Here is a 115343-nt window from a genome sequence, read left to right as displayed (position 1 = left end):
ACCGTAAAAGCGGCCAATATCAGTGAGCAATTGATTAAATTTGGTCGCGCGAGTGACACCCCTGTCGCCGTTGTGGGGAGTGGGACACGACGAGACCAAAAAGTGGTAACAGGTCAATTGCATGACCTCGAGGCACTTGCCAAACAAGCACCCGCACCTGCATTGATTGTGATTGGCGAGGTTACAGCATTACACAATGAGCTCGCATGGTTTGGTTCGCAAACAGAAGATATCCGCTGGCGTAGCGCTGTGCTGGAACTGGCTTAATGATGGAGATTGTCGTGAACGAGAAAAAATTGACCCACTTGCAGCAGTTAGAGGCTGAAAGTATTCATATTATTCGTGAAGTTGCCGCTGAGTTCGCAAACCCTGTGATGCTGTATTCCATCGGTAAAGACTCTTCTGTGATGTTGCATTTAGCGCGCAAAGCTTTCTATCCTGGGAAATTACCTTTTCCATTGTTACATGTGGATACAGGGTGGAAATTCCGCGAAATGTATGAGTTTCGTGATGCTACCGCACAAAAATACGGTTTTGAATTATTGATTCACCGTAACCCTGAAGGGGAAAAGTTGGGAATTAACCCCTTTGTACATGGCAGTGCAAAGCACACGGATATCATGAAAACGGAAGGATTGAAACAAGCACTTGATAAATACGGTTTTGATGCGGCTTTTGGTGGCGCGCGGCGTGACGAAGAAAAATCCCGAGCAAAAGAGCGGATCTACTCATTTAGAGACCGATCTCATCGTTGGGATCCAAAAAACCAGCGCCCTGAACTTTGGCACAATTATAACGGTCAGATCAACAAGGGGGAAAGTATTCGCGTATTCCCACTTTCGAATTGGACAGAGTTGGATATTTGGCAGTATATCTACTTGGAGAATATCGATATTGTTCCGCTGTATTTTGCGAAAGAGCGCCCGGTGATCCAGCGAAATGGTACTTTGCTAATGGTGGATGATGACCGAATTGATTTTAAAGTCGGAGAGGTGATCAGTCAACAGCAAGTACGTTTTCGAACGTTAGGCTGCTGGCCGCTAACTGGCGCGGTTGAGTCTCAAGCCCAAACATTGCCTGAAATCATTGAAGAAATGTTGATTTCGACCACGAGTGAGCGACAAGGGCGGTTAATCGATAGTGACCAGTCTGCATCTATGGAGCTTAAAAAGCGCCAAGGTTACTTTTAATTCGCAAGATAAGGAGCAAATTATGGCACAAGCCGTTTATAACGAATCAATCGCGCTGCAAATTGAGCAGCAAGGTGGCGTGGAACCTTACTTACTTGCGCAACAGCAAAAAGGACTTTTGCGTTTTTTAACCTGTGGCAATGTGGATGATGGGAAAAGTACATTAATTGGTCGTTTATTGCACGATACTCGCCAAATTTACCAAGATCAGCTCACAACACTGCAAAGCGATAGTAAGCGAATGGGCACCCAAGGGGAAAAGCTTGATCTCGCCCTGTTGGTGGATGGCCTTGCTGCGGAACGTGAGCAAGGGATCACCATCGATGTGGCATATCGCTATTTTTCGACAGAAAAGCGCAAATTTATCATCGCAGATACCCCAGGACATGAGCAATATACCCGCAATATGGCGACAGGCGCATCAACTTGCTCACTTTCTATTTTGTTGATCGATGCTCGAAAAGGCGTGCAAGAGCAAACTCGCCGCCACAGTTTTATTAGTACATTGCTGGGGATCCGTCATTTAATTGTTGCGGTGAATAAGATGGATCTGGTGGAGTACAGTGAAGCTGTATTCGACAAAATTAAACAGGATTACCAACAGTTTGCTACTGAATTACCCGTCGAGCTGAATGTTTGGTTTGTACCGATTTCAGCCCTTGATGGTGACAATATTGTTAACCCGAGTGAGCAACTACCTTGGTATCAAGGGGAAACGTTATTGTCTATTTTAGAAAATGTGCAGGTTGAGCAAAAAGCCTCAGAGCAAGCGTTGCGTTTTCCTGTGCAATATGTGAATAGACCCAATTTAGATTTTCGTGGTTACAGCGGCACACTGTCGTCAGGCATTGTTCAAGTTGGACAAGCAATTAAAGTGCTGCCATCGGGGGCAACGGCCAAAATTAAGGAAATAGTGACATTTTCGGGCTTACAGGATTTCGCCGTACCTGGTGAAGCCATCACGTTGGTGTTGGATGATGAAATCGATATTAGCCGCGGCGATTTGATTGTCGCAGAAAACGAAAACTTGCAAACCACGCAACATGCGTCGATTGATGTGGTGTGGATGGCGGAACAACCCCTTGTTCAAGGCCAGCAATTAGATATTAAAATTGCAGGAAAACGCAGCCGAGGGAAAGTTGAAAATATTCAATATCAAGTGGATGTGAATAACCTCACACAAAAAGTGGCAACGGAATTACCGTTAAATGGCATTGGTTTAGTGGAGTTTTCATTTGATGAGCCATTATTATTGGAAAACTACCAACGCAATGCGGACACGGGGGGCATGATTTTTATCGACAGGCTGACGAATGTGACTGTGGGGGCTGGACTCGTGCGAGAAGCACAGGAGCCAATTTTTGAGTCAACGGGGGAATTTAGTGAATTTGAAATTGAGCTTAACCAGCTGATTCGCCGGCATTTTCCTCATTGGGGGGCTCGGGACGTACTGGGTGGAAAATAAACCAATGACTCAAGATAACAATATTGTATGGCATCAACATGTGGTCACGCGCCCTTTACGGGAAAGTAATAATGGTCATAAAGGGGCCGTCTTGTGGTTTACTGGGCTATCTGGGTCGGGTAAATCGACACTCGCGGGCGCCATTGAACACCAGCTGGCCTCTATTGGCGTGAAAACCTATTTATTGGATGGCGATAATATTCGCCATGGGTTATGTCGTGACCTTGGTTTTAGTGAGGCTGACAGGCAAGAAAATATTCGGCGAGTGGGTGAAGTTGCTAAACTAATGGTGGATGCGGGGTTAGTTGTAGCAACGGCGTTTATTTCGCCTTTTCAATCGGATCGGCAAAGTGTTCGTGAATTATTCGAACCAAACCAATTTTTTGAGTTATACGTTGATACGCCAGTGTATGTGTGTGAGCAACGTGACCCGAAAGGGTTATATCAACAAGCACGAGAAGGGAAAATTAAACAGTTTACAGGGATTGACTCCCCTTATGAAACACCCTTAAGCCCTGAATTACGGCTTGACGGGCAGCAACCTATCTCCGATTCTCTTTCTCATATTATTGCGCTATTACTGCGCAATAATATCATTCAAATGGATTATTAATGCCACTTAGCTATTATCTTAAATCACATATCTTGATCTTTAGTGATAAAATAAGGTGATAGTTAAGGGGTACAAATCCGATTTATTCTGACTTTTTAATATAATTTTTTGTCACAGTAGCGCGATTCGCTGAGTTATGGGATGATTAGCACATCATTTCAGGGGGCAAGATGGGTAAATTAACGCTACTATTAATCGCGATATTAGCATGGTTGCAGTATTCCTTATGGTTAGGCAAGAATGGCATACATGATTATGTCCAAGTTAAAGACGATGTTGCCGCACAGGAAATTGTTAACTCGCGCTTGAAAATGCGTAATGAACAATTATTTGCTGAAATTAATGACCTCAATGATGGTCAAGATGCAATTGAAGAACGTGCGCGTAGCGAGCTTGGTATGATTAAACCAGGTGAGTCTTTCTATCGCATGGTAAAAGAAAGCAGCAACCAGAAATCTGCTCAATAATATGAAACCTAAAACAATGAGCCCATTTGCCTGATAATTTCTGATGTAAGAACCAAATAATGACAAATCCAAGTGTTGCCCCACAAATTGTTGCACTGATCCCTGCAGCAGGTATTGGCAGTCGTATGAATGCTGATTGCCCTAAGCAGTATTTACCCGTCGCGGGCAAAACGATTATCGAACATACTATTGATGCATTGTTAGCGAATAATACCGTCAATACGGTGGTGATCGCACTTAGCGCCGATGATGATTATTTCCAGCAGCTTGATATTGCGAAAGACCCTAGGGTGACGGTAGTTACGGGTGGAAAAGAGCGTGCCGATTCTGTTTTGGCAGGGCTTAATTACCTTACATCACAACCCGATTATCATGATTGTTGGGTACTGGTGCATGATGCGGCAAGGCCTTGCCTCCACCAACAAGATCTCAACAACATTATTCAATTAGCAACGGAACAAGGTTGCTGTGGTGGTATTCTTGCCGCCCCTGTGCGTGACACAATGAAACGTAGTGTAAAAACCTCAGTATTCATTGACCACACGGTTGAACGTGAGGCGCTATGGCACGCATTGACCCCTCAATTTTTTCCGTTGGAACTCTTACGGAACTGTCTAAGTAAAGCCTTGAAAGAGAACGCCGTGATCACCGATGAAGCCTCAGCACTTGAGTATTGTGGCTATCAACCTGTTCTCGTGGCAGGCCGAGCGGATAACTTAAAAGTGACGCAGCCTGAAGACCTCGCGCTGGCGGAGTTTTATCTTTCAAGAATGAATAACTAAGGAAAAACAATGAGAATCGGACACGGTTTTGACGTACACAAATTTGGTGGCGAAGGCCCTATCGTAATTGGCGGCGTGCGTATTCCCTACGAGCAAGGTTTGCTGGCTCATTCAGATGGTGATGTGGTGTTACATGCGTTAACGGACGCTATTTTAGGCGCTGCGGCATTGGGGGATATCGGAAAATTATTCCCCGATACTGACCCTGCATTTAAAGGGGCGGATAGCCGTGTTTTATTAAGGGAAGCCTTTTGCCACGTGCGTGCTAAAGGCTATCGTATTGGTAATATCGATATCACCATTATGGCGCAAGCCCCGAAAATGCTGCCTCATATTCCACAAATGCGTGTGAATATTGCTGAAGATTTAGAATGTCATATGGATGACGTGAATGCAAAAGCGACAACAACAGAGCAATTAGGTTTTGTGGGTCGTAAAGAAGGCATCGCGTGTGCCGCCGTTGTCCTTTTAGTGAAAGATAATAGTAATGAAAGCAATGAATGTTCAGTACCTGCATGGTAAACCTCTTTCTTCAGGGACATTAAAAAGTATTCCTGAAGATTTTATTGTTAAAGAAGATCTAGGCTTCGAGTTAGATGGCGAAGGCGAGCACGTGATGGTGCGCGTGGAAAAAACAGGCTGCAATACGCTGTTTGTGGCAGAGCAACTTGCCAAATTTGCCAAAATTTCAGCCCGTGTTGTTAGCTATGCAGGTTTAAAAGACAGACATGCGGTGACCGAACAGTGGTTTTGTTTGCAAATGCCAGGCAAAGACACACCTGATTTCTCAGCGTGGCAATTAGAAGGTTGCCGCGTGCTTGCTGTGACGCGACAAAAGCGTAAATTACGTATTGGTTCCCTGAAAGGAAATCAATTTGAAATCACGCTGCGTGATATTTCTAATGCCAATGATGTTGAGCAGCGTATGCAAAAAATCGCCACTTCGGGTGTGCCAAACTACTTTGGTGAGCAGCGTTTTGGGCGTGATGGACAAAATTTAACACAAGCTTTGCGCTGGGCTAACCAAGAAATTCAAGTTCGCGAACGCAATAAACGCAGTTTTTATTTGTCTGCGGCACGCAGTGCGATGTTTAATCATGTGGCGAGCGAGCGAATTGCCCAAGGAATCCAGCAGCAAGTGCTGTTAGGTGATGCCTTGCAATTAACGGGGCGTGGTAGTTGGTTTGTGGCAACACAAGAAGAACTTCCATCATTGCAAAGCCGTTTGCTATCATCAGAGTTGAGTGTTACCGCACCTTTACCTGGAGATGGTGAGTTAGGTACACAAGATGACGCACTGGCATTCGAAACGGCATGTTTAACAGAATATCAAGCCGTTATCCCACTGATGCAACGCGAACGCGTTTCTCCAGTTAGGCGTGCGATTATTGCTAAACCGCAAAATTTTTCATGGCAATGGTTAGATGATTCGACAGTAAAATTGGCGTTTTTCTTGAACTCAGGTTGTTTTGCTACTAGCGTGGTACGAGAAATTATTAATCAGAATGGGCAGGATAATGTCGATGCTAAAGATTTTATTGAGTAATGACGATGGTGTAAATGCTCCAGGAATTCAAACGCTTGCGGCAGCGCTACGCCAATATTATCATGTTCAAGTAATTGCGCCTGATCGTAATCGCAGTGGTGCGTCTAATGCACTTACATTAGATAGACCGCTAAAAATTCAAACGTTAAGTAACGGCGATCTTTCTGTCCAAGAAGGAACGCCGACTGACTGTGTCTATATTGGCGTGAATAAAGTCGTTCGTCCGCGCCCTGATATTGTGGTATCGGGGATTAACTGTGGCCCTAATTTGGGTGATGACGTGATTTATTCAGGTACGGTGGCAGCAGCAACGGAAGGCCGTCATTTAGGGTTGCCGTCGATTGCCGTTTCGCTAGATGGTGAAATTCATTATGAAACGGCGGCAAAAGTGACTTGTGATATTCTCTCGATGTTACAAAAGAACCCATTACGAGCAGGAAATATCTTGAATATCAATGTACCTGATATCCCTTATGAAAAAATTAAGGGTATCAAAGTCACGCGTTGTGGTAGCCGCCACGCGGCATCGGAAGTGTATAATCTTGAAGACCCTAAAGGAAATATGCTGTACTGGTTAGGGCCTGTCGGGGAAATTCGCGATGCAGGGCCAGGGACAGACTTTGAAGCCGTTCAAAATGGTTATGTTTCCATTACGCCATTACAGGTCGACTTAACGGCGTATAAAGCGCACACATTGGTCGAAGAGTGGTTGGAAAAATCAGGAGTGACAGTAAAATGAAAACAGGGCTCATGAAAGAACTTTTGGCACAGTTACGCCAACAGGGAATTCACGATGAGCGCCTATTGGATGCTATTTCACAGGTTCCTCGTGAACGGTTTGTGGACGAAGCGCTCTCACATAAAGCCTACGATAATATCCCGTTACCAATTGGTCATGGGCAAACTATTTCACAGCCGTATATTGTGGCAAAAATGACGGCGTTATTGTCGTTAGCACCGAATGATAATGTGCTGGAAATCGGTACAGGTTCGGGGTACCAAACTGCGGTATTGGCGCATCTTGCACACCATGTGTTCTCGGTTGAGCGTGTTAAAAGTCTGCAATGGACAGCTAAACGTCGGCTTAAACAGCTGGATCTGCATAATGTGTCTACTCGCCATGGTGACGGCTGGGAAGGGTGGCAATCCAAAGGCCCATTTGATGCCATTATTGTTACAGCAGCACCAACAGAAATTCCGACTCTGTTGTTAGGACAATTAAAAGATGGTGGTCGAATGGTATTACCTGTTGGGGATAAAGAGCAATCCCTGAAGTTAATTACTCGACGGGGAAATGATTATCATGCAAACGTCATTGAAAAAGTACGTTTTGTGCCTCTTATTGCGGGTGAACTGCTTTAATTTATTTGCAATGGTATTTCTGCATTATAAAACGGATTGATTTTTTATAATGATGTTAAATAAAATGCCATTGCAAAAGTTTTACTAACTCAAATAGAAGTAAAACCATTCCAAATATGATATTTTACCCATCTAAAATTGAATCAGTGGCTTAAACTATTAAGTCATAATCTCAAATTGTTATCTTTTTGATATATTTAACTTGTTCACTATTTTGTATTTCTGCTTTAATAAGTGAAATATTTTATGGTAACTCTATTACTGACATAAAACTGAATTGTCGCGTCAGATTTTTCTTCACGGGAGAAGAAGCATGAAAATTGTTAGCCCTATAAGCAGAATTCGATGGGCAGTCATCTTTTCATTTAGCGGAGCGCTATTGGCAGGGTGTTCTACGCCATATCATCCAGCAGCACCTATTTCGAGTGTGAATGATAGCCAATCGCGTCAGCCAGTGGCTCAAAGGACAACATCTACTGCGTCAAACAGCACAGGGATGAGTACGGCAATGCCATCATCACGTCCAAACTTATCGAGTAATACGAATAATCAGCCGATAAACCGTACGTCGACGCCTGTAAATACAAGCAGCGATGGTCGTATTGTTTATAACCGTGATTATGGCAGTATTCCAAAAGGCAGTTATAGTGGGAATAGTTATACTGTTCAGCGTGGCGATACGTTATTTTATATCGCGTATATAACGGGTAATGATTTCCGCGAGTTAGCATCGAAAAACAATATACCTGAACCATACAGCTTAAATGTCGGTCAGGTAATTAATATTGGTAATACAAATGTGAACTCGAGCACGCAATTGGCGTCAAATTCATCAAATAGTCATCAGCAACCAGTTGATCTCCGAACAACTAATGAGTATCCTGCAAACAGTGGTGGTCAAACTTCGGGTAAGATGTTGCCGAATAATAGAAAACCTGCAACGCAAGTTTCTACAACAACGAATACGACTACTGCATCAACTGCTTCTACAGCAGCAAGTGGCACAAATAATTCGTCAATAAAATGGCGTTGGCCAGCAGAAGGGAAAATGATTGAAGGTTTCTCTGATGCCCAAGGCGGGAACAAAGGGGTGGATATTGCCGGTTCCCGAGGTCAATCTGTGCTCGCTTCTGCGCCAGGAAAAGTCGTTTACGCAGGTAATGCTTTGCGTGGATATGGAAATCTAATAATTATAAAACATAACGATGACTACTTGAGTGCTTACGCACACAACGATACGTTGCTTGTGCGCGATCAACAGGATGTAACTGAAGGTCAGAAAATAGCTACTATGGGTAGTACTGGTACAAGTTCAGTTAGACTACACTTTGAAATTCGTTACAAGGGAAAATCAGTAAACCCGTTGCGTTATTTACCGCAACGATAAACTGGGCAGAATGCTTTGACATTCTGTCCGCATTATCTAGGGTAGGAGTCACTGATGAGCCAAAGTTCGCTGAAAGTTAACGAGTTATATAATGACCTTGACGAAAGCAATTTAGACGACGCTTTTGATGAGAGTCAGTTTAAAGAAGAAGATCTGGTTTCTGAACAGGATGAAGAAATGGATTTACTCCAGAACACGAGTCAACGTGTTCTGGATGCTACCCAAATCTATCTAAGTGAAATTGGATTTTCACCACTCCTCACAGCAGAAGAAGAAGTTTTCTATGCTAGACGTGCACTGCGTGGCGATGTAGCTTCACGCCAGCGCATGATAGAAAGTAACCTTCGCTTAGTTGTGAAAATATCTCGCCGTTATAATAACCGAGGCCTTGCTTTACTCGATCTGATTGAAGAGGGTAACCTTGGGTTGATTCGTGCTGTTGAAAAATTTGATCCAGAAAAAGGATTCCGTTTTTCGACGTATGCGACGTGGTGGATCCGTCAAACGATTGAACGCGCCATTATGAATCAAACTCGCACCATTCGCCTTCCTATTCATATCGTAAAAGAACTCAATATCTATCTTCGTACTGCACGTGAATTAGCCCAAAAATTGGACCATGAGCCAAGCCCTGAAGAGATCGCTGAACAGCTAGATAAACCTGTTGAAGACGTCAGCCGTATGTTGCGTTTAAATGAACGAATTACATCTGTTGACACTCCAATTGCAGGGGACTCAGAGAAATCTTTGCTTGAGGTATTGTCTGATGATAATGATTCAGGCCCAGAAAATACAATTCAAGACAACGACTTAAAAGATAATATTGTTAAGTGGTTATATGAATTGAACCCAAAACAAAGGGAGGTTTTAGCACGTCGTTTTGGGCTTTTAGGTTATGAAGCAGAAACTCTTGAAGAGGTTGGGCGCGAAATTGGGCTCACTCGTGAACGAGTTCGTCAGATTCAGGTGGAAGGTTTAAGACGGTTAAAAGATATTTTACATGGCGAAGAACTGACATTAGAGTCGCTATTCAATATGTAGAGTGTTAATGAGATAAAAGATAAATAAGAATCCCTATAAGTGAAAGTTTATAGGGATTTTTTTATGACTAGACATAGCGTTAATTAATGGGAACACCGCTATGAAATTTAAAATCATTATCAGGCGTTGAAATTAATTCAGCTTCAATGATTCCAAAATAATTAACACGCTCAGTAATATCTTGTTTACTAATTAACTGAGCTAACTGCAAATAGTCTTGGTAATGTCGAGCTTCTGAGCGTAATAATGAAATATAAAAATTAGCCAGTTGTTCATCTAAATAAGGCGCTAATTTTGCAAACCGTTCACAAGAACGTGCTTCAATATAAGCACCAATAATCAGCTTATCGACTAAGGTTTTTGGATCGTGCGGATCGATATGGCTAAATAATCCTTTGGCATAACGGCCTGCAGTGATGCCATCATAAGGAATATTACGCTCGTGCATGATTTCCAACACTTGGTAAAAATGATGTAACTCTTCCTTGATGAGCAGCACCATTTTATCGATTAAATTTTGGCTATAAGGTGATTGTTTACGCGCCAGTATCTGTTTGGAAATCTGGTTTTTATTTCTTAAAGTGTGAACATCACCAATTCTATCGTAAGCAAAAGCCTCATAGGGTTTAAACCATTCGAGTAACGTAGCCGCACTGTCTTTATCCACGGCATATTTACGGATTAAAAATAGAGCACTTTGCGCGGCTTTTAACTCACACAATAAGTGGTCTTTAAGGATAATCGGTAAGTTTTCAGGCTGACTCGCTTTTTGCACCCATTCATCTGGGGTTTCACACTGTAAAAATTGCCGAATTGGTGCGAGTAACACCGCATACTCATCCATGTTAGTTATTCATATCCTTTAAACGATAAATCCAATCAAGGGCTTGGCGAGGTGTCAGCTTATCTGGGTCAATGCCATCCAGTGTGGTTAACACTGGAGAGGGTTCCGCCTCTTCCGTTGTTAAGAAACTCAGTTGTGCGCTATCGACATGACTCGCATTGGCATTATTCGAGATAATCTCTAGCTCTTTTAGTTTTTGCTTGGCGCGTTTAATCACCTCTTTAGGCACACCTGCTAACGACGCAACGGCAAGGCCATAGCTTTTACTGGCTGCACCTTCTTGAACATTGTGCATAAAGGCGATGGTATCACCGTGCTCAATGGCATCAAGATGGATATTTACGGCGCCTTCCAGTTTTTCAGGTAAGGTTGTCAGTTCAAAATAATGGGTTGCGAACAATGTCATTGCTTTGATTTTATTGACTAAGTTTTCAGCACAAGCCCATGCAAGAGAAAGCCCGTCATACGTTGAGGTACCACGACCGATCTCATCCATCAAGACCAAGCTGTGTTCGGTTGCATTATGCAAAATATTGGCTGTTTCAGTCATTTCCACCATGAATGTTGAACGACCAGAAGCAAGATCATCCGAGGCACCTACACGAGTAAAAATACGATCAATTGGGCCAATAACCGCTTTGCTAGCGGGCACAAAGCTACCGATATAGGCAAGCAAGGTAATCAGCGCAGTTTGACGCATATAGGTACTTTTACCGCCCATGTTTGGCCCTGTAATGATCAACAAACGGCGCTGTGGAGATAATGAAAGCGGGTTGGAAATAAACGGCTCACTTAATACTTGTTCAACGACTGGATGGCGGCCTTCTGTAATCTGAATACCTGCTTTTTCAGTGAGTTGTGGGCAGGCATAACCTAATGTTTCTGCGCGTTCAGCAAGGTTGGCTAAGACATCGAGTTCTGATAATGCCTCTGCACTGGTTTGTAACGCAGCAAGGTGTGGAAGTAGCATATCAAACAGTTCGTCATATAGCGCTTTTTCGATGGCTAATGCTTTCCCTTTAGAGGTTAGAACCTTATCTTCATACTCTTTGAGCTCAGGAATAATGTAGCGTTCAGCATTTTTTAAGGTTTGGCGACGTACATAGTGAATTGGCGTGAGATGACTTTGGCCGCGGCTGACTTGGATATAATAACCATGAACCGCGTTATAACCAACTTTTAATGTGTCGATACCTAATTTTTCGCGCTCGCGAATTTCTAATCGGTCGAGGTAATCTGTCGCGCCATCGGCCAAAGCACGCCATTCATCGAGTTCGCTATTGTAACCAGGGGCAATCACACCACCGTCACGTACTAATACAGGGGGAGCATCGATAATTGCGGTTTCCAATAAACTTTGCAGTTCATCAAATTGCCCAATTCGGCTTTGTAGTTCTTTTAAATACGGGCTACTGGATTGGCTAAGAATTTGATGTATATCGCTATATTGCTGGAATGCATAACGCATACGAGTTAAATCACGTGGTCGCGCAGAACGCAGTGCAAGGCGAGCAAGAACGCGTTCTAAGTCACCAATTTGGCGTAAAAACGGTTGTAATTCAAAACCGTGTTCCTGCAAAGCGCTAATTGCTTGCTGGCGGTTATTCAATACTTGGATATTACGCAGTGGGGTATGTAACCAGCGTTTTAGCATGCGGCTACCCATTGGTGTTACGCACATGTCTAAAATAGAGGCGAGTGTATTTTCAGTGCCACCCGCAAGGTTTTGGGTGATTTCTAGATTACGGCGTGTTGCCGCATCCAAAATGACATTATCATTTTGTTTTTCCATCACAATACTGCGAATATGTGGTAGCGAAGTGCGTTGGGTATCTTTGACATACTGCAGCAAACAACCTGCAGCACGTAGGGCTTTATGGGCATTCTCTACGCCAAAACCGATTAAATCTTTGGTGCCAAATTGCAATCCAAGCTGTTGTTTTGCCGTATCCAGTTCATATTCCCATAATGGACGGCGACGTAAGCCTTTATTATGTTCAATCAAGGACATACTGGCGAAATCTTCTGGGTACAAAAGCTCTGCAGGGCGCGTACGCTGTAACTCGGCTTGCAGGGTTTCTTCATCAGAAATTTCGCTGATAATAAAGCGGCCTGACGTGATGTCTAGTGTGGCAAAGCCGTAGCCTTGAGCATCTTGCCATACTGCGGCGAGTAGATTGTCTTGGCGTTCATTTAATAATGCTTCATCGGTGATGGTGCCTGGTGTGACAATGCGTACCACTTGGCGCTCAACGGGGCCTTTACTGGTTGCTGGGTCGCCAATTTGTTCGCAAATCGCGACAGATTCGCCCATTTGCACCAGTTTGGCGAGGTAACCTTCGGCAGCATGGTGTGGTACACCCGCCATCGGAATGGGTTGACCCGCAGATTGCCCGCGTTTTGTTAGGGAGATATCCAGTAATTGTGAGGCTTTTTTAGCATCATCAAAGAACAGTTCGTAAAAGTCCCCCATACGATAAAACAGCAGTATGTCTGAATGTTGTGCTTTTAGTTTTAAATACTGCTGCATCATTGGTGTGTGGGATTCGAAGCTTTGCTTATCAGTCATAGTGTTGTCTGTTCTAGCGTATTGAGTTAACGAAGTTCTGTGAGCGAGTTTAACGTTCACTAAAGGGTATAAAATACCACAGATCCCATCAAATGAGAGTAGGCAAACGTGTTACGCATGGATTTATCTATGGTATTACGCCAAAGTGATAGAGGGCAACTTGAGTTTGGTGATAAAGAGTCTGAAATGTGTCGTTGTCTATTTAGACATTTATGACTCGCGTGCTATTCTTGCTAGAGTTTACTGTTCTAAATTTACATACTGATCAAATTAGCGTCATTAATATTAAACCACGATGATAAAATGCACTATTGCCCGTTTGAAGTGAGGCTACAATGAAAAAGAATGAATTAATTCAAGCAACAAAACCGACACGTATTCAAATTATTCGTGCAGTGACAACGTCTACAGCGATTGAAATAGGGCAGGAGCCTCGTCGTCTTGAGGAAGAATTGAAAACGAAACGTGAAAAGTTTGGACATTTGAAATTAGCAATTTAATTTGTTTTTAAGGCTTCGTTAATCCAATATTTCATTGGTTCATAATTAAGGTTTATCCCTGCATGGATTGCAGCAATATATTGCTCAGGATGACAGAACCAACTTTCATAATTTAGTGTTTGTAAGCCATTTTGTACGGCCATCACATCAGCGAGTAAGCGCGATAAGCGCCCATTTCCTTCCCTAAACGGATGAATCAGAATCAATTCCACATGCACTGTTGCAATAGCTTCTATGGTTTGCTCACGGCTCATATTTGTACATGGCGTATATTTCTTTAGGTACTCTTTCTCGAATTGTTCGAGTAACTTTGCAACACGACCCGCAGGGGCAAACATAAAGCCACTCTTGCTAATATTCACCGTGCGTAACTGACCTGCCCACTCGTAAACATTCCCTAGCCATTGGTGGTGCCAGCGCTGGATAAGTGATACGGTGATTTGTTCTGTTGGAAATTGTTCTTCGAAAATGACTTGATACAGTTTTTCTAACAGGACTATCTCTGCATCATTGATATCATCAATGCTTGAAAGTCTTAGCTTATTCGCCAATACCTCATAATCAGAATCTATGGTAAATTTCCCTTCATTATTAGATACCTCGTATTTGTTCATCTTATATTTTCCATTCTTCAGATTGTTAGGTTAAATGGAACTAGAATTAATTATAAAGCAAATGATTAGCTTTGATTGGCGTGCTACGCATGGATTTATCTATGGTATTACGCCAAGGTGATAGAGGGCAACTTGAGTTTGGTGATAAAGTGTCTGAAATGTGTGGGCATTACTTGTTTGTGTGCGAAAATAAGTTTAACGACGTTGAGCAGGTGAAAAAACGCCCCTTAATTTAAGAGGCGTTTTTTGTTATTGCATCGATTTTTTCAGTTTTTCAACTTGTTCGGCGGTAACGGGCTTGCCTTGACCACCCCATTCAGCACGTGCCCATGAAAGCAAATCGGCGATTTCTTTTGGGTCTAAATCATCGGCAAAGCTTGGCATGGCGTACATGCGTTGCCCATTAGGGAATGTGGTGGTAGGAATACCCGTTAATACTACGCTAATAAAAGTTTCAGGGCTGTCCATCGCTAAAATGGCATTGCCTTTGAGGGCGGGAATACCATTCGGTACGCCTTCACCTGTAATGCCGTGGCAACCCGCACAAGTGGACATATACATCAAGCGACCCGTTTCCATTGTTGCGCCAATATCCGCGGTAGGTTGGGGACTGGCTTCTGGTAATGGAGCAGGTGGTGCTTTAGCGCCTAACACCTTTCCTTGCTTGTCCGTCATTAAGTAAATCGCCATGTCATCCACATCGCTTTTCTTCATTTGGCTGGTGGAAAAATGCGTCACGGTACTCATATCGGCAAAGGCTGAGCCTTGAGGGGCATTACCTGTCAGTAAAAACTGGCTCAAAGACGCAGTGTCATAGCCATGTTTAGATAACGCTTGTGCGGTGATATCTGGAATTGCAAGACCCGCTTCTTCCCCCCCTTGTAATGAGCGAGAAAATTCTACGCCCATCATCAGGTTACGTGGTGAGTGGCAGGCTCCGCAGTGGGCGAGACCTTCCACAATATATGCACCTCGGTTCCATTGCTCAGAGCGTTGTGGATCGTGTGGGGCATTTTGTTTCGGAAAATTAAGTAGCGTCCAAAAGTTCATAAACGGGCGAACAGGTAAAACAAATACGCCTGTATTCTCTTTGTTGGCCACGGCCATTGGCGGCAAGGTCATCACATACGCATACAGTGCATCAATATCTTCTGAGGTTGTCATATGTGTGAAAACAAACGGCATTGCAGGGTAGAGGTTGCCCCTTTCTTTGCCAATGCCATCTTTAAGCGCGCGATGGAAATCGGCACGCGTATAGTTACCGATACCGAATTGTTTATCAGGGGTGATATTAGTGGAATAAATGGTACCAAACGGTGTTCCGATAGCCCGTCCACCAGCGGCTAGAGGCCCCTCAGGTAAAGAGTGGCAACCAAAACAATCCCCTGCAATAGCCAGTTCTTGCCCGCGAGGTATTAACCTTGCGACTTCTTCCGAGGTGAGTGGTTTGTCTAAGTCAGGGCCAATGCTGGAGGTACGAAATGCACCAAACAGGATTGAAAGCATCAGTGCAGCAAATAGTACAATGATGATATAGAGCGTTTTACGTATGGAACGAGAGTTAGTCATCGTCGTTCTCCCTAATCAATTACGCAGCCAGGAGTGTCGAGGGCGACTTTCCTCACAGCTTCGTAGTAACGCACATACCCAGTGCAGCGGCAAATATGCTCATTTAGCGCCTCTTCAATGGCTTGTTCAAGGTCAACCCGTTTGACTGGATTCTTTTTGAGTTTATCGAGGAACACTGTGGCTCCTGTGACAAAACCTGGTGCGCAATAGCCACATTGAAAAGAGAAGTTTTCGATAAACGCTTGTTGGATCGAGGTCAATTCGACAACGTTTCCTTGTTCATCCAGTTTTGCTTGCCCTTCGATAGTGACAATGTTTTTGTTATTAAAGTAGTGTGCGCCAAAAATACAGGTACGGCTTTCAACAGTAGTGCCATCAGGTTGAATTTCCATGATGGTGCAGGCGTGGCAAATCCCCTGTCCGCAACCAAAGTGAGTTCCTGTTAGGTCTAGATATTCATGAAGGAACTCAATCATTGGCATCCCAACAGGGACGTCAATAGGGCCAATTTTTTGACCATTGATGGTTAAGGTTAATGGCTTGCGCTCAATAATCGGAACGGCATTTTTGATATTCATGAGAGGGCCTTTTTAATTTTATCTACCGTAATAGGAAATTCATAAAAACGTTTCCCTGTCGCGTGGGTGAGTGCGTTGCTAGTGGCGGGAAGGATAGGGATCATCCCTAGTTCTGCCATACCTTTCGGCGGAGAGGTTTCAGACAACGGAGGCAAATAATCGATGGTTTGCTGCCAAACGGCCACGTCTTTTGCACGGGGTAAAACATAGCGGTTAAAGTTCCACGTACCGTTACCCGGGCCATCTTCATACAGTGGCAGTTCTTCCATCAATGCATGCCCGATGCCCATTGCCGTACCACCTTGAATTTGCCCAGAAACCAGCTCAGGGACTATCATGGTACCGGGGTCCATAATCATATGATGGCGCATTACATCCACTTCTCCTGTCATAGTGTTGACGTTGAGCTCGACTAAGCAACACGCGGGAGTGACCGTTGTTGGGTCTGCTTTCGCACGTTGAGTCGGTGGGTAGTACGCCATTTTACGTTTGATAAAGTGGTAACCGCCTGTTGTCATTTGTTTTTTCAATTCATTTGGCGCACCATCACCATAACGAATGGATATGGCATCAAGAGGCAGGTTTTTTAGCCCCACGGTTGGAATATCAAAATCAGAGCGAGCCCATTGCCAGCTGGAATAACCATGTACTGCAATCCCCGTGATTAGTCCCATCTCATGGGCACGCTTGGCTAAAATATTGAAAGGGATGGGCTTCATACCACCACCTCCAATGCCATCGGGCCCCACTCGAATATCTGAAAACTCAACATTTAGACCGTTAAATGCACCGCCTCCAGGGCCTTCGCTCCAAATGCTTTTTGCCGCAGGCCATAAGGTATTTTCCAGTAAGAAGTGACCCGCTTGGCGTGTGCCAAAACCGATATAGTAGACTCCACTGGATGAGCTCATATCAGGGATTAACGCAGGTGTCCAATACGGATCGCTTTTGGCAAGTTCGTCTTGTTTTTTCTGATCTGCCCAGCTGGTTTTTAACGGTAATTCAGCAAATTCGGTGACGCCAAACTCCACTACATCAGGAGCTTTACTGAGAGCTTGCCATACCATCACTTGTTGAGCAGTCGTTCCCCCTGTGCCGATTTCTTGCATGCAGTGGCGCATGGTCAGTTTACCGTCGGCATCAAATTCAAGGGAAAGGATGGTAGGTACGCCGCTAGAACCATACACTTGTTGAACTTGAGCAAAGCCAACACCGTACAGCTTGCCAGGGTTTTTGGCATCATATTCGGTTTTGTTTTTCTCACGATCTTGCCAAATCGGATGCTTTTCTGCCAAGTTCAGCATTTCCACATTGCGTGGGTCTCCTGCGATTACGCCACCTTGGGTATTCGGATAACCTTCTAAAATGGCGTTACGACGGCGTAACTCTATTGGGTCGATATTCAGGTTATGCGCTATTTCATCTACCATCAATTCAGTTACTGCCATGGATTGCAGCGACCCAAAACCTCGCATTGAACCAGCTTCAACCGCAGGCGTTGCCATGGCGAGCGCGGTTAAATCAGATTTTGGGAAATAATAAATAGATTGTGCACCCCGTACCGCAACATGAGAAACCGCAACGGATAAGTTTTCACGCCCTCCGCCATTGCAGTTATATGTGCCTTTTAAAACATCAAATTTCCCCGTTTTTTTATCGCCGATAATGGTCACGTCCATTTCAATCGAATGGCGCTTCATCCCCATTTGGAACTGTTCATAACGGTCATTAGCCATGCGCACAGGCAGGCCATCTGCGTAAAAACTGGCAACTAAGGCATAGAATGGAAAAACCGAATAATCTTTCGAACCATAGCCCACCGTTGAGCCTGTTAATAAAACAATGTTTTCAACAGGAAAGTGTTTGTTATTTTTCGATAATTCTGCCGCTGCATTGACGACACCTGCGGGAGATTGTGTCGCCGTCAAAATATGCAGAGTTTTGGTTTTGGCATCATACCATGTGTTGCAATTATCAGGCTCCATGGCGCAAGGGTCGATGGATTGCGAAAAACCGTGGCGTTCAAGCACAAATTTGTCTGGGTTTTGGCGTGCTGCGGCAATTTCTTGCTCAATTTCCCGTGCGTAATCCATGGCTCTTTCTTGCTTATCAGGCCGTTGTTCTGCTTGATGAAGGGCTTGAATAAAGCCTCCACCACGATCTTTGCGAATAACAGGGGGAACGGTGATGGCATGTTTAGGGTCATAAGGAGGCCAAACAGGTGTATTGCCATCAAAACCGCCTTTAATCCCAGAATCCTGGTAAGGGGAGAAAATTGATGGGGAAAGCGGCGTTTCCCCACCAATTCGTACATAGCGGGCCGCCCCATAATTTGCAGGTGGTTTAGGGCCTGTAACGGCGCCATATTTCACTGTATTCGTTGCAAAGCGCAACATACGCTGCGCTGCACTGTATTTATCAAAGTCTTGGTAAATCAAAATGGCAACTGGGTGGCCAATAATTGGTGCTGTTTCCCCTAACGGAACTAGCACATTGGTACCGTAAAAACCTTTGCCCATCCCTGTATCTTGGGGGATATTCAGGCCATCACGGATGAGGTCTTCTTGTAAGATGACTTTATCAGGTTGTAAGTTTGGCCCTAGCATTGAAATATCAATACCTTCAAATATTTTATCCGCATTGGTGGCTTTTAACATAAAGGCATAACTTTGTTTTTTTGGCCAGCCTGGAATATCTTTGGCGCGGTAATCACGGGCGAAGTTTTTTCTCCCCGTGACTTTTTCAACGCCATCCCAACGAAAACGCGCTTTACCATTTTGCCCAATCCAGTCGGTTTTCGGTGAATCTGAATCCAATTCAACCGCAAGGGCAAAAGGGAGTTTACCTACCATGACGGTAATCCCTGCGATGGTACCTAATTTAATAAAATTACGCCTAGAAATATGTCCCGTCATTATGTACTCCCAAATTTTATTATTAGGGGGATTTGCATTAGAGGTAGTAATAAATAATGTGTTTGTATAATTAAATATAAGATTATTTTATGACAAATAAATCAAATCACATTTAGATGGTTAATATGTGATTACTCAATAAGTTACATAAATAGTATGGGTATCTATAAAGGGTTATGGGAAATGAGTAAAGGGTTTTATACAAGAAAGTGAATAATCTTGGTGGAGTAATCTTAATTGGACAATTTTAACAAAAATCACTGCCTAAAATTCATGTTGAGTTAATGGGGTAAAATCATTTTGATTATTTTTAAATAAATTCAATATATAATTAAATATATAACGATTCTATTTTTTGATTGTTATTAATTTTAATGAGAAGCCAGACTGACCGGTTCATTTTGTTAGTCTGGCTTTTTTAGGTTATTGACGTAAGGCTTTAACGTGTTCTGGCGTTACATCAGCAGGTTGACCACCCCATTCAACACGTAGAAAATTGACTAATTCGCTGATTTGTTGGTCGCTCAGCTTATTCGCAAAACCTGGCATGCTTTGTAGGCTTTGGTTATTTGGAAATTGTTGTTCTGGTAAACCATCCAAAATAGCATTAATCAGATTGGTACTGTCTACATCACGTAATGTTGAATTGCCTTTCATCGCAACGGCCACATTCGGTTTACCGCCACCATCGTAAGCGTGGCAGCCAGAACAAGTTTCTAAATACACTTGTCGGCCTTGTGGGTTACCTTCGCCCATTTTTAGTGGCAATGTGGTAGGTGGGTTGTCGCCCATCAGATAAGTGGCGATTGCGCTATTATCTTCAGGAGTTAAATGCTGTGAACTCAGGTAAATCACAGGGTGCATATCACTATAGGCTGAACCTTGTGGGGCGATACCCGTCATGAAAAATTGCTGTAAATCCTGTTTTGTCCAGCCACGTGCAGCGAGCGCCTCTGGCGTAATGTCAGGTGCGATAAAGCGCCCTAATGCACCACCTTTCATATAGTTGTCCAAATCCATTTCACCTAAAGCTCCCCTTGGCGTGTGGCATTCAGAGCAATGTTCCAATACGTTAACTAAATATTTTCCACGTTGCCATTCAGGAGAGCTGCCTTGAGAGCTGTCTGGAAGCGGTTTATCGTTAAAAAATAGCAGGTTCCAACCAATCATTGCCATGCGCTGATTTAGCGGGAAAGGCAATGAGTTTTCGGGTGGTGCAACATCCACCGCTGGGCGGCTCATCAAGTAGCTGTAAATTGCATCGGAGTCTTCTCGGGTTATACCTTTGTAGGAGGTATATGGCATCGCAGGGTAAAGGTGTTTACTCGGCGGTGAGATCCCTTGAGTAAGCGCCTTATAAAACTGATCTTTTGTCCAGCGGCCAATCCCAAAATCTGCAGAAGGGGTCAAGTTACTGCTATAGATGGTACCAAAAGGCGTATCAAGGGGAAATCCGCCCGCAAGTGGTGCGCCGTTAGTGCTGGTATGGCAAGCTGCGCAGTCGCTAGCGAGAGTCAGGTAGCGACCTCGTTCAATTTCTTGGGGAGTTGAGGTCACTTTTTGAGCGGGGCCATCCAATGTACGGCTTTCATACCAGTAAAGTACAGCCCAAACGACGATAATTATCGCAATCAGCCATAAAATGATTTTTTTGATCATTTGATTGCCTCCTTGATAAGCCCAGGAGTAGCAAGAACAACTTCTCGCACCGCATCATAATAACGAACGTAGCCTGTACAACGGCAAATATGGTTGTTCAGAGCCTGCTTAATGGCTTCCTCTAATTCTTCCTCTTTAATTGGGTTACGTTGAAGTTCCTCAATAAAAACGGTTGCTGCATTGACAAAACCAGGAGTGCAATAGCCACACTGGAAGCTAAAATGCTCAATAAAAGCTTGTTGCACAGGGGATAATTTCACATCCCCATTTTCCGCTTTAGTTGCAGCCCCCTCAATGGTACGAATGCTTTTGTTGTTAAAAAAGTGAGCGCCTGTGATGCAGGTGCGGATCTCTTCACTGGTACCTGAAGGGTGGTCTAAGATCACCACGCAGGCGTGGCAAATACCTTGACCACAACCTAGACGTGAACCCGTTAAATCAACATATTCATGAAGGAAATCAATCATCATGAGGCCTTCAGGTACATCCATTGGCCCATAAGATTGACCATTAATGGTTAATGTCAGCGGAAGGAAATTTAAGCTCATGATAATACCTCTTGAATGTCTTTAGCTCGCACAGGGAGGTGCAAGAAATGGTGGCCAGTTGCATCGGCGATAGCATTGACGATAGATGAAACCACAGGGATCATCACTACCTCAGCAACCCCTTTTGGGGGATCGGTTTCTGAGAGTCCAGGTAGGATTTCACTGGTCTGCTGCCAAACTGCAACGTCACTGGCGAGTGGAAGATGGTAACGGTTGAAGTTCCATGTTCCATTACCAGGGCCGTCTTCATACAGAGGTAAATATTCATGGAGGGCATGACCGATACCCATTGCGAGACCACCTTGGATTTGCCCTGAAACCAGTTGTGGAACGATTAAATTACCGCATTCCACAACGGTGTGATGGTCAAGTAATTCAACTTGCCCCGTGGCTTTATCAATGGACAATTCTGTGACAGTCGCTACTGCACTGTAGTAGGTTACACCTGCATTATTTCTTTGCGTATCAGGGTAATAGGCTTTTTCACGATGACAGACTTGGTAATCCTTTTCAGCAAAACGCAACGCGAGCCCATCGACGGGTAAGCGGCGCATTTCGCCTTGAATGCTAAAATCGGCTTCAGCCCATTGCCAGCGGTTAAATACGTGGCTAACTGCACCTGTCACACCCCCCATTTCAAAGGTGCGATCGATTAATCGCTGTAAACTTAACACCTCTAATCCATCGGCAGTTAGCCCTTCAGCAACCCAGCGTGCATCTTCGCGGCGTACAACTAATGGTGCGGCTTGCCCTCCGCCAATGCCCTCTTGCCAAATTGACATTGCAGCTGGCCACAGTCCATGTTCGAACACGAGTCGAGCCGCTTCTTCTGTACTGTGGGTAAAGTAGTATGCGGAATTACTGGCACTTGACGGTGAGCAATAATTTGGCGTCCAGAGTGGGTTTTGCGCTAAGCGGTCTTGTTCTTCCTGTGCCATGGCAAACGGGTTACCCGTTGATATCATAGGCAAAATCGACCAGTCAGCTACAGAAAAGTGAGCAAGTTCAGCGGGTTTTCCAAGCCATTTTGCGCATACAACGGCTTGAGAGGTAGACATGCCCGTTCCCATTTCAGCCCCACTATGGTAGATGGCAATTTTGCCTTCTCGCGTTAGCTCTACACGAGCAAATGACGATTCCGCGCCTGTCCCAAAGTCTTTTTGCACACAGGAAATCCCTGTACCAAAAAATTTCCCACTATTTTTGGCTTCGTAATCGGCTTTGCGTTTGGCCCTTTCGGTCCACATCGGGTGAGCTGCGCAGCGCGTTAATACTTCATCGGCACGGATCGCGCCGCCTGGGATTGCCCCTTGGGTATTTTTCATCCCTGATTTGATTAGATTGTTTAGGCGAAATTCAATGGGGTCAGCCTTGAGCAGCTTCGCAGCTTCCTCCATTAACATATCGGTAGCAGCCATGGCTTGCAGTGTGCCGTAACCTCGAGCAGAGCCAGCATCGACCGCTCGTGATGCAATGCCAACTGCAGAAAGGTCACTACGAGGAATATAATAAATTGCCTGTGCTCCCGTGGCACCAACCATCACAACGGATGGTGTAAAGTTACAGCGTCCACCGCCATCACCAATAAATGAGGCGCTGAGAGCTTCAATTTTATGTGTTTTCTTGTTGACGGCTAATGTGTAATCCATGTCGAAAGCGTGGCGCTTGATACTGGATTGGAATTGCTCATAGCGGTCATTAGCTAGACGAATAGGTACGCCATCGCCATATAGTGTTGCCATGGCGCCATAATAAGGGAATGGGGCGTGGTCTTTTGAACCATAACCCACTGTAAAACAAGGATGTAGGAATATTTGCTTAATTGGGAACGTTGATTTAGCCAGCATTTCAGGCAACGATGCCGCCACTTCTTGTGGTGACTGAGTTGGGATCACAAGGTGGAATGATTGCGTTTTTGCATCATACCAACCATTGGCATTATCAGGCTCTAATGCAGCGGTATCAATGGATTGAGTTGAATATTTGCGTTTAATGACTAACCAGTCTTCAGGGGGATTTTCCAATTGTTTGGCTAGCGCATCGGCAAAAAACATACCTTCTTCATCCAGTTTTCCACCTTCACGGCCTTCAGGCCATACGGGAAGATGTTTTTTCATCCCAATGGGTGATATCGGCATGTCTTTCATACTGGAATAAATATCTGGGTCGTAAGGGTTTTCACTTCCAATACGTACTCCACGATAGGTGCCCCAAGGGTCACGTTCTAATGGCCCTGTAAATGCACCATATTGAATAATATCATCGTGGAATTTAAGCGTTTCTTTGGCAAAGCGGAATTTTGCAAAGTCATGGTAAATGAGCAGTGCCACAGCTTGGCCTAAATAGGCAGGGGTTTTCCCTTCGGGAAGAAGCAAGTCTTCTCCGTAAAACTCAGGGAAAGCAACACCGTCTTTTTCTAAGTCACTTGCCGTCACAATGCGGTCTGGCATCAAGCCATCGCTGAGCCTATCGAGGTTAAAACCTTGGTAAATTTTGTCCGCTTGGGTCACTCTGAGTAAAAATGCGTGGCCTTGTTGTTTTGGCCAGTGGGGAATATCCCGTGCTCGGATGTCTCTGGCGAAAACTTTTTCACCTTGCACTTTAGAAAAGGCATCAATACGAAATTTTATTCGCTTATCAACGGGGTTCCAGTCTGGGGACTGAAGAATTTTTTCCTCAAATAGCACATCAAAAGCGCGGCTATATAAAGGGGCGAGATACACTGAAATTCCAGCAACAACGGCACATTTTAGAAAGTGTCTGCGGGAGAGTTCGACATTGCTTTTGCTCATAATAAACCCTTACACTTATTATATTACATCTATATTGTTTTATTTATCATTACTCTGAAAATTATTACATACTGATTCAAATATTGTCTAATTGTGAATGGTTGGCAAGCTACTATTAACAATAACTTGTTATCTTATTGAATATCCCTTATTTATTAGAGCATAAATAAATATACGTCTGAATAATTACAATTATGAATATTGGCATATTAATATTAGCAGCTGGTCGCAGCCAGCGTTTTAAAAATGCAGGTGGAAAAGGCAGTAAATTGAATCTTCTATTAGGTGAACAAACTGTTTTTGAAAAAACACTTTTAAATTCAATGGATAGCAAGCTTGCTGTTCATGTTGTAACCAGGCCTGATAATGAGGGGGTTATTCACAGTTGCTTACAATATAATATTCCATTCTCATTGTTGGATAGTGATGGATTAGGCGAATCTATAGCGTTGGGCATTAAAAATACATCTTATTTAGATGGTTGGTTAATTCAATTAGCGGATATGCCTTATATAAGTAGCAGTCTACTCCTCTGTGTTGCCAATAACCTCAATCACCATTCGCTCGTTAGACCTGTATATGGTGGATTGCCTGGTCATCCAGTGGGAATATCTGCAAAGTATTATTCAGAATTAATTAAATTAGCAGGGGATGATGGGGCAAAATCAATATTACGTCACAATTTTGTTTATGAATTAGAGATAAATGATGAAAGTGTTATTAAAGATATTGATTATCCAATAGTTGATAATGAATAGGAGCAAGTATGCTGCGTGAAGATGTTTTTGTTATTTCTCAAGCCCTTTCTTGGATAAAAGAAGAGCCCATTTGGTTGTGTACTGTGCTGAGTACGTATGGTTCTTCTCCTCGCAGCCCAGGGTCGCTCCTTGTCGCAAAAGCGGATGGCCAGTATGTTGGTTCTTTGTCAGGTGGTTGTATTGAGGAAGATTTTATTCAGCGTATTCAAGATGCGAAATACCTAAATGGTAGTCAAATTGTTCGCTATGGTCGCGGTGGATTAGAGGCGAAAGTGAATTTGCCTTGTGATGGTAGTTTAGATGTTTTAATTGAATATTTACCTAAGAGTGACGAAAGTGTTAGTTATCTCACTGAAATACATCAAGCACTATTAGGATATACCGCAATTAATAAAAAAATCATCTTGCCCCAACGCGGTGAAATTAGTACAGCCAATAATCAACAGATTCCAACCCAAATAGAGCGTGTTGGTGATGACATTCAATTTTATATTGCCGCACCACCACGGTTAATTATTGCAGGGATCTCGAATGTTGGGATTTATTGTGCAAGTTTTGCGGCAACATTGGGGTTCGAAGTGATCATTTGCGAGCACCGTGAGGATGAATTAGGGCGTTTTTCTGGGCAGCTTTCTAGCCAGTTTGAGGTGATTAAATTATTTCCTGCCCGTTATTTAGAGTCCCAAAGTTGTACGCCAAATACGGCCATTGTTTCTTTAACACATGATCCTCGTATTGATGACCTAACATTGATGGAGGCTGTGAATACCCCTGCGTTTTATATTGGTGCAATGGGGTCAAGCCGCACAAGTGCACGTCGACGTGAACGGTTATTGGGCGCTGGCGGAATGTCATTGGCGGAAATCGACCGTATTCACGCGCCTATTGGTATTCCAATTGGTAGCAAAACGCCGCCTGAAATTGCGTTAGCGATAATGGCAGACATTGTCGCATACAAAAATGGTGTGAAAGGCCAGAACGATAAACAAATAAAAAATCATTTATCGGCGGTAAATCAATAAGTTAAAGTTTAAGATAGGGCGGCCAGTTTATCGCCCTGTCTTTAATGATATCTGATGTTATCGTTGTACAGCAGTCACCATGATTTCTACAAGTACTTGTTCCCGCGCCATATTCGCTTCAACAGCTGCACGTGCTGGGCTGTGCTCAACAGGCATCCAGCTTTCCCAAACCGCATTAAATGCAGCAAAGTCCCGATGCATATTTTTAATCCAAACTTGAGCGGATAAAATGCACGTTTTATCGCTTTGACTTGCTGCTAATAATGCATCAATTTTATCAAGAACGTCTTGAGTCTGTTGTGTAATGTCACCCGTTAAATCGCTAGGAACTTGGCCAGATAAGTACACAAGGCCACCAAACTCAACACTGTCTGCTAGGCGTGGCTTTGGATTATTTCGTTTAATACTCATATTTACCTCGTTAATCCTGCAAGAGAAATGGGGGATGTTTTTGTCGTAATCAATTGACTTAATATTTCTGCACTGCCCGCAGCTAGAGTAAACCCTAAACTACCATGGCCAATATTTAACCAAAGGTTTTTATAGGTAGTTTTTCCTAATAGTGGTGGGCCCTTTGGTGTTGATGGCCGTAACCCATACCATGCAGGGGCATCATCCACTTTAGGTAAATGTGGAAACGTTTTTTTCACAATGTCCTTTAAGGCATTCACGCGGTTATCGCGCAGCCCTGAATCATCATAACCAATATCGACCATGGCAGCGATGCGCAGTTGGTCATTCAATTTGGCATAAACAATTTTATTACCATAATCAGTCACATTCATCTTAGGGACACAATGCTCAGCTTGTGGGTATTCAACGCTAAGACTATAACCTTTTAAGCCTAACATAGGGACATCAATTCCCAGCGGTTTAAGTAATTCTCGGCTGCCGTTGCCAGCACAAACAATAACCTCATCAGCCTGAATATTTCCCTGGTGAGTGACTATTCCAGTAATGCAATTATTGTGTTGGGTAAAGGATTTGACACTACGTTGCAAGCAGAGAGTAAACTGTGGCTGCGTGTTTAAATATTGCAGCACGTTTTTGCAAAATAAATAACAATCGGCACTTTCATCATCAGGGGCATAAATTGCGCCAACGAGCTGTGATTGGATATGTTTTAGAGAGGGTTCTAACTCAGTAATTTCAGCGGGCGTTAAGATTTTTTGAAATTGACTATCAGCCGTTTCACACGCTTTTTGAAAGCTTTTTTTATCGCGATGAATAATTAATTTCCCTGATTTTTCCCAAGCAAAGTCAGCGATATCACCATTTTTCCGCCACATATTCATTATGTTTTGGCTTAATAGTGATAAGCGCAGAATATGTGCACCATTGATTTTATTGGTTTTACGGTTACACGCTAGGGTAAATTGCGCTAACCATGACCATTGCTGAATTGATGGGGTTATTTTCAGATTCAACGGGGAGTCGTTTTTCCCCATCCAGCGCAGCCCTTGTAAGGGAACGCCAGAATCGGCAAGTGGCGAAACATAGCGGTAACTCAGCTGCCCACCGTTAGCAAAGCTGGTTTGCATTCCGACATCTGAGTCAGATTCAAGCAAGGTGACGGTTTGACCCGCTTTAATTAACGCGTATGCGGTGCTTAACCCAATCACACCCGCTCCAATAATCACCACATGTTTAGCCATAATATTCCACAACCTATAATAATGTAGGAATGAATATTTAACGGCGAATAGGCTAACTAAACAATTGAGTTTTCATTACCAGAGTATAACTTTTGGTTAACGACTTTATTCCTTTTTTCGAGAGTTAACGCTAATGTATTGACGTAATTTTGTGCGGCTTTGGTTAATGGTTTATCTGCACGGTGGAAAACAGAAACCGCTAATCGCAGTCCTTCTTTTAACGGATAGATCATCGATTCTGGTAGTGTGTGTTCTGCTGAGAAAATATCCGTAATGCTGCAACCTAACCCTGCTTGAACAAACTCGGCAGCCATATGGTAAGTGTGTACGCTGATATTTGATTCAGCGAATTGATGACGCTTTTGTAAAAGCTGAGACAATGAATCAGAGCCAGGATGGATCCAACGTTCTTGGTCAATATCAACTAAGGAAACGGGGGTGTGTAATGGTGGCTGACTGTCAACATAGACTAAGGGAATATCAGCAATTGGCAGCACAGTAATCCCCCCTTCGATTTCAAGATTAAAGCCAATACCAATGTCCAAATCTTGCTGTGTTAATAATTGCAGAATATCTGTTGTGTGGTGGGTTCCAATCGTGAGTTTTATATTGGGGTGTTTTTTAATAAACAGGGCGGTGACTTCGGGTACTAGGTTTAACCCTAGGCTTGGCAAACAGCCGATAGCTAATTTACCTTGCGGATTACGGGATAAATTTTGTGCTAAAATTCTGAGCTTATCTAAATTTTGATAAACTTCTTTTGCCTCTTCAAACAATAAATTCGCTTCATCTGTAGGGATTAGTTTTCCTCTAATTCGTTGAAATAAAACCAATCCAAGCTGCTGCTCTGCATGTTTTAACGCTTTACTCGCCGCGGGTTGAGAAATATGAAGGACTTCTGCCGCTCGTGTTAAAGAACCACAAGTCATGACTGCGTAAAATATATCAAGATGCCGTAATTTCATGCTATGAAACCTACCATTTTTGTTTATCAAGGTATTTTACCGAATTAATCCTATTTAATCCGATGCGGTCGTCATTTTGTGATGGGATACGAGAAAAGAATTTTTTGCATAAGGAGATACTTTAACGAGAAAGGAAAATGCCAGTCTATATCTTTTGGTTATAAACTGGCACTTTATAAAGTAGGTTAGGCGAAATAGGTACCTATTTCGATGAATATTTTAATTAAGATACTGTTTGAAATATCCACGATAAATGCCCCCACCATTGGCACGACTAAGAAAGCTTTATGGGACGGGCTAAATGCTTTTGTGACGGTTTGCATATTTGCAATAGCAGTAGGCGTTGCCCCCATACCGAATCCACAATGTCCCGCGCTAATCACTACCGCATCATAGTCTTTGCCCATCATCTTAAAGGTCACAAAGCAGGCGAACAGCACCATAACTACAGTTTGCACAGCAATAATTAATAAAACAGGGCCTGCCATGCTGGCTAATTGACCGAATTTTAAAGACATCAATGCCATCGCTAAGAATAATGACAAGGCAACGCTACCAAGAACATCAACGGTAGGCTCAAACACTTCATGTTTAAATACATGCGTTAATACATTTCGGATGATAATACCGACAAATAAACACCAAACGAAGGTCGGTAATTGCAGAACTGTATCTTTGAATAAGGCACTAATATACCCACCAACAACAATACAGATAATCAGCATTGAGATAGTTTCAATGACATTGTTGGCATTGATTTTACGTTTAACGCTAGGTTGTTCAAATGCTTCAACAATCGTTTCTTTTTCTAATTCAGTGGCTTTTGGGATTGTCACTTTTTTCAATAAATGGCGAGCTACTGGACCACCAATTAAACCACCCAATACTAAACCTAAAGTAGCACATGCCATCGCTAATTCAACGGCACCTGTAACACCATATTTATCGGCTAATACTGGCCCCCAAGCCCCCGCGTTTCCGTGGCCACCCGTTAAGGTGATTGAACCCGCTATTAAGCCAATAAATGGGCTCTCATTTAGCATGACTGCCATGCCCATACCCACAGTATTTTGAATTGCAATTAAAATGGTGACGGCGATAGTTAATAATACCAGTGGCTTGCCGCCTTTTATTAATCGTGAAAAATCCGAACTTAGCCCAATGGATGAGAAGAAGGTGATCATCAGAATACTTTGTAAGGATGCATCGAAAGTAAAAGAATACCCTGCAGTTTTATCGATAATCAATAAAATAATGGCCACAATAAAACCGCCAACAACGGCTTCAGGAATATGGTTTTTCTGTAAAAAGGGCGTGTATTTAACAACAAACATCCCAATCAATAGCGCTAAACAAGCGACTAATAATGTGTAGCTGGCATCTAAAATCATTATTTTACCTCAAATAAGCTTACCAGAGCTTCTTTTATCGTTATTTAACATTAATGATAAATTAAGCTACTTTGCGCAACCTTTGTTTAACAATGAGTTTTGTTTGGGTATCTATAACCTTTAGTTAACTCTAGGCTGTGTATTAGGCAGGATGAAAATATGGTATTTATTAAGCGAAAATCGCGAGAAGTAGCGTGAATAGCAGGTTTCCAAAGAACTTATTTATTTGAAGGTGGCGATATAACAATGAAATTTAAACGGATGTACCTGAACGCCATGCAGCATAAGTAATTATAAGAAATGTGATGTACAACATAAAAGAAAATAGACAGGTAGGAGTGGAATATGGGGCACATAATCTATTTTTGATGCATTGTGCAAATTTTGTCGAAAGCGTCGTCTAAAAAACCATCGACAATTAAGTGTCAGGTATTTTATTAACCTCTTGATTTTAAGTAATACACATCAATCTTTTATCGATGATAAATTGTGGATGGTTACTTTTAAATGGAATAAGTACAAATATAATAAACAAACGTTATTTGATAATTTTGTTTCAGGCTTATATTTGGTTTATTTTACCATCTTATTAAGGCCATCGAATTTGGCTTGTTTATTAATAGATTGTTTTTATAAGATTATTATTATTTAAATTGTTTTAAACCCATATAAAAGTCAAATTTACTCGGATATCTCGTCAGTCAATTGTTTGCTATGATGGCCTAATTACAATAGGTTAGGTTATATTTAGGTTGTTTAATCATGCAGTGGTGTGCAAATCTAAAAGCATATCTTTAATTCAAAATTTCTTTTTTATTAGGTGTTTTTAATATTGTTTTATGGAGTGTTTTAAATGCAAAAAACGATCCGCCAAGTCACCTTTGATTTATTACGTAAGTTGGATATTACAACCGTTTTTGGGAACCCAGGTTCAACAGAAGAAACATTCTTGAAAGATTTCCCAAGTGATTTTCGTTATATCCAAACCTTGCAAGAAGCCTCCGCTGTCGCTGCCGCTGATGGTTATGCACAAGGAATGCGTAAGGTTGCAATGGTCAACGTACATACTTCTGCAGGTTTAAGCAACGCCATGAGTAATATTTTGACGGCATATATGAACCGCACGCCATTAATCATTACAGCGGGGAACCAAACGCGAGAAATGTTATTAATGGAACCTTGGCTTACCAATATTGAGCCAGAAACCTTACCGAAACCGTGGGTAAAATGGAGCTATCAGCCAGTACGTGCAGAAGATGTCCCCGCGGCTTTTATGCGTGCTTATGCGATGGCGCTGCAACCGCCTGCAGGGCCCGTATTTTTGTCAATCCCGCTGGATGATTGGGACAAACCTGCATTAGCACAAGAGGCAGTCGTTCGTTCAGTGCCACAGCGTATTGGTTATGATCCTGTTCGATTACAAGAGTTTGCCACTGCGTTATCTAATGCAAAGAATCCCGTGCTAATTTATGGTTCCGCCATTGCTCGAGGGCAAGGGTGGGATATCGGCATTAAGCTTGCAGAGAAATTAAATGTCCCCGTGTGGGCGGCGCCTGCTTCTGAACGCCCGCCATTCCCTGAGACGCACCCGTTATATGCAGGCGGGTTACCTTTTGCGACTAAACCATTATCTGAAAAACTGGAAGGACATGACTTAGCCATTGTTATTGGTGCGCCAGTATTTAGATATTACCCTTATGTTGCAGGGAGTTATATTCCTGAAAAGTTGCGATTATTGCATATCACGGATGACCCCATAGAAGCTGGGAGAGCCCCTGTTGGCGATAGCTTATTAAGTGATGCGGTGCTTGCTCTAGAAGGGTTAATCAACTTAGTTGCACCGCGTGCTGCATCAAACAGTGTGGTGAAACATCCCCATGGTTTGGCGCCGCACCCAGCAGCACCTGAACAAACGAGCCAGAGCTCAATATTGAGTGCAACAGAGTTATTTCGCACGTTAAGGGAAGTTTCACCGAAAGAGACTGTCTTAGTAGAAGAATCACCTTCAAACCTAGGTGAGCTTCATCGTGAATGGCCAATTGAATCCCCTGATTCATTTTATACATTTGCAAGTGGTTCATTAGGTTGGAATTTACCTGCAAGTGTGGGGATTGCATTAGCAGAAAGGGATAGTGGGCGTCATCGCCCAGTGATGGCCATTATTGGAGATGGCTCCATGCAGTACTCTATTCAAGGTTTATGGAGTGCAGCGCAGCAGAATTTACCAATTGTGTTTATCATTGTGAAAAACAATGAATATGCAATTTTAAAATCATTTGCGGTATTGGAAGAGACCCCAGGCGTGCCAGGGCTTGATATTCCAAACTTAGATATTGTGGCTTTAGGTAAGGGGTATGGTTGCACTGCGGTGAGAGCTGAAACGGTGGAGGATGTGAAAAAAACGTGTGAAGAGGCGTTTAAGCGTAATGGGCCGACGGTAATTGAAGTCCCTATTTTGCCTTCAATTCCACCACTCATTTAATGTTAGTGACTTTATTGGATAGCTCCTCGTTAGGGGCTATTTTTTTATCTATGTTTTATTCAAGGAATAGATAGAGTCGATAAATTATGATGTTTATTTAATAAAGTTAGACAGGACTCGATATTTATGACGCCCCATCCTCAAGCAAAGCTCGCTTTAGCTATTTTGCAAAAATATTTATCTGATTCATTAATTGCAGTTTATCTGCATGGATCGGCTGTTTCGGGTGGCCTAAGACCAACGAGTGATATTGATTTACTTGTTGTGGTTGACAAGCCGCTGACAGAGATATGCCGTGAACAGCTTGTGCGAGGGCTAATGGCGATTTCTGGCTTATACCCGATTGATCCAGAAGGGCGCCGACCACTTGAGGTTGCCGTGTTTTTATCAAGTGAATTAAACATGCTTTCTTCCCCAGCAAAATGTGAATTAATGTACGGGGAGTGGTTACGCACAGAGTATGAACAAGGGGTATTTGAAGGGCAAACCCAAGACCCTGAATTTACATTGATGTTAGCGCAAGCTGCACAAGATGCGGTCGCTTTATGGCATAAGGAAATGCACAGTTTACCCATGATAGGCCAGCCTGATATACGAAAAGCGATATTAGATGCTCTTCCTAACTTACTGTTATCTTTAAAGGGGGATGAACGCAATGTGTTACTCACCCTTGTGCGAATGTGGTACACCATGAAGACAGGGTTATTTATTTCAAAGGATGGGGCAGCCAATTGGGCAATAGATTTAATGCCTACGGCGTTATCCTCAATAATTATAATGGCCAAAAATGACTATTTAACGGGGGCTTCTACTGACTGGGCAGACCAAACAGAGGGCATTAAGCCGTGTGTTGATTATTTAGCTGAATGTATTCGTACTTGTTCTTAGATGAGCTCAATCGATGTGTGTTTTGGTGCTCTTTAAGTGCGATTAAAACCCTGTTTGTTGGATGTTTAAAGAATCTAAAAAATACATGATTTATACTGCTTTGCTGTTTGATTAACGAGGGAACAAAAACGTGGAAAAAAAATCAATTAACCCTACAACTGTCTTTAATTCTTTGCAGTATGGCTTTAGCCAAGCAATAGAAACAACGGGAACTCGCCAATTATTTTTATCAGGCCAAGTGGGCGTAAACGCTAATCAAGAAACAGTGGCGGGGGGAATTTATGAACAAACTGTTCAGTCACTGGTAAATATCGAACATGTGCTGCGTGAGGTGGGGGGAAACTTATCGAATGTGACTGTTTTGCGTATTTACATTAAAGATGGGGCGAATAGCCACGAAGAACAATTAGACATCGCTAAGGCATTAAAAGAAAAGTTTGGTGATGCACCACCCGCTTCTTCTTGGATTATTGTTACAGGACTTTCATTACCTGAGTGGCTAATTGAAATTGAAGCCCATGCGGTCTTAAATTAACCCGAAAAAATTGAAAAAGCCGATAATCAAATCAGCTTTTTCATATCACAGCTTATTAGTGTTTAACGAGCGTTGAGAAGTAGTAAACTAACGGAACTGCAAGTATCCACAAACTAATTGGAATTTCTCGCCATTGCCCTGCAACGGCTTTAATTAAAATGTAAAATAGCAGCCCACCAGCAATGCCTGTCCCGAAACTATTGGCGATTAACGTAATCATTACCATCATTAATACAGGCAATCCGTCGGTAAAGTTAGCTAAATCGACTTTCCGTAATCCGCTGAACATATTTAAGCCGATTAAAATCAGGGCTGGTGCAGTGGCTTGCGCAGGGATCATTAATGCGATTGGGGTAAATAGTAGCATCAATAAAAACATAATTGCAGCGGCCAGCGCAGTCATCCCTGTTTTGCCACCCGCTTCTGCGGCAGCGGATGATTCAATTAATGCTGTTGCTGCAGGAATTCCTACCCATGGCCCTAATGCTGCCGCAATGGAGTCCACAATAAACGGGCGGTTAATATTAGGCATATTGCCTTCTTTATCTAATAAACCCGCTTCCCCGCCGACGGCTAAGGTGGTGCCCATTGTGGAAAAGAATTCGGCGGCAAAAAAGACAAATAAGAACGGTAAAAAGGCAATATTCAAGGCGCCAATTAAGTCCACTTGGCCTAATACTGGGGCAACAGAATGTGGCACGCCAATAAAGCTTTCAGGTAGTTTTGTCACACCAAAAGGGATACCTAAAAGGGTGGCAAATAAGATGGCCCACAAAATACCGCCTGGAATTTTACGAGCTTGCAAGGCTATGGCGACAAAAAATCCTGCAAGTGCAACCAGGGCTCCAGGCGACAAAAAATCCCCTAACATCAGTGCATTTGTTTTTGGGTTAGCAAGGACTAACCCTGCATTACGAAAGCCTAATATCGCGACAAACAAGCCTATTGATGCGGTAAGCCCAAGCTTTATGGATTGCGGTACAGAGCGCGTCACGACCTCACGCAAGCCAAATTTAGTGAGCAGGAAAAATAAAATACCCGACCAACAAGCGATACCTAAACCGATTTGCCAATCAATGCCTTCACTGCCAGCAAGGGTGATCCCGACTAAGACTGAACCGCCAATTCCAGGGCCGACAATAAAAGGTAAATTCGCATAAAAAGCCATTAATAAGCTCGCGAGTACGAACACAATAATAGTGCCAGTGGTTGCAGCGCCTTTATCCATCCCGCCCGCAGCCAGTAACCCAGGGATCACCACAAGAAGGTAAGCCGCAGCCAAAAAACCTGTGATCCCCGCTAAACATTCCGTTTTGACTGAACTGCCGCGTTCACGCAAGGCAAAGCATTTTTCAAGCCAATTCCCTGATACTGGCTTATTAATTGAATTGTCAGCCATGAGTTGGCTCTCCTTTTATTATTTTAATTACGTTATGCATGTTCATTACGGTGGATAATTGCATCAACAATTTGGCGCGTTGTGCCATCGGTGAGCCCTAAATCGGTTAAGTGCGGCCCTGCATTACACGCAAGACAAGTGCCTTCAATCGCTTTAAATACACGGTAAGGTGGCTCCCAATCCGCAATTTCACTGCTTAAATCACGGAGTTGTCGAAATTGTGCTGCAAGCTCAGGAGCTGGGAGGTCTGATAACATTCCCGCAATTGGCATCGCAACATGGGCTAAGACTTTGCCATTTTGCACTAATGCCATACCACCGCCGCTTTCAATTAGTAAGTTACATGCAATGGCCATATCTTGTGGATCACGGCCTAATGCAACAAGGTTATGGGAATCATGGGAGTAACTTGTTGCTATGGCTCCGCGGAGCTCTCCCCAACCTGCTAGTAGCGCGATTTGGGGCTTTGATTCATGGCGTGCATGGCGGTGTTGAACTCTAATAAGGCTAAAATTATCAGGAAGTTGGACAACACCCTCATTAATTTCTACATCAACTTCCCCCCATTGGGTAAAACGGGCGCCTTGAATATGGCGTAAACGCGCCGTACCGTTATTGACTCCATCAATTCTAAGTTGGCAATCATCGGCAGTAATCGGGGAAAGTCGCATCGTTTCACGAGGAGGTAAAACATCACTTGGTGAATGGATAGTGGTGAGTAGCTTACCCTTTTCGGCAATTTTTTGGCCTGCAACATACACTGAATGGGCTTTTAATGTTTGTAGTGAATCAAAAGTCACCAAGTTGGCTTTTCGACCTGCAGCAATTAAACCTAAGTCATTACGTTGTAAACGGATTGCGCCATTCAGTGTCGCAAAGCGTAGTGCATCAGTCACGGGCATTCCGTGTTCAATTAATAAGTTAAGTAGCGCAATGATACCGCCTTTTTCCAATAACATATCGGGTGGTACATCATCCGTGCACACGGTAATTTGTGAAGATAAATGGGGCAGTGATTTCAACGTGGTGACAATGTCGGGTAACAGGTAAGGGTGTGAACCGCGAATTTCGAGAGTGAGCCCTGCGCGTAATTTTTCGAGGGCATCTTCCGCTGACGTCAGCTCATGATCAGATGTGACACCTGCTGCAAGATAGGCTTGTAAATCCGCCCCTTTTAGCCCGCGGGCATGCCCTTCAATCAATTTCCCTGAGCGTAATCCCGCTTCTAAGATTTCTTCCATGCGTTCACTGCCATGAAGCACACCAAACATGTCCATGACTTCAGCGACGCCGTGGACTTCTGGCCAGCTCAGCATAGTCGACATCTCTTCGCCTTCGAAATCGGCACCTGACATTTCTAATCCAGGAGTGGAAGGCACTGAAGACGGTGCGGCGACCATGACATCCAGTGGTAAATTTCGACTAGCATCAATGGCATAACGTACACCGTCAAGGCCTAATACATTAGCAAGCTCATGGGGATCCCAAAAGACGGTTGTCGTGCCTTGTGTTAAGACAATTTCTGCGTAGCGTACAGGAGGCAAATGGGAACTTTCTAAATGCACGTGTGTGTCAATCAACCCTGGAGAGATAAAATAGCCAGATAAATTATGAGTCTCTTTTGCATCTGTACGTGTACCTGTTGGATGAACGCTAGCGATAAGATTACCCGTGATCCCGATATCCGCGGGGCGAATTTCCCCCGTGACCATATCAATGATATTGGCATTGGTCAGTAAAAGGTCAAAAGGAATATCCCCTTTTGCAGACTGAACGACGTGACGTCGACTTTGCTCTTTTTTGCACATAAGACACCATCCCTATAATTTATGACAGTTACTTTATGAGCAACGCAAACGTTTGCCAAGATGATAAAATTTATCAGTTCATAAGAAAAGGTTATAATGCGATGAATACTTCAGGAATATTTAATCAATTTAATAATAGGCCGCTATGACTGAACCTTGGCAACGCTTGCCCGCGCTCACGCTTAAGCAACTTCAGTATTTTGTCACGTTGGCAAAGTTACGTCATTTCACAGAAACGGCAAGCCGCTTATCTGTCAGTCAGCCTGCGTTGAGTAGCGCGATACGGCAAATCGAGTCTGTTTTAGGCGGGAAATTGATCAACCGAACGGCTTCATCCGTCTCTTTAACAGAATTAGGGATTGCTATTTTGCCTCATGCTCAACAGATATTGAGTGTTTCCCATCGCGCATTTAGTGAAATTCAAAAAATTATCGAAGAGGGGGGCGATGGCACACTACGGATTGGCCTTGTTCCTTCAGTGAGTTCATTATTGTTTCCTGCGGTGCCTGAATTATTAAGCCAACATTTTCCGAGGTTAAAAATTGAATTTTATGACCAAACCAATGATTCGCTGGTAAACCAATTGGTTAATCATGAAATAGATTTTGGGATAGGGGTCATTGATAGCTTTGTTCCACAAGACTTACGTATTTTCCCTCTACAAGATGACCCATTTGTAGCGGTAATTCATTCCGATGATGTATTGGCTAGTAATGAATTTCATTTACCTTGGAAATTACTTAATGGTCGTGATATCGCTGTTTTTTCAAAAGGAAATATCCAGCGGTTGGTGACTGCAACAATTGAAAGTCATCGATTGAAACTAAATCCACGCTATCAAGTGGATTATATTGAAACGCTGTATGGTTTGGTACGATCAAAATTAGCCATTGCGATTTTGCCTCAACTGTATACTGTCAATTTACGTGACCCTGAACTAAAAGTACTGCAACTACAACAACCTGAACTTGCTCGAACTGTAGCGTTAATTCGCAATAATGCAGCGGAGACACCAATGATAGAGTCTATTTTTCAGGTGCTTTTAAATGCATTAAAGGATAAGAGAGGGTAACGAAATTATTACACTTTTTTCTTATTGAGTGTAACGCTATTTATTATTATAAAAACATAACTCAGTACACACTCAAGATTAAAGCATTTAACGTAAAGTTATTTTTGTCTATTTATATTTAAATCGTATAGATGAATAAAAATGCATTTTAGTAGATATTTAATATTATAAAATATAACCAATTGATTTTAAATATATTACTATAATGCTCAGTCTATTGAGAATATTTAATGAAAACACTCCTGAGATTCAGCTGCTTAACGGTTTCGTTGCTACTACTTTCAGCTTGTGACGATTTTGATGCCATTGGAAGTAAAGGTAAGTTTTATTATAGCAACCCAAGTACCAGTAATATTTGGTTTAAAGTTGATGGGAAACGCTATGAAATTTTACCTAATGGAAGTGGCGTTATTATGCTCTCCAGTGGTGTCCATCATTTAGAAAATGATAAAGGCGAAATGACCGAGTTTATGATTTTTGAAAATAACTCTGGGGGTATCCTTAACCCAAATCATTTTATCTATTATACCTTATCTGAGGTTTATGCCGTAGATGGAAAGTCAGACCGCTTTAAACCTGTAAGCTACCCTATTACTATTAATGGTCATAAGTTAGATTTACCGATCCGCAGTGCTAATGCAGTAATCATTGATACTAATTTATTTAGATGTAGTTACCCAATAGGAGAAGCTTTTCCTGATTCAATTACACTTTATGATGATAACTCAGATGGTAATATTAAATCTAAATGTTTTGACCAACTTGAATTGGTTAAGTATATGGCTAATGAATATGACCAAAATTTAATGCCAGCTACGCTCGGTGACGAAGGTATTAATTCTATTAATATGGTTTTTAATTATGACATACCGAAAGTTATATTTAATGATAAAAATGTACAATTAAAAGCGCAGCAACTTGTTGCGCTTACTGAACAGTTGAAAAATACAGATGATGTTGATATTCATAAAAAATTAAATAAAGAATTTCATCAGGCAACGATTGAGTTAGTCGATAAGCATGCTGTGAGTGCCACCAATAATACAGTTGAGGAAAATATAAAATATAACGATTTTATTCAAGAAGTTAATATGCTTAGAGGAAATGGTATATGGGTAAAATCCAATAATTAAGTTTATTATAGATATTTCTCGTTGATTACCTTAATTTTGCTTGTTTAAGGTAATCTATTTTGTTTGTTTTTAATTCAGAATATGCTTATTCAGCAAGCAGAGTAATCTTATGTGAAATAATGTCATAAAACGAGACATTGGTGTGGCAATACTCATATTAATCTCACCAAGGAACTCGGCGATGAACCTATCTAAACAATCAATTTTCACCGTCATATCAACAGCATTTTTATTGCTGTTTTCTTCGGTTTCAAGCAGTAAAACTGTGATTGAGACGAAACAAGATCCTGAAGTATTAGATTTAGTTTTTATTCTCGATAAAAGCGGTTCGATGTCTGGTTTCGAGTCGGACACTATTGGTGGGTACAATAGTGTACTTGCTGAAAACAAAGATAAAAAATCAAAAACTTATATCACGACTATTTTATTTAATGACAAAACAAGTTTATTGCATAATCGTGAACCAATTGGCAAAGTGGCTAACTTAACGCTGAATGATTATCCTGTTGGTGGATATACCGCATTACTTGATGCTATTGGTGAGGGCATCGAAAAAATGCGTGAAAATAGAAAAATCACCAAAAACAATAATGTTCTTTTTGTCATTATTACAGACGGACAAGAGAATAGTAGCCGCAAATATTCATCTTCTAAAATTAAAGCCATGATTAAGTCGGCAGAAACAGAAGATAAATGGGACTTTATTTTCTTAGGTGCCAATATTGATGCGATTTCGGAAGCTGAAAATATTGGTATTAAAAGTTCGAATGCAACGGGATATGTACAAGACGGTGAAGGGTACGATAAAGCGTATCGCGCTGTAAATAAAGCCGTCGAAGCGAAGCAACAAGCTGCACCAATATCAGAGGATTGGAAACAGGAAGTTGAAGCTGATGTGAAGGAACGCAAAAAATAATAAGGTAACCAAGCCTAGAGGGAGTTTATCAAGGATGGGGAATCAGGGATGAGTAGCCGCAGGAGATAGGCTAACATAAGATTGGATCCATAAATGAATGTGAAGTTGTAGACTAAAATGCCCTTAAGAATAGTTTATATCCTAAGGGCATTTATCAATTAGTTTACTTGTTTTAGTGCGTCAAACATTGTTTTTGCAAGGCTATCTTGTGGTGATTGCATGCCTGGTAAAACAAAATAATATCCCCCGCCAAATGGTTTAATATAGCGCTCAAGCGGTTCACCATTTAACCGTTTTTGAGTATCAATAAAGCCTGCTTTTAAATTGCTTTGGTAAGAAATAAAAATTAACCCCATATCCAGAGCGCCAGCGTCTGTTAATCCTAATGAATAACTGTAACTTCGGCGTCTTAACTTGGCGGTATGGCGTTCAGGATTACGCGGCTCAGCACGACGCATGTGGGAATCAAATAACACACGATCGCCATGAGGGTCTTTATCAAAAGCAGGATCGTCATGTTCCTGCTTCATGCCCATTGGTGCCCCAGTAGCTTTATGGCGACCAAAGTCATTTTCTTGGTCTTCTAAAGGCGTTCTATCCCAAAATTCAAGGTTAAAACGTATCAAGCGCACAGCCTGATAAGTCCCACCATCACACCATGCGGGCTCTTTACCGCCAGAGATCCAAATTAATTCATTCATCAGCGCGGCATCATCGGCTGAAGCATTTCCTGTACCATCTTTGAAACCAAATAGGTTAATAGGTGTACTGTGGTTATCGATGTCACGGGAAGGCAAGAAACCATCAATTTTCCACAGTGGAAAACTGTAAGGTGAAATATGACGCAAGATGTCTCTTAAGGCATAGATGACGCTTTCTTGGCTGTTCGCACAAATTTGCAGCATGATATCACCACCGCACCATTTTGCTTCTAACCGATCATTTGGGAAGCTGGCCATTTCCACGAGCTGTTTTGGTTTTATTTTGTCTAATCCAAAGCGTGAATCAAACAGGCTATTTCCAAGTGCTACGGTGACGGTGAGCGAATCAGGTTGTAGGTGGGTACCAAGAATACCTGATTCAGCAGGTGGCATTTTATCATTTGTGGTTGATGGTGCCTGCTGAGGTTGTGTTAGGTAGGCTATCCTCTGCGATAAAAGCGAAAAAACAGTTTGTAGTTCATCAAACTTGGTCGTGGTGATATTGAAAGCAATAAAAGAGGCATTTTTTTGCTCGGGTGTTAATACCCCAGCTTGGTGCTGACCGAGATAATTTATTGTTTTATCGTAATTTAACTGGCAGTTAGCGATTTGCTCTTTCGCTTTTAACGCAGGGGCTGCAAAAATGGCACTACCAATCGCGAGGGCTTTTAATGCAGAACGGCGAGATAGCCCATTGGCAGGGGGTTGGCTTCTAAGTTTAGCTTGCATAAATTTATGCCTTAATATTTATAGTAAACATCAACATCGAGCTGCGCTCTTAATGTCGCTAAGATTTCAGCTTGTTGAGTTAATAAGGAGTAGAGTGCCATTTTGTCTTTTTGTTGTAATTGGCTGTGAGGTTGATACAGACCATTTGAAACTTGATAGGCCTGCACAATCTTATTCATTTTTTGATCATTTTCTTTTATTTGATCTAAGGTTTTAGGCTCAATAAAAGGGCTAAGAATTTCAATGATTTCTTGAGAACCTTTGAGGTTTGCTGCAATATCGGTTAAATCTGACAAACTGTAGATATTTTCTTTACCGTCTAACTTTGTTTCAATAATCATTTCCATAAAGTCAGCAGAGGCCTGAACTAGCTTAGGAATTTCAATCGTTTCTGTCATGACTCGCTTTTGTAAGTCATGCCCTTTTAATAATAGTTCTTCGGCAGGAGCAAGCGCTTGTTGGGCAGATTTTTGGTCAAATAATTGGTATTCAACGAGATGAAAACCAGTGAAGCGATAATCTTTTTCTTTATCGAGAAAATAATCAGCACGAGGGTTAATGGTTCTATCTGTATTACCAAATAGCACAATGATTGGACGCACTGTTTCATAATGCTGGTGGGCCGCAATATAGGCGGATTGGGCTTTGGCTAAATCCCCTTTTTTTAGCGACTGTTGTAGTAGGTTTAATTCTTCAACCATTTCTGCCAACTCAGCGTTGGCAAAATTAAGATAAGTTTGGATACTCGTTTGGTATTTTTCGGGGGTTGGGATATCCCCTTTGGCAACAATAATCTCATCCCCTGTTTGCACAGGGGAGCGTAGCGCCTTACCTTGAACCGTTGTTGAAATGGTTATGGTGAGTATTAAACTAAAAAAAATCCATCTCGTCTTATGCCTTAGCGAGCTGTACATGTTTTTTGCTCCGTGCAAATAATGGAATAACAATGAGCCAATAAAGGACAAAAGTGATTACGCTTAACCAAATAGGCTGAGAACGATATGCGAAGAAAGATGAAATAAAGTTCCCTGCAATGCCTGAATCATCGAGTAATCCAGTGGTATCCCATGCAGGATAGATTAAAAACTCAGGGATTGAATAATCATATTCAATGAATAAATTCGCGCTTTCTTCGACACCTTTAAGTAGCAAGGATAGGGCTAAAAATAACAGGATAACGCCAGTTACTCGGAAGAAAATTGCCCATGAAATAAGGCGGTTAGTGAGAAGGAATAGATATAACGTTAAGCCTGCAATGGCAATTCCTCCTCCCACTTCGGCAAAAAATGCAGATGCATTTGCTGATGTAAGCGACATGATAAAGCTGGAGAGAAACACCACAATTTCGCTGCCTTCACGTGCGATAGCAATGGCAATAATCAATGCGGCTCCCCACCAATTATGGTGTGCAGCATTACGGTTAATACCCGATTCTATTTCTGATTTCATCGAGCTGCCGTGTTTATTCATCCAGTACACCATTTGGACGATTAATATACAGGCAAGTAATTCCATGAAGATCATGAATAAGGATTGGCCAGTATCATCAAGAACATTAAACACGCCATAAATAAGCAAGGCGAGCAAGACTGAGATGATGACACCAAGAGCGACACCACCCCACAGGAATTTCATACCATTACGGGCATCTGGGTGGCGTTTTATCCACGCATAGATAATGCCAATAACGAGTAGGGCTTCAAAGCTTTCTCGCCAAACAACAAACAGAACTTGTCCCATATTTAACCCCTCTATTTAGCTACAATTTCGCCTTTAGGGCTAGAAAGATGGAAATCATCAAAGAAGGTATATGTACCTGGTTTGAGAGGCGCAATAACAACGACGGAGCTGGCTCCTGGCGCTAACACTTTTTCTTTACGTAGTTGAATGCTTTCAAATTCAGCGGGTTCAGTTCCTGTGTTGGTTATTTTAATACGGATGATTGTTTTTGCAGGAACTTCCAGTACGCGTGGAATTAAATCGCCATTTTTCATTTCTAATTCCACGGTGTATTTTTCTGCCGCAAAAACAGATTGAGGCAAAAAAGAGCAGGCAATAACCAGTAAAAAGCTCAGTAATATTTTCATTTTGGCTTAGGGAGTCCATTTATTAGCGCAAACAGAAAAAGGGCTTGCAGACAATGAGAGTTCCTACAAGACCCTTTGCTCACTTTAGATAAAACTAGTAGCTTCCTTTACGGCCTACACCTGCGTAGTCAAAGTCCCAAGAGACTTCAAAGGGTTGGAACCAAGGAGCAACACCCGTTTCTTTATCAATGTGGCGACCAAAGGCAACATCTTTATTATGTGAAGGTGGGTAAATTTTATAGGTCACACGATATTTCCCATTGCCATCTAACTTGATGTTTTCCCCATAGTGAGGGCCATCACTGGCAACCATAGGCATAAAAGTGCCTGTTTGAGTTTGCGGTTTATCACCCAGTTTCGTCACGGAGTATTCGATAGTTAGGTAAGGGATCCAATCGCCTTCTGCGAAGCCATTCGGATTATCTTCTACTGCATGGATGTCAGCTTCTAAGTGGATATCGGCTTTATCTGCCGCTAAGTGGGCCATTTTATGATGCCCTTCTTCAGTATCCATTGTAATGGGTTGTAAATAGACACCTTGAATTTCCATTCCGTTTTTAATCACTGGGTGGCCAAGCGGATACTCTTGAGCAAATGCAGAAATTGAAAACAACGCGAGACCCGAAACAGCAGCTTTGTAGGCGAGTTTCATTATTACGTCCTTACCATTATTTAAGTTAGAGTCGTAATGATAATCATTACTATTGTAAGATTACAAGTGAGTATTTTCGATCAGTGGCCATTTAAAAGCACGAAATGGTTGTTTTTTGATAAAAATCTAGGTGTTAGATAAAGTTATTATTCTTTGAAAAATAACTTTATACAGAATGTGCACTGTAAAACGGTTTATTATTTATTACATGATATATTCCATTAAAGGAAATTATTTTACTGAGAAATCTGTTGATAAATAAAGGTGTTGCAAATGCAAAAACGTTATCTTGATTGTTCAGCTTCAGAGATTGCAAATTTAAGTAAAAAGAGTCTGTTAGAAGCAATAAAAGCCAGTGAAGGGCGGTTACTCGTCTCTGAAACTATCGGGACGATTCAGCCTGTTTTAATGACGGTAACGAATGCAGAACTTGCAGCAAGCCAAGGCGCTGATATTTTGTTGTTAAACGTTTTCGATGTTAATCAACCTATTATGCAAGGTTTACCCCAAGGTATTGCACCAGAGGAAATTATCCGCACATTGAAACATTTAACAGGGCGTGCGATAGGTGTTAATTTAGAGCCAGTCCCTGCTGGGTTTAATAACCCAACTCAAGATGCTCAGTGGAAAATGTCTGAAGGGCGTTTAGCAACCGTTAAAAATGCGATGAAATTAAAAGAAATGGGGGTCGATATTATTGTTCTGACGGGGAATCCTGGCAATGGTGTCACCAACCAAGAAATTAATCAAAGCTTGAAAGAATTGAAGGCGGTTGTTGGCAATGATGTCATTTTGATTACAGGAAAAATGCATGCCGCAGGTGTGTTAAATGCATCGGCAGAGCAACTTATCACTGAGGATGATATTCGGGCATTTATTGCCAGTGGCGCAGATATTATTTTATTGCCAGCGCCAGGAACGGTTCCAGGTATTTCATTAGAATTTGTGCAAAAAATGGTGAGTTACTGCCATTCCCAAGGTGTGATGACAATGACGGCAATTGGCACCTCACAGGAAGGTGCGGATATACAGACGATCCGTCAAATTGCCCTAATGTGCAAAATGGCAGGGACTGATTTGCACCACATTGGCGACTCAGGGTACAACGGAATTGCCTTACCTGAAAATATTTTGAATTATGGCATTGTTATCCGTGGTGTTCGCCATACTTACGCTCGAATTGCGCGGTCAATTAACCGCTAAATCTCTTTTATTTCCGAGCGAATGACAATCTATTTTTCGTTCGGAAAATCATTTTTTTGGCAGAAAATTATACAATTTACACTATTCTTCAGGTAAAATTTCGCCCATTTTTTAAAACAATAAAAGAAGTGAGTTATGTCGCAAAATACTAATCCGGTGCCAAAAATTGGCTTCGTTTCACTCGGCTGCCCAAAAAACTTGGTGGACTCAGAACGTATTTTAACTGAATTGCGTACTGATGGTTATCAAGTTGTCCCAAGCTATGATGATGCTGATTTGGTCATTGTAAACACCTGTGGTTTTATCGATAGCGCGGTACAAGAATCGTTAGAAGCGATTGGCGAAGCGTTAAATGAAAACGGTAAAGTCATTGTGACAGGATGCCTTGGTGCAAAAGAAAACCAAATTCGTGAAGTCCATCCAAAAGTTTTGGAGATAACGGGGCCGCATAGTTATGAGCAAGTATTAAACCATGTTCATCATTATGTCCCGAAACCAGAACATGATCCTTTCTTGAGTTTAGTGCCTGAACAAGGCGTTAAGTTAACGCCAAAGCATTATGCTTATTTAAAAATATCAGAGGGTTGTAATCACCGTTGCACCTTCTGTATTATTCCTTCGATGCGTGGTGATTTAGATAGCCGCCCAATTGGTGATGTATTAAATGAAGCAAAACGTTTAGTCGCTTCTGGTGTGAGGGAACTCTTGGTTATTTCACAAGATACCTCTGCCTATGGTGTGGATGTTAAGCATCGCACAGGTTTTTGGGATGGTCAGCCAGTTAAAACAAGCATGATTGGATTATGTGAACAACTCGCTTCTATGGGGGTTTGGGTTCGTCTACATTATGTTTACCCTTATCCGCATGTGGATGACGTTATTCCACTTATGGCAGAAGGTAAGGTTTTACCTTATTTGGATATTCCTTTGCAGCATGCAAGCCCTAAAATATTAAAATTAATGAAACGCCCAGGTGCGGTGGAAAGGACGTTAGAGCGTATTAAGCGCTGGCGTGAAATTTGCCCTGAATTAACATTACGTTCAACCTTTATTGTGGGCTTTCCAGGCGAAACAGAAGAAGACTTCCAAATGTTGTTGGATTTCTTAACTGAAGCTAAATTAGACCGCGTTGGTTGCTTTAAATATAGCCCAGTGGAGGGCGCGAAAGCTAACGAACTTGCCGATCAAGTTCCTGAAGACGTCAAAGAAGAACGTTATCATCGCTTTATGCAATTACAGCAACAAATTTCAACGCAGAGGCTGCAAGATAAAATTGGTCGTGAAATTTGGGTGATTATTGATGAGGTTGATAATGAGGGGGCTGTTGGCCGTAGCATGGCAGATGCACCTGAAATTGATGGGATGGTGTATTTAAACGGTGAGTTTGATGTAAAAGTCGGGGATATCGTTAAAGTGCTTGTTGAGCACGCTGATGAGTATGACCTATGGGGCGCAATCGTTACTAAATAATAGACAAAGATTGTTTGTATCTTTTCGAGCCTACTTATTGTTTAATAAGTAGGCTTTTTTGGTTTCATTTTGAAATCATTCCTTATCTTTTGTTCAAAATTGACGTAGATCAAGCGCCGAAAATCTATTAAAGAATAACTTGATCTAGAATATAAAAATTAAATGGCAAGTTGACATAATCAAATAACTCTTATCGAAGAATAAGGATAACTATGTCGGCTCATTCATTATTTACAAATACACCAATAGAAGAAAATACAGCTTATTTAGATGATAATGAGCTTCTAATCTCGTTAATACGAGATACTGTTTTATCAGGGTTGTCTTCACTTCATGAACTTAACGCCGATGTTTCTTTGCTGAATATTCAAGGTGAAACATTGTGGTTAAGCCAAAAGTCACAAGACTATTTTGCAATAGCTGATTTACTATCAGGTGAAATGAGCAAGAACGCTCAGGAGCGTCTTTTTGCTAATCCTATTGAATTACATGGGAAATTTTATTATTTAGCGCCGATATATTCGCAATTTGGCGAGTTGTGGTTGATTGTGGCTTTATCAACAGCTCAAATGAATAGCAATATTCTTCTTGCTCTTTTGCAATCATTGGCAAGAGAATCTACTGCAAAGCTGAAATGCCAATCTTATATACAACCATCCTCAACGAAACCATTTCAGGCTCCACGCATTGCGGATTTGAATATTCAGTCGGTTGAAAAAGCTCTCATTATTGAAGTGGCAAAAAACTGTCGAGGTAAAGTTCAGCAAATGCATCAGATTTTGAACATGGGAAGAACGACGCTGTGGCGAAAACTGAAGCAATATGACATTAATATTAAAGAATATAAGTAGTCACGCTCGGTGTTTTTTCATGTGGTTATGTAAAAAAAATGCTTCGGCGTATTTTGGATGGAGATGTATCATCTAAAATAGCTGAAGCGTAAAAGGCTGACCAACACTTACTGCAAATAGCCTCTGAAGTTGGCTGTATTGAGATAAAGAGCAATGAAAAAGAGACTGCATTATCTTTCAATATTACTTGTCAGTATGTTAATAGCAGCCTTATTTTTTTAGTTTAAGAAAATAGATGTCAAAATAATGCATGAGAGGTGTAATTTAGATTTTTATCAATGAGGGCTTAATGGAAATGTGCAATATAAACAATATTACTCCATCTAAAATAGTAAATAATCTATGTAATTATTACATCTGTAATCATTAATTAACTTAAGTGCATTTTGTGTAATAGTCGTGTAATCAAATTGCCCTTATTCATGAGAGTAAGGGTAATTTGTGAAATTAATAGCATATTAATCTATGTTTATCAAAATTCTTATGTGTTAATATTTTGTGAGAAATAATATCTGACGGCTTGAAATAAAACCATCAGATATAATGACTACTAGATTGTAAAAGCATATAGTATATATTACCTATATTTTGAATAGGTATTAATATATTCGTATTCTTGAATAAGTTGAGGGAGTGATTTTATACCTAATTTTGTATAGATGTTCGAACGATGTACTTCAACAGTTCTCGGAGATAATGAAAGTTTTTCAGCAGTTTCTTTACTGGTATTACCTTCTAAGATCATATCCATTATTTCTCTTTCCCTGACGGATAAACGCTCAAATTTGTCAGATAGATAGGTATATTTCTTGTGCTTTTCATATGAACTTAAAAATTGCTCTGTGGCACTATTGATTGCATTGAGAATCTCAATGTCTTTGAATGGAAAAGGGAAGAAGTCATAAGCGCCAGACTTAAAGCTTTCTTTACAGAGGCTAACCGAAGGTTCTTCAGCAAGGACAATAAAAGGAACAATACCAAAAGAGTTATTTATATTGGTTAATCGGCTAATACGATTTTCGTTATTTTTTAAAAATAACAAAATACATTCCTTTACATTGCTTTCTAAAGGGTAAGTATAATTACTAATAAATGTGTCTTCGTTATTATAAAAATTAAAGACAAAACCAAATGATTCCATCATTAATTTCAGTTTATTCTTAAAGACATTATCACTATCTATGATTACGTGAATGGTGTTATTCATCACCATACTCCTGTTGAACTGATTTGATATTCATATTAATTTGATAAAATAAGTAGATAAATATCGTTAAAAATAAATTTAGCGATAATGTTTTCTACAGAACGTTGTTTTTTTTATTAATGTATTACTGACCTTAATTTATATTAAAATTATCATCTAGTTAAATTTAATATAAAATAGAAACAATGGTTAAATTTTGTGTCAATGCGTAAGAATCGATTAATCTTATGTAACATTTTAGGTGCTTTTACTTGTTTGGCGAGTTTTTTAGGCTCAAAAATCAGATTGAAATTTTTATGACTGGCTCAATAATATCTTAAATAGTAAGTCATAAAAAGCCTAAGGAGTATATTTTATGCGATTTTATTAAGTAAGGGGGGCGATATGTAGTTTTGGAAGTTAAGGTGCTTTTTGCTTCTGACATGGTAGAATTTATTACAAACCTTTTTAACTGAGTGAATATACTTAATGGCTTCTTTAAAAGATGTTGCTCGACTTGCAAATGTATCTTTAATGACAGTTTCTAGGGCAATTAATAGCCCTGAATTGTTAAAACCAGATACATTAAAACAAGTTCAGCTAGCAATTAATGCACTCAACTACATTCCTGATTTTTCAGCGCGAAAAATTAGAGGAAAAAGTTCTAAGGTTTCAACGGTAGGGGTACTAGCTTTAGATACAGCAACGACGCCTTTTTCTGTTGAAATTATTTTGTCAATAGAGCAAACAGCTAGGCAATATGGTTGGAACAGTTTTGTTGTGAATATTACATCAAAGGAAGATAACGACAGGGCGGTTCGACAGCTATTGTCTCAACGTCCTGATGGTATTATTTTTACGACAATGGGATTAAGGGAAGTCACAATTCCTGAAGCTTTGCATCAAAGCCCGTTGGTTTTAGCGAACTGCGTTGATAAAAATAAATTGTTCCCTGCTTATATTCCTGATGACTTTAATGGTCAATACAGAGCGGTGGAGCGATTAATAGAGAAAGGTTACCGAAAGCCATTATGTTTATATATTCCATATGAGACGTTAGCAGGGAAAATACGCCGTGAAGCAGTGGAAACAGCATGGCGAAATGCTAATTTACCGCACGAAGACTTGATGCAATATCATCTTGAGCTTGGCGATGAGCATTATATTGATATTATTTCTCTAATTGATTCTCATTTTCAAAATAATAAGCCTGATTTTGATGTTATTATTTGTGGAAATGACCGTGTTGCTTTTTTAGCATATCAAATTTTATTAAGTCGGGGTTTACATATCCCAAATGATATTGCCATTCTTGGTTACGATAACATGATTGGGGTGGGGCATTTATTTTATCCCCCATTGAGCACAGTTGTATTGCCGCACTATCAGTTGGGGCAACAAGCTGCGCTTCACATAATAGAAGGGCGTCAGCAACAAGATATTCAATATGTGGCATGTGACCTTCTTGAGCGCAGCTCATTTTAACGGCATTCAAACTATTCCAACGAACATAACGACTTATTCAATCGCGTTGTTTATCGGCCAATAAGTAGCTTCTTTCAAGTGCGCTGACTGGTTTATCGTAAATAGTTGTAGTTTTCTCTGCTGTAGCTCTGGATAGATGCGGCAACTAAAATTTATTGCACCCTCATTGATGAAAATCTCGAGGCAAGATTGGTCAACGAAGGCATGAATTTTGAGTTGTTTGACTTGTGGTAAAGGTGCGCAACGACTATCACTGATAATATATTCAGGATAGTGTCGCATTAATGTTAACTGCTGGCTTTGGTTATCAACATAAAATTGCAGCCCATTTCCAATCCAGAAACCAAATTTTTCTGCTGAAGCACTTTGTGTTAAGTCCCAAATTAATTCAATTTCACAGCTACTCGCATCTTCACTTAGCAAAAGTGTGGTGTTTTTTTGCAAGCACATTTCTGGAAAATGGACCGCTGACCGCCGCAATTTTTTTAATTCACGAATGGGCTTTGCGATAATTTTACCTTGTTTTGATAAGGTAAGCTCCCTTGGTAATGTGAAACAACCTGACCATCCATGTTTATTTGAAGGCATATGACTTTCCCACATATCCATCCATGCTATCGCAATACGGCGCCCATCTTTTGCTAAAAAAGTTTGAGGTGCATAAAAATCTTGTCCAAAATCTAATTCAGTAAAGGGTTGGGTAATCTTATAAGGTGAATTGGGAGACCAACGCCCAATAAGGTAACCATTTTGATAGAGGTTTCTGTATTGGAAATTTATTGCTTTTTTTCCTTGAGGAGAAAATAAAGCAATAAATTGGTCATCGAGTGGAAAGAAGTCAGGGCATTCCCACATGTAGACATTTTTGTCATCTGTTTTAGCGAGTATCTGAAAATTAGGATCCCAGTGAAGTAAATCCATTGAGCTAAATAACAGAATTTTCCCTTGGTCAAATGTATCCCTTGCACCAACAACCATCCACCATTTGCCCTCTTGTTGCCACACTTTTGGATCGCGAAAGTGCATGTATCCCTCAGGGGCGGGAAGAACAATACCTTTTTTCACAAAATGAATGCCATCATTACTTACTGCTAAGCATTGAGATTGCTGAATTTGGCTGTCATCGCCTTCTTCGGCTAGCCAAATATGGCCCGTGTAAAATAAATACAGTTTACCTTCGTGACTGACGGCTGAGCCAGAAAAACAGCCATCACGGTCATAGTCCTCACTCGGAGCAAGCGCTATCGGTTGGTGTTGCCAATGTACCATATCAGTGCTTGTTGCATGACCCCAGTGCATTGGCCCCCACACGGAACTGTAGGGATGATGTTGGTAAAAAGCATGGTATAGGTTTTGATGATAAATTAATCCATTAGGGTCATTCATCCAACCTGATTGTGGTGCTAAATGATAGTGCGGATAAAACAGGGTATTTAGCTGTTTTGCATTTTTTTTAATGGCTTGATTTGCTCGTTCAATCTGTTTTTCCATAATGGATCCCTAACCTTTTTGCTATAACAAATCTGAAATGGATAAAATGGGGTGAGATAATACGTGTGTTTTCTAATCGATCACTTTATACTTTATGTTAACGTTAACAACTTAGATTTACTAGCTTAAATTTTCCTGGTCGGAAACTAAAAAGGTGAAAATATGAAAATATGGTCATTGGGCGATGCTGTTATTGATTTAATTCCATTAGAAAATATGCGGTATCAAGCTTGTGCAGGGGGGGCCCCTGTCAATGTTGCGGCTGGCGTTGCTAAGCTTGGCCATCCAAGCGGATTTATTGGTAGAGTCGGAGAAGATACATTTGGTCATTTTATGCAAAAAACCTTATTTGACCTAGGTGTTGATACACAGGCCATGGAATTTGATGAAGAATATCGAACAAGTACAGTATTAGTTTCATTACATGAAAATGGCGAACGTGAGTTTACTTTTTTAGTTTCGCCTTCAGCAGATCAATTTTTAAGTTCAAAAAACTTACCTCAGTTTGGTCAGGATATATTGCATTTTTGCTCACTCGCGCTTGTTCACCCAATATGCCGTACATCATTAACGGAAGGGTTAATTCAAATTAAGCAAGCTGGGGGCCGATTAAGTTTTGATGTAAATATTCGTCCACAAATGTGGGAAGATCACGAAGAAATGCATCAAGTTGTGGACACCTTTGCAAAACAGGCGGACATTTTAAAGCTTTCTGATGATGAATTACTTTGGTTAACGGGTGAGAGCCTATTTGATAAGGCGGTTGAAAAATTGCGTGATTATCCTGCGGAGCTTAAGGTCGTGACGCAAGGTTCGCAAGGGTGCAGGGTATTTACGACAGAGTATCATTTTTCAGTAAGTGCTTATTTAGTCGATAGTATTGATACCACGGGCGCTGGAGATGCTTTTATGGCTGGATTGTTAGCGGCAATTAATCAATATGGCATGGCTAATACAAAAGATAATTTGATGAAGATTATTTCTCAGGCAACAGCTTGTGGGGCTTTAGCCACAACTAAAAAAGGGGCAATTTCCGCAGCGCCAACGTCTCAAGAGCTTGTTGAATTTATGCAGCAGCAGCCGCCATTGCACCAAAAACAGATTTTTTAATGTGAAGAGTTAACGTGCAAATAAAATTTGGCTTTATATGCTATTTTTTATTTGCATATAATCTTAAATAGATAGCTTTAGAATGAGCGTTAGTAACATTTTATTTTCTTTATATTGGCGTATGATGTGGAGCAAATTTTACCTTATTTGACTTTATTGTAGGCTATATTATGTTGCTGCGTTCAGGTGTGGCTCTAGCTATTTTTTCCTATATTTTATGGGGAATAACGCCCTTATTTTATCGGCTGCTTCCTGAAGCTGAACCGCTAGAACTCCTTGCCCAACGTCTTATTTGGTCAATTCCATTGCTATTTTTAATCCGTTTAGTCATTAAAAATAAAACAATATGGAAACAAGTATGGGTTGATAAAAAGTCCATTATCCTTTGCCTTTTTAGTTCGTCCATTATGGCTATCTCTTGGACCACATTCACTTATGCACTCACTCATGGGCAAGTGTTAGCCGCAAGTTTGGGCTATTTTATCAATCCATTATTCTCTATTTTGCTCGGTGTTGTTTTTTTACGTGAAAGGTTAGTTTTTGCGGAAAAAATGGCCGTTACGTTTATTTTGTCTGGGGTTGGTTATCAAATCTGGCAATATGGTGAATTGCCTATTTTAGCACTCGTGATGGGGAGTGCGTTTGCGGTATATGGATTGATCCGTAAATTTATTCGGTTTGATGTTATTACTTCATTGTTTTTAGAAGCATTATGGTTGTTGCCTATTGCAATGGGTATTACTTGGTGGTTATCGTCAAAAGGGTTAAGTGCAGTGGAGGCGGGAGATTGGCAGCTTCGTATTTTGTATATGTTAGCGGCACCTGTGACGATTATTCCCTTGCTGTTTTTTACTGCGGCTATCAAACGCACATCACTCACTGTTATTGGTTTGGCCCAATATATAGAGCCAACTATCCAATTTTTACTCGCTGTGTTCTTGTTTAATGAACTGTTTGATTGGGTTAAAGGGATTAGCTTTGCATTAATCTGGATTGGTTTACTATTTTGTATTTTGGCTTTATTGCATAAGCAATATGCCAAATTTTCCCAAAAAGAACCTTTTATTACCGGGCGAGATGAAACCCCGCAGAATTAGACAATATTTCATTTAATTTCAAGACACGAATATGTTTTATCATGGCCTTTTTATTACGTGGATAGCAAAAGCAAACGTTTGCGTATATAATCATCGGTATTATTTTCGCATATAAGGTCATCAATCATGGAACAGTTAGGTACGGCACTTTGTGCATCTGCAACAAAAGTTATGTTACTGGGCGCAGGGGAGTTAGGTAAGGAAGTTGCCATTGAATGCCAACGCTTAGGTATCGAAGTGATTGCAGTAGACCGCTATAAAAATGCACCCGCTATGCACATTGCTCACCGTAGCCACGTCATCAATATGCTGGATGGTGAGGCACTAAAACAGTTAGTGATCGCAGAAAAGCCTGATTTTATTGTGCCTGAAATTGAAGCAATTGCGACCCAAACGTTAGTTGAACTCGAAGAGCAAGGGCAAAAAATCGTCCCTTCTGCAAAAGCCGTTTTTTTAACAATGGATAGAGAAGGTATCCGTCGTCTTGCTGCTGAAACATTAGGTTTACCTACATCGGAATATTATTTCGTAGAAAATAAATCAGATTTTATTGAAGCCGCTGAAAAAATGGGTTTTCCATGTATTGTAAAGCCCGTCATGAGTTCATCAGGAAAAGGGCAAAGTGTCATTCGTTCAAATGTGGACTTAGAAAAGGCGTGGCATTATTCTCAAGAGGGGGGGCGCGCAGGGCAAGGTCGAGTCATTGTTGAGAAAATGGTCAATTTTGATTTTGAAATTACCCTGTTAACGGTTAGCGCTGTAGATGGGATCCATTTTTGTGCTCCTGTAGGACATCGTCAAGAAAAAGGTGACTATCGCGAATCTTGGCAGCCGCAAGTGATGAGCGAGAAAGCGCTGAAAAAGGCTCAAGATGTTGCTGCAAAAATCGTTTCTGCGTTAGGTGGTTACGGCTTGTTTGGCGTTGAGTTATTTGTGTGTGGTGATGACATCATTTTTAATGAAGTATCCCCACGCCCTCATGATACTGGAATGGTGACGCTGATTTCGCAAAATCTTTCTGAATTTGCCTTACATGTACGTGCATTTCTAGGTTTCCCTATTGGTAACGTTCGCCAATATGGCCCAAGTGCTTCTGCGGTTATTTTACCTGAACTTCATAGCCAAAATGTGGTGTTCTCTAATATTAAGAATGCATTCGATTCTGATATCCAACTGCGTTTGTTTGGTAAGCCTGAAATTGCAGGAACTCGCAGGTTGGGTGTTGCGTTAGCCATTGCAGATTCAATCGAAAAAGCACTCGAAAGGGCAAAAAAAGCGGCAAGTGCAGTAAATGTGTCAGGTTAGATATGATATGAAAAATGGCCCTTTAATATAAAAATTAATGGGCCAAAAAATGAAAATAATAACAAGCGATTATTCAAGGTAGAAAGAGACGTCGATGCTACCTCTATAGCCACCCGCTTGTACGTTCCCATTTTGGCAAAGGTTAAAGTATAGGTTTTGGCGTAAATTGGTGGTGGCAATATCCCCTAGCTTTATACGGTCATAATACACTAAAGCATCTGAGTTTCCTCTTCTACAGATATCTGAAGACGGTGGAACTTTCGACGTCACGATATAAGGGCGTTCAGTCGAGTTAGATGAGTTACCTGTCACCGAGTCTAATGCCATACCTGCAAGGTTAGTACTTGATCCAGTTACTGCATTGCTTTGTCCATGCAGTTGTTGGTTAGCGGATAACACCATCAGCAATTTACCCGTGGTAACACAGTCTATTGACATTGACGCAGGACGCGTTTCTAGCAACTGGTTGGTTCTATTACCCGCCAATTGGGTACTAAATAACCTATCTGCCCCGCACGAACGGTTAGCTTATCTGCTGCGAATACCAGAAGTGCGTGCTCCAAATAAAAGCGCTAGTAGAAAGCCGGATGCCACTTTGTGTGAAAATGAGAAATAGGATGTCATTTTTTTCATAGCTATTCTTTTGCTCGTCAATTTGACAGTGAATATTTATTATTTACACTCAGCTGTTATTGTTCTAACTGGTGAGTCAGCGGTGACAGCAATACTTTCCAATGAAGCATAGCTGATTGAACATTGATCACCTTGATTACCCCACTTGATATTCAGTTTTCCTGAATCAGGTAAACCACTCATGTACAGCTGATGATTAGAGCCAACAATACCTGTATTAATATCATTATTTTTATCAGTAGAGACGAGTGTTGCAATCGCCCCAAATGGTGGCATTTTTCCCGTTGTGTTAATATTAATCATGGCTTGGTAACCAATTTTCGTTTTAAAGTTACGTTTGATGATTGCCCCTTCCGTTGGGTACACCATCATTGAGGTATCTTTAAAGGTAGTATCATCTGGCAACGTATTAACGTTGACTGAAATCTGGTTCGCCGCGTTGCTTGCTAACTGTGGAATAATCGCGTTCCCAAAACGGTCAAACTTGGCACCCATGGTGAGTTCTGCACCTCTAGCACCATCCGCAGTGATGATAGCGAGAGTATCACCCACACTTGGGGATAGTGAGATACCATCTGAATGGGCGATCATTCCGCCGCTCATACTTGCATTCATTGTACGGTTCGAGTCAGAATAACTATAACCTGCTGATAATGTGGAGTTATCTGCTGAGTATGTGCCATTTACGCTACCGCCGTAGTTACTACCTTGGCTGTTATAGTTTTGGTATAAACCGTAGCTGAATTTATTTTCCAGCGCACTTCCCGTCAAACCTGCTTGGTTTCGTGTTTCACCATGGTTATCAACGCTGATACCATAGCGAGCACTCATGGTTTGAGCCATCTCGCTATTCGTCAGTAAGCTTAAAGGTACTGAAATATCTAAAGAAACAACACGGTTTTCTGGCCATGAGTTATTGTAGCTTTTCACGCGGTCAACCATATAACTTAAGCTGTAAGATACACCCTTGTAGTTATTATTGTATGACATACCAACAGAGGTGTTTGAGCTTTGCCCACCCCAATAGGTATTTTTCGCTGCTCTTAATGATAAAGAACCATAAGAATCAAAAGACTGGCTAATTGATGTTTGGAAACTATAACGCTGCCTTGAGCCTGTCCACGGCGCTAACCCCTCTTTAATATCGTAACCCGTATTGTTATAGTCAGAGAATGAATAAAAATTTTCTGTGGTATAACGTAATGCTGTTAAGTCAAACGATGTTCCTGTTGAGAGTAAACTTTTCGAATAACGAATACGGTAAGATTGCCCTTTTAAGCGCTGATTAGAAAATTTCGCATCAGAATGAGTCACGTCCGTAGATAAAGCGCCGAGTACACCTAAAGAAAAGCCAAGCCCCCCCACGATAGAGTTATAACCATTGGAGACCAATAAACCACCGTAACTCGTTATGTTGTATGGTAAACCAACACTGAACGTACCTAAGGTAAATGTTTTTCTTTTGGAGTCCGTAGCGATACCTCCGTTATAGCGGCCTGCAACAATTTCATAGTTGTACATACCCTGTCTTTCCATCATTGGTAATGATGAATAAGCTTGTGTATAAACCGTTTGCTTACCATTTTCTTCTTCAATGGTGACCTCCATATCCCCAGCTAAACCACTGGCAGGAATATCTCGGATCACAAATCTACCTGGTGCAACGAACGTTTGGTAAACAACACTACCATTTTGACGTACAGTCACTGTCGCATTTGAGTTGGCAAAACCCTCAACAACAGGGGCATACCCTTGCATGCTATTCGGATTAAGGTTTGGGTTTGACTTTAAACTCGCCCCTTTCATTGGGATTGAATCAAAAATTGTACCACCAGATGAAATTTCACCGGCTCTTAAGGTTGATTTAATCGCATTAATGGTTCTGTATACATAAGTATTTGAGAAATCAGAATCACTGTAACTTGAGGCTCCGCTATTTTTACTGTAGTTGTACAAATAACTCGTTCTTAAGCGCCATGCACCAAAGTTAATCCCCACGTTAATATTCGTAAATATTGAATCTGAGGTGCTTGCTTTTTGGTGGTATTTGGAAAGCTGACGGTTATTACTGTAGTTAAGTACATAATTCATAATTAACGCTGTTACACCATCATCGCGAGCATCTGGCGGAACATAACCTGTAAAATTAGGTACCATCGCAATTTGTGGGATAGACAAATTGACAGTCAAGGTTTGCACATCAAAAGTGACCGAAGCATCAGTAATATAGTCAGATAAGTTAGCAATCTCGGTGGTTTCAGCTAAGCCCCTTAAACTTGGCACTGCAGAGGTATTAATACCGAGTTTTTGCAATTGCTCAATAGTAAAAACGGGAGAAACTTTATCACCATCAGCTTTAGTAAATGGGATACTCAACTCCCCTGAAGGGATCATATTAACGTTGATGGTGACGTCATAAGTACCAGGTGTTAGGGTGTTGTTTTGTACGAAATCGTTTAAATTGATTTGATTGATATCAATACCACTACCATGCATTAACAGGCCGGGATCGAAATAAGATTCGGCGTGTGCAAAAGCAGGAGTCATTGCATAACAACATGCAAAAACTTCTAATGCTATTATTTTAAATTTCATCCCTTTCACAGCATCACCATTCATCGTCAATCGTTATAGTTAATAATATTTCAACTGAAATTTAATTTAAGGACTCTTTATCTAATTCCATCAAATATTCATCCGTGAATCGCCACTCGATCTTTCCAACTTTATTGTTTGGTAGCGTGACTTCCTTTGTTGAAAAAGGTGTCAATGTTATTTCTCTTTCGCCATTTTTAATTTCATGCCCTGCAACTTTTAAATAATCAAATGTTAAATAAAAAGGTGTTGGGTTTTCTATTGTTAATACACTGCTATTTTGATTTAGTTTAACTTTTTTAGCTAAGTCACTCGTTTTTAAATTTTGAATTTCTTTTGGACGGTACAGTAGTTTAAAGTAGAAATTAGGGATAACATTTAACTGAATACTATTTTCTTCTTTTGATTTTTCTTCACTAGGAATGCCCCTGATTCCAATCCAAAAGAGACTTTCTCTATCTTTTGGCATATTAACGCCATTAATATCAATACCTGTACGCCTTATATTCCATGAGGTTTGGGATCCTGGTCCCATATTTTTTAATGGTGGTAAGATAATAAAAGGAACTATTTCAGTCTCTTTTTTTTCTTTTGGTAGTAACGTTTCTTTATCAACGTTTGCTATCCAGGCTTCCATTAAATAACTTTTGTCGTTTCCATTCAGTATCTCGATACTGATACCACTTTTATTACTTTCGTTATAGACGTATCTTTTAAGCAGAAAATCAAAGCCTGTAGGCGATTTTGCTAATACGGCTACTGGCAAGCAAACAGACAAAAGAAAAAATATTAGTAATTTATTTTTTATCATTATTTAGTTCCACCTAATATTACTGGCTGTAGTGGGGTTTCCCCTCCGTAGTCATTAATCATGTCCCATTCTAATTTCGATACTTTTTTATTTGCTGGTATCTCAATTGTAGAAAAAGGGGCGACCATAGGTGCTCTATCACTGTTATATGACTCATTGTCCATTTTGATATTAACTAACGTAAAATGATAAGGAGATGGGTTGTTGATAATAATTTTATTCCCAGACTGCTTAGCTGTTAGTTCATTAATATAGTTTTTTACATTACCTTTAATGCCAGTTGGACGGTAAAACATTTTTATGACTATCTTTGTAGATAAATTAAATTTTGTATTTATTTGATTATTTTGATCATTATTTTTTTTTGTTGTCTCAGGTATAAAATTAACCATCAAATAAAATAACGACTCTCTATCTTGTGGTAGTTCATTCAATCCCTTTGGCAGGATTTTTAATGCATTATTAGAGTTTTCATTTAATGTTACGATTGGTGGTATTACCGTGAAATTATGGCTTGGTTCGTTTTCTGAACTTAAGTCAGAAAAAACTAAGCTTTGAATCAGGTATTTTTTATTTGCTGTGTTATAAGCGCTTACACTTTGACTTTTATCACCTTGAGTAAATATAACTCTTGAGTGATCTAGTGAAACAGCAGCAACAGAACTTTGGGTAATAAAAAAAATTCCCAGAAAAGCTTTTACCATCTTCTTCATGTAAATTTCCGCTTTATTATTAATCGGCGTAATAACCAATAGTTAATGTTGCAGAGAAATCACCTTCATTAGGTTCACAATTATCTACTACACAACGTAACTTAGCATTGATGTTTTTCGTTGCGCTGGTGCTTTCAATATTCTCCCAGATAACTGATGCTGGACTGGGTTTACCCAAAGGGTTTCCGTTAATATTGATAACACGATTTCCATCTAATAATTGAACCCCAATAACACCGTTTGGATCATCATTGAAAAAATTATTACTTCCGTTCAATGTATTACCTGATGACAGATAAACCAGTGCCGTACTTTGCGATTGGTTGTTACAGTTTTTCAAACCAATGGTAAAGCTTTTGGTTACGCTATCATTTTTAATTTCTGTTACGGTGGTGATACCTGCTTGATTACCCAGTAATATTTCAGAAGGAACATCAATATCACAAGTTTTAGCTAAAAATAAAACAGAGAATTCATATCTAACCATGTAATCATCAGCCGCTATTGCAGGGAAATACATGAAAAACATTAAAAAAGTGATTAATACTTGTTCTATTTTTTTCATGACACCTAATCCTGATAAAATTCAAAAATCACGGCAGCGTTAGAATCACCTGGTTTTACACCATTTTCGCGTTTTACTAGACTTACTCGGTAATTAACTTCAACTGAGTCACTGGTTGTGGATGGAAAAGTAGCAACACCTTCTTCATTCACTTCCTTACAAGTTTGGTTGCTTTTGTTACATGATTCAAGTAAAAAACCCGTTTTAGTTGTATCATTTGATCCGTAAAACATTCCATTGCTAAATAGTGTTGAAGCAGCTGATTTTGATTTTACTTTTATATTCTTCTCAGTATTAGCAGGGAAGTTTTTACAAATAATGGTGTAAGAGAAATTTTCAGTTAAAATCGGTTTTTTAATTGGTTGCCCATCAACCTCTGATGCAATAAGGACTCCAATTTTATTAAAGTCGATAGTTTTATTTAAATCACTGTTATCGTCGAATTCGCAAGTTCCTTTTGTAATCCGGGTTTTGAACTGTATTTGTCCGTTTTGGGCAACAAGTTGACTTGAAAATAGGATAACACATAGAGCGAGTACTATTTTACTGAACCGTCCCATGGTATTCATTATATCCTCCAAGATCATTGATAACAGCCCATTTCACTGCTCCATTCTTTATTTGGCTTGGATAGCTTATTTCAGAGAATGGGGCCAACACATTATTTTGTTTATTGAGTTTGATGCTTTTATTGTTAACAAATAATCCAGCTAAATTGACGTAGTAAGGTGAATCATTAATTAACTTAATACCGTTTGCAGTACTTTTTGTTTTTATATTTTTAAAAGCTGTTTCTTGTGGCATCGATAAATTTGTTGGGCGATAGAAAACCTTAATGACATTTTCTAAGCCGACTTTCACACCATCATTTTCGTTTAATTCGGGTACATTACGAGAGTGAAAGTAGTACATTGACTCTCTATCTTTTGGAAACTTACTTGTAATAGCCTTAATTTTAATGATATTGCGTTGTTTCGGCGTTAATTTGAAAATTGAAGGCGTAATAACAAATAAACCTTCAGTAGCTGTTTTGCTATCTAATTGTTGTGTAATAAAATTAGCGACTAAATAAGACTTGTCATCTTCATTTCGTGCTGAAATAGAGGCTGAATTCGTTGCTTCCTCAATAACGATACGTGTTTGGCTTAAGCCAACACCCGCTTGGGTTGCAAATGAAAAAGTTAATAAGATAAAAAATAAGGATTTTAATTTTGTCATTTTTATTTCCTTTATTGCAGGCAGTAAATAAATACTGCCTGCTCAACTAGCTAATTAACAAAAGTAGTTATTAGTCGTATGCAACGCTGAAAGTTACTGGAACATTTAACGTTTGAGCGACTGCATCTTTAGTTGTTGCATATAAACCAGCAGTTACTTCAACGATATAGTCGTTCTCACCTAAAATTTTCAGGTTATTGATAGTAGTTTCTGCATTAGGTGTTAACTCAGTTGTACCTGCTTTTAATTTAACACCAACTTGTGATGCTTGAGCATCTGCAAACATATCAGAGTGACCTGTTAAAGCTTCACCTGTTGCTAGAATTGAAACTTCTGTTGCAGTAGTGTCATCAGAATAAGTTTTAGTACATTTGTTTAATACTAAGTTGAAGTTTGATTCTGCTAATGCTTTGTTGATATCAGTAATTTTTTCAATTGAGTGCGTACCTAAATTAACTAAAGATTTAGATGCGCTGATATCACATGTTGCAGCAACTAAACGAGCATTGAAGTTTACTGTTGCATCTTGTGCAGCAAAAGCTTGTGAAGAAAGAGTTGCAACGGTTAAAGCACCGATGAAAGCAAGTTTATTTAATTTCATAATAATCATTCCTAAGTATGTGAGATAGATAATTTAAAAATTTAAAGTTTCTTGTATCTAATTTTTAGAGATATCAATTAAGCTTTTATTTGCTTTAATAGCATTAAATCTTGCTATTTTTTTTGATTTGAAAATTATAAATATTTAAATTTATTTTCCATCTCATTTAAATAGACAGTATTTATTTCGGCTTAATTTAAAGTTTGTTTTTTTCTGAGTATTTGCGAACTCTTGCTCGCTGACTACGGGGTTAATATTAGTTGTACTCATTATTGTTGTCAAACTAGGTGAAAATAATTTTATAGTGCTTTTTAATAGTTTTCTAAATGTTATTTTTGTTTTATTTCAATGTATTGTAATTTTATTCATTTTCTTAAGTTAAATTTCATTGTCTTTATCGGGTTTTTATTCTGAAAACTGTCCATTTTGGTTGTAAATAAAGACTATAAATCTTATATTAACAATTATTCATAATTTGTCTCTCTTTTTTACGCTTATCGTGCGTATAAGTAAGGGATATTACTAATGAATAATGGATGTTAGAAACATTTAGTTTTAAGCTGGTATTTTTATAAATATTCATTGTTTTTCTTTTTTTTAATTATATTGGTTAATTTTTTAGGTTTAAATACTTAGGAGGATTCTCATTTAAGATAAAATATATAAGAGATAAAAGTTATCATATTCTTGAGATTATTCTTATTATATTTATCTATTCCTCTTTTTTTCTTAGTTTCATTCGTGGTGTGATTCTGTATATTGGTATTTTCGTCCCAATAAAATAAGGAAAGTGCATGAGTCAACTTATCATTCCTGATGTTGCTCTAGTTGATAACAGTGAGCAACGAACACCATTGGTTTTAGTATTAGATTGTTCTGGCAGTATGTACGGCGAGCCGATAAATGAATTAAATGCAGGTTTACAGATACTCGAAAAAGAATTGAAGGATGATGTTATTGCGGCAAAGCGGGTTAGGATCCTTGTTATTCAATATGGTGGAAACGACCAATGTTCGATTATTGGTGATTGGTGTGATGCCATGGATTTTACTGCACCTATATTAGAAGCGAATGGGACAACACCAACAGGGCAAGCTGTTATGGTGGCGTTAGATGAAATAGAAGCTGAAAAACAACGTTTTCGCCAAGCGGGCGTCGCTTATACCCGTCCTTGGTTATTTTTAATGTCAGATGGTGCTCCTACAGATTTATGGGAAGAATCGGCACAAGTTTGTCGCCAAGCGCAAAAAGATCAAAAAGTGGCGATGTTCCCTATTATGGTTGATGGGGCAAGTGCGCAAGTTATGGGGGAGTTCAGTATTGCAGGCTTGAATGGCGTGAAAAAGCTAAAAGGATTGCAATTTAAAGAACTCTTTTTGTGGTTGAGTGCGAGTATGCAGGTGGTTTCCCAATCGACACCAGGTGGGCAAGCTCAACTCCCTTCAACGGATAGCTGGTCTACAGTGTCGGTATAACGTATGAGTTGGTCAATTTATTGCGCATCAGTTCAAGGGCACTCTCATCGGGAAAATAACCAGCCTTGTCAAGATGCATGGTCTGTGGAACATACCACAAATGGCTTAGCGGCTTGTGTATGTGATGGTGCAGGGTCTGCTCGTTATAGTGAGATTGGTTCACGTTATGTTTCAAGGTTATTTGTTCAGCGAATTTCTGAATTTGGTCATGTTGACTATTTAAGTGTTGAAGAAATACAACCTGTTATTCTTCGTACACTGAGTGCTATTCGTGAACAATTGGTTTCCCTTGCAAATGATAAGCAGGGTGAGTTAAAGGATTTTGCTTGCACACTTGTCGCTGCATGGGTTGGCAAACGCCAAGGCTTTCTTTTTCATTTAGGCGATGGGGTAGCCATCGCTTCTTACCAACAAAATGGGCGTCTTATTGATAAGGTTTCCGTGCCAGAAAATGGGGAGTATGCCAATCAAACGTGGTTTTTAACCTCAAGTGATTGGCAGGAACACTTACGTATTACGCCTATCGTTACAAAAATAGAGCGGATCATTTTAATGTCTGATGGCGTACAACCCTTTGCTATGAATAAACAATGTGACGCGCTTTATCTCCCTTTTATTGAGCCTGTCACTCGTTTTTTACAGCAAAATGATGAGCAAACGGGAAGTGAAGCACTAAAAGGGACGCTTGATGACCCTCGCACTTATTCAATCACTGGGGATGATAAAACCTTATTTGTAGCATTTAGGGAAATGTAATGGCGGTGGTTAATAAGATAAAACTTGTCGATGGGCAAGGGCAAGTTATCCAGCTGGGTAAATTAATTAAAAGCGGTGGGGCGGGCAGTGTTTATCATATTGCATCAGCGAAGGGGCAAGTCGCTAAGCTTTACCACGATAAAATTGATAAAGCGTTATATCGTCGAAAGACATCAGCAATGTTAGCATTAAAGCCGAGTTTACCGCCGATTACTGATACTGCAATTCCCGTCGTTCAGTTGGCATGGCCAATCAGCCAGTTATTTAACCAGAAAAAACAGTTTGTTGGTTTCGTTATGCCTGAGCTGGATGTGAGAGCATCCATTGAGCTTGAATATATTTTGCAAGAAAGGCAGGCGAGGGAAAATAATTTACCCGTTGGATTGGGGGCTAAAATTCAACTCGCAACCAATTTGGCAATATTGGTTGAGGCGATTCATCAACAAAACCACTTTATCATTGACATGAAACCCGTGAATTTGCGTTTTTATCGGGAAAGCTTATATGTATCAATGTTAGATTGTGATGGCTTTAGTATTCAAGGGGAAAAAGAACGTTTTGCCGCAGGTCAATTTACGGTCGATTACCTTGCCCCTGAATTTCAACACGCCAAAAGTGTTCCTCAATCTCAAGAATCCCAGCAAGACCGATTTTCATTGGCCGTGATTTTATTTCAATTATTGAATTTTGGCATTCATCCATTTTCTGGTCGACCTTTGCATAATCAAGTGCCAAATGATTTACCCAGCCGAATTGCAGGAAAATATTATGCCTATGGGGTAAAGGCGCATCAAGGGATAAGCCCTGTGCCAACCAGTGGACATACTTTCTTACCTAATGATATTCGCCAATTATTTGATAAAGCGTTTAGTGGCTCTCCAGCGCAAAGGCCAAGTGCAGCCGAGTGGGTACAGTGTTTACGCACTTATGCACTGCGTAGCCAGAAAAAGATGGTGGTATGTAGCAAAAATAAAGAACATCAATATTTTGTTGGATTGAAATGTGCTGCCTGTGAACGGGTTAAGCAATTAAAAGTTGCCAGTGAAGCATTACAAAAAACACGGCAGCAAAAAAATGTGTATAAAACACAAGTTAGGGGGCAAACGCAAACTCGTCGAGTTGTTCGTCCTCAACCTGCACCGCCAATTACCTTTACACCACCAGCGTGGTTTACGGCGATTAAAAAGGTACATATTTACACATTTTTTGCTATCGCTGTTCCCTTATTGATGGCGTTTATTATTAGTCGCATTACTCAAAACATGAAACCCGAAACATTATCACCTGCGACTTTTTATCAACATTGGGCGCAGGAAAATTTAGGGGCTGATATGGCTCTGAGTCTTATTACTTTAGTCAGCATATTGGGACTGGGCTTATTTTTCTGGTTGGGGCTCTTTTTACCCATCAAATCGATTTTGACCAAAAAGCCATAAGGAAGGATGACGTTGAAAATAAAACTGAGCCCACTTCTTTTATTACCTTTGGTCTTGTTGTTTGCTGTGCCTGCATTGCCTTTTTTCTTTAGCTATGGTGTGTTTATTGCGTTATTTGAACTCGGTGAATTAATTTGGCCGAGTGCTTTGAATGTCAGTGATAACTTATTCCTGACAGTGATGTGGTTATTTGGATTGACGTTTATTATTGCATTGTCGATAGGTGCTGTTCGCTTTCAAGCGAGGCAATATTGGCGGGCAGCTATTATTACATTGGCAGTATTTAGCGTCATTACACTTTTAAATATTCCGTTAAGTTCGGAATCAAACCAACGTTGGCGGGCACAAACACTCATTGAACAGCGTGATTGGCAATTATTCCAGAATGAACAAAACACGGCTGTGAGTGGTGTGTTATCAGGAATTATTTATAACCATGAAGCTAACACTGAAGTTGAAGCGCGATACCATGAATTGCAAGCGCGTATTGATAAGATGGATAAGCTTGCAGAATTAGAGCCACAAAGCGCAGCAATGCGTGCAATATGGCAACCCTTATTGCAAACAAATGCGCCAGTTTCAAACGACGAAATTTTTCAATTACAAAATGCGAGCCAATATTTGCCGCAAGATGGGGCGCTTGCTTTCGCCGTTGGTTTGCTTACATTACGCAAAACTGAGACCGCAGAAGATAGCCTTATTTTCTTTATTCGTGCTATTGCTGCGCAGCCGAATAACGCCACTTATTGGAAAGGTTTGGGGCTTGCATATAGCTTGATAAAAAGCCAAGTCGATAATAGCGATGCGAATTTAAAGAATGCGTATGCTGCACTTATTTTTGCACAATATCTGAGTCTCAGTGATAAATGGTCAGAATCCCCCTCTGAATTATTTGATACGCAAAGCGCCGCAATATTTGTAAAAGAAATTCAACATCTTTCTACAGTGGAACGCCAAAACTTTTTTATCTTGCAGGCAAGGAGCAATATACAGGTATTAGATTGGTTCAGAGAAACCGTGGATGAACAAACACAAGTATTGGCAAAACAACCATTATCAATTAAAGGAATATATGGGGTTGTAGAGCTTGCGACGTACTATGATCGAAGTGACCCTCGTTACCCTGGGAAAATGACGATTAATACAGAGGGAACTGCGATTGTGCCTAGCTCTATTAATGACGTTCGTTACCTTTCGATTAAATATGACATCGATAATGTTACCGCAACTGTTGCGGTAGATGTGAATGAAGAAGGTGTTCCTGCATTCACGTTAATCGATACCACCAGTGGTGTAAAAAATTATGATATCGCAGCAGAATATGCAGTGAGTCAATTACGATTTGAGCCGACAAAGCAGCCAGCTCGCCACCTAGTCACTGTTAGCTTTAAAAGTACGGTGAAAAGCCTGGATGATTATGCGCAAGAAGTTGGGCTTTTAGTGGAGAGCGCCAGTAAGGCTTTAGCAAGGCATAATGAAAAATCGTTCGGATATGTGATCAAAAGACTCGTGAGTTATGTGAATAATACAGTCCCCGCTAAATATACACGCAGCGCTGGTTCATCTTATGAATATTACCAGCAGCAGCAGGAGATCTCAAAAGAGATACGCGCAACATTGCGACAAGCGGATAGCCGTTCTAAATCCAACGGTGAAGCGTGGGAAAGTAACACGCAAAGAGTTCGTTCATTATTACTAAAGTACCCAAATAACATTGAAGTGCTGAGTACAACGGCAAGAATGGAATTAATGCATTTCAATGCGGCGCGCACGTTATTAACCGAAAATAAAGCATCTGCCATAAAAGATGGCTTTGTTGATGATGAGCAACATTGGCGTAATTTACTGTTGAGTGCACGGGCACACTACCTACAAATTATCACCATTAACCCAAACCGCATTGACGCCTGGTTTGCTTGGGGGGTGACGATGATAGATGAAGACCCTGAGTTGGCGGCAGGTGCATTTGCATTAATGCATTATAATGCGGGTAATAGCCTAGATCAGCGTTTGATGGTGGCGCAATCTCGTTTCTTTTTATTTGGTTTGCCTGATGAAACCAAAGCGCGGGTGAATATTATTAATGCGCGTATGGCACTGCTGTATAGTAAAAGTGAATTGCCTGCATCAGCTACAGAGCAGGAACGTCAAGAGCTTGAAGAACAAAAGGCGTTGGCTCAACAAGTGATGCCTGCGGCAGTACCTTTTGTTTCATCCCCCCGCATTTCGCCTACGAGAAATGAAAACCTGACTGACAGAGTGATAGTAAATGTAGATGCTTCGGCTTTTGGTATTCAAGAAAAAACATTGAAACTTCCTATTATCTCAACCGAATTTGTGGGGAATAAGCAAGGTGAAGCAATTTTGAAAATTGATGTACCAAAAGGGGGCGTGCCAAGCTCTATCATGTTACAGCAGAGTAGTGGTGTGGATTATTTTGATGATGACTTAATTTCAGTTGCCTATCAGTGGCGGTTTAATTCAGCGTCTCAAAATAAAGTGTTATTAATTCCAGTGACTTTTAACCAATCCAGCGATGCTTCGCTAAATTATAAGCCATAAAGGAATAAGGAATAGGATGAACCGATCTAAAATTGCTGTGTTACTTGCCTTATTTGGCTCTGCACCTTTGTTTGCACAAAATCTGGATCAACAGTACAGCCTATGGGTGGATGACCAAAAAAGCCAAATTCATTGCTTTGAAGCCAAATCGCCTTTTCAATATTGTTTACAACAATCAGAAGATGGCAAGTTAATTGTTGCGGATAAACATAATCAAGAAGTTTATCAAATTTACTATTTTGATAATTGGCCTGACGAAGCCCAAGAGGGGGTTTATCGTATTCGAAAGGGAAATAAAATTGGTTTTGCAGATGCTGTAACAGGGAAGGTGGTTATTGAGGCAACATATGATTGCGCCTATCCCTTTGAAGACGGCAAAGCTAAAGTTGGGGTAGGGTGTAAAACGCAAACAGATGGTGAACACAGCTGGTGGGTTGGCGGGGATTGGACAACAATCACACTACCCTAAGGGGACTAAGTACTTAGATACGCTTTTTCTGGGTATCTAAGACGTTTTTTACGATTTTCATGATATTTATTTACAATTAATTCGATTTTAACCATATTATTTATATTACTTAACTTATTGAAAAACAGTTGTTATTGTTATGTAGATCACAGTTTTCATCCTGTTAAACCTTCCTTAAAACCATTCACGGCAAAATTCAAACCGCTTAATTCTGTATGGCACCGCTTAGTGTAACTTTAGTCATTTGCAGAGTGTAATTTCTTACCATAGACACCATGGCAGAGCTCAAAATTTTCGATTTAATACAGTTCAACCACTGCCAATTAAAAAACCATCAATGACAAGCAGCACTATGATGTTGTTAGCGTGATGGTAAATACAAAATCAAAGGCATGTTCGTTTTACCTCAGAAGGGTGTTCTATGAACAAAAATGGTATTTTAAAGCACGTTCCGTGGATGATCCTTGGGATCATCGGTGCAATTTGTTTAGGGGTTGTTGCGCTAAGGCGCGGCGAGCACATTAGTGCGCTATGGATAGTCGTCGCATCGGTGGCGGTTTACCTTATTGCTTATCGCTATTACAGCTTGTATATCGCGAAAAAAGTGATGAAGCTGGATGAAACCCGTGCGACTCCAGCGGTCATTAATAATGACGGTTTAAACTATGTTCCAACTAATAAAAATGTCCTATTCGGTCACCACTTTGCGGCAATCGCAGGGGCAGGGCCATTAGTTGGGCCTGTACTGGCAGCGCAAGTAGGGTATTTACCAGGTACGCTATGGTTACTGGCAGGGGTTGTATTAGCGGGTGCGGTACAAGACTTTATGGTGTTGTTTATTTCGTCTCGCCGTAATGGTGCTTCACTCGGGGAAATCGTTAAAGAAGAGTTAGGTCCAATTCCAGGAACGCTAGCACTCTTTGGCTGTTTCCTCATTATGATCATTATCCTTGCCGTATTGGCGTTGATCGTCGTAAAAGCCTTGGCAGAAAGTCCATGGGGTGTATTCACCGTGGTGTCGACGGTACCAATTGCTTTGTTTATGGGGATATACATGCGATATCTCCGACCAGGGCGTGTTGGTGAGGTTTCCGTCATCGGTATCGTGTTGCTGGTGGCATCCATTTGGTTCGGTGGCGTTATTGCTCACGACCCATACTGGGGTCCTGCACTGACATTTAAAGACACTACGATCACTTATGCGCTGGTTGGTTATGCATTTGTTTCTGCACTATTACCTGTATGGCTAATTTTAGCACCTCGTGACTATCTGGCGACTTTCTTGAAAATAGGGGTTATTGTTGGATTAGCGATTGGTATCGTTATTCTAAACCCTGAGTTAAAAATGCCAGCTGTGACGCAATTTGTTGATGGTTCAGGTCCAGTTTGGAAAGGTACGCTGTTCCCATTCCTGTTCATTACCATTGCCTGTGGTGCGGTATCTGGTTTCCACGCCTTAATTTCTTCCGGTACAACACCGAAACTGTTAGCAAACGAAAAAGATGCACGTTACATCGGTTACGGTGCAATGTTAATGGAATCTTTCGTTGCGATTATGGCATTGGTTGCTGCATCGATTATCGAACCAGGTTTATACTTTGCGATGAACACCCCACCAGCAGCATTAGGCATTACAATGCCTAACCTGCATGAATTGGGTGGCCCAGATGGTGCGGCTATTATGGCTCAACTGAAAGATGTTTCTGTTCACGCAGCGGCAACGGTCAGTTCATGGGGCTTTGTGATTTCACCTGAGCAAATCATGCAAACGGCGAAAGATATCGGTGAACCGTCTGTTCTGAACCGTGCAGGTGGTGCCCCAACATTAGCTGTTGGTATTGCATTCGTATTCCACGAAATCATGCCTGCGGCAAATATGGGCTTCTGGTATCACTTTGGTATTCTGTTTGAAGCGCTGTTTATCTTAACTGCATTGGATGCAGGAACCCGTTCTGGCCGCTTTATGCTGCAAGACTTATTGGGTAACTTCGTTCCATTCTTGAAGAAAACTGACTCACTGGTTGCAGGTATCATTGGTACGGCAGGTTGTGTTGGCTTATGGGGTTACTTACTGTATCAAGGCGTTGTTGACCCACTGGGCGGCGTTAAGAGCCTGTGGCCACTGTTCGGTATCTCGAACCAAATGTTAGCCGCAGTTGCGTTAGTCTTAAGTACGGTTGTCCTGATTAAGATGAAACGCAGTAAATACATCATGGTGACAGTATTACCTGCGGTATGGTTATTGATTTGTACCACTTGGGCGTTAGGACTGAAATTATTCAGTGATAACCCGCAGCTTGAAGGCTTCCTGTACTTAGCGAAATCTTATAAAGATAAGATTGCCGCAGGTGGTGCAGAGCTGACAGCACAAGAAATTACTAATATGAATCACATTATTATTAATAACTACACCAATGCTGGCCTGAGTATCCTATTCTTAGTGGTTGTTTACGGTATCATTTTCTATGGTATCCGCGTGGGAATGAAAGCACACAAAAACCCAGAGCGTACAGACAAAGAAACACCATATGTCCCTGTACCGAAAGAGGGCGTGAAAGTTTCATCTACACACTAGTGACCATTCGACACCATCGAGCGGCTAATGTGGCTCGATAACTGAACGGTAGCCCTACATTGTGTGTTCATGATGTAGGGCATTTGTATTTGGAGAGGCTGATGTTTGGAAACCTTGGTAAAACAGGCAAATATTTAGGGCAGGCAGCTCGTATGCTGATTGGTATTCCTGATTATGATACTTATGTTCAACATATGAGTGACAATCACCCTGATAAGCCTGTCATGACTTACAAAGAATTTTTTCGTGAAAGACAAGATGCGCGGTATGGTGGAAGTGGTAAAGGCGGATTCCGCTGCTGTTGATGCTCACAGTGAAACAATGATGCAAAGAGGATAATAATGAAACCAATTAATGTCACAATCCTAACCGGTTTTCTCGGTGCGGGTAAAACCACGCTCCTTAGCCATATTCTTCATGCAGAACATGGGCATAAAATTGCAGTCATTGAAAATGAATTTGGTGAAGTCCCCATTGATAATGCCATTATTGGTGACAGAGCCACACAAATCACTACCTTGAGTAACGGTTGTATTTGTTGTTCCCGTTCAAGCGAATTAGAAAATGCATTATTGGATTTATTAGATGGCCTCGACAGTGGCAAATTGGATTTTGACCGCCTAGTCATTGAATGTACAGGAATGGCAGATCCTGGCCCTATTACGCAGACTTTTTTTTCCCATGACGTGTTATGCGAACGATTTTTATTAGATGGCATTATTACGTTGGTGGATGCAGTTCATGCAGAGAAACAACTGAATGATTTTGCGATTGCTCAAGCCCAAATTGGCTATGCAGACCGAATTTTATTAACCAAAACCGATATCAATCCAGATACTGATGCCCTGTTAGAGCGATTGCAACGTATTAATGCCAGAGCGCCAATTTACCCAGTTATTCATGGCGACATTAACTTACAGCTTTTATTAGATATTGAAGGTTTTTTATTAGACTCGCAACTGAAGGTGAATAAACCGACTTTCCGTTTTGCACCAAAACAGCAAAATGAAGTGGAATCTATTGTCGTGGAATTCGATTACCCTGTTGAATTAATGGAAGTTTCACAGGTAATGGAAGATTTACTGCTCGGCTTTGCGGATAATTTATTGCGTTACAAAGGTATTTTATCCATCAAAGGCGAACCAAAACGTCTGTTATTCCAAGGGGTTCAGCGCCTCTATAGTGCAGACTGGGATAGAGACTGGGAAGTTGATGAACAACGCCGCAGTGTATTGGTATTTATTGGTATTGACCTACCCGAAGATATGATCCGTGAAAAATTCGCCGCCCTAGAAGTTAATTCAAAATAGAACAATTAAAAAAAGAAATTCAAAAAAAGAAATTCAAAAAAAAATTCAAAGTCATTAGCGGCGTAGCAAGGCGGCAAAAGAGCCAATCCCTAGGAGCATACACAAGTATGTGACTAGGGTTGGTGAATGCAGCCAACAACGCTACGGACGAGCTTTTGACGCCATAATCTCAATAATCTGCACATCAGTATGCCTCATTGACCCTGCTGCTAATGCACACAAATTAGCAATCGACTGGTCAACATCATCCGACACAATACCGTCAGATCCTCTCACACAGCTATTATCTAAGGCCATGAGGACAGCTTTATAGGCTGCACTGGCGCTGGTGGAGACTTTCATTGCACAACTGTTTGATGCACCATCACAAATCATCCCGCTGACATCACCAATCATGCTGGAAATCGCCATTGCGACGACTTCATAGCGTGATTCCAATAGCCATGCAATCCCAGCCGCTGCACCCATAGCAGCGGTTGTTGCCGCACACAGTGCAGATAACGCAGGTAACTGATTATGAATATAAATAGCCATTAGGTGGGATAACATCAACGCACGAGCCAACTGTTCTTCAGAGGATTGTAAATAGTCTGCAGTTACCACAACAGGCATGGTTGCGGCAATACCTTGGTTACCTGAGCCAGAGTTGCTCATTGCAGGTAAAACCGCGCCGCCCATACGGGCATCGGATGCGGCAGAGGTGCGGATCATAATTTCGGACATTAAGTCTTTCGATAACAAACCACGATCACGCTGAGTTTGCAACGTTTTCCCAATATGTAGGCCATAGACATTACGCAGACCTTCTTGGGAAAGGGCTTCATTTAGCTGGGCGGCTTCTAAAATAAAACGGATATCGTCTAATGGGGCTTCAGTTGCAAATTGGTAGACGGACTTTGCGGTAACGGGCGGTAAAGGGATATCTGCTGCACAATCAACAGGAAGATCCTCTAGGGGTTTTCTTGATAAGGTATCAAACACAGTTTCATTATTATGGGTTATCTTCACAATGTTGGTATGTGAACCCGTGATAATCACAGTCGCTGAGCCTGTTTGGGTATGTACCGTCGCTTCGGAATAGATAACGTCTTCGCAAGGGTGTTTGATATCAACAGTCACTAGTCCTTGTGCTAACATAGTTTTACTCAATGCAATGGCATCGGCCGAAGCGGATTTTAGAACCTCTAAACCCGCATCCGCATCGCCGCCAACCGCACCTAAAGCGGCAGCGATAGGTAACCCTACCATGCCTGTACCTGGCACCGTGACACCCATACCATTTTTCATCAGGTTGGGGGAGACAAAGGCACAAACGCGAGTGATGTCACCGTCAAGGAAGGACGCTGCTTTTGCTGCAGCGTAAGCCAGTGAAATTGGCTCGGTACAACCTAAAGCTGGCTTAACTTCTTGTTTTACCGCATTGATAAAATATTGCCAAAGTAATGGTTGTGATTGCGCATGCATGGCAGCTTCCCTTAATGAAATCTTCTTTGATTTTATTATTTTAAACAACCTGTTGGAGAAAAACTTCACTATGTTTGGGGATATATTGGGGAGAGGGAGAAAAAAAATCTCCAAATGTTGAGATAAAAATAAAATATTTTTAAATTTGAGCTTTGTCACAAAAATCCTGCCTATAAAACAGGGCAGGACATTGTGATTGTTTTACCGATTAACTCTCTACATCAAGGCGTTTACTTTGCCATTTCCGTGAGCGCCAGCGCCATGCATTAGTTAAGCCACGCAGCCATTCATCGGCAAAGAAGCCGAGCCAAATTCCCAGCAAGCCCATTTCCATTTTTATCCCTAAAAAATAGCCGAGTGGAATCGCCACTCCCCACATAAAGATAATGGCAGTACATAATGGGAAGCGCGCATCCCCAGAGGCACGTAACGCATTCACCATGACAATATTAATGGTGCGCCCTGGCTCTAAAAATACTGAGAGTAAAAATAAGGGTAATAAGAGATCGATAATACCTTGGTCATCGGTAATGTTGTTTAGAATAGGATCGCGAAGTAACCAGAAAGCAATAACAACACCGATAGTGACATAAAAGCCCATTTTTAGACTCTTGATACCGCGAATATAGGCATCTTGGAAGCGTTTTGCGCCAACCAGATGACCCACCATGATCTCATTACCTATACTGACAGAAATACCAAACAGCATGATAAATAAAGATAATTGGAAATAAAGCGTTTGCGCAGCGAGGGAAGTTTCTCCCATTAACCCAATAAAGGCAGATGCTGTCATAAAATGTAAAATCCACACAAGGTTTTCCCCCGCTGAAGGTAAACCGATATGCAAAATTTTACCGAGCATCTTACGTGACCAATGAATGAGCATCATTGGGACAAACTTTATTCGTAACCCATAGAATAATAAGCAGAAAAGTAAGATGACAGCAACAATACGTCCGACTACGGTTGACCATGCCACACCTTCTAAACCATATTGTGGCAAGCCAAAGAAACCATAAAGCACAATGATATTACCAACAACAGTAATCAGGTTGGCAATCAATGTTACCCACATGGCAGGCTGTGCTTTGCCATAAACCCGTAAACATGCCGCTAAAATAATGGAAATTGCTTCAGGAATTAAACAAATCCCTAAAATACGTAAATAAGTATAACCATCCGCCATTAAATGGGATGGCATATTCATGATTTTTAGGATGGTATAGCCAAAGAATACCGCGACTAATGCACTGGAAAAACCCAGAATAAAGTTAAAGGCGATGGAGATGTGAATCGCTTGGCTGGCTTTTTCACGGCGGCCTGCCCCTAAATATTGTGCGATAACCACACTGCATCCCACACTAATAAAGTTAAAAATAGTGATAAAAAGATCAAAGACTTGGTTACCTACTCCCATTGCAGCAAGGTAAGCCGTCGATACATGGCTAACCATGTAAGTATTAATTAATAATGTGGCCAAATGCAGAAAAATATCGATAAAAATTGGCCAGCTGAGCGAAAAGAGTGACCGCTCAGTCACATCAGACTGATGCATTGAGAACCTTTATATATTTATGAGAATTAAGAATAGTCGTTTGAACTGGGAATTCTACATGGAATTCATTAATGAAAATAGGGTTAAAATGCCCCCAATTTCGTAAAGTGAATGTTTTGTTTACTTTTAATTAATCTGTTAGATTTAATTTCGCTATAAATTAATTAATAAGCAACATCAGAACTGTATAGGAGTAAAAATGACAAAAATTAAAGCAGCAATAGTGGGATATGGCAATATTGGCCATTATGCGCTAGAAGCTGTTCTGGCCGCTGATGATTTTGAGCTTGTTGGTATCGTTCGTCGCAATACACAAGATATCCCTGCTGAACTTGCTTCGTATAAAGTCGTCGATGATATTGAAAAACTAGGGAAAGTGGATGTTGCGCTCCTGTGCTCACCAACCCGTGCAATCGGGCCACTTGCGGCAAAAATTTTAGCATTAGGCATCAATACTGTTGATAGCTTTGATGTGCATTCAGACATTGTGGCGCTGAAAAGAAGCCTCGATGATGTTGCCAAGCAGCATAATAGCGTCGCCGTTGTCTCAGCTGGCTGGGATCCAGGTTCTGACTCTATCATGCGTACTTTAATGTTAGCCATGGCGCCAAAAGGGGTGACTTACACCAATTTTGGACCAGGTATGAGCATGGGGCACAGTGTTGCGGCAAAAGCGATTGATGGCGTGAAAGATGCGTTATCGGTAACGATTCCATTAGGAACTGGGGTACATCGCCGTATGGTGTACATTGAATTAGACGCAGGCGCAAAATTTGATGATGTTGCTCAAGCGATTAAAGCGGATAGCTATTTTGCTTCTGATGAAACCCATATTCGCCAGGTCGATAGCATTGACGCATTAAAAGACGTTGGGCACGGTGTACACATGACGCACAAAGGCGTTTCGGGTGCTACACACAACCAATTGTTCGAATATTCAATGCGTATCAATAACCCTGCATTAACATCACAATTTATGGTTTCAGCTGCGCGCGCTTCAATGAAGCAGGCGGCGGGTGCTTATACTGTAATTGAAATCCCACCGGTGAATTTCCTGCAAGGTGATTTAGACACATTGATTGCCAAACTCGTCTAATTACGCTTCTATTTGTGGCATGAAACGTTAAGTTCATGCCATCTTGCTGATGTTTTTTACACTTTATCTTGGTTGTACTTTGTCATTCGGATTTTGGCCACTATTTATTTTTTGCGTTATCAAGTAGCTTATTCAGAAAGTAAAATTGATAATCTGGAGTGAGATCATGGTTAAGCCGTCAGGGAATGAGCAATTAAAAACAGGAGAAAATAAAAATCAAGGTTTCTTCCCAAAACAACCCTCAGTGAAAAGTGTGAAAGAAAGCTCGCACTCTTTTAGCCTTATTCGTGCTTTTTCTAAAATAATTAATTACGGTTTTTCCCTTTTCTATGTTGGGTTTATTTTATCCGTTTGGTTCTTTCCTGAGTACTACACTGTGGAAATTATTTATAACCTGACCATTATTCTAATTTTTGAATTTATTTTGATTCACTCTGGCGTCTTTATGGCGGTATTTCGTGATTGGCGAATATTAACCTTATTTGCGCTTTTCTATGGCTTATTTGCATTGGTAATTAATATGTCAGTATTAGGGGATTCACCCTTGATACTTTATTTATATAGTGCGACAGTCGCGAACCGGATGCTATTTGGTTTAACCAGCCGCAGCGAACAAGAACGCAATGAAAATATGGGCTATTCAGCACTAATGGCGCTCAATTTTATGTTTTGTATTTTTCTCGTATTAATTTTATCTTTCCTTGTGCCTTATGGTGGATTAACACCTGAGTATTTGCGGTCTATTGGTTATTACGCCAGTATTTCCACGGGGGGAGAGTTTCCTGACAAGCCTCATGTCGCTTTTGCGTTTGGAGTGCTCTATTTTGGGTTACCCATTTTTATGGCTTGCTTAATGAATTTCTTGTGTAAAGGTCACTCTATTTACCGAGAAAAAGGAAAATAAGTTCGTGGCAAGGAAGATAAGAAACAAAAAAAATACCAATAAGCATTCATCATCATTCTCAGTAAAAGGGAAACGCCATTTTATTGCATCAGGTAAACCTCAAGGTGTTATGCACTTTCTACCTTCGCTGGTGGATCACGGCTTAACTATTTTTTATATCGGTTTTTTATTGTCTTTGTGGTTTTCCCCTGATTGGTCAGGTGTTGAAGTGGTTTACAATATGGTATTGATACTGTTGTTTGAGTTTATTCTAGTGCATATGGGCACAATGATGGCAGTACTTCAGCGTGGTTTTTTCTTTATTTTTGTGGCCGCTATTTTAGGTGGCGTGGCTTATATTTTTCATACTACGCAAATTAATTCTTCCGCCATTCTTTATATTTACGCGGCTACGTTAATAAACCGAATTATTATTGGGCGTCAGCAAGGGAATGGGTTTGATAATTTTAATGCCTTCGATGAAGGGATTGCTAAATTACGTCATTATGTTGCGTGTTTTATTATTGCTGTATTTTTAACGCATTATTTGCCTGAAGGGGGGCTTACGGATCAATACCTTGAAGATAATAACTATTATGGCATGTTAAAAATGACAGGGATGACGGAAAAACCGCTTATGATTATTCAATTCGGTGTTTTGTATTATTCAACATCGCTACTTTGGGTTTTGTGGCGTTTTTTAAACCCAAAAAAGAGATAAAAAAAGCGCCTATCGAAATAGGCGCCTGGTGTTGGCAAAAAATAAAAAAATTAACGTGTTATTGATTTAAATTGCTGTGTAGTCTTTGTTAGTGCGACTTCGGTAGGTAAACGCTCCATTGAACTTGCACCATAAAAACCATGGCAGTCAGGGCAGTTTGCTAAAATATACTCGGCATCTTCAGGTGTTGCGATAGGGCCGCCGTGGCAAAGGACAATGACATCATCACGCACCGCTTTAGCTGCTTTTGCCCATTCATTGATAAGAGGTACACAGTCTTTGAGCGTTAGTGCTGTTTCGGCACCAATATTCCCACCTGTTGTTAAACCCATATGTGGCACAATGATATCCGCACCTGCTTTGGTCATTTCAACAGCATCATCAGCACTAAAAACATACGGAGTGGTCAATAAATCTTTTTCGTGTGCCATGCGGATCATATCTACTTCTAGGCCATAGCCCATTCCCGTCTCTTCCAAATTAGCGCGGAAATTACCATCAATCAGGCCAACGGTCGGGAAGTTTTGCACGCCCGCAAAGCCTGTCGCTTTGATGTCATCTAAAAATTTATCAAACTGGCAAAATGGGTCAGTACCGTTAACACCTGCAAGAACAGGAGTGTGCTTAACAACAGGCAAGACTTCTTTTGCCATGTCCATAACGATTTCATTGGCATTGCCATAAGCGAGCAAGCCTGCAAGTGAACCACGACCCGCCATGCGGTAACGGCCTGAGTTGTAGATAACGATTAAGTCAATGCCACCAGCTTCTTCACATTTTGCGGATAAACCTGTACCAGCACCACCGCCGATAATTGGTTCTCCACGAGCAATCATTTCTCTGAATTTTTTCAATAACTCTGCGCGGTTATGTTTCATATTAACCTCTATTATTTGTTCAAAATTTCCTGGTGTAGCTGAATAACCTGTTCACAAAAATCTTGGGAATTTATGTGGTGAGGACTCAAAATAAGCTGTCTTTTTTCTGTTATTATCAAATTTTCTGTCAGTGCATCGATAAACGCTTGGTCCGCAATAGGATCCCAGAACGGTGCACCTTCGGTATCTAATGCGGAAAACCCTGATGTTGGAACAATAAAACGGATTTCGCCATCACAGCGATTTAATCTCTCAGCAATCCAACGACCCATTTGTTGGTTTTCTTCTTTGGTTGTTCTCATCAATGTGACTTGCGCATTGTGATGGTAAAATAAGCGCTCTTGGTATTTTTCAGGTACTGTGGCGGGGCGACCAAAATTCACCATATCCAACGCACCACAAGACATGACGCAAGGTATTTGTGTACGTTGAATGGCACCAAAACGGTCTTCATCACAGGCTAAAACGCCACCAAATAAATAGTCACACACTTCTGTTGTCGTCATATCCAGCACAGAATGCAGTAATTGACTATCAATCAGTTTTTCCATCGCTTTACCACCACTCCCCGTGGCATGAAACACGAGGCAGTCGTATTGCTCTTCTAATTGTGCGGTAAGTTGTTGAACGCAAGGTGTCGTTACGCCAAACATAGTTAGGGCGATGGCAGGTTTGATATCAATATTTTCTTCTTCTTCTTGGTTAAACCAGACGGCACCTGCTATTTGATTTGCTGCGTTTTTTAACACTTTACGAGAAATAATATTTAATCCTGAAACATCGGTGACTGAGTACATCATCGAGATGTCACTTGCACCGATATAACCTGAGATATCCCCAGACGCCATAGTGGAGACCATTAACTTAGGAATACCAACAGGGAGCACTTGCATTGCAGGGGTGATTAATGCGGTTCCGCCCGAGCCCCCTAAACCAAGGATTGCCGCGACATCAGTTTGTGCAGCAAGGTAAAGGCTAAAAGCGTGAGCCATCGCCTCAATCGCTTTGCCACGGTCACCACAAAAAACCGCATCCACACCAAGAGGGTGAAAGCTTGCGATGGTGTGTGCGCTGACATCTGCCTCTTTTTCTAATTGCGTTGGTTGAGTGGTTAAATCAACGGTGCGAACAGCTAACCCAGCGCTTTTAATTAATTCACTGACATAAAATATTTCAGCACTTTTGGTATCCAGCGTTGTGGCAATATAGATAAAACCAGGGTGTTTTTTCATATAAAAATCCTTTCAGATTAGAGTTCGCGTTGAATTTTTCACCGTAATGAGACTATAGTATCATTTTTTGCGTTTGTAAAATGAGATTGCAGTCTCATTTTGGGTTTATTGAAGAAACAATTAGTTGATATTATGCATATCATATTGATAAAACATCAGAAATATTATTAGTGCTTTGTATCATAGGGTTGCTAAATTTGTGATAGGGATACAATATTTAATTGTATATACAGGATAGTTTGGGAGATTAAACATTTAACGGTATGTCACTGAGAAGGATAACTTATTTTTGCTTGTGTTTTCTCAGTATTATTGACTAGACTTGATGTAAGAGACAGTATTTTAAGGATAAATAAAATGCCTAAAACTAATTCGGCTCAGGGATATAAGGGAACGCGAAAACGGACTTATCTATTATTGGTAACAACGGCTTTAGATTTATTTGAAAAAGGGGCAATGCCTTCCGTTTCTGAGCTAGCACTTGAAGCGGGGGTTTCCCGTGCAACCGCTTATCGGTATTTTCCCACTCAAAGTGATTTAATCACGGCAACTGTTAATGAAAGCTTAGGGCCCATTTTAACATGGCGGCCTCAGAGTGAAAAAACGGAAGAGCGTATTGATGAACTGCTGACCTTCGCTTTTCCAAGAATGTTTGAGCATGAAGGCGCTTTAAGAGCTGCATTACAAGCCTCATTGCAGCAATGGGCACAAGGGCGTTCTGCTCCGCAAGAGGTAAAAAATAAGCAATTCGAACGGGGAAACCGCAAAGATATTTTAACAATGGTCACAGCACCGATGAAATCGGAATATCCGCAAGAAATTGTTGATAAGGTAATCAAAGCATTTTCCGTTATTTATGGCTCGGAGATTTTCTTAGTGCTAAAGGATATTTGGAAGATGGATAATGAGCAGGTCATTGAATTAGCACAATGGATGGCAAAAGCGATAATTAACCAAGCCATAACCGATAATGCTAAATGTCAAAATAAGGCTCTTTAAAGACAGATTGGGAGGCAGTAAAAATAAGGAAATCAAAAACTAATAATGGTAAAACCGCAGTGAATGATCACTATCATAATAAATAAATGAAAACTAAGGTCATCAGGCATTAATAATATGATATAAATTAAGACTATAAATAATCTTAACGGTTAATGTTGTATGATGAAATTATTTAATATGATAATTGGGATCGTTGTTTGCGCAGTGATTGGAGGGGGACTAACTTACCTTGGTGTCCCACTTGCACTGATGTTTGGCCCAATTATCGCTGTTATCATTTTTCATCGCTTTGGCATTTCTTTTGCTATACCAAAACACACAATTTCTTTTGTTCAAGTGACATTAGGTACCTCGGTTGGTTTGATGTTTAACCAGGTTTCGCTCAATGAGGCTGATAATTTATTCTTGCTGTTATTGATGTTAGTTGTGTGCCTAGCTGTGCAATTTTCCTTTAGTTTTTTTTGGTTTTACCGCAAGGTTGGCTGGACAAAACAAGAAGCTATGTTGGGGTCTGTACCAGGGGCAATGGCTGCCATTTTGGCCTTAACTGACCATACTCACACACCACCACAGAAGATTGTTATTTCCCATACTATTCGCCTTATTATATTAATTTTATTAGCTGGGATTGTGGTTGGGAGCGATGGCGATCCGCAACCGATTATCGAGTTTCCTTCATTAACGCTGGCTGCAACAATGTGGTTATTGCTCATTGTTGTTGTTGGGGTGATTACAGGCTTGATATTGCAGCGTTTTAGAGTTCCTGCACCTTATATGCTCACATCATTAGCCGCAGCAACATTAATACAAAGTTGGGTTGATATTCCATTAAACTTCCCATTAATGCTGACTGAACTGAGTATGGTATTAATTGGGATGAATATCGGTAATCACTTTGTGGTTTTTCCGCTTTCATCATTAATTAAAAATATTTACTCCTCTGCGCAAGTTGTCGTCATCAATATTATTTTGACATTCTTGATTACGGTATTTGCAGCATGGTTAACGGGGTATGATATTTCGGTATTATTACTTGCTTGGGCGCCAGGTAGTATGGAAGCGATGACTTTTGCTGCAATTACAATGAATTTGGATGCAGGATTTGTCATGTCGAATCATATTATCCGCATGGTGATTATTCAAAGCATTCCATCTGTTGTTTTATTTTGGCAAGAACGTAGGGCTAAAAAAATGCAATAAATGTGCTTAGTAGGAGAAGAAAACATGCACTTAAATCCTTGCATGTTTTCTCGACTTAGAGCATGGGGTTATTTTACGTAGGCGAAAAGGCCAAGTGAATCCCGTGCGAGTGACTGGCATTTAAACTCTTGTGTGAGTGGTATTCCCTTCAAGTCGTTATAACTTTCTTTATTTAGCTGAGTCATTTTTTCAGAGTTGTAGTTGCTCAAATCCCATTTATTGCTTTTCGCAAAGTACACGATAGCGCGTTCAATTTCTCTATCGGGAATTTGTGAGTACCCACAGTCATATTTTAGGTAAATAAAAACAGCCGTCAGATCAGCCAGATCTTCAGCTTCGTTAGGGGCAAGAGCTCTGGCAGAATTGGTTATCCCTAACAGAGTCATTATGCATGACATCATTAATATAAATTTGCGCATTCTTTATTCTATCGGGTTTCTATGTCAAGTAACGTTAGCATAAGAATAGAATTGTTAGTCAACTATATTTTTCTTAAATGAATGTAATAAACCCATAATTATTGAGTGGGTTTATTGACCTTCCTGTAAGGGGAGGCTTTATCATTTGTTTTATTAAACCATGTTTTGCAGAGAAAGGGTAATTTCCCTCAACATACTCTGCCAGTGATTATTGATTTGATAATAAAAGGAAGGTTATCAATGTTACGTCGCGATTTTTTAAAATTAAGTGCTATCACATATGCTGCAAGTGCGCTGCCTATTTGGAGCCGCATCGCAGTAGCGGCTGAAAACTATCCCACATTGGCAATTCCCCCGTTACTAGAGCCTGATGCTCAAGGGAATATTCAATTGGCGATCAAGCAAGGAACATCCCAATTTGTCCCTGGTAAGAAAACGACTACATGGGGGTATAACGGTGATTTGCTCGGCCCAGCAATCAGCTTAAAAAATGGCCAAAGTGTTAATATTAATATTGTGAATCAGCTCCCTGAAGATACCACTGTTCACTGGCACGGCTTAGAAATTTCAGGTGAACAAGATGGCGGCCCTCAAGCGATAATCCAACCTGGTGCCAGTCGTAACGTAAATTTTACGGTAAATCAAAGCGAAGCGACTTGTTGGTTCCATCCTCACACTCATGGAAAAACCGGATACCAAGTGGCGATGGGGCTGGCAGGCCTTGTGCTAATTCAAGATGATGACACGGCAAAACATGGTTTGCCGAACGCTTGGGGAGTTGATGATATTCCCGTTATTTTACAGGATAAACGCTTAAAAGATGATGGGCAAATCGATTACCAACTAGATGTGATGAGCACTGCGGTAGGTTGGTTTGGTGACTTAATGCTTACGAACGGGACAGTTTACCCGAAACACGTAGCACCAAAAGGTTGGATCCGCCTACGATTACTCAATGGCTGTAATGCCCGTAGCCTAAACATTTCAACGAGTGATGGTCGTAAAATGTATGTTATTGCCAGTGATGGCGGTTTACTCGCTGAGCCAGTTGGATTGACGGAATTACCGATTTTAATGGGAGAGCGTTTTGAGGTGCTAATTGATGCTTCAGATGGTCGTGCATTTGATTTAGTGACATTACCCGTAGGGCAAATGGGGATGACTATTGCACCATTTGACCAACCTCTACCTGTTTTACGTATCGAAACTACATTAACAAATGGTGAAGGTAAATTACCTTCAACTCTTGCTGCAATTTCTGCAATCCCTTCTTTAGCAGGATTAAATCGCCGCCGTTTCCACCTTATGATGGATATGCGTTTAGACATGCAAGGTATGATGATGCTGCGCGAAAAGTATGGTGCTCAAGCGATGGGGGACATGGGCGGTCATGGTGCGATGATGAGCAATATGGATCATGGCGCGATGATGAACAATGGCACCATGAACCATGGTAATATGAGTCAAGGTAATATGGGTAGTGGAAATATGCGAGGTGGCATGGGGAATGGCGGGCATTGCGGCACAGGGACTGGTGATTTAGATATCCATAACGCGAATACTATTAACGGGCAAGTGTTCTCAATGACACACCCAGCATTTGATGCGCCAATGAACCGCCAAGAAATATGGGTCGTTTCAGGGCGTGGTGACATGATGTTGCATCCATTCCATGTACACGGAACTCGATTCCGTATCCTGAAAGAAAATGGCCAGGCTGTTGAGCCGCATCGCCAAGGCTGGAAAGATATTGTTAAAGTTGAAGGGCAGGTGAGCGAAATTTTAGTGGAATTTAAACACCCTGCGACGAAAGAGCATCCGTATATGGCACATTGCCATTTATTAGAACATGAAGACACAGGAATGATGCTTGGTTTTACAGTGAGTTAACCAAATACTTTAGTTTTAGGACGAAATGCAGCATTAAATGTTATTGCTGCATTTTCCTTTATTAGTATCTACGCTTCGCCTATGGTAAAATTACGCGCTTTCCATTCCCATAGATGCGTAATTGAAGATGAAACATACCCTTGAAGTCATGATCTCTGAAGAAGAGATTGCTCAACGAATCAGCGAATTAGCTGAAAAAATCAGTGCTCATTATCAACCACTTGAAGGCGATTTAGTCCTTGTTGGTTTATTAAAAGGGTCATTCATTTTTATGGCAGATTTATGCCGTAAAATTAATGTTCCCCATGAAGTTGATTTTATGACTGTTTCAAGTTACGGCAATGCGATGACATCGAGCCGTGATGTTAAAATTGTCAAAGACTTGGACGAAGATATTCGTGATAAGCACGTTTTAATTGTTGAAGATATTATCGACTCTGGTAATACCTTAAATAAAGTTCGTGAGATTTTCGAATTACGCGGCCCTAAATCTGTCGCTATTTGCACATTGTTGGATAAACCATCACGCCGTGAAGTGGATGTTCCAGTTGAATGGATTGGTTACTCAATCGAAGATAAATTCGTTGTTGGTTATGGTATCGACTACGCACAACAGTACCGTCATTTGCCTTATATTGGCCATGTAACGTTACTCGAAGATTAATATTCTGGGCAATCCCATAAAAAAGGACAGCTTAGCTGTCCTTTTTGTTTTATGGCATACCAGTCATATTTTAGGGGGTATTAATGATGACATTGCTGCCCAAGATTTGCCCGTTAGTGTTTGATAGGCTAGGTGTTGTCACTGTAGTGACATTTCTTGAGTTAATTTTTCCATTATAGTTATTAATAGAATGCGTAGCTTTAGCGGTTAAGCCAAGGTCTGCATTCATTAAACCACTATAGTTGGAAATTGTATTTGCAGTTGCTTTCAGATTTCCTGCGCTTTTTATTTGAGCATAGTTGTTAATGATTTCATTACCCATTGTAATATTAATATCGGCTTCGCCAGAAGCAGGGAAGACAGCATTGGTTTGAATAATGCCAGAAGTATTATTCAATTGGGTACCTTGCATTTTGATACTGCCATTTTCAGCGATAATTCCACCATTTTGTTGTACTAAGCCAAGGTAGGTCGCATATCTGCTAAAGTTAGAGGAATTAGTATTAGAGACATACGTTGTATCCATCACAATATTATTATCAGCTTTAATCAACCCGTTTGTATTGTTTAGATACTCAGAGATAAAGTTAAGATTAAAACCTTTAATATAACCTGCAGTATTAACCAAATTATCGACACGGAATGTTGATTTACCATTTCCTGAGGCGATAACACCTGTGTTAGTTAATTTAGGCGTTGTAATATTTAACAGTTTATCGCTACTAATTACTGAGGTACTGTCATTTTGTATTGCATTTCGTGCGGTAATATCCATACGACCAGTTTCAGCCTTAAGAACGGAAGCACTATTATTTAAATTGTCAGTATCAATGATAACTCGACGATTAGCACTCACAGTACTAGACTTACCAATGCTTAAATTAGAACCCGTGTAGGTAAAGTCTCTGCCTGCGCTAACATTTGCTTTTTCAATAGTCGCTGATGCAGCATTTATATTAATATCGCCTGCAGCAATAACTGTATCTGCACCCCATTTACTGTAATATCCACTCCAATGAATGAAACTTTTTGCTAAATTAAAATCAATATTACCAGTGATTGATTTAACTAAGCTTCCACTACCGTAAAAGCTATCAAGGGAATTAATACTGACATTTTTGTAAGCGCTAATTAATGCACTAGGATGATTTACCATTTGGCCATTAGATGTTATATCAACATTGCCGGCACTAGATGTAATGGAATTTTTATTATTAAATACAATGTTGCTAGTCGATGTTATATTAATGTCACCGACAGATTGGATCACTGCGGTATTGTAAATAGAATCCGAATTAACGGTTAATCCCGTACTTCCTGCATTAATTAAACCATTGTTATTAAGTAAATAACCTGAACCGACTGAATTAATATTGATTTTATCAGCATTTAATTTCCCATTAGCTCCAATGGTCACCCCTTTACTAGAGATATTGGTATTAGTCAGTGTAGATAACTCATTACCATTTGCATCAAATAAGTTATTACCTGTAGCGATATTTAACTCTTTTGCATTAACATCACCATTAATAAGTACTGAGCGAGCAATAAAATCAATTGCATCAGCTGAGGATATTGCTTTATTTATAGTGACTTGTCCTTTAGTAACATTATAGCCAATTAAATTACCAGCAACGACTAATGGTGTACCGGTGACAAATGCCCCACGTTCTGCGTTAATAAAGCCACAACTATTACAGGTAATACCTGATGCATTAGCCACAATGACTTGAGCCGCATTACCTGCAACTTCCATCATACCATTAATGGTACTGATGCTATTACCGACAACTTCATTAAGAATAATTTGAGCTTCTTTTCCTGCTGTTATATTGTCATTACCATTAATATTGCCAGCTAACTGAGTTGTGGTTAATGAACTACTATTATTAAAGATGACTCCTTTATCTTTCACATTGAAGCTTTGATAAGTATTATGTGAAATACCTTTATCAGTAGGCTTTTTGATGTGAATAATATTTAGACCATCAGGTCTATAAATGATACCAGTACCATCAACACTATAGGTTTCGTTTGAATCATAGGTTAAAACTGAAGGGGTATAAAGTTCAGTAACACCTAGTGACGATAGTTTTCCATAGTAATTATTAATGGAACCTGTCGATTTAATGATTAATTTATTGCCAGAGTTAATTTTACCCCAGTAATTATTGAGTGATTTAGTGTTGATAGCAATATTATTATCGCTGGTTAGTTCACCATAAGTATTATTAAAATCACCCGTTAAATTAAACTCCATACCACCCAAAGGTACAGCTCTATCTTGGGCTGCGCTTTTGAATAACCCGTAATTATTATATAGGTAATGACCTGTAACGGTAATGCCACCATTTAAGGTTTCAATACCACCCACTTTATTGATTAACCCAAATTTACTGGAAACTCGGCTAAAATTACTTGAATTATAATTATTTAGTTGATGAGTATTTAACGCCATATTGTTATATGAACGAATATATCCACCGTTATTGTTTAAATAGTTAGCATTGATATCAAGTGTTTTTGCATCAATAAAACCTTGGTCATTATAGATAAAATCAGACGTAATGCTCAGTTTATCGCCAGCAATGAAACCGCCTTTATTATCAATATCTTTAACATTAATGTTGGACTCGTAGGTTGGCGTTGGAACCGTATTTGGTACATTAGTTGGGGAAATGATTTTACCTGCATTAGTGAGCCTTGCAGATGTAATATTTAATCCACGACCACTACTGATGACTGAGTTTGCGTCATTAGTAATATAATTAGTGACATTTAAATCAGATTTAGCATTAGTGGCAGTAATCGATGATGATTTATTTGTTAGACTATTCGCATCAATGCTCATTCTACGTTTAGCCGTGATAACAGAGTTAGTATTTTCTATAGAGGATACAGTGTTTAAAATGACATCTCTGCCTGCATCAATTTTAGCATTTTCACTAATAATTCTATCTGCGGTAATATTAATATCTCTACCAGCAATAATTCTATCTTCAGGTCTGACACTTGAATATTCACGCCACTGATAAATTGTACCTCTAGCGTCAATATTGACATCACCTGTCTCGGCTTTGATTAAACCGCCACCATTTTGAATCTCATTGGTTTTAATATTAATATTATTTTTAGCTTGGATGCTCCCACCGTTACGGTTTAAAACAGTATTATTGGTGCGTAAATTAATATCACCTGAGGTTGAAATAAGTTTGCCTTTATCGTTATCAAAGGTTACATATCCAGAATTAGTTTCATTCGTCAGAATATTAAGATCATTTTTAGCACTGACTAACCCTTTGTTATGAAAAGTGTTTACGTTTAAGTTAATATCACCAGAAGACTCTATTTTGTTACTCTCATTAGAGAAAACCCATGCAGATTTAGCCGATAAGCCTTTATCACCCGCTGATATAATCCCCTTATTTTTTACACCGACTCCATTTTCAGTAGAGATTAAGGTGATTTTATCAGCGTACATACCACCTAACGCAGAAACATCAATACCCACAGAAGGTCTACTACCTGTAGCTGCAACAGTAGAGACAACATCACCGTTAGTATCGACAAAGTTATGTCCAGTGACGACTTTGAGCTCTTTTGCTTTTAGTTGGCCGTTAATCACCGCTGAACGCGCGATAATTTCAGTAGGGGAATCAGAAGTTAAACCTTTATTAACGATAATTTGCCCTTTGGCTACGTTATAGCCAAGCAATTCTCCGTTAGTCACAATAGGTTTACCCGTTGTGAGTGTGGTACTTTCGGTATTAATAAATCCACAACTATTACAAGTAATTCCAGATGCGTTAGCAACAATCACTTGTGCTTTTTTACCTGCAACTTCAACCATACCGTTTAAGTTTGTTGCATTATTGGAGTTGACTTCGTTAATAATAACGGAGGCTTCACCACCTGATAAATTAAGGTTGCCGTTAATCATTCCACCCAATTGGGTATTAACATTATCCTTGCTATTATTTAGAATAACCCCTTTATTATCAACATCAAACTTACTGTATATATTGTGAGAAACACCTTTATCGCTGGCTTTATTAATATGGACGATCGTTGGACCATTACTGTTATTCATGACGCCGGCACCATTGGTATTAATTATTTCTGCTTGAGCGACAGAAGTAATACCTAAAATGGCGGAAACACATAAAACAATCGGTTTTAGCTTTAACGTGGGTGTATAGGACCCAATTTGAATAGGCTGACTCATAGAAATATCCCTAAATATGATTTGAGATTAATATTTGTAAAATAATGATATTTTATTATGACCAATAAATTATGAGTGAAAATAAAAATAAGTATATTTAAAAATACTTAATTGAGATTGTGGTTTTTTTATGAAACAAAATGTTGGGGATTTAATAAAAGCAGGTTAAAGTGTATATTTAATGATTAATTCTTTTATTATCAATTGATAATGTTTACTCTGCGGCGGGGTGAGTATGTGTTATTACTTATGCTTGTATACTTACTTATTTACTCTTAATTATTGTTAATGTTAAATTTTGTTTTATATTTTTATTTGTTTCTTTTATTTATATTTTTATTTATTTTTTATTACTCTGAATTAGGATGTTTGTAATTAAAAGCCCTCATAAGAGAGCTTTCAATTTGTAACTTTATTTATTTTTTTGTGTTAATGTTGCAATAGATTCCCTATAACAAAGTTCGAGTTTTTCTCTGCTATCTGCAGTAATATGCAAATCTTGTAAACGGCCATTATTAATACCGTAGACCCAACCGTGGATCATCACTTTTTGGCCACGCTTCCACGCTGATTGCATAATTGTAGAATGTCCTAAGTTATAAACTTGTTCAACAACATTTAATTCACATAAACGGTCTAAGCGTTCACAAGGTTTGAGTTCGCCTAACATTGAGCTATGCCTATACCATATGTCACGTATGTGAAGTAACCAGTTATTAATTAAACCAAGTTCGGTATTATCAACAGCCGCTTCAATACCACCACAGCCGTAATGGCCACAAATGATGATATGTTCAACTTGCAGAACATCGACAGCATATTGAATGACGGATAAGCAGTTAAGGTCGGTATGGATAACTAAGTTTGCAACATTACGGTGAACGAATAGATCACCAGGCGCTGCATTGATCAATTTTTCAGCAGGAACTCGACTGTCTGAACAGCCAATCCATAGGAATCTTGGCTTTTGTGCTTTTGATAATTCTTTAAAGAATTCAGGATCTTGTTCTTTTACAGAGGCTGACCATGCTTCATTATTAGCAAACAGCTCTTCGATTTTTCTCATCATGACTTATAGCCTAGTTGTGTTACTGTGCGATAAAATCTTATACAACATTTATTGATTAATTAATAATTAGTTATACTAATTACAACATTGGTATAATGAACCACTCATTTAGACAAGACAACCCTCAATTAGTAACATATTGAATTATCTTATATAAATCTATTATCTCTTTTCTGCATAACATAGAGCAGAAAAAAGTGGCATCATAAGAGTATATTGCCTCCAAACCGTCCTAAGAATAAAGGGTTTTTTTATATATGACGTATGCACTTGAGTTATCGCAGTTAACAAAAACCTATTCAGGTGGCGTTAAGGCTCTGCGAGGAATCGACTTATATGTTGAAGATGGTGACTTTTATGCTTTGCTTGGGCCTAATGGCGCAGGCAAATCAACAACTATCGGTATTATCAGCTCATTAGTAAATAAAACTAGCGGCTCAGTTAAAGTATTTGGCTATGACTTAGAAAAACAAGTTGTACTTGCGAAGCAGCAACTCGGGTTGGTCCCTCAAGAATTTAACTTCAACCCATTTGAGACCGTTTTGCAGATTGTCCTAAACCAAGCGGGTTATTATGGTGTCCCGCGTTCTGTTGCCATCCAACGTGCTGAACAATATTTGACGCAACTGGATTTGTGGGAGAAACGTGATGAACGCGCTCGTAATTTATCAGGCGGGATGAAACGCCGATTAATGATCGCTCGAGCGTTAATGCATCAACCAAAGTTATTAATTTTGGACGAACCTACTGCGGGTGTTGATATTGAATTACGCCGTTCTATGTGGTCTTTTTTAAAGAATTTGAATGCACAAGGCACAACAATTATTTTAACAACGCACTATTTAGAAGAAGCAGAAATGCTGTGTCGTAATATTGGTATCATTCAACACGGTGAACTTGTTGAAAATACCAGTATGAAACAGTTGTTGAGCAAATTAGAGTCAGAGACCTTTATTTTTGATTTAATGCCAAAAAGTCCTATACCACAATTATTAGGGTATGAATCTCGTTTGGTAGACACATCAACGATTGAAGTGGATGTAAAGAGAGAGCAGGGGCTAAATAGTGTCTTTAGTCAATTTAGCGAACAAGGTATCCAAATTTTAAGTATGCGTAATAAGGCAAATCGTTTGGAAGAATTATTTGTTAGTTTAGTCAAAAAAGAAAGTAATGCGACCGAAAAGGAGATAACAAGATGATCTCATTATACTGGGTTGCATTAAAAACTATTTGGATAAAAGAAGTCACTCGGTTTGGCCGTATTTGGATACAAACATTATTACCACCCGTGATCACCATGTCGCTGTATTTTGTGATTTTTGGTAATTTAATTGGTTCACGAATTGGTGATATGGGAGGGGTAGATTATATGCAATTTATCGTTCCTGGTCTGATTATGATGGCTGTTATTACCAATTCATATTCGAATGTTTGTTCATCATTTTTTGGTTCAAAATTCCAAAAAAATATTGAAGAATTACTTGTTGCGCCTGTTCCAACGCATATTATTATCGCTGGTTTTGTTGGTGGTGGTGTTGCGAGAGGAATTTTAGTTGGTTTCCTCGTCACATTGGTTTCTTTGTTTTTTATTCCACTACAAGTGCATTCATGGATTATGGTCGTGGTGACACTATTGCTCACAGCGATTGTGTTTTCACTTGCTGGGCTATTAAATGCGATTTTTGCAAAAACATTTGATGATATTAGTATTGTACCAACGTTTGTACTAACACCCTTAACTTACTTGGGTGGGGTATTTTATTCCTTATCGTTATTGCCTCCATTCTGGCAAGCCGTGTCAAAGTTAAACCCCATCGTTTATATGATTAGCGGGTTTAGGTATGGTTTTCTTGGTATTGCAGATGTGTCAATTGCAATTACACTTGGAGTACTAATGATTTTCTTAGTCGTTTTCTATTTACTGACCTGGTATTTAATTGAGCAGGGTAGAGGGCTTAGAAGCTAAGAATGGACGATTGAATTCTGTATGAAAAAGCTGCTTTTGCTATGCAATATAGCAAAAGCAGCTTTTTATATTTAAATAACATAATTATCAGTTAGTTAAATATGTAAGTTACGGGCTAAGCCACTTGTACAGGGACTGCTTTTGCAATTCGGCTCATCACATTATTTTCATCAAAGTAAGCGACGTTTGGCTTGTGAGTGCGAGCATCTTCATCACTCATATTCACATATGAACAGATGATCAGCTTATCACCCACCGCAGCACGACGAGCAGCAGCGCCATTAACGGAAATGATACGCGAGCCTCTTTCCCCCGAAATAGCATAAGTTGAAAAGCGTTCACCATTATCAACGTTATAAATATCAATGGCTTCGTATTCAAGGATACCCGCAGCGTCCATAAAGTCTTGGTCGATAGCACAAGAACCCTCGTAGTGGAGGTCAGCCTGAGTGACAGTGACTCGGTGGAGTTTGCCTTGTAACATTTTTCTTAACATTTTTTTCTTCTTCGTCCTTCAAACTGCAGCGTTGTTGGCTACGTGCATTCGCCCTAGTCACATACTTATGTATGTTCCCAGGAACTCACTTACTTGCCGCCTAGCTGCAATCTGAATGACTTTGAAGAAATTCATTGTGCCTTCAAACTGCAGCGTTGTTGGCTACGTGCATTCGCCCTAGTCACATACTTATGTATGTTCCCAGGAACTCACTTACTTGCCGCCTAGCTGCAATCTGAATGACTTTGAAGAAATCATCATGCCTTCAAACTGCAGCGTTGTTGGCTACGTGCAATGTAAGTCGTAACTGGATTATCAACGCAGCAAGATGGTTGCTGTGAAAGTATTATAAGTCTTATTGTTTTATTTAATATCGCGTTTCAGGTCAACTTGTAAATTGTCAATTAAACGGGTTTGACCTAACCATGCAGCCATTAAAATTACAGCACGTTTGCTTGCATCACTAAGTGGCAATAATGTTTCTGCGTCACGAATAAACAGCTCGTCAGGGGTAAAACCTGCTTCACGTAAGCTGTTATTCATGTCGGCAATAATATCGTCAGATGAACTTGGCTCAATTACTAATTTTTCTCCCGCTTGTTGCATAATTTGATACAGCATAGGTGCGGTTTTTAGCTCATCGGCAGATAAATTGTTATTACGAGAGCTCAGTGCTAGACCATTTTTGGCTCTCACTGTTGGGACACTGATAATTTGGGTATCAAAAGATAAGTCATTAACTAATTTACGAATTAATTGCAGTTGTTGATAGTCTTTTTCACCAAATAAGGCAATTTCAGGCTGAACGAGGTTAAACAGCTTTGTGATAACTGTAGCTACGCCCTTAAAATGCCCAGGGCGGCTTGCACCTTCTAACATCGTTGATAACTCAGGCACTTCAACAAAAGTCTGTTTTTCCATACCGTCAGGGTAGAATTCTTGCGAAGAGGGTGCAAAAATTAAATTTACGCCCTTACGTTTGAGTTTTTCACAGTCTTCTTGCAGTGTGCGAGGGTAATTTGCGAGGTCTGATTGTCTATCAAATTGCATTGGGTTAACAAAAATACTCGCAATAACAATATCAGCTTGCTGTTTGGCTTGGTCAATCAGCGTTAAGTGACCATCATGCAAATTTCCCATCGTTGGGACAAGTGCGATGCGTTTGCCTTCTTGTTTCCAACGGCGAATTTCGCGGCGAAGTATCAGTGCCGTTTCAACGATAAGCATACAAGTCGTCCTTATATATGAGTCAATTAAGAAAATGAATGTGCTTCAGCTGGGTAAATGCCTGCTTCCACTTCTTGAATATACAAGCGGATGGCATCATGCATGTTGCCTGCCTGCGCAAGGAAGTTTTTCGCAAATTTCGGTGGGCGAGCGGTAATCCCTAACGCATCATGCATCACCAAAATTTGCCCATCCGCTCCATTTCCTGCGCCAATACCAATAACGGGTAATAACAATTCTTCTGTGACGTGGTTAGCTAATGACGTTGGCACACATTCAAGCACTAACAGCTGTATCCCTGCATTTTCGAGGGCAATTGCATCTTTTACTAGCTGATTAGCTGTTACTTCGTCACGACCTTGTACTTTGTACCCACCCAGTACATTCACCGCTTGTGGTGTTAACCCTAAATGGCCACAAACAGGCACAGAACGTTCAGTTAGCATTTTGACCGTATCACATAACCAGCTACCACCTTCGATTTTAACCATGTTTGCTCCCGCCTGCATAAGAATAGCGGCATTAGCACAGGCTTGCTCTGGGGTAGCGTAGCTCATAAATGGCATGTCTGCGATGATAAAGGCGTCTGGTGCACCTTTGCGGACGCAGCGGGTATGGTAGGCAATTTGTTCGACAGTAACGGGTAATGTGCTGGTTTCACCTTGAATAGTCATACCTAACGAGTCACCAACCAGCATCACTTGGATCCCTTGCTCATAAAATAATTGAGCAAAGCTTGCATCGTAGGCGGTCATGGTAGCAAATTTGCGTTTGTCTTTTTTAAACTGACATAAATCAGCCAGAGAAATTGGTTTCATTATAATAACCTCCGGAAATGATCTCCCAACGACCACACCTCAGAAGAGGTTGATTATTTTAGGCGTTAATATCCCAAAATGTTAGGCCGTTACGCGGGACGTGTGTGAGTCTTTCAGACAGCAATTCACCATCTGGAAAAACAAGAGTAGGGGCAAGTTCGCTGAGTGGATACAACATAAATTCTCGCTCCTTCAGCCCATAGTGTGGAACCGTTAATCGTGGTGTATTAATAACACGGTTACCAAAAAGCATGATATCGAGATCGAGGGTTCTCGGCCCCCAGCGCTCGTCTTTGCGCACACGACCAAGGTCAAGCTCGATTTGTTGGGTATAGTTGAGTAGTGCTTCTGGCTCAAGTGTTGTTTCAAGGCATACAGCCAGATTTAAAAAATCTGGCTGATTTTGCGGGCCTAACGGCTTCGTGCGGTAAATAGATGATGTTGCAGTAACATGGCTATTAGGAATAGCGTCTAATGCTGCAATAGCTTGTTGTGCCTGTTTAAGAGGCTCACCAAGGTTACTTCCTACAGCAATATAGACTTGTTCCATAACGGGCTCTCTATTTATGACGATTTATTGGGTTTGCGTGCCCCTGCATGAGAGGAGCGTTGCGGGCGATGACGGCGGCGAGTTGGGGCATTGCCTAATTCTGAAATCATCTCACGCTGCTTACTGTTGTTAGCTTGCTGAAAATCTGCCCACCATAGTGCCAGTTCTTGTAGCTCATTACGATGTTCTACATTGGCTCTAAGCTCTAATAAATCAAAGGCGGCACGGAACTTTGGGTGCTCCATTAATTTATTGGCGCGTCGCCCTTGGCGGCGTGGTAAGCGTAATTGCAGTAACCAGATATCACGCATTGTTGTCGTGATACGTTTAGGGATGGCAATTGAACGACATTGCTCATCTAAAATATCATTCATCGCAAGGGCAAAGGCATCATAATAAGCGAGGCCACCTTCTTGGGACAGCTTCTCTGCATGTTCAGTAACGGGATACCATAACATGGCCGCAAATAAAAATGCAGGGTTGACACGCTTATCGTTTTTAAGCCTGAAGTCTGTGTTTTTCAAGACTTGCTCAATGATTTTTTCCATTGGCGAGTCATCAGTTTCACTAAAACGGCTCGAAATAACAGGGAATAGTTGCTCAAATAAACCAAATTTCTTGAGCATCTTGTACGTTGAATAACCTTGACCTGCTTGAAGTAATTTTAAGGACTCTTCAAATAATCTTGCAGAAGGAATTTCCCTTAATAATGGAGCAAGATGATAAATTGGGTCTGCGGTTTTTGGCTCAATAGTCATATCCAACTTACACGCAAAGCGTACTGCCCTGAGCATTCTAACAGGGTCTTCGCGGTAACGAGTTTCAGGGTCACCAATAAGACGAATAACACCCGCTTTAAGATCAGCCAATCCATTGACGTAGTCACGTAAAGTGAAATCATCAATGTTGTAATACAGACTATTAACGGTGAAATCGCGACGAATAGCGTCTTCTTCGATAGAACCAAAAATGTTATCGCGCAGCAACATGCCATTTTGTGCCTGTGATGACAAGTTCTTATCATCTGAGGCATTCTGGTCATGATGTCCGCGGAAAGTTGCAACTTCAATAATCTCAGGGCCAAACATAATATGCGCTAAGCGGAATCGGCGGCCAACAAGGCGGCAATTGCGAAATAGCTTACGGATTTGCTCTGGCGTTGCATTTGTTGTGATATCAAAGTCTTTTGGCTTTTGGCCTAATAATAAATCACGAACACCACCACCCACTAAGTAGGCTTCATAGCCACTTTTATTTAAACGATAGAGGACTTTCAGCGCATTATCGCTGATGTCACTGCGGGAAATAGAGTGTTCAGAACGCGGAATAACAGTAATGTTTTCGTTATTTTCGGTTGTCATTGTAGGGTGTTTCTCAGACGAAGAATCGGCACGTTGAGATTGACGAACCGTTTTTTTAATAGACGCTGTTTTTGGCGTTTGTTTAGCGTTCCGAGTACGAGGAGATGTCTGCTCCTTATCGGAATGAGTGACTGGCCTTTTACCGGCTGCCGAGGTATCTCGCTGAGTATGCGTGTGCTGCAAGGAATCTTCACTATTCGATGCAGTGGTATTACGAGATAAAATGTGACGGCAGAAATTTGCTACTCGGTTAAAAATAGTACACCTCGATGTGATTACCAATGTTCAATAAACAAAATAAGCGGCTAATCATAGCTCACAGAAGTTTCTTTGAGAATGGTTAAACGAATAAAAGTCACGTCTAATCATTTTTTTTATCAATAAAAATAGATTAAAAAACAAGCGACATTTTTCTTGGTTTCATCACTTATGGCGCAGAATACCTTATTTTAGTGGGTTTTTACCACAAAGACATTAAGCGCTATTTAAACCATAATCTGAAAAATACACTGTAAAATTCAATAAAAAATTTACTGAAAAATCGCATTTTTATTAAGACCCGATTAACGTATTCGTTTGCTAGCCATGAATTTTATCAAAAATGATAGCAAAAATAAGGAATGAATAAAGGCGCGTATTAGATTGTGTGAAAAAGAGGGGATTTTAAAGGGGCGAAACCCTTACAACGGCGCACGCAATATGCGCCGTTCAGGACTCCATTTGAGCAATTAGCCTGCCATTTGCTTTTCGCGAATTTCAGCTAATGTTTTACAGTCGATACATAAATCAGCGGTAGGACGGGCTTCCAAACGACGGATGCCAATTTCTACACCACATGATTCACAGTAGCCAAAGTCGTCATCTTCAACTTTTTTCAGCGTTTTCTCGATTTTCTTAATCAATTTACGTTCACGATCCCGGTTACGTAATTCAAGGCTGAATTCTTCTTCCTGAGCGGCTCTATCAACGGGGTCTGGAAAGTTAGCTGCCTCATCTTGCATATGAGTAACAGTCCGGTCCACTTCATCTCTGAGTTGATTGCGCCATGCTTCGAGAATGAGCTTAAAATGCGCCAATTGGGCTTCGTTCATGTACTCTTCGCCAGCTTTTTCATGATAGGGCTCAACCCCAGCAATGGCGAGAATGCTTAAGGACGATGTCTTACGTTTTTGCCCTTCTTGCATAATGCTTCTCCTACACACGCAAATTTTACAAAAACCCCAAGGGGGAAAATTTAAGGTCGCTATAAATAGCAGAAGAGAGCTCTCTTGGCAATCGTTCATGCAATGAGTTTTGTAATGCTGTGAGGGCGAGCGTGTTTATTCCCTTTTAGCGCCCCAGAACTCAGCGGCCCCGTATAAAAATCTATTAAAAAATATTATTTAATAGATGTAAAACTAATCTGTTTACTTAACGACATTTGTTGAGCAGTTATATCTGCCTGATAACAAAGTACTTCAACACCGCCTTGCCTTGCTTCCTCTAATAATTGCGCATATTTCTTATCAATATGCGCCGCTGCTGATGCTACGTGAATACCTGTATGTAACGCAACAAACAATAGTATGGCTCTTTTTCCTTCTTTCGCAATATGCATGAGTTCTCTTAAGTGTTTTTGTCCTCTAAGCGTCACCGCATCAGGGAAAAAACCGTGTTCATTTTCCAGTAAAGTGACTGATTTAACTTCAATAAAACAGTCAGGTAACCCATCGTGTGAGAGAAGAAAATCAATGCGACTATTTTCTGTTCCATATTTCACTTCAGGTTTTATCTTGCTGTAGTCAGATAATTCTGGAATGCACTTTCCGGTTAAGGCTTCAGCGACAAGTTGGTTTGCACGAAGGGTGTTGATACAAATAAAGTGTCCTTGTGTTGTTTGAGTTAACTCCCAACTGTGGGGATATTTGCGTTTTGCATTGTCAGAGGTGGAATACCAGACGGTATCTCCAGGAGTTGCACATCCAGTCATCGCACCTGTATTGGCACAGTGAATTGTTATCTCTTCGCCATTAGGTAAGGTGACATCCGCTAGAAACCGTTTATAACGCTTAATTAAAGTGGCAGGTTGTAAAGGGGGATGAAATTCCATAAGGTCTCCGCGGTGCTAACCAGTGATAAGCTGACTGATGAAAGAGGCTAATGCTACAATGTCTGATAGCAAAAGTTAAATGCAGGGAGTAGTTACTTTCGTGTTACCTATATTAGAAGTCAGTGAATCGTTACTGGCAGCCTTAAAATCTTCTCCACAAGTTTTATTACACGCCCCAACAGGCGCGGGTAAATCAACGGTATTACCCCATGAAATACTCAAAAGTGGCGTCATTGATGGGCGAATTATTATGTTAGAACCGCGTCGTCTTGCTGCGCGTTCAGTCGCAACGCGTTTAGCACAGCAGCTTGGCGAAGAGGTAGGTAACACGATAGGGTTACGTATGCGTTCGGAAACGAAAGTGAGCCGCCATACGTGTCTAGAGGTGGTAACGGAAGGCGTACTTGCACGGCAGTTACAAAGTGACCCGATGCTTGAAGGTATTGGGTTGGTGATTTTAGATGAGTTTCACGAGCGAAATTTACAGGCAGACCTCGGCCTTGCCCTGTTATTAGATACTCAGCAAGCACTGCGAGATGATTTGCGTATCTTATTAATGTCAGCAACATTGGATAACCAAGGCCTGACACAGTTATTTCCTGAAGCGCCAGTCATTACATCTCAAGGTCGTACTTTCCCTGTTGTGCGTGAATACCATCCAATTAACTCTAACAAGTTATTCCATAAAGAAGTGGCATCAGTGGTGTGGCAATTATTGCAACAAGAACCAGGCTCACTACTTTTGTTCCTCCCAGGCGTTGGGGAAATAGAGAAAGTGAGAGCAGAACTCTCCTCTATGGTAAGTGAGGACATACTTTTGTGTCCGTTATATGGTGCACTTTCACTGCAAGCTCAACAACAAGCCATCCAAGTTGCTCCCAAAGGAAAACGCAAAGTGGTGTTGGCAACCAATATCGCAGAAACCAGTTTAACCATAGAGGGTATTCGTTTAGTGGTAGATAGCGGTTTTGAACGTGTTGGGCAGTTTAACCCACGTACAGGGTTAACAAAATTGGTAAAACAGCGAATAAGCCAAGCGTCAATGGCTCAAAGAGCTGGGCGAGCAGGACGTTTAGAAGCGGGTATGTGTTGGCACTTATTCAGTGAGGAGCAAGCCGAACGTGCTGCCCAGTTTAGCGAGGCTGAAATTAACCAAAGCGATCTCAGTGGGTTATGGCTCTCTTTATTACAATGGGGATGTCATGATACGGCGCAACTAAATTGGTTATCGCCACCACCGCAACCTGCGATTGCCGCTGCGAAGGGGTTATTAACAAAATTAGGAGCTGTAGATAGCCAAGGCAAGTTAACGGTATTGGGGCAAAAGATGGCGGCTTTCGCTTGCGAGGTGCGAACTGCTGCGATGCTCTGTAAAGCGCAAGAAAGTCAAAATAAAAATGTGATGCAGCTCGCCGCATTGTTAACGGCAATCATTGAAGAACCTCCACGTAATGGGGGATGCGACTTACGTAGTTTTATAGAAAGGCCGACAGACAATTGGTGTAAACGTGCATCAATGCTGAGTGAACAAAAAGTATCGAATAAAATTAGTCAACAAGGTGTGCTGATAAGTGAGTGGTTACCAACATTGTTAGCTGCGGCTTTCCCAGATCGTATCGCCAAATCTCGTGATAACCAATTGCGTTATCAACTCGCTAGCGGCTTAGGTGCATCCCTGAATGAATCGGATTCGCTTATTGGCTCGCCTTGGTTAATGGTCGTCTCGGTTTGGCAGCCTGAAAATTCGGCAGATGCACGAATTTCATTAGCTTATCCGATTGAAATTGAACAGTTGCAAGTTGATAACCCTACTTTATTTAGGTCGCAAGAAACCGTGGAATGGGATGAGCAAAAGGGCACTTTATTAGCGTGGAAACGCTTGCAATGTGGGCAACTGGTGGTGAAATCAGAGCGGCTTACTAACCCAGATAAAACGGAAATTCGCCAAGCATTGGTTTACTGGCTAAAGCAAAATGGCTTACAACAACTGAATTGGCAGGAAGATGCACTTCAATTGTGTATTCGTTGCACATTAGCGAAACAGTTGTTTCCTGAAGTTAACTTCCCTGATTTTGATGAAAATGCACTATTGGATTCTTTGGGTGAATGGTTAGAGCCCTATTTGGATGGCGTGACGAACAAGCAAAAATTGCAGCAAATTAATTTAGCTAAATTATTAATCAACCGTTTGGATTGGCAGCAACAGCAGTGGTTGCAGAGTCAGTTTCCAGACACTTACCACGCGCCATCCTTACACGATGTGAGTATTCACTATGCCTTAGATAAACCGCCATTTATCGAAATTCGCATGCAAGAAATGTACGGTGAAAAAACAAACCCAACTGTTGCTCAGGGAAAACTTACCTTAACGCTGTCTTTATTATCGCCTGCCATGCGACCACTGCAAATTACTCAAGACCTCGGTGCGTTTTGGCAAGGTAGCTACAAAGAGATTCAAAAAGAGATGAAAGGACGCTATCCAAAGCATTTGTGGCCAGATGACCCCGCGAATACGGCACCCACAAGGCAAACAAAAAAAGCGATGATGAGTACGAAATAACCGATTTTTGTGCTCTAATAGCGGGTTTCCAAAACGGGCTTGAATGGGCAAAGCAGAGTAAGGAAATGTAATTAAGAGCTTTCTTTGGTGAAATCTCAAGGGTTATGGGCCAAAATTAACCACTAGGCGTTAAGCAATTAGTGAATAATTAAGTTGTTAAGTAATTTTGTAAGGTGATATGGAGCGACCATGTCCGGTAAAGATTTTGAACCAATTGGCCGACGTAATAAAAAAACGGCTGATAAAAAACAATCCTCATCACGCCGCCGTAGAGATCGCGATGATTATGATGATGAAGATTTATACCAAGATGATGATATTGAAGAACAATATCTCGATGATGAAGATGAAGAAGAGCACATGGCTAAAAAAGGCTCAAAAAATAAAAAACAGCGCAAAGTAAAAAGCAAATGGCGTTGGTTTTGGCTACTCGTCAAGTTGATGATCGTGTTTGCGGTGCTATTAGCGGCGTATGGTTTTTATTTAAATCAACAAATTAAAGAGCGTCTCGATGGCAAAGTTTGGGATCTACCCGCTGCGGTTTACGGTCGCATGGTCAACCTGGAGCCAGGGATGGATTATAGCCAAGCGGAAATGACACGCTTGCTCGAAGGTATGCAATATCGAAAAGTCAGTAAAATCACCACATCGGGTGAGTTTGTGGTGCGTGGCAATACCATTGAAATTTTACGCCGTCCATTTAACTTCCCTGATCAAAAAGAAGGGCAGATTCTGGCTCGTATGGTGTTTGAAAATAATGCCTTAAGTAAGATTGAAAATATGGAGAATGGCCGCTCATTTGGTTTTTTCCGTTTAGATCCAAAACTTATCACCATGATGCAATCTGCAAATAATGAGCAGCGTTTGGTGCTGCCATTAGCGGATTTTCCTGAATCTCTGGTGAAAATCTTACTTGAAACCGAAGATAGAAACTTTTACGAGCACGATGGTGTCAGTTTGTACTCTATCGGCCGTGCTGTTGTTGCTAACTTAACTGCTGGGCGCTCAGTACAAGGGGGAAGTACCCTGACACAGCAATTAGTTAAAAACCTGTTTTTGACTAATGAGCGAACCTTAAAGCGTAAAGCTAACGAAGCCTATATGGCTCTCCTGTTGGACTATAATTACAGCAAAGAACGTATTTTAGAACTGTATTTAAACGAAGTTTTCTTAGGTCAAAATGGTAATGATGAAATTCGTGGTTTCCCATTAGCGAGCTTGTACTATTTTGGTCGTCCAATTAATGAATTAAGCTTCGATCAGCAAGCCTTGTTGGTGGGAATGGTACAAGGGGCATCAACCTATAACCCTTGGACAAAACCACAAAATGCCATCAAACGCCGTAATATTGTGTTGAAAATTCTTGAAACGCGCGGTGTGATTGACCAAGAAATGTACCAAGTCCTTAGTGCAAGGCCACTTGGCGTGAAAAATAAAGAAGGGCTGGTGGCATCCCAACCTGCCTTTATGCAAATGGTTCGCTTAGAACTCAATGAAAAATTGGGCGATAAAGTCAAAGAATTATCAGGTGCGAAAATTTTCACAACCTTAGACCCTGTCGCGCAAACTGCAGCGGAAAATGCCGTAGAAAATGGTGTCGCAGATTTACGCAAAACCCGTAAATTAGACGATATTGAAGGTGCAATGGTGGTGGTTGACCGTATTAACGGTGAAGTGCGTGCCATGGTGGGTGGTTCTCAGCCACAATTCTCAGGGTTTAACCGTGCCTTGAACGCACGTCGTAGTATTGGTTCATTAGCAAAACCGCCTGTGTACCTCGCCGCACTAAGTGAGCCTGATCGTTACCGTTTGAACACATGGTTAAAAGATGAACCGCTGACGGTTAAAGTCGGCAACCAAAATTGGAGCCCAAGAAACTACAGCCGTAATTTCAATGGCCGTATGATGCTAGTTGATGCGCTTGCAAAATCACAGAATATCCCAACCGTAAACTTAGGGTTAGATATTGGCCTCGACCAAGTGTTTAATACGTTTGTTCGTCTAGGGGCACCAGCCGCAGCGATGGAAAAAGTGCCAGCAATGTTCTTAGGTGCTGTTAACTTAACGCCAGCGGAAGTGGCTCAGGTTTATCAAACCATTGGTGGTGAAGGCAATCGGGCGAAATTGTCCTCTCTGCGTTCCGTCATCGACGGTGATGGTAACGAAATTTATCAAAGTTACCCATCCGCAGAGCGTGCTGTACCTTCACAAGCTGCTTATTTAACACTTTATGGTATGCAGCAAGTGGTGAATCAAGGAACAGGTCGCGTTTTATTATCCAAATACGGTAAGTACAATTTGGCTGGTAAAACAGGGACAACCAATGATTTGCGTGATAGCTGGTATGCGGGTATTGATGGCAAAGAGGTGGCAATCGTCTGGGTAGGGCGTGATAACAATGGTCCGACACAGTTAACAGGGGCAACAGGGGCTTTAAAAGTCTACCAACGCTACCTTGATAACCAAGCGCCATTAGCTCTGATTAATCGTGCACCAGAGGGCATTGTCGATATGCAAGTCACGGCTGATGGTCAGTTAAGCTGCTCAAACTTTGGTGGTGGTAGAATGTTGCCGATTTGGACTGATAACCCAGACAGTCTATGCCAAGCCTCAGAAGACCAAGCACCAACGTGGAATTTAAATGGCAATAATGATGAGCAAAAAAGTGATGCGCCAGATTGGGTGAAGGATATGTTTGGCGATAATCCCTAAATTTTCGTCATATTTCGAGCCGTGGCGGTGTTGGCTACATTCAGCTACTCGGGTTACATACTAGTGTATGCTCCCCGAGATAGCTTCACTTGCCGCCTTGCCACAACTCGAACTATTTAGAAAATTAACGATATATTCAGTTTTCTAACTTTCTGCTATCTAATTCTTTTAATTGACCACTTCAATGCCTAGAAAATAATTTTCCCGAAACCTATCACAAGGCGAACTATATAAGGAATTATTGTGTAAGATGTATAACTATAAAAGTTAACCTTAGAAAGGTAGAGGTGAAACTAGAGTGCTTCACCTCTTTGGTTTTAATGCAAATTAATTCGCTTTGATTTTCGCCAGCGCTGTTTCAGCAGCTTTGATGGTTTTTTCAATATCTTCATCGCTGTGTGCGATAGACATAAACCCAGCTTCAAAAGCGGATGGTGCGAGGTAAATGCCTTGTTCTAACATGTAATGGAAGAATTTTTTGAAGCGCTCCACATCGCATTTCATCACGTCTTGGTAGCAAGTCACTGTTGCTGCATCCGTGAAGAAAATACCAAACATCCCCCCGACATGGTTGATGACCATTGGAATGCCTTGTTCTTGGGAAACACGTTTTAACCCACGGGCTAATTTTTCTGTTAGCTCATTTAAACGTGAATGAACGCCTGGTTGGGACACTTCTTTTAAGCAAGCAAGGCCCGCTGCCATTGCAACAGGGTTACCCGATAAAGTACCAGCTTGGTAAACAGGGCCTATAGGCGCTAATTTTTCCATGATTTCAAGACGACCACCAAATGCACCCACAGGCATACCACCGCCAATAATCTTGCCTAAGCAGGTTAAGTCTGGCTCAACACCGTAGTAATCTTGTGCGCCACCTAATGCAACACGAAAGCCTGTCATTACTTCATCAATGATCAGTACGGCATTAAATTCATCACATAACGCACGTAGACCAGGTAGGAATTCTGCAGTGGGTGGCACGCAGTTCATGTTCCCAGCAACAGGCTCCACGATGACACAAGCGATATCTTCAGGATAATTTTCAAACGCTTGGCGCACAGATGCAAGATCATTGTAAGTGCAAGTGAGCGTATGTTTGACGAAATCTTCAGGAACACCTGGCGAGTTTGGTTCGCCCATGGTCAGCGCACCAGAACCTGCTTTCACTAATAAGCAATCTGCGTGGCCATGGTAGCAACCTTCGAATTTGATAATTTTATCGCGGCCTGTATAGCCACGAGCTAGGCGAATAGCACTCATGGTAGCTTCAGTACCAGAGTTCACCATGCGAACTAAATCCATAGAAGGAACAAGTTCGCATACTAATTCGGCCATTTCAACTTCGGCGGCAGTTGGTGCGCCGAAACTCAAACCTTTATGGACGGCTTTAATCACCGCATCGCGAATTTCTGGATGGTTATGACCTAAGACCATTGGTCCCCATGAGCCAACGTAATCGACATACGCTTTACCATCAACATCATAAATATAAGCACCATCCGCTTTTTCGATAAATAAAGGCGTACCACCGACACCATTAAAGGCGCGAACTGGCGAATTCACACCGCCAGGAATTTGTTGTTTTGCTTGCTCATACAGAATTTCAGATTGCGACATGGCAGGGCTCCAGAAAAGGGCGAAATAAAAATTTGCCACCATTCTAAAGCACTGCATCAATTAAACCAAATGTTGCTAGCAAGATATGCACAATGTGTCTAATTGCGTAACAACACTTGAACGATTTAGTCAAGTGGCGGATAATTGGGTTAATTGATCTGAGTGGTTTTTAGCCCACACATGAATTTACCGGTCACCGGTTTGGAGTGAAAAATGAGTGATGATGCAGCTCTGCCATTGCAATTTACTGATGCGGCAGCAATTAAAGTTAAAGATTTAGTCTCTGATGAGGACAACCCAAATCTGCGTCTGCGTGTTTATATCACTGGTGGCGGATGTAGCGGCTTCCAGTACGGTTTCACCTTTGATGATCAAATCAACGATGGTGATATGACCATTGAGAAACAAGGTGTTGCGCTGGTCGTCGACCCAATGAGTCTGCAATATTTGGTGGGTGGAAGTGTCGACTATACAGAGGGCTTAGAGGGTTCTCGTTTTATCGTAACAAATCCAAATGCTAAGTCTACGTGTGGATGTGGTTCATCCTTTAGCGTCTAATTTTCGTCATATTTCGTGCTGTGGCGGTGTTGGCTTCATTCAGCTACTCGGGTCACATACTTGTGTATGCTCCCCGAGATATCTTCATTTGCCGCCTTGCCACACCGCGAACTATTTAGAAAATTTCTGTAATTCTTAATTCTTAATTCTTAATTCTTAATTCTTAATTCTTAATTCTTAATTCTTAATTCTTAATTCTTAATTCTTAATTGGATAAGACATTTATTGTTTGCAGAGTTGCTACGTGGCGGTGTTGGCTTCATTCAGCTACTCGGATCACATACTTGTGTATGCTCCCCGAGATATCTTCATTTGCCGCCTTGCCACAACGCGAACTATTTAGAAAATTTCCGTAATTCGTAATTCGTAATTCGTAATTCGTAATTCGTAATTCGTAATTCGTAATTCGTAATTCGTAATTCGTAATTCTTCTTTATCAATCGGATAAAGCGTTTAACTGCTCACAAAGTTGTTCGGTGGCGTCGATGATTCGTGGGCCTGCACGATGGAACCAATCTTCATTTAGACGAATGATTGGGACATCCAGTTGTGATTGCCAAAAATTTCTTACAACTTTTTCCTGTTCAATTGAGCCAGTCATTACAATCACATCAGGATTACGAGTGAGCACTTGCTCACGGCTAATTTGCGGCCATTGCACGGCGCTGTTAGCAAAAATATTTTCCCCTCCACAAAATGTCACGACATCATTTTGCAATGTATGTTTACCCGTACTAAATAAAGGCTGAGTCCCCAGTTGGATAAAGATTTTTTTGGTTTTGAGATCTGACTTTTTTTGATTTCGATAAGGAGTCAACTTAGCTCGCATAGCGCTAATATTTTGCTGAGCCAGCTCAGGTCTAGGACTGTATTGGGATAACTCATTGACAGCGTCGATGACTCCATCAATGGTTTGTGGGTCAAAATAGATAATGGGAATGCCAAAGGATGCCAACTGATCAAGCGGCCGTTGCGGGTTTCCCCCTCGCCATGCCAAAATTAAATCAGGTTTAAGCGTGATAATACGTTCGACATTAACCCCTTGCCAATCAGAAACTTGCTCCAGCTTCTTTGCTTGTTCGGGGTAATCGGAGTAAGCACTAACTGCAATCAAGTTATCACCTAACCCAGCAGCATAGGCGAGCTCTGTATTTGCGGGGGATAAACTAACCACGCGCTGTTTTGGCTCAGACAGAGCAGAAAAGGAGATAAAACAAGCCAATAATAAAGTAATAACGTGGGATGAATAGGCAGTTAATTTTTTCATGGCGCATCATCATGTGGCGATAAAAGGCATACCTGACAATTAGTTATGCCTTTTTTGTTGAATTTAAGCCAGCTTAGCTAAAATTGCATTGATCATCAGTGAAGACTGGCGAGCTGCAACGGGAAGAAATTCATCAAAGCTGGTATGCGATTCTTTATCTGCAACATCTGAAATCGCGCGAACCACAACAAATGGTACGCCGAATTGATGGCAGACTTGGCCAATCGCCGTCGCTTCCATTTCAACAGCAGCAACTTGTGGGAAGGTCGCTTTAATGCGTGCTAAAGGTTCTGCACCATTAATGAAGGCATCACCGCTACACACTAAGCCACGAACTGCATTCATATCGAGCAACTTAATGCATTGCTCAGCAACATCAATGAGTTTGTTATCAGCGACAAAAGCAGGTGGGCATTGTGCCATCTGGCCGGGCTCGTAGCCAAATGCCGTAACATCAGCATCGTGATAGCGTACTTCGGTCGAAACAACGATATCACCCACATTTAAGCGAGGGTCTAACCCGCCAGCGGAACCTGTATTAATCACAACATCAGGCTGACAATGTTCTAACAACAAAGTCGTACCAATAGCAGCAGCAACTTTACCAATACCTGATTTTAATAGGGCAATATCAACACCGTTAATTTTCCCAGTGTAAATTTCACAACCTGCACGACTAATGGTTTGGCAGCCTTCAATTTGTGAGCGAAGAATAGCAACTTCTTGCTCCATCGCTCCAATGATCCCAACTTTCATTTTGTCTCCTTTTCCCTGCTCAATTTGTACGATTAGTGTCAATATTTAGACTAGGGAAGATAATGTTTTATTGTGTTAGTGCTGTGTTCTTCGAGCGGGTTCGCAAATTTTATTGCAACAACTCGAATTTCGACAACGAAATTACAAAGATGCACGAAGTGTAACATTGAAAGGTGAGTCGTGAAGTATTTTTCCTGTGTTTAGGCTATATAATGAAGCATCAATTGAGATAGGGAAGGTGGCAGCGTGGGTGAAATTAATTTTCTAAAGAAACTGAGCTTTCAGCGTAACTATATGAGCAGTGCTAAAAACCAGAAAGTCTCACCGCAGGATGAAGACGCCGTAAACCGCTTATTTGAAAGTGACCGTGGGCGTATTATTAATTCCGCTGCTATTCGTCGTTTACAGCAAAAAACACAAGTTTTCCCATTAGAACAAAATGCGGCGGTGCGCAGCCGATTAACTCATTCACTTGAAGTTCAGCAAGTGGGGCGCTATATCAGTAAAACTGTGCTTGGTGAGCTGAAAAAGAAAAAATTGTTAGAAACCTATGGGTTAGATGAGCGTTGTGATGCTTTTGAAAGCTTAGTGGAGATGTCCTGCCTGATGCATGACATTGGTAACCCACCTTTCGGACATTTTGGTGAGGCTGCTATTCAGCGCTGGTTTAGCAAACTACTCGCCCCTGAGTATCTATTTTCATCTGACCTACCCGACCCTTGTCAAATTGAAGCATTGCAATTAACAGGCAATGAAAAGCAAGACCTTTTTCGTCGCCAATTGAAGCGAGATTTATGTTCATTTGAGGGGAATGCACAAGGTTTACGAATGGCTCACCGCTTGTTGAAACTTAACCTAACCTACGCACAAATTGGTTCTATCTTGAAATATACGCGAGGAGCTTATGATTTAGAACCAATCCCAGCAGAATTTGATTATTTGATGAAAAAACCAGGGTATTACTGGTCTGAAGCGGATTTTGTCAGTGAACTTACCAAGAAACTCGATATGGAGAAATATTGCCGTTTCCCACTTTCATACATTATGGAGGCGGCAGATGATATCTCTTATTGTATTGCTGATTTGGATGACGCTGCAGAAAAAGGGATCTTTACCGTTGAGCAATTAATTGATTATTTGCGCGCAGAGTGGGGGAAAGTTGAGCAGAATGATTTATTCGATCAAACCATTATGCGTGCTTATAACAATATTAGTGATAACCACACAAGGCGGATTCAGCAAGACCAGTTTTTTATGTACTTACGCGTTAATATTACAGGTAAGTTAGCGCACTATAGTGCCCAGCGCTTTATTAAAAACCTACCTGAAATTTATCATGGTTGTTTTAATAGCGCATTATTGGAAGACAAAAGCCCTGAGCATCGTTTGCTGAAAGTGTTGAAAACCGTTGCATTTAAACATGTATTTAACCATCACGAAGTCGAGCAGCTAGAGTTACAAGGTTATAAAATTATCAGTGGATTACTCGATTTTTATAGTCCGTTGCTAATGATGAACCGAACTGACTTTGCAGATTTAGTGGAAAAAAATTACCACAAACACTTTTTTATTGAAACGCGGTTATTCCATAAGTTATCCAATAAGCACCGTTTATCCTATAACGAGGCGCTTGAGAAAGTCTCTGCAACGAATGAAGCGGATAAATCTATTCTTGAGTTTTACTATCGAGCCCGCTTGATTCAAGACTACATCAGCGGTATGACAGATCACTATGCTTATGAAGAATATAGAAAATTTATGGTGAGTAATTAATAATATTAATTCGCTAAGTAATAAAATCGAAAAGTAGGCAATAAAATAAAAGGAAAAACAGGTATACTAGGCGTGTCTGTTTTTCTTTTTTCAGAAATAAAAAATGCCTGAAATGGAAACAAACAAGGACCCTTTTTTGTAACTAATACTTCGTTGTGACTACTTATGGCTCAATTTTACTCTCCGAACCGCCGCACCACTCCACGCCGTCAACTTACGGTCATTGCTGATAGCTTAGATGCAGCAGGGCAAGGTATAGCACGTCTTGACGGGAAAACAATTTTTGTTGCGGATTTATTACCAGGGGAGGAAGCTCAGATTGAGTTAACGGAAGATAAGCGTAGTTTTGCGAAAGCGAAAGTGGTTAAGCGCTTATCAACAAGTCCACAGAGAGTGAAGCCACAATGCCGTTATTTTAATCAGTGTGGTGGCTGCCAACAGCAACATATTGATATTGAATTACAAAGAGCAAGTAAGGCCGAGGCTTTACAATATTTAATGATGCGAGAAACGGGAGTTGATAAAAGTGCAGCTCCCGTAATGAGTGGTGAACCTTATGGCTATCGCCGCCGTGCTCGCTTAGGCTTGCAATATCAACCTAAACATCAACGGTTGGTGATGGGGTTTCGTCAAGTACAGTCCAATACGCTGGTTGATATTAAAAACTGTCCAGTGTTAGTGCCTGAACTGGATATGTTACTTACCCCCCTTTCTGAGTGTCTTAACCAACTTAGCATTAAGCCGAAATTAGGCCATGTTGAGCTTATCCATGCGGATAACAGCAATATCATCATGATCCGTCATTTAGTGCCTTTTTCACATGCAGATAAACAGAAACTTAACGATTTTGAAAGGCAATATGACGTGTCTATCTGGTTGGCAGGAAATGACAATGCATTAGAAGCACTGACGTCGAGCTCACCAATGCCAGAATATCAAGTGGTAGGTGAAGTGCTTAAATTTAACCCATTGAATTTTATTCAAGTGAATGGGCAAGTAAATCAATTGATGGTGGCACAAGCGTTAGCATGGTTAGATCTAACGCGTGAAGATAGGGTATTAGACCTTTTTTGCGGAATGGGTAATTTTACGTTACCAATAGCACGATTAGCGCAATCAGTTGTTGGGGTTGAAGGTGTCGAAAATTTAGTCGAACAGGCGCGAAACAACGCTCAGCTCAATACTATTTCCAACGCGACCTTCTATAATGAGAACCTAGAAGCCGAAATTCATACACAACCGTGGGCAGCTCAAGGGTTCAATAAAGTATTATTAGACCCTGCACGAGCAGGGGCGGCGGGCGTGATGGAACATTTAATTAAACTGATGCCTGAAAAAATTGTCTATGTTTCTTGTAACCCAACGACATTAGCAAGGGACAGTAAAGTTTTGCTTGATGAGGGGTATCAATTGTTACATTTGCGGATGTTAGACATGTTTCCGCACACTAGCCATTTAGAATCAATGGCACTATTTATCCGTCGGCCAGAGCATTAACAGGTAGGGAGAATATATGGTTGCAGTAAGAAGCGCACATCTTACCCCAGCAGGTGAGTTTGCCCCAGAAAAATGGGTAGGCGGTCTGGGTTTGAGCAATAAACAATCAGAAGAAAAGCTCATCCATACCTGGCAGTTTTGTCACGATAAATTAGCAGGCCAAGAAATTGGGCCTTTATTGCTGTGGCGTGGCATCGAGATGACAGAAATCTTATCTACGCTCAGCATGGACATTGGCAGCTTACAAGCCGCATTATTATTTCCATTAGTAGAAGAAGGCAAGCTGGAAGAGCACGAAGTCATTGAACAGTTCGGAAATTCGATACACGAACTTGTTAAAGGCGTGCTTGAGATGGATGCTATTCGTCAATTAAAAGCGACACAATCCAGTGAAACAAGCTCAGTCCAAGTCGATAATATCCGTCGTATGTTATTGTCGATGGTGGAAGATTTTCGTTGTGTTGTCATCAAGCTAGCAGAGCGTATCGCGCATTTGCGTGAAGTCAAAGACGCCACAGAAGATGAACGCGTATTAGCCGCAAAAGAATGCTCCAATATTTATGCGCCATTAGCGAATCGCTTAGGGATAGGGCAATTAAAATGGGAGTTAGAGGACTTCTGCTTCCGTTATTTGCACCCTGATGAATACAAAAAAATCGCTAAGTTACTCCATGAACGCCGTATTGACCGTGAAGATTATATTGATAATTTTGTCGGTACGTTGCGTAAATATATGCTAAAAGAAAACATTCAGGCTGATATTTACGGTCGTCCCAAGCATATCTACAGTATTTGGCGCAAAATGAAGAAGAAATCATTGGCGTTTGATGAGCTGTTCGATGTGCGGGCTGTACGTATCGTGGTTGAACGTTTGCAAGATTGCTACGCGGCACTGGGAATTGTGCATACCCATTTTCGCCATCTTCCTGATGAGTTTGATGACTATGTAGCAAACCCCAAGCCAAATGGCTATCAATCAATTCATACAGTTGTGTTGGGCCCCAACGGTAAAACCCTTGAAATTCAAATTCGTACCCGCCAAATGCATGAAGATGCAGAGTTAGGGGTCGCTGCACACTGGAAATATAAAGAAGGCGCAACAGGAATTGGCAAGGGAAGCAGCTACGAAAATCGTATTGCATGGCTGCGTAAATTAATTGCATGGCAGGAAGAAATGGCAGACTCAGGTGAAATGCTTGATGAAGTTCGTAGCCAGGTATTTGATGATCGCGTTTATGTCTTTACACCGAAAGGGGATGTTGTCGATTTACCGACAGGGTCAACTCCACTTGATTTTGCCTACCATATTCACAGTGATGTAGGGCATCGTTGTATCGGTGCGAAAATTGGTGGTCGGATCGTGCCATTTAGTTATCAACTGCAAATGGGGGATCAAATTGAAATCATCACCCAAAAACATCCGAACCCAAGCCGTGATTGGTTAAATCCAAACTTAGGCTATGTCACAACCAGCCGTGGGCGTGCCAAAATTCAAAACTGGTTCCGTAAACAAGACAGAGATAAAAACATTCTTGCTGGACGCCAGATTTTAGATAGTGAACTATCTCAGCTTGATATTAGCCTGCGTGAAGCGGAAAAACTGCTTATTGCCCGCTATAACGTTCATTCTCTGGACGAAGTATTAGCAGGTATTGGTGGCGGTGATATTCGAATTAACCAGTTGGTGAATTTCTTACAAAGCAAATTCAATAAAGCAACGGCGGAAGAAGAAGACCGCGCGGCAATGAAGACATTAGAAAGTAAGTCTTCACTCCCAAGAGCACCATCCCATGGTAGTGGTCGAGTGGTGGTTGAAGGGGTTGGTAACCTAATGCACCATATTGCACGTTGCTGCCAGCCAATTCCAGGGGATGAAATTGTCGGTTTTATCACGAAAGGACGAGGTATTTCTATTCACAGTGCGGATTGCGAACAATTAGCTGAGCTGCAAAGTCACGCACCAGAACGCGTGATAGATGCAGTTTGGGGAGAAAACTATTCCAGTGGTTATTCTCTCGTGGTTAGAGTTATCGCCAATGACCGTAGTGGTCTACTACGTGATATCACGACAATATTAGCTAATGAGAAGGTTAATGTGCTTGGCGTCAGTAGCCGCAGCGATGTGAAGCAGCAATTAGCAACGATAGATATGACAATTGAGCTGTATAATATTGAGGTGCTGAGTCGGGTGTTAGCAAAATTAAATCAGTTGCCGGATGTTATTGAGGCAAAACGCCATTCCCAGTG

Annotated in this window: 99 protein-coding genes (1 of these 99 running past the window's edge); 52 read left to right on the top strand and 47 right to left on the bottom strand. The window is 40.9% G+C overall.

Annotation, left to right across the window (positions count from 1 at the left end):
- The 12 genes from cysG to rpoS all read left to right on the top strand — a co-directional run.
- On the top strand, positions 1 to 267 hold the 3' end of the coding sequence (cysG, locus tag AABS66_RS16555) for a siroheme synthase CysG (protein WP_430225189.1). Its footprint begins 1146 nt before the window's first position; 267 of the gene's 1413 nt are visible here — the last part of the coding sequence; its start codon lies beyond the left edge, outside the window; the stop codon is at positions 265 to 267.
- A gap of 14 nt (positions 268 to 281) precedes the next feature.
- Positions 282 to 1190 (top strand): sulfate adenylyltransferase subunit CysD, encoded by a 909-nt coding sequence (cysD, locus tag AABS66_RS16550; RefSeq protein ID WP_430225188.1) that lies wholly within the window; start codon positions 282 to 284, stop codon positions 1188 to 1190.
- 22 nt (positions 1191 to 1212) lie between these two features.
- Positions 1213 to 2655: a sulfate adenylyltransferase subunit CysN gene (cysN, locus tag AABS66_RS16545; RefSeq protein WP_206086864.1), complete on the top strand. Its 1443-nt coding sequence runs from the start codon at positions 1213 to 1215 to the stop codon at positions 2653 to 2655.
- Between the two features lie 4 nt (positions 2656 to 2659).
- Positions 2660 to 3268, top strand: coding sequence for an adenylyl-sulfate kinase (cysC, locus tag AABS66_RS16540; protein ID WP_206086879.1), 609 nt, complete (start codon positions 2660 to 2662; stop codon positions 3266 to 3268).
- Positions 3269 to 3438: 170 nt separating this feature from the next.
- The gene (gene ftsB, locus AABS66_RS16535; protein ID WP_047757167.1) at positions 3439 to 3735 is read left to right on the top strand and encodes a cell division protein FtsB; all 297 of its coding nucleotides are present in this window, start codon (positions 3439 to 3441) and stop codon (positions 3733 to 3735) included.
- Positions 3736 to 3794: 59 nt separating this feature from the next.
- A complete protein-coding gene (gene ispD / locus AABS66_RS16530; protein WP_206086863.1) occupies positions 3795 to 4517 on the top strand; it encodes a 2-C-methyl-D-erythritol 4-phosphate cytidylyltransferase in 723 nt (240 codons plus the stop codon).
- 9 nt (positions 4518 to 4526) lie between these two features.
- On the top strand, positions 4527 to 5039 hold the full coding sequence (ispF, locus tag AABS66_RS16525) for a 2-C-methyl-D-erythritol 2,4-cyclodiphosphate synthase (protein WP_206086862.1): 513 nt from the start codon (positions 4527 to 4529) through the stop codon (positions 5037 to 5039).
- Positions 5005 to 6063 (top strand): tRNA pseudouridine(13) synthase TruD, encoded by a 1059-nt coding sequence (truD, locus tag AABS66_RS16520; protein WP_206086861.1) that lies wholly within the window; start codon positions 5005 to 5007, stop codon positions 6061 to 6063. The genes ispF and truD overlap by 35 nt, the downstream gene beginning before the upstream one ends.
- Positions 6041 to 6802 (top strand): 5'/3'-nucleotidase SurE, encoded by a 762-nt coding sequence (surE, locus tag AABS66_RS16515; RefSeq protein ID WP_206086860.1) that lies wholly within the window; start codon positions 6041 to 6043, stop codon positions 6800 to 6802. Before truD ends, surE begins: the two co-directional genes overlap by 23 nt.
- Complete coding sequence (locus AABS66_RS16510) at positions 6799 to 7425, top strand: protein-L-isoaspartate(D-aspartate) O-methyltransferase (protein ID WP_206086859.1); 627 nt, start codon at positions 6799 to 6801, stop codon at positions 7423 to 7425. The genes surE and AABS66_RS16510 overlap by 4 nt, the downstream gene beginning before the upstream one ends.
- Positions 7426 to 7738: 313 nt before the next feature.
- Positions 7739 to 8812 (top strand): murein hydrolase activator NlpD, encoded by a 1074-nt coding sequence (nlpD, locus tag AABS66_RS16505; protein WP_206086858.1) that lies wholly within the window; start codon positions 7739 to 7741, stop codon positions 8810 to 8812.
- A gap of 54 nt (positions 8813 to 8866) precedes the next feature.
- Complete coding sequence (gene rpoS / locus AABS66_RS16500) at positions 8867 to 9853, top strand: RNA polymerase sigma factor RpoS (protein WP_206086857.1); 987 nt, start codon at positions 8867 to 8869, stop codon at positions 9851 to 9853.
- A 79-nt stretch (positions 9854 to 9932) separates the two neighbouring features.
- Here rpoS and miaE read toward each other — a convergent pair whose 3' ends face one another.
- Together miaE and mutS are read right to left on the bottom strand one after the other, a co-directional pair.
- Entirely contained in the window at positions 9933 to 10697 is a 765-nt protein-coding gene (gene miaE / locus AABS66_RS16495) for a tRNA isopentenyl-2-thiomethyl-A-37 hydroxylase MiaE (protein WP_206086856.1), read from the bottom strand.
- A gap of 1 nt (position 10698) precedes the next feature.
- Entirely contained in the window at positions 10699 to 13266 is a 2568-nt protein-coding gene (mutS, locus tag AABS66_RS16490) for a DNA mismatch repair protein MutS (RefSeq protein WP_206086855.1), read from the bottom strand.
- Positions 13267 to 13601: 335 nt separating this feature from the next.
- On the opposite strand from mutS, the gene AABS66_RS16485 reads away from it, so the two are divergent.
- Positions 13602 to 13766 (top strand): hypothetical protein, encoded by a 165-nt coding sequence (locus tag AABS66_RS16485; RefSeq protein WP_206086854.1) that lies wholly within the window; start codon positions 13602 to 13604, stop codon positions 13764 to 13766.
- Here AABS66_RS16485 and AABS66_RS16480 read toward each other — a convergent pair.
- Positions 13763 to 14380: a Fic/DOC family protein gene (locus AABS66_RS16480; protein ID WP_430225187.1), complete on the bottom strand. Its 618-nt coding sequence runs from the start codon at positions 14378 to 14380 to the stop codon at positions 13763 to 13765. The genes AABS66_RS16485 and AABS66_RS16480 overlap by 4 nt on opposite strands.
- Positions 14381 to 14469: 89 nt before the next feature.
- Here AABS66_RS16480 and AABS66_RS16475 point away from each other — a divergent pair, with 89 nt between their 5' ends.
- Positions 14470 to 14616 carry a hypothetical protein gene (locus AABS66_RS16475; RefSeq protein ID WP_430225186.1) on the top strand — a complete coding sequence of 49 codons (147 nt, stop codon included), beginning with the start codon at positions 14470 to 14472 and terminating at the stop codon, positions 14614 to 14616.
- Positions 14617 to 14629: 13 nt separating this feature from the next.
- Here AABS66_RS16475 and AABS66_RS16470 read toward each other — a convergent pair whose 3' ends face one another.
- The 6 genes from AABS66_RS16470 to AABS66_RS16445 form a co-directional block, all read right to left on the bottom strand.
- Complete coding sequence (locus AABS66_RS16470; protein ID WP_430225185.1) at positions 14630 to 15949, bottom strand: cytochrome c; 1320 nt, start codon at positions 15947 to 15949, stop codon at positions 14630 to 14632.
- Positions 15950 to 15960: 11 nt separating this feature from the next.
- A complete protein-coding gene (locus AABS66_RS16465) occupies positions 15961 to 16527 on the bottom strand; it encodes a (2Fe-2S)-binding protein (protein WP_206086851.1) in 567 nt (188 codons plus the stop codon).
- The gene (locus AABS66_RS16460) at positions 16524 to 19442 is read right to left on the bottom strand and encodes a xanthine dehydrogenase family protein molybdopterin-binding subunit (RefSeq protein WP_430225184.1); all 2919 of its coding nucleotides are present in this window, start codon (positions 19440 to 19442) and stop codon (positions 16524 to 16526) included. Before AABS66_RS16460 ends, AABS66_RS16465 begins: the two co-directional genes overlap by 4 nt.
- Positions 19443 to 19865: 423 nt before the next feature.
- Complete coding sequence (locus AABS66_RS16455; protein ID WP_206086849.1) at positions 19866 to 21101, bottom strand: cytochrome c; 1236 nt, start codon at positions 21099 to 21101, stop codon at positions 19866 to 19868.
- Positions 21098 to 21649, bottom strand: a complete 552-nt coding sequence (locus AABS66_RS16450) for a (2Fe-2S)-binding protein (RefSeq protein ID WP_206086848.1) — start codon at positions 21647 to 21649, stop codon at positions 21098 to 21100. The genes AABS66_RS16455 and AABS66_RS16450 overlap by 4 nt, the downstream gene beginning before the upstream one ends.
- On the bottom strand, positions 21646 to 24441 hold the full coding sequence (locus AABS66_RS16445) for a xanthine dehydrogenase family protein molybdopterin-binding subunit (RefSeq protein WP_206086847.1): 2796 nt from the start codon (positions 24439 to 24441) through the stop codon (positions 21646 to 21648). Before AABS66_RS16445 ends, AABS66_RS16450 begins: the two co-directional genes overlap by 4 nt.
- 194 nt (positions 24442 to 24635) lie before the next feature.
- On the opposite strand from AABS66_RS16445, the gene AABS66_RS16440 reads away from it, so the two are divergent.
- A complete protein-coding gene (locus AABS66_RS16440) occupies positions 24636 to 25199 on the top strand; it encodes a nucleotidyltransferase family protein (RefSeq protein WP_206086846.1) in 564 nt (187 codons plus the stop codon).
- Between the two features lie 8 nt (positions 25200 to 25207).
- A complete protein-coding gene (locus AABS66_RS16435) occupies positions 25208 to 26221 on the top strand; it encodes an XdhC family protein (protein WP_206086845.1) in 1014 nt (337 codons plus the stop codon).
- 57 nt (positions 26222 to 26278) lie between these two features.
- Here the strand turns inward: AABS66_RS16435 and AABS66_RS16430 are convergent, their stop codons facing one another.
- The 4 genes from AABS66_RS16430 to gltS form a co-directional block, all read right to left on the bottom strand.
- Positions 26279 to 26632, bottom strand: coding sequence for a RidA family protein (locus tag AABS66_RS16430; RefSeq protein ID WP_206086844.1), 354 nt, complete (start codon positions 26630 to 26632; stop codon positions 26279 to 26281).
- 2 nt (positions 26633 to 26634) lie between these two features.
- Positions 26635 to 27876, bottom strand: a complete 1242-nt coding sequence (locus AABS66_RS16425) for a D-amino acid dehydrogenase (RefSeq protein WP_272539497.1) — start codon at positions 27874 to 27876, stop codon at positions 26635 to 26637.
- A 56-nt stretch (positions 27877 to 27932) separates the two neighbouring features.
- Positions 27933 to 28841 carry a LysR family transcriptional regulator gene (locus AABS66_RS16420; protein ID WP_206086841.1) on the bottom strand — a complete coding sequence of 303 codons (909 nt, stop codon included), beginning with the start codon at positions 28839 to 28841 and terminating at the stop codon, positions 27933 to 27935.
- A gap of 185 nt (positions 28842 to 29026) precedes the next feature.
- Positions 29027 to 30232 (bottom strand): sodium/glutamate symporter, encoded by a 1206-nt coding sequence (gene gltS / locus AABS66_RS16415; RefSeq protein WP_206086840.1) that lies wholly within the window; start codon positions 30230 to 30232, stop codon positions 29027 to 29029.
- 853 nt (positions 30233 to 31085) lie between these two features.
- Here gltS and mdlC point away from each other — a divergent pair.
- The 3 genes from mdlC (at position 31086) to AABS66_RS16400 (ending at position 34137) form a co-directional block, all read left to right on the top strand.
- Entirely contained in the window at positions 31086 to 32714 is a 1629-nt protein-coding gene (gene mdlC / locus AABS66_RS16410) for a benzoylformate decarboxylase (protein WP_430225183.1), read from the top strand.
- Between the two features lie 126 nt (positions 32715 to 32840).
- Entirely contained in the window at positions 32841 to 33602 is a 762-nt protein-coding gene (locus AABS66_RS16405) for an aminoglycoside adenylyltransferase family protein (RefSeq protein ID WP_206086838.1), read from the top strand.
- A gap of 130 nt (positions 33603 to 33732) precedes the next feature.
- Complete coding sequence (locus AABS66_RS16400) at positions 33733 to 34137, top strand: RidA family protein (protein WP_206086837.1); 405 nt, start codon at positions 33733 to 33735, stop codon at positions 34135 to 34137.
- A 55-nt stretch (positions 34138 to 34192) separates the two neighbouring features.
- On the opposite strand, the gene AABS66_RS16395 is transcribed toward AABS66_RS16400, so the two are convergent.
- Complete coding sequence (locus AABS66_RS16395; RefSeq protein WP_349415613.1) at positions 34193 to 35536, bottom strand: NCS2 family permease; 1344 nt, start codon at positions 35534 to 35536, stop codon at positions 34193 to 34195.
- A gap of 32 nt (positions 35537 to 35568) precedes the next feature.
- A complete protein-coding gene (locus AABS66_RS16390; protein ID WP_430225182.1) occupies positions 35569 to 37344 on the bottom strand; it encodes an adenine deaminase in 1776 nt (591 codons plus the stop codon).
- 145 nt (positions 37345 to 37489) lie between these two features.
- Between AABS66_RS16390 and AABS66_RS16385 the strand changes: the two genes are divergently transcribed.
- From AABS66_RS16385 to AABS66_RS16375, 3 genes are all read left to right on the top strand, one after another.
- A complete protein-coding gene (locus AABS66_RS16385; RefSeq protein ID WP_225819553.1) occupies positions 37490 to 38416 on the top strand; it encodes a LysR family transcriptional regulator in 927 nt (308 codons plus the stop codon).
- 230 nt (positions 38417 to 38646) lie between these two features.
- On the top strand, positions 38647 to 39549 hold the full coding sequence (locus tag AABS66_RS16380; protein ID WP_272574258.1) for a hypothetical protein: 903 nt from the start codon (positions 38647 to 38649) through the stop codon (positions 39547 to 39549).
- Between the two features lie 181 nt (positions 39550 to 39730).
- On the top strand, positions 39731 to 40465 hold the full coding sequence (locus AABS66_RS16375; protein ID WP_225819555.1) for a vWA domain-containing protein: 735 nt from the start codon (positions 39731 to 39733) through the stop codon (positions 40463 to 40465).
- A gap of 158 nt (positions 40466 to 40623) precedes the next feature.
- Here AABS66_RS16375 and efeB read toward each other — a convergent pair whose 3' ends face one another.
- The 5 genes from efeB to AABS66_RS16350 form a co-directional block, all read right to left on the bottom strand.
- Positions 40624 to 41895, bottom strand: coding sequence for an iron uptake transporter deferrochelatase/peroxidase subunit (efeB, locus tag AABS66_RS16370; protein WP_272539492.1), 1272 nt, complete (start codon positions 41893 to 41895; stop codon positions 40624 to 40626).
- A gap of 11 nt (positions 41896 to 41906) precedes the next feature.
- On the bottom strand, positions 41907 to 42809 hold the full coding sequence (locus AABS66_RS16365; RefSeq protein ID WP_206083002.1) for an EfeM/EfeO family lipoprotein: 903 nt from the start codon (positions 42807 to 42809) through the stop codon (positions 41907 to 41909).
- The gene (locus AABS66_RS16360; protein WP_206083001.1) at positions 42787 to 43635 is read right to left on the bottom strand and encodes an FTR1 family iron permease; all 849 of its coding nucleotides are present in this window, start codon (positions 43633 to 43635) and stop codon (positions 42787 to 42789) included. The genes AABS66_RS16365 and AABS66_RS16360 overlap by 23 nt, the downstream gene beginning before the upstream one ends.
- Positions 43636 to 43646: 11 nt before the next feature.
- The gene (locus AABS66_RS16355; protein ID WP_206083000.1) at positions 43647 to 43982 is read right to left on the bottom strand and encodes a cupredoxin domain-containing protein; all 336 of its coding nucleotides are present in this window, start codon (positions 43980 to 43982) and stop codon (positions 43647 to 43649) included.
- A 94-nt stretch (positions 43983 to 44076) separates the two neighbouring features.
- Positions 44077 to 44634, bottom strand: coding sequence for an iron transporter (locus AABS66_RS16350; protein ID WP_206082999.1), 558 nt, complete (start codon positions 44632 to 44634; stop codon positions 44077 to 44079).
- 273 nt (positions 44635 to 44907) lie between these two features.
- On the opposite strand from AABS66_RS16350, the gene AABS66_RS16345 reads away from it, so the two are divergent.
- From AABS66_RS16345 to AABS66_RS16335, 3 genes are all read left to right on the top strand, one after another.
- Positions 44908 to 45837 carry a haloacid dehalogenase-like hydrolase gene (locus AABS66_RS16345; protein WP_206082998.1) on the top strand — a complete coding sequence of 310 codons (930 nt, stop codon included), beginning with the start codon at positions 44908 to 44910 and terminating at the stop codon, positions 45835 to 45837.
- Positions 45838 to 45972: 135 nt separating this feature from the next.
- Positions 45973 to 47307: a 30S ribosomal protein S12 methylthiotransferase RimO gene (gene rimO / locus AABS66_RS16340; RefSeq protein ID WP_206082997.1), complete on the top strand. Its 1335-nt coding sequence runs from the start codon at positions 45973 to 45975 to the stop codon at positions 47305 to 47307.
- Positions 47308 to 47519: 212 nt separating this feature from the next.
- Positions 47520 to 48158: a helix-turn-helix domain-containing protein gene (locus AABS66_RS16335; RefSeq protein ID WP_206082996.1), complete on the top strand. Its 639-nt coding sequence runs from the start codon at positions 47520 to 47522 to the stop codon at positions 48156 to 48158.
- Positions 48159 to 48735: 577 nt separating this feature from the next.
- On the opposite strand, the gene AABS66_RS16330 is transcribed toward AABS66_RS16335, so the two are convergent.
- Positions 48736 to 49365, bottom strand: coding sequence for a response regulator transcription factor (locus AABS66_RS16330; protein ID WP_206082995.1), 630 nt, complete (start codon positions 49363 to 49365; stop codon positions 48736 to 48738).
- 468 nt (positions 49366 to 49833) lie between these two features.
- On the opposite strand from AABS66_RS16330, the gene AABS66_RS16325 reads away from it, so the two are divergent.
- Complete coding sequence (locus AABS66_RS16325) at positions 49834 to 50829, top strand: LacI family DNA-binding transcriptional regulator (protein ID WP_272681776.1); 996 nt, start codon at positions 49834 to 49836, stop codon at positions 50827 to 50829.
- Positions 50830 to 50862: 33 nt separating this feature from the next.
- Here AABS66_RS16325 and AABS66_RS16320 read toward each other — a convergent pair whose 3' ends face one another.
- The gene (locus AABS66_RS16320) at positions 50863 to 52320 is read right to left on the bottom strand and encodes a glycoside hydrolase family 32 protein (RefSeq protein WP_206082993.1); all 1458 of its coding nucleotides are present in this window, start codon (positions 52318 to 52320) and stop codon (positions 50863 to 50865) included.
- Positions 52321 to 52482: 162 nt separating this feature from the next.
- Here AABS66_RS16320 and AABS66_RS16315 point away from each other — a divergent pair, with 162 nt between their 5' ends.
- The 3 genes from AABS66_RS16315 to purT all read left to right on the top strand — a co-directional run bounded on the left by AABS66_RS16315 (position 52483) and on the right by purT (position 55832).
- The gene (locus AABS66_RS16315) at positions 52483 to 53430 is read left to right on the top strand and encodes an aminoimidazole riboside kinase (protein WP_272574253.1); all 948 of its coding nucleotides are present in this window, start codon (positions 52483 to 52485) and stop codon (positions 53428 to 53430) included.
- 170 nt (positions 53431 to 53600) lie between these two features.
- Positions 53601 to 54527, top strand: a complete 927-nt coding sequence (rarD, locus tag AABS66_RS16310; RefSeq protein ID WP_272539489.1) for an EamA family transporter RarD — start codon at positions 53601 to 53603, stop codon at positions 54525 to 54527.
- A gap of 126 nt (positions 54528 to 54653) precedes the next feature.
- A complete protein-coding gene (purT, locus tag AABS66_RS16305) occupies positions 54654 to 55832 on the top strand; it encodes a formate-dependent phosphoribosylglycinamide formyltransferase (protein WP_430225181.1) in 1179 nt (392 codons plus the stop codon).
- Between the two features lie 69 nt (positions 55833 to 55901).
- Here purT and AABS66_RS16300 read toward each other — a convergent pair whose 3' ends face one another.
- The 8 genes from AABS66_RS16300 to AABS66_RS16265 form a co-directional block, all read right to left on the bottom strand.
- Entirely contained in the window at positions 55902 to 56318 is a 417-nt protein-coding gene (locus AABS66_RS16300; RefSeq protein WP_430225180.1) for a hypothetical protein, read from the bottom strand.
- Between the two features lie 186 nt (positions 56319 to 56504).
- A complete protein-coding gene (locus AABS66_RS16295) occupies positions 56505 to 59084 on the bottom strand; it encodes a fimbria/pilus outer membrane usher protein (RefSeq protein ID WP_241016790.1) in 2580 nt (859 codons plus the stop codon).
- A 37-nt stretch (positions 59085 to 59121) separates the two neighbouring features.
- Positions 59122 to 59871 (bottom strand): fimbrial biogenesis chaperone, encoded by a 750-nt coding sequence (locus AABS66_RS16290; RefSeq protein ID WP_430225179.1) that lies wholly within the window; start codon positions 59869 to 59871, stop codon positions 59122 to 59124.
- Complete coding sequence (locus AABS66_RS16285) at positions 59871 to 60584, bottom strand: fimbrial biogenesis chaperone (RefSeq protein WP_430225178.1); 714 nt, start codon at positions 60582 to 60584, stop codon at positions 59871 to 59873. Before AABS66_RS16285 ends, AABS66_RS16290 begins: the two co-directional genes overlap by 1 nt.
- A gap of 19 nt (positions 60585 to 60603) precedes the next feature.
- Positions 60604 to 61149: a fimbrial protein gene (locus tag AABS66_RS16280; RefSeq protein ID WP_272539483.1), complete on the bottom strand. Its 546-nt coding sequence runs from the start codon at positions 61147 to 61149 to the stop codon at positions 60604 to 60606.
- A gap of 5 nt (positions 61150 to 61154) precedes the next feature.
- Entirely contained in the window at positions 61155 to 61718 is a 564-nt protein-coding gene (locus tag AABS66_RS16275; protein WP_272681770.1) for a fimbrial protein, read from the bottom strand.
- The gene (locus tag AABS66_RS16270) at positions 61693 to 62367 is read right to left on the bottom strand and encodes a fimbrial biogenesis chaperone (RefSeq protein WP_206082984.1); all 675 of its coding nucleotides are present in this window, start codon (positions 62365 to 62367) and stop codon (positions 61693 to 61695) included. The genes AABS66_RS16275 and AABS66_RS16270 overlap by 26 nt, the downstream gene beginning before the upstream one ends.
- 70 nt (positions 62368 to 62437) lie before the next feature.
- Positions 62438 to 62968: a fimbrial protein gene (locus AABS66_RS16265; protein WP_272539482.1), complete on the bottom strand. Its 531-nt coding sequence runs from the start codon at positions 62966 to 62968 to the stop codon at positions 62438 to 62440.
- 794 nt (positions 62969 to 63762) lie between these two features.
- Here AABS66_RS16265 and AABS66_RS16260 point away from each other — a divergent pair.
- The 8 genes from AABS66_RS16260 to yjiA all read left to right on the top strand — a co-directional run bounded on the left by AABS66_RS16260 (position 63763) and on the right by yjiA (position 73551).
- Positions 63763 to 64443, top strand: coding sequence for a vWA domain-containing protein (locus AABS66_RS16260; protein ID WP_206082982.1), 681 nt, complete (start codon positions 63763 to 63765; stop codon positions 64441 to 64443).
- Positions 64444 to 64446: 3 nt separating this feature from the next.
- Complete coding sequence (locus tag AABS66_RS16255; RefSeq protein ID WP_206082981.1) at positions 64447 to 65199, top strand: PP2C family serine/threonine-protein phosphatase; 753 nt, start codon at positions 64447 to 64449, stop codon at positions 65197 to 65199.
- Positions 65199 to 66635: a protein kinase domain-containing protein gene (locus AABS66_RS16250; RefSeq protein ID WP_272539481.1), complete on the top strand. Its 1437-nt coding sequence runs from the start codon at positions 65199 to 65201 to the stop codon at positions 66633 to 66635. Before AABS66_RS16255 ends, AABS66_RS16250 begins: the two co-directional genes overlap by 1 nt.
- A gap of 12 nt (positions 66636 to 66647) precedes the next feature.
- A complete protein-coding gene (locus AABS66_RS16245; RefSeq protein WP_430225177.1) occupies positions 66648 to 69197 on the top strand; it encodes an energy transducer TonB family protein in 2550 nt (849 codons plus the stop codon).
- 16 nt (positions 69198 to 69213) lie between these two features.
- A complete protein-coding gene (locus AABS66_RS16240; RefSeq protein ID WP_206082978.1) occupies positions 69214 to 69666 on the top strand; it encodes a WG repeat-containing protein in 453 nt (150 codons plus the stop codon).
- 421 nt (positions 69667 to 70087) lie between these two features.
- On the top strand, positions 70088 to 72241 hold the full coding sequence (locus AABS66_RS16235; protein WP_206082977.1) for a carbon starvation CstA family protein: 2154 nt from the start codon (positions 70088 to 70090) through the stop codon (positions 72239 to 72241).
- A gap of 101 nt (positions 72242 to 72342) precedes the next feature.
- Entirely contained in the window at positions 72343 to 72546 is a 204-nt protein-coding gene (locus tag AABS66_RS16230) for a YbdD/YjiX family protein (protein WP_004260586.1), read from the top strand.
- 36 nt (positions 72547 to 72582) lie between these two features.
- The gene (gene yjiA, locus AABS66_RS16225) at positions 72583 to 73551 is read left to right on the top strand and encodes a GTPase (RefSeq protein ID WP_206082976.1); all 969 of its coding nucleotides are present in this window, start codon (positions 72583 to 72585) and stop codon (positions 73549 to 73551) included.
- 141 nt (positions 73552 to 73692) lie between these two features.
- Here yjiA and AABS66_RS16220 read toward each other — a convergent pair whose 3' ends face one another.
- Together AABS66_RS16220 and AABS66_RS16215 are read right to left on the bottom strand one after the other, a co-directional pair.
- Complete coding sequence (locus AABS66_RS16220) at positions 73693 to 75015, bottom strand: serine dehydratase subunit alpha family protein (protein WP_430225176.1); 1323 nt, start codon at positions 75013 to 75015, stop codon at positions 73693 to 73695.
- A gap of 208 nt (positions 75016 to 75223) precedes the next feature.
- Positions 75224 to 76570, bottom strand: a complete 1347-nt coding sequence (locus AABS66_RS16215) for an MATE family efflux transporter (RefSeq protein ID WP_206082974.1) — start codon at positions 76568 to 76570, stop codon at positions 75224 to 75226.
- Between the two features lie 199 nt (positions 76571 to 76769).
- Between AABS66_RS16215 and AABS66_RS16210 the strand changes: the two genes are divergently transcribed.
- The 3 genes from AABS66_RS16210 to AABS66_RS16200 all read left to right on the top strand — a co-directional run bounded on the left by AABS66_RS16210 (position 76770) and on the right by AABS66_RS16200 (position 79270).
- Positions 76770 to 77666: a diaminopimelate dehydrogenase gene (locus tag AABS66_RS16210; RefSeq protein WP_206082973.1), complete on the top strand. Its 897-nt coding sequence runs from the start codon at positions 76770 to 76772 to the stop codon at positions 77664 to 77666.
- 166 nt (positions 77667 to 77832) lie between these two features.
- Positions 77833 to 78570 carry a hypothetical protein gene (locus AABS66_RS16205; RefSeq protein WP_430225175.1) on the top strand — a complete coding sequence of 246 codons (738 nt, stop codon included), beginning with the start codon at positions 77833 to 77835 and terminating at the stop codon, positions 78568 to 78570.
- Between the two features lie 4 nt (positions 78571 to 78574).
- Positions 78575 to 79270: a hypothetical protein gene (locus AABS66_RS16200; protein ID WP_206082971.1), complete on the top strand. Its 696-nt coding sequence runs from the start codon at positions 78575 to 78577 to the stop codon at positions 79268 to 79270.
- Between the two features lie 50 nt (positions 79271 to 79320).
- On the opposite strand, the gene AABS66_RS16195 is transcribed toward AABS66_RS16200, so the two are convergent.
- Both AABS66_RS16195 and AABS66_RS16190 read right to left on the bottom strand, forming a co-directional pair.
- A complete protein-coding gene (locus tag AABS66_RS16195; protein WP_206082970.1) occupies positions 79321 to 80148 on the bottom strand; it encodes a phosphoenolpyruvate hydrolase family protein in 828 nt (275 codons plus the stop codon).
- A gap of 11 nt (positions 80149 to 80159) precedes the next feature.
- Positions 80160 to 81380 (bottom strand): Tm-1-like ATP-binding domain-containing protein, encoded by a 1221-nt coding sequence (locus tag AABS66_RS16190; RefSeq protein ID WP_206082969.1) that lies wholly within the window; start codon positions 81378 to 81380, stop codon positions 80160 to 80162.
- A 357-nt stretch (positions 81381 to 81737) separates the two neighbouring features.
- Between AABS66_RS16190 and AABS66_RS16185 the strand changes: the two genes are divergently transcribed.
- Positions 81738 to 82379: a TetR/AcrR family transcriptional regulator gene (locus AABS66_RS16185; protein ID WP_272574245.1), complete on the top strand. Its 642-nt coding sequence runs from the start codon at positions 81738 to 81740 to the stop codon at positions 82377 to 82379.
- 162 nt (positions 82380 to 82541) lie between these two features.
- The gene (locus AABS66_RS16180; protein ID WP_206082967.1) at positions 82542 to 83582 is read left to right on the top strand and encodes an AbrB family transcriptional regulator; all 1041 of its coding nucleotides are present in this window, start codon (positions 82542 to 82544) and stop codon (positions 83580 to 83582) included.
- Between the two features lie 68 nt (positions 83583 to 83650).
- Here the strand turns inward: AABS66_RS16180 and AABS66_RS16175 are convergent, their stop codons facing one another.
- The gene (locus tag AABS66_RS16175) at positions 83651 to 84001 is read right to left on the bottom strand and encodes a YacC family pilotin-like protein (RefSeq protein WP_206082966.1); all 351 of its coding nucleotides are present in this window, start codon (positions 83999 to 84001) and stop codon (positions 83651 to 83653) included.
- 240 nt (positions 84002 to 84241) lie between these two features.
- On the opposite strand from AABS66_RS16175, the gene cueO reads away from it, so the two are divergent.
- Both cueO and hpt read left to right on the top strand, forming a co-directional pair.
- Positions 84242 to 85891 carry a multicopper oxidase CueO gene (gene cueO / locus AABS66_RS16170; protein ID WP_430225174.1) on the top strand — a complete coding sequence of 550 codons (1650 nt, stop codon included), beginning with the start codon at positions 84242 to 84244 and terminating at the stop codon, positions 85889 to 85891.
- Positions 85892 to 86018: 127 nt separating this feature from the next.
- Positions 86019 to 86555: a hypoxanthine phosphoribosyltransferase gene (gene hpt, locus AABS66_RS16165; protein ID WP_206082964.1), complete on the top strand. Its 537-nt coding sequence runs from the start codon at positions 86019 to 86021 to the stop codon at positions 86553 to 86555.
- A 70-nt stretch (positions 86556 to 86625) separates the two neighbouring features.
- Here hpt and AABS66_RS16160 read toward each other — a convergent pair whose 3' ends face one another.
- Together AABS66_RS16160 and can are read right to left on the bottom strand one after the other, a co-directional pair.
- A complete protein-coding gene (locus AABS66_RS16160) occupies positions 86626 to 90780 on the bottom strand; it encodes a filamentous hemagglutinin N-terminal domain-containing protein (protein WP_430225173.1) in 4155 nt (1384 codons plus the stop codon).
- Between the two features lie 412 nt (positions 90781 to 91192).
- Positions 91193 to 91849 carry a carbonate dehydratase gene (gene can / locus AABS66_RS16155; protein ID WP_206082962.1) on the bottom strand — a complete coding sequence of 219 codons (657 nt, stop codon included), beginning with the start codon at positions 91847 to 91849 and terminating at the stop codon, positions 91193 to 91195.
- Between the two features lie 257 nt (positions 91850 to 92106).
- On the opposite strand from can, the gene AABS66_RS16150 reads away from it, so the two are divergent.
- Positions 92107 to 93048: an ABC transporter ATP-binding protein gene (locus AABS66_RS16150; protein WP_206082961.1), complete on the top strand. Its 942-nt coding sequence runs from the start codon at positions 92107 to 92109 to the stop codon at positions 93046 to 93048.
- Complete coding sequence (locus AABS66_RS16145; RefSeq protein ID WP_206082960.1) at positions 93045 to 93815, top strand: ABC transporter permease; 771 nt, start codon at positions 93045 to 93047, stop codon at positions 93813 to 93815. The genes AABS66_RS16150 and AABS66_RS16145 overlap by 4 nt, the downstream gene beginning before the upstream one ends.
- A 115-nt stretch (positions 93816 to 93930) precedes the next feature.
- On the opposite strand, the gene panD is transcribed toward AABS66_RS16145, so the two are convergent.
- The 7 genes from panD to sfsA all read right to left on the bottom strand — a co-directional run bounded on the left by panD (position 93931) and on the right by sfsA (position 100356).
- On the bottom strand, positions 93931 to 94311 hold the full coding sequence (panD, locus tag AABS66_RS16140) for an aspartate 1-decarboxylase (protein ID WP_206082959.1): 381 nt from the start codon (positions 94309 to 94311) through the stop codon (positions 93931 to 93933).
- Between the two features lie 363 nt (positions 94312 to 94674).
- A complete protein-coding gene (gene panC / locus AABS66_RS16135) occupies positions 94675 to 95538 on the bottom strand; it encodes a pantoate--beta-alanine ligase (RefSeq protein WP_272681760.1) in 864 nt (287 codons plus the stop codon).
- A 26-nt stretch (positions 95539 to 95564) separates the two neighbouring features.
- Positions 95565 to 96356, bottom strand: coding sequence for a 3-methyl-2-oxobutanoate hydroxymethyltransferase (gene panB, locus AABS66_RS16130; protein ID WP_430225172.1), 792 nt, complete (start codon positions 96354 to 96356; stop codon positions 95565 to 95567).
- Between the two features lie 58 nt (positions 96357 to 96414).
- Positions 96415 to 96906 (bottom strand): 2-amino-4-hydroxy-6-hydroxymethyldihydropteridine diphosphokinase, encoded by a 492-nt coding sequence (gene folK, locus AABS66_RS16125; protein ID WP_206082956.1) that lies wholly within the window; start codon positions 96904 to 96906, stop codon positions 96415 to 96417.
- A 14-nt stretch (positions 96907 to 96920) separates the two neighbouring features.
- Positions 96921 to 98267 (bottom strand): polynucleotide adenylyltransferase PcnB, encoded by a 1347-nt coding sequence (gene pcnB, locus AABS66_RS16120; protein WP_241016797.1) that lies wholly within the window; start codon positions 98265 to 98267, stop codon positions 96921 to 96923.
- A 728-nt stretch (positions 98268 to 98995) separates the two neighbouring features.
- A complete protein-coding gene (gene dksA / locus AABS66_RS16115; RefSeq protein ID WP_004260494.1) occupies positions 98996 to 99451 on the bottom strand; it encodes an RNA polymerase-binding protein DksA in 456 nt (151 codons plus the stop codon).
- A gap of 194 nt (positions 99452 to 99645) precedes the next feature.
- Positions 99646 to 100356: a DNA/RNA nuclease SfsA gene (gene sfsA, locus AABS66_RS16110; RefSeq protein WP_206082954.1), complete on the bottom strand. Its 711-nt coding sequence runs from the start codon at positions 100354 to 100356 to the stop codon at positions 99646 to 99648.
- Positions 100357 to 100456: 100 nt separating this feature from the next.
- Here sfsA and hrpB point away from each other — a divergent pair, with 100 nt between their 5' ends.
- Both hrpB and mrcB read left to right on the top strand, forming a co-directional pair.
- Entirely contained in the window at positions 100457 to 102916 is a 2460-nt protein-coding gene (gene hrpB / locus AABS66_RS16105; protein WP_430225171.1) for an ATP-dependent helicase HrpB, read from the top strand.
- A gap of 189 nt (positions 102917 to 103105) precedes the next feature.
- On the top strand, positions 103106 to 105628 hold the full coding sequence (gene mrcB, locus AABS66_RS16100; RefSeq protein ID WP_206082952.1) for a bifunctional glycosyl transferase/transpeptidase: 2523 nt from the start codon (positions 103106 to 103108) through the stop codon (positions 105626 to 105628).
- A 327-nt stretch (positions 105629 to 105955) separates the two neighbouring features.
- Here mrcB and hemL read toward each other — a convergent pair whose 3' ends face one another.
- The gene (hemL, locus tag AABS66_RS16095) at positions 105956 to 107245 is read right to left on the bottom strand and encodes a glutamate-1-semialdehyde 2,1-aminomutase (protein WP_206082951.1); all 1290 of its coding nucleotides are present in this window, start codon (positions 107243 to 107245) and stop codon (positions 105956 to 105958) included.
- A gap of 213 nt (positions 107246 to 107458) precedes the next feature.
- On the opposite strand from hemL, the gene erpA reads away from it, so the two are divergent.
- The gene (erpA, locus tag AABS66_RS16090) at positions 107459 to 107803 is read left to right on the top strand and encodes an iron-sulfur cluster insertion protein ErpA (protein WP_154623408.1); all 345 of its coding nucleotides are present in this window, start codon (positions 107459 to 107461) and stop codon (positions 107801 to 107803) included.
- A gap of 436 nt (positions 107804 to 108239) precedes the next feature.
- On the opposite strand, the gene btuF is transcribed toward erpA, so the two are convergent.
- Both btuF and mtnN read right to left on the bottom strand, forming a co-directional pair.
- The gene (btuF, locus tag AABS66_RS16085) at positions 108240 to 109070 is read right to left on the bottom strand and encodes a vitamin B12 ABC transporter substrate-binding protein BtuF (protein ID WP_430225170.1); all 831 of its coding nucleotides are present in this window, start codon (positions 109068 to 109070) and stop codon (positions 108240 to 108242) included.
- 63 nt (positions 109071 to 109133) lie between these two features.
- Positions 109134 to 109826 carry a 5'-methylthioadenosine/S-adenosylhomocysteine nucleosidase gene (gene mtnN, locus AABS66_RS16080; protein WP_206082949.1) on the bottom strand — a complete coding sequence of 231 codons (693 nt, stop codon included), beginning with the start codon at positions 109824 to 109826 and terminating at the stop codon, positions 109134 to 109136.
- Positions 109827 to 110072: 246 nt separating this feature from the next.
- Between mtnN and dgt the strand changes: the two genes are divergently transcribed.
- The 3 genes from dgt to relA form a co-directional block, all read left to right on the top strand.
- The gene (gene dgt / locus AABS66_RS16075) at positions 110073 to 111599 is read left to right on the top strand and encodes a dGTPase (RefSeq protein ID WP_206082948.1); all 1527 of its coding nucleotides are present in this window, start codon (positions 110073 to 110075) and stop codon (positions 111597 to 111599) included.
- Positions 111600 to 111764: 165 nt separating this feature from the next.
- Entirely contained in the window at positions 111765 to 113096 is a 1332-nt protein-coding gene (gene rlmD / locus AABS66_RS16070) for a 23S rRNA (uracil(1939)-C(5))-methyltransferase RlmD (protein ID WP_206082947.1), read from the top strand.
- Positions 113097 to 113112: 16 nt separating this feature from the next.
- Positions 113113 to 115343 (top strand): GTP diphosphokinase (relA, locus tag AABS66_RS16065; RefSeq protein ID WP_206082946.1); only part of this gene is annotated, 2231 nt, incomplete at its 3' end.

Origin of the sequence: Providencia sp. SP181 (genome assembly GCF_050446505.1) — a bacterium.
In the GTDB taxonomy this organism is placed as follows: Bacteria; Pseudomonadota; Gammaproteobacteria; order Enterobacterales; family Enterobacteriaceae; genus Providencia; species Providencia vermicola.
The sequence above is the reverse complement of the archived record's forward strand: the minus strand, read 5'-3'. Positions and strand labels throughout refer to the sequence as shown.

Coding starts and splice junctions, on each gene's coding strand:
- AABS66_RS16150 (WP_206082961.1), top strand. CDS start 92,107: ATGACGTATGCACTTGAGTTATCGCAGTTAACAAAAACCTATTCAGGT.
- AABS66_RS16390 (WP_430225182.1), bottom strand. CDS start 37,344: ATGTGCAAAAAAGAGCAAAGTCGACGTCACGTCGTTCAGTCTGCAAAA.
- yjiA (WP_206082976.1), top strand. CDS start 72,583: ATGAAACCAATTAATGTCACAATCCTAACCGGTTTTCTCGGTGCGGGT.
- AABS66_RS16430 (WP_206086844.1), bottom strand. CDS start 26,632: ATGAGTATTAAACGAAATAATCCAAAGCCACGCCTAGCAGACAGTGTT.
- AABS66_RS16175 (WP_206082966.1), bottom strand. CDS start 84,001: ATGCGCAAATTTATATTAATGATGTCATGCATAATGACTCTGTTAGGG.
- panD (WP_206082959.1), bottom strand. CDS start 94,311: ATGTTAAGAAAAATGTTACAAGGCAAACTCCACCGAGTCACTGTCACT.
- AABS66_RS16365 (WP_206083002.1), bottom strand. CDS start 42,809: ATGTACAGCTCGCTAAGGCATAAGACGAGATGGATTTTTTTTAGTTTA.
- AABS66_RS16360 (WP_206083001.1), bottom strand. CDS start 43,635: ATGGGACAAGTTCTGTTTGTTGTTTGGCGAGAAAGCTTTGAAGCCCTA.
- hemL (WP_206082951.1), bottom strand. CDS start 107,245: ATGTCGCAATCTGAAATTCTGTATGAGCAAGCAAAACAACAAATTCCT.
- cysN (WP_206086864.1), top strand. CDS start 1,213: ATGGCACAAGCCGTTTATAACGAATCAATCGCGCTGCAAATTGAGCAG.
- AABS66_RS16480 (WP_430225187.1), bottom strand. CDS start 14,380: ATGAACAAATACGAGGTATCTAATAATGAAGGGAAATTTACCATAGAT.
- hpt (WP_206082964.1), top strand. CDS start 86,019: ATGAAACATACCCTTGAAGTCATGATCTCTGAAGAAGAGATTGCTCAA.
- AABS66_RS16375 (WP_225819555.1), top strand. CDS start 39,731: ATGAACCTATCTAAACAATCAATTTTCACCGTCATATCAACAGCATTT.
- AABS66_RS16285 (WP_430225178.1), bottom strand. CDS start 60,584: ATGAAGAAGATGGTAAAAGCTTTTCTGGGAATTTTTTTTATTACCCAA.
- AABS66_RS16215 (WP_206082974.1), bottom strand. CDS start 76,570: ATGCATCAGTCTGATGTGACTGAGCGGTCACTCTTTTCGCTCAGCTGG.
- AABS66_RS16185 (WP_272574245.1), top strand. CDS start 81,738: ATGCCTAAAACTAATTCGGCTCAGGGATATAAGGGAACGCGAAAACGG.
- rimO (WP_206082997.1), top strand. CDS start 45,973: ATGTCGCAAAATACTAATCCGGTGCCAAAAATTGGCTTCGTTTCACTC.
- rpoS (WP_206086857.1), top strand. CDS start 8,867: ATGAGCCAAAGTTCGCTGAAAGTTAACGAGTTATATAATGACCTTGAC.
- btuF (WP_430225170.1), bottom strand. CDS start 109,070: ATGAAAAAATTAACTGCCTATTCATCCCACGTTATTACTTTATTATTG.
- AABS66_RS16275 (WP_272681770.1), bottom strand. CDS start 61,718: ATGAATACCATGGGACGGTTCAGTAAAATAGTACTCGCTCTATGTGTT.
- AABS66_RS16385 (WP_225819553.1), top strand. CDS start 37,490: ATGACTGAACCTTGGCAACGCTTGCCCGCGCTCACGCTTAAGCAACTT.
- AABS66_RS16325 (WP_272681776.1), top strand. CDS start 49,834: ATGGCTTCTTTAAAAGATGTTGCTCGACTTGCAAATGTATCTTTAATG.
- ispF (WP_206086862.1), top strand. CDS start 4,527: ATGAGAATCGGACACGGTTTTGACGTACACAAATTTGGTGGCGAAGGC.
- AABS66_RS16380 (WP_272574258.1), top strand. CDS start 38,647: ATGAAAACACTCCTGAGATTCAGCTGCTTAACGGTTTCGTTGCTACTA.
- truD (WP_206086861.1), top strand. CDS start 5,005: ATGAAAGCAATGAATGTTCAGTACCTGCATGGTAAACCTCTTTCTTCA.
- pcnB (WP_241016797.1), bottom strand. CDS start 98,267: ATGACAACCGAAAATAACGAAAACATTACTGTTATTCCGCGTTCTGAA.
- AABS66_RS16445 (WP_206086847.1), bottom strand. CDS start 24,441: ATGAGCAAAAGCAATGTCGAACTCTCCCGCAGACACTTTCTAAAATGT.
- AABS66_RS16510 (WP_206086859.1), top strand. CDS start 6,799: ATGAAAACAGGGCTCATGAAAGAACTTTTGGCACAGTTACGCCAACAG.
- AABS66_RS16220 (WP_430225176.1), bottom strand. CDS start 75,015: ATGCATGCGCAATCACAACCATTACTTTGGCAATATTTTATCAATGCG.
- AABS66_RS16160 (WP_430225173.1), bottom strand. CDS start 90,780: ATGAGTCAGCCTATTCAAATTGGGTCCTATACACCCACGTTAAAGCTA.
- AABS66_RS16320 (WP_206082993.1), bottom strand. CDS start 52,320: ATGGAAAAACAGATTGAACGAGCAAATCAAGCCATTAAAAAAAATGCA.
- AABS66_RS16250 (WP_272539481.1), top strand. CDS start 65,199: ATGGCGGTGGTTAATAAGATAAAACTTGTCGATGGGCAAGGGCAAGTT.
- AABS66_RS16405 (WP_206086838.1), top strand. CDS start 32,841: ATGACGCCCCATCCTCAAGCAAAGCTCGCTTTAGCTATTTTGCAAAAA.
- AABS66_RS16230 (WP_004260586.1), top strand. CDS start 72,343: ATGTTTGGAAACCTTGGTAAAACAGGCAAATATTTAGGGCAGGCAGCT.
- mtnN (WP_206082949.1), bottom strand. CDS start 109,826: ATGAAAGTTGGGATCATTGGAGCGATGGAGCAAGAAGTTGCTATTCTT.
- AABS66_RS16455 (WP_206086849.1), bottom strand. CDS start 21,101: ATGATCAAAAAAATCATTTTATGGCTGATTGCGATAATTATCGTCGTT.
- mutS (WP_206086855.1), bottom strand. CDS start 13,266: ATGACTGATAAGCAAAGCTTCGAATCCCACACACCAATGATGCAGCAG.
- AABS66_RS16470 (WP_430225185.1), bottom strand. CDS start 15,949: ATGACTAACTCTCGTTCCATACGTAAAACGCTCTATATCATCATTGTA.
- AABS66_RS16420 (WP_206086841.1), bottom strand. CDS start 28,841: ATGAAATTACGGCATCTTGATATATTTTACGCAGTCATGACTTGTGGT.
- AABS66_RS16265 (WP_272539482.1), bottom strand. CDS start 62,968: ATGAAATTAAATAAACTTGCTTTCATCGGTGCTTTAACCGTTGCAACT.
- AABS66_RS16270 (WP_206082984.1), bottom strand. CDS start 62,367: ATGACAAAATTAAAATCCTTATTTTTTATCTTATTAACTTTTTCATTT.
- AABS66_RS16255 (WP_206082981.1), top strand. CDS start 64,447: ATGAGTTGGTCAATTTATTGCGCATCAGTTCAAGGGCACTCTCATCGG.
- AABS66_RS16450 (WP_206086848.1), bottom strand. CDS start 21,649: ATGAGCTTAAATTTCCTTCCGCTGACATTAACCATTAATGGTCAATCT.
- AABS66_RS16145 (WP_206082960.1), top strand. CDS start 93,045: ATGATCTCATTATACTGGGTTGCATTAAAAACTATTTGGATAAAAGAA.
- purT (WP_430225181.1), top strand. CDS start 54,654: ATGGAACAGTTAGGTACGGCACTTTGTGCATCTGCAACAAAAGTTATG.
- ispD (WP_206086863.1), top strand. CDS start 3,795: ATGACAAATCCAAGTGTTGCCCCACAAATTGTTGCACTGATCCCTGCA.
- AABS66_RS16315 (WP_272574253.1), top strand. CDS start 52,483: ATGAAAATATGGTCATTGGGCGATGCTGTTATTGATTTAATTCCATTA.
- AABS66_RS16465 (WP_206086851.1), bottom strand. CDS start 16,527: ATGAATATCAAAAATGCCGTTCCGATTATTGAGCGCAAGCCATTAACC.
- AABS66_RS16485 (WP_206086854.1), top strand. CDS start 13,602: ATGAAAAAGAATGAATTAATTCAAGCAACAAAACCGACACGTATTCAA.
- panB (WP_430225172.1), bottom strand. CDS start 96,356: ATGAAACCAATTTCTCTGGCTGATTTATGTCAGTTTAAAAAAGACAAA.
- AABS66_RS16210 (WP_206082973.1), top strand. CDS start 76,770: ATGACAAAAATTAAAGCAGCAATAGTGGGATATGGCAATATTGGCCAT.
- surE (WP_206086860.1), top strand. CDS start 6,041: ATGCTAAAGATTTTATTGAGTAATGACGATGGTGTAAATGCTCCAGGA.
- gltS (WP_206086840.1), bottom strand. CDS start 30,232: ATGATTTTAGATGCCAGCTACACATTATTAGTCGCTTGTTTAGCGCTA.
- AABS66_RS16295 (WP_241016790.1), bottom strand. CDS start 59,084: ATGAATGGTGATGCTGTGAAAGGGATGAAATTTAAAATAATAGCATTA.
- AABS66_RS16355 (WP_206083000.1), bottom strand. CDS start 43,982: ATGAAAATATTACTGAGCTTTTTACTGGTTATTGCCTGCTCTTTTTTG.
- AABS66_RS16330 (WP_206082995.1), bottom strand. CDS start 49,365: ATGAATAACACCATTCACGTAATCATAGATAGTGATAATGTCTTTAAG.
- AABS66_RS16395 (WP_349415613.1), bottom strand. CDS start 35,536: ATGGCTGACAATTCAATTAATAAGCCAGTATCAGGGAATTGGCTTGAA.
- dksA (WP_004260494.1), bottom strand. CDS start 99,451: ATGCAAGAAGGGCAAAAACGTAAGACATCGTCCTTAAGCATTCTCGCC.
- rarD (WP_272539489.1), top strand. CDS start 53,601: ATGTTGCTGCGTTCAGGTGTGGCTCTAGCTATTTTTTCCTATATTTTA.
- erpA (WP_154623408.1), top strand. CDS start 107,459: ATGAGTGATGATGCAGCTCTGCCATTGCAATTTACTGATGCGGCAGCA.
- AABS66_RS16435 (WP_206086845.1), top strand. CDS start 25,208: ATGCTGCGTGAAGATGTTTTTGTTATTTCTCAAGCCCTTTCTTGGATA.
- AABS66_RS16440 (WP_206086846.1), top strand. CDS start 24,636: ATGAATATTGGCATATTAATATTAGCAGCTGGTCGCAGCCAGCGTTTT.
- miaE (WP_206086856.1), bottom strand. CDS start 10,697: ATGGATGAGTATGCGGTGTTACTCGCACCAATTCGGCAATTTTTACAG.
- nlpD (WP_206086858.1), top strand. CDS start 7,739: ATGAAAATTGTTAGCCCTATAAGCAGAATTCGATGGGCAGTCATCTTT.
- rlmD (WP_206082947.1), top strand. CDS start 111,765: ATGGCTCAATTTTACTCTCCGAACCGCCGCACCACTCCACGCCGTCAA.
- efeB (WP_272539492.1), bottom strand. CDS start 41,895: ATGCAAGCTAAACTTAGAAGCCAACCCCCTGCCAATGGGCTATCTCGC.
- mdlC (WP_430225183.1), top strand. CDS start 31,086: ATGCAAAAAACGATCCGCCAAGTCACCTTTGATTTATTACGTAAGTTG.
- AABS66_RS16280 (WP_272539483.1), bottom strand. CDS start 61,149: ATGAAAAAAATAGAACAAGTATTAATCACTTTTTTAATGTTTTTCATG.
- AABS66_RS16205 (WP_430225175.1), top strand. CDS start 77,833: ATGGTTAAGCCGTCAGGGAATGAGCAATTAAAAACAGGAGAAAATAAA.
- AABS66_RS16195 (WP_206082970.1), bottom strand. CDS start 80,148: ATGAAACATAACCGCGCAGAGTTATTGAAAAAATTCAGAGAAATGATT.
- AABS66_RS16260 (WP_206082982.1), top strand. CDS start 63,763: ATGAGTCAACTTATCATTCCTGATGTTGCTCTAGTTGATAACAGTGAG.
- AABS66_RS16240 (WP_206082978.1), top strand. CDS start 69,214: ATGAACCGATCTAAAATTGCTGTGTTACTTGCCTTATTTGGCTCTGCA.
- cysC (WP_206086879.1), top strand. CDS start 2,660: ATGACTCAAGATAACAATATTGTATGGCATCAACATGTGGTCACGCGC.
- cueO (WP_430225174.1), top strand. CDS start 84,242: ATGTTACGTCGCGATTTTTTAAAATTAAGTGCTATCACATATGCTGCA.
- panC (WP_272681760.1), bottom strand. CDS start 95,538: ATGCTTATCGTTGAAACGGCACTGATACTTCGCCGCGAAATTCGCCGT.
- can (WP_206082962.1), bottom strand. CDS start 91,849: ATGATGAGAAAAATCGAAGAGCTGTTTGCTAATAATGAAGCATGGTCA.
- AABS66_RS16335 (WP_206082996.1), top strand. CDS start 47,520: ATGTCGGCTCATTCATTATTTACAAATACACCAATAGAAGAAAATACA.
- AABS66_RS16190 (WP_206082969.1), bottom strand. CDS start 81,380: ATGAAAAAACACCCTGGTTTTATCTATATTGCCACAACGCTGGATACC.
- ftsB (WP_047757167.1), top strand. CDS start 3,439: ATGGGTAAATTAACGCTACTATTAATCGCGATATTAGCATGGTTGCAG.
- folK (WP_206082956.1), bottom strand. CDS start 96,906: ATGGAACAAGTCTATATTGCTGTAGGAAGTAACCTTGGTGAGCCTCTT.
- AABS66_RS16425 (WP_272539497.1), bottom strand. CDS start 27,876: ATGGCTAAACATGTGGTGATTATTGGAGCGGGTGTGATTGGGTTAAGC.
- sfsA (WP_206082954.1), bottom strand. CDS start 100,356: ATGGAATTTCATCCCCCTTTACAACCTGCCACTTTAATTAAGCGTTAT.
- mrcB (WP_206082952.1), top strand. CDS start 103,106: ATGTCCGGTAAAGATTTTGAACCAATTGGCCGACGTAATAAAAAAACG.
- AABS66_RS16475 (WP_430225186.1), top strand. CDS start 14,470: ATGGATTTATCTATGGTATTACGCCAAGGTGATAGAGGGCAACTTGAG.
- AABS66_RS16180 (WP_206082967.1), top strand. CDS start 82,542: ATGATGAAATTATTTAATATGATAATTGGGATCGTTGTTTGCGCAGTG.
- AABS66_RS16235 (WP_206082977.1), top strand. CDS start 70,088: ATGAACAAAAATGGTATTTTAAAGCACGTTCCGTGGATGATCCTTGGG.
- AABS66_RS16290 (WP_430225179.1), bottom strand. CDS start 59,871: ATGATAAAAAATAAATTACTAATATTTTTTCTTTTGTCTGTTTGCTTG.
- AABS66_RS16345 (WP_206082998.1), top strand. CDS start 44,908: ATGCAAAAACGTTATCTTGATTGTTCAGCTTCAGAGATTGCAAATTTA.
- AABS66_RS16350 (WP_206082999.1), bottom strand. CDS start 44,634: ATGAAACTCGCCTACAAAGCTGCTGTTTCGGGTCTCGCGTTGTTTTCA.
- AABS66_RS16460 (WP_430225184.1), bottom strand. CDS start 19,442: ATGACGGGACATATTTCTAGGCGTAATTTTATTAAATTAGGTACCATC.